Raw genomic sequence first — 82,618 nt, 5'->3', positions numbered from 1 at the left:
GGGACTTATACTAAACCAATTTTTAGCTATATTTGAAAACAGGATTAGGATATAAATAACCTAACCCTGAAATTTTGAACTTACACACTTTTTAGGATAGTGTCGATTTTAAAGTCTAACCCTTTTCTATTTTAAAAATAGATATACTCTAACGAAGTTTATTCTTTAGTAGTAATTATAATAGCTCCATTTATCGCTTTTTCGCCATAACGATTCGTAGCGTTCTTGCCTTTAAAAACTTCTACACGTTGTATGTTATCAGAGTCTATAGCGTTAAATTCGTCTTTAGAGACTTCTTTACCATCTATAATGTAAAAAGGAGTTTTTGTGGTATCAGAAGAAACAAACAGAGTTTGGTTTTCTTCTTTTAATGTAATAGTATTATCGTTTGTTGTAGTAGTGGTGCTTGAGAAGAAGGTTTTTGTGTTTGTTTTGTCTTTGTGTTTCGCTTTTGAGAGTTTTTTGTTTTTACTATTAGTTGAAAATACTACTGTGTTGTTTTTTGTGTTAGGACGCGCAAAGCCAACGGCTCCGTTTTTTATGTTATAATAAAATGTAATAGAGGTTATTGGTGTTTCTCCAGAAACAGATGTGTGCCCTTTGTTGCCTTCTGGCGTTTTGAATGAGGCTTTAATGGCTTTTATTTCTCCATTAGCATTTCTTTTAACCCCTTTTAGTCTTAATTCTACATTGAGTTTTGAAAACTGCTTTTCAGCATTTTTTAAATCTTCATCGCTAAAGTCTTTAGTAATTATTATGGTTTCAGTCTCTTTTGTAATCTTATCTTCATTGGGAGTTGTGATTTTATTACTGTAAGTATCGGTATAGATTTTTTTTGTGTTAAAACTCATAAAAAAGAAGGCAAGTAGTGGGAGAATTAAAGAATACTTCCAAAGATTTAATGGTTTCGATTTAGATTTGTGTAACATAATAATTCGTTTTTTGATTAATGAATTGTAGAAATTGTTGACTAATGTTAATTGTTGTTTTGTTAAAACTGTTTTTAATAATAGTATTTGATAGCTTTTTGAATTGCTAATCTTGCTTTGTGTTTTATGGTCTGCTATAAATTCTAGGTTTTGTTGTAATGATTTATTGTAAAACCAAATGAAAGGGTTAAGCCAGAACAGTATCGTCGCTATCTTTGTTAATAATATATCTATAGAATGAAATTGTTTAGCGTGTATTTTTTCATGAAGAATAATGTGTTTTAATTCATCTGCATTAAAGTGGTTAGGGTTATAAACGATATATTTAAAAAAAGAAAAAGGGGAATGGTCTTCTTGTGTTTCTATAAAAGTATATTGATCTTTTGTTTTAATTTTACCTCTTGATATAATAATGGCTAGAGAAATGCTTTCTGTCATAAATTTTAAGAGAAATAAAAGAACTCCTATACTGTAAATCCATTTCAAATAATCAGCAAAATGAAATGATTTTACGGCTTCAACATGTGGTGCGTAGTCTGAAGTTATAAAATTTAAATTACTTACAGTTGGGGTAGCGATATAAACGGGAATAACGATTAACGGGAGAATTGCTGCAGTAACAAACCCTATTAATAAAAAAAACCGATTGAACTCAAAAAATGTTTCCCTTTGTAGAAAGAATTTGTAGCATAAATAAAATAGTACGATTACAAGGTTTAATTTTAATACGTATGGCATAATCACTGTTTCTTTTCAATTAAGTTGATTATTTCTTTAAGATCATCAACACTTATTTTTTCTTCTTTAGCAAAAAACGAAACCATATTTTTGTAAGAGTTGTTAAAATAGTTTTCAATGGCTGTATTCATAAAACGTTTTCTATAGACTTCTTTTTTTACTGTAGGGTAATATTGGTGTGTCTTGCCATAAGCATTGTAACTAACGTAGCCTTTGTCTTCCAGATTTCTTATTATAGTAGAAAGGGTGTTATAGTGTGGTTTGTCTTCTTTTATTTCTGCCAGCACATCTTTTACGAAAGCCTTTTCTAGTTTCCATATAATGTGCATTATGTCTTCCTCCTTATTTGTTAGTTTTTGCATATCTGAAATTTTAGATTTCTTAACAATGTATTTTTGTTATGAGACAAACTTACAACTATTTTTATAGTTATAAAACTGTTTTTGTAGTTTTATGTGTTGGTTTTAAAAAAATAGAGAAGTAAAATACCTAAAACTAAATCTTATGGTATCTTCGCTTAAAAAAAATAAAGCATGAATTTTGTATTGGTTGTCGGGGGATTAATCTTATTAATTTTAGGAGGTAATTGGTTGTTGAAATCTGCTGTAGGACTGTCTTTAAGTCTTAAAATCCCTAAAATTGTTATTGGGATGACGGTGGTTTCTTTTGCAACATCAGCACCAGAGTTAATCGTAAGTATTAACGCGGCATTAAGGGGGGCTTCAGATTTAGCTTTAGGCAATGTTATTGGTTCTAACATTGCTAATTTAGGATTGGTTTTAGCAATTACATTATTATTATCGACAATACATGTGCAAAAAAGTTTTTATAAAACAGATTGGCCAGTAATGATGATCGCTTCAATATTGTTGTTCTTTTTTGTTGTTTACGATAAGGTTATCACTGCTTCTGAAGGTGTTGTTTTGTTTGTGTCATTAATGGTTTTTTTAATTTACCTTTTACGGTTTCAAAAGCAAGCAATTGTAGATGAGATGCCAGAAGATGACGAGGCTTTACCGTTGTATAAAATTGTATTGTTTTTATGTGTGGGAGGACTTGGCTTATGGGGCGGATCGGAGTTGCTAATAAAAGGCGCTACAGCTTTGGCTTTAGATTTTGGTGTTAGCGAGCGAGTTATTGCAGTAACCGTTGTGTCTATTGGTACTAGTGTGCCAGAATTAGCAGCCTCTATTATAGCTGTTTTAAAGAAGGAAAAAGCTATTTCTTTAGGGAATTTAATAGGGTCTAATGTTTTTAATATTTTAGCAGTTTTAGGAATTACAGCAATGATTACACCAATAACCGTTGTAGATGAAAGATTGATAACGTTCGATATTTTCTGGATGCTAGGGATATCGTTTATAGTATTGCCTTTGGTATTCCTGCCAAAGGGCTTGCGTTTAAACTGGAAAGATGGTGTGGTTTTGTTAATGGCCTATTTTATATTTGTATATATGACGCTTTCTTAAAAAGAATAAAGCAAAAAAGCGTTTGATAAATTTATCAAACGCTTTTTTTTTATAAGTTAAACAAAATCGGAGTTTAATCGATCTTTGTAGATTTTACTGTTTTTATAATACGACCAGCAATTTTGTATGGATCTCCGTTAGATGCAGGGCGACGATCTTCTAGCCAGCCTTTCCAGCCTTTTTCTACAGTAATAATAGGTATGCGAATAGAAGCGCCTCTATCTGAAATACCGTAGCTAAAATCATTTATAGATGCTGTTTCGTGCTTCCCTGTTAAACGCTGGTCATTAAATTCTCCATAGACTTCAATGTGTTCTTTTACAACAGGTCTGAAAGCCTCACAGATTTTTTCGTAAATTTCTTTGCTTCCACAAGAACGTAATGTTGTATTTGAAAAGTTTGCATGCATACCAGAGCCATTCCAATCTGTGTCACCTAAAGGTTTTGGGTGATATTCTATGTAATAACCATATTTTTCTGTTAAACGATCTAGTAGGTAACGTGCAATCCATATTTCGTCTCCAGCTTTTTTGGCGCCTTTAGCGAATAATTGGAATTCCCATTGTCCTGAAGCGACTTCTTGATTTATACCTTCGAAATTTAGACCTGCATCAATACATAAATCAGCATGCTCTTCAACTAGATTTCTACCGTGTGTATGTCTTCCTCCAACAGAGCAATAGTACATACCTTGAGGTGCTGGGTAGCCACCCACAGGGAAACCTAAAGGTAAAAGGGTTTTGCGGTCCATGATAAAATACTCTTGTTCAAAACCAAACCAGAAATCATTATCCTCATCTTCAATGGTAGATCTTCCATTAGAAATGTGAGGCGTACCATCTGCATTTAAGACTTCGGTCATTACTAGATAACCATTTCGTCTGGCTGGGTCAGGGTAAATAGCAACGGGCTTTAGTAAACAATCAGAATTGTCTCCAATGGCTTGTCGCGTAGAACTTCCGTCGAAAGACCAAATAGGACAGTCTTCTAATTTTCCACTAAAATTTTCTTCAACTTTAGTTTTACTTCTCATGTTTTGCGTTGGCTTATAACCATCTAGCCAAATGTACTCTAGTTTAGATTTACTCATAATTGTTTAAAAAAAAGTATTAATAAATGCGATGCAAATATATGTTAATTTTGTTTCACCCTATTTATTTTTGGGTTAAAAATAAATGAAATGTTGTTTTTGTGATTTAAACCCTTGTTTTTTTAGGGGTAGGTGTTGTTGTGGAGGTTTTTTGGGGTTAAAATGTTATATTTGTATCAAAATAGAAGTACTATGTCTACATTACGCTTTTTTGCTATACAAGAAACATTAAATAGGAAGCCGGTAAAAATTGAAGAGAAGAAGCGGCGCTCAGAACTCTTTGGAAAGCATGTGTATAATAAGACAACAATGCAGCAAACGTTAACTAAAGGCGCTTTCGAAAGTGTGAATGATGCAATAATGAAAGGCACGAAAATAGAACGAAGTATAGCCGATCAGGTTGCGTCTTCAATGAAAGATTGGGCTTTGTCTAAAGGGGTAACACATTATACGCATTGGTTTCAGCCTTTAACAGGTGCTACGGCAGAAAAACATGATGCTTTTTTTGAAACCATAGGCGAAGGCGATGCTATTGAAAAGTTCGGAGGAAGTCAATTGGTACAACAGGAACCAGATGCTTCAAGTTTTCCTCATGGAGGAATAAGGAATACTTTTGAAGCTAGAGGATATACTGCATGGGATCCAACATCTCCAGCATTTATATATGGAACAACATTATGTATTCCTACGGTTTTTGTGTCGTATACCGGGGAAGCTTTAGATTATAAAACGCCATTATTAAGGGCATTACATGCTGTAGATTCAGCTGCGGTTGCCGTTTGTAAGTATTTTGATAAAAATGTAAAAAAAGTAAATGCGTCATTAGGTTGGGAACAAGAATATTTTTTAATAGATAGTGCGTTGGTGTCCTCTAGACCAGATATTATGTTAACAGGAAGAACTTTATTAGGGCATGCTTCAGCAAAAGGACAACAGTTAGATGATCATTATTTTGGGACCATACCTAATAGAGCAATGGCATACATGAGAGACTTAGAAAAGGAATGCATGTTATTAGGAATTCCTGTTAAAACAAGACATAATGAAGTCGCGCCAAATCAATTTGAATTAGCGCCAATCTATGAAGAAGTTAACTTAGCGGTAGATCACAATGCGTTATTAATGGATGTTATGGACAAAGTAGCAGAACGGCATCGATTTAAGGTGCTATTTCATGAAAAACCATTTAAAGGGATAAACGGTTCGGGAAAGCATAATAACTGGAGTTTAAGCACAGATACAGGGGTTAATCTGTTAAGCCCAGGAAAGACACCTATGAGTAATCTTCAGTTTTTAACTTTTTTTATTAATACAATAAAGGCAGTAAACGATAATGAGGAGCTATTAAGGGCCGCTATCGCATCGGCAAGTAACGAGCACCGTTTAGGAGCTAATGAAGCGCCGCCAGCAATAATTTCTGTGTTTATTGGGGAGCAATTAACACAGGTGTTAAATGAATTGGAAAATGTAACAAGTGGCAAACTTTCTCCTAAAGAGAAAACAGATTTAAAATTGAATGTTGTTGGAAAAATTCCTGAAATTTTATTGGATAATACCGATCGAAATAGAACGTCTCCTTTTGCTTTTACAGGGAATAAGTTTGAGTTTAGAGCAGTAGGATCTAAGGCAAATTGTGCGAATCCGATGACTTTATTAAATTCTATAGTGGCAAAACAATTAATCGAATTTAAAGCAGAAGTTGATGTACTTGTCGATAAAAAGGAAATGAAAAAGGATGATGCTATTTTTAATGTTTTAAGAGAGTATATTAAAAAATCAAAAGCAATTTTATTTGAAGGCAATGGTTATGGCAGTAATTGGGAAAAAGAAGCAAAAAAAAGAGGTTTAAGTAATAATAAAACCACTCCAGAAGCTTTGCAAGCTAAGATTTCTAAAAAAGCGATAGCATTATATGAAGGTTTAGGGGTAATGAATGCCGTAGAAATTGAAGCGCGTTATGAAATAGAAATGGAAGATTATATCATGCGGATTCAAATAGAAGGACGTGTATTAGGTGACATTGCAAGGAATCATATTGTACCAACAGCCATAAAATATCAAAATATTTTAATTGAAAATGTAAAAGGGTTAAAAGAAATTTATGGTACAGGCTTTAAAAAGGTCGCTAAGGCGCAACTGGATTTAATTGAGGAAATTTCTGCTCATATAACCATTATTAATGATACTGTTACAAAGATGACTAACGTAAGGAAGGTAGCGAATTTAAAGAAAGATGTAACGATTAAGGCAAAAATGTACTGTAATGATGTTAAAGTTTTATTTGAGGATATCCGCTATCATTGTGATAAATTGGAATTGTTGGTAGATGATGAGCTTTGGCCATTAACGAAGTATAGAGAATTACTATTTACAAAATAGCGGTTTTCAATTGTGTAAAATGTAAGTATTTGGTCTTGGCTGTATTGTATTGAGTGTTCGTTCTGTAATTGCCTTTTGTCGATCTCTGTTTGTCTGTTATCGAAAAAAAATAATGTAAAGTGCTTTTTTTTAGTTGTTTAGATTTTGCGTTGAAATTAATTATATACATTTGAAAGGCTATTAAGTAATTATTTTAACGATATGTTCGAATGTAGATCTAATTAAACGATTTTAACTGGACGAATTAATTTAACCAGACCATTAAATGTTTATATAATGATTTAAACATAAGCTAATATCGCCAATATAAAATAGTAAAAGCGCACTATTTAATTTGTGTGCTTTTTTTTTATAAATATATTTGCGAATATATATAATATTATGAGCTCTGAAATAAGTAAACGATATAGTCAAAGAGGTGTATCTGCATCAAAGGAAGATGTACACAATGCTATAAAAAATATAGATAAAGGTTTATTCCCAAAGGCTTTTTGTAAAATAGTTCCAGATTATTTAAGTAATGATGATGATTATTGCTTGGTAATGCATGCAGACGGAGCAGGAACCAAAAGTGCTTTAGCGTATATGTACTGGAAAGAAACAGGAGATGTGTCTGTTTGGAAAGGAATTGCGCAAGATGCGCTAATAATGAATATTGATGATTTACTTTGTGTGGGGGCAACAGACAATATAATGTTGTCGTCTACAATAGGAAGGAATAAAAATATAATTACAGGGGAGGTACTTTCTGCTATAATTAATGGGACAGAAGAATTAATCTCAGAATTAAAAAAGTTTGGAGTAACAATCCATTCAACAGGTGGGGAAACCGCAGATGTTGGAGATTTGGTAAGAACTATAATTGTAGATTCTACGGTAACCGCACGAATGAAACGAAGTGATGTTGTAGATAATGCGAATATAAAGGCAGGAGATGTTATTGTAGGATTAGAAAGTTTTGGACAAGCAACTTATGAAAAAGAATATAATGGCGGGATGGGAAGTAACGGATTAACTTCTGCTCGTCATGATGTATTTCATAATTATCTCGCAAAAAAATACCCAGAAAGTTATGATGCTACTGTACCAAAAGATTTAGTGTATTCTGGACAGGTGAAATTGACTGATGAGGTAGAAAACGCACCATTAGATGCAGGGAAATTAGTGCTGTCTCCAACACGAACGTATGCTCCCATTATTAAGGAAATATTGTCAAAATATAAAAATACAGACATCCATGGGATGATACATTGTTCTGGGGGAGCTCAAACTAAGATCTTGCATTTTGTAGAGGGATTACATATTGTAAAGGATAACATGTTCCCAATACCACCACTATTTAAATTAATACAAGAACAATCTAAAACAGATTGGAAGGAAATGTATCAAGTTTTTAATTGTGGACATAGAATGGAAATTTATGTGTCTCCAGAAGTAGCGGCCGACATTATCACTATCTCTAAAAGTTATAATGTTAATGCGCAAATTGTAGGAAGAGTTGAAACTTCAGAAACCAAAAAATTAACTATAAAAAGCGAGTTTGGAGAGTTTAATTATTAGCTTATAGAATAATGAAAAAAATAGTGTTTTTGCTATTGCCTTTCTTTTTTCAAATGGTAACGGCGCAATCAGATTCCCTAGTTGAAAAAGCAGATAGCCTAGAAGTGGTTTTGCCTTGGGTTCAGGAAAATAAGGTGAATCTAGATTTAAATGAAGTTGCATTTGTGAATTGGAATGCTGGAGGCGCAAACTCTGTGTCGGCATTAATAGACCTATCATCGTCTTTAAAATATGAGCATAAAACTTTAGATTTAATATGGATTAGTGTTATTACGGGGCGTTATGGGATTAACAAGCAACAAGCAGAGGGCATAAAGAAAACAGATGATTTGTTGGAAATAAAATCAAGTATAGGTTATAAATCAGATAGTCTTACAAATTGGTATTATACCGCTAAATTAAATTTTAGATCACAGTTCTCAAATGGGTATACTTACCCAGATACCTCTAAACCTATTTCTAAATTCATGGCTCCTGGATACCTGTTTTTTGGAGCTGGAATGGAGTATGGTAGAAATATTGAAACCTTATCTTTTTATTTTTCACCATTAACAATGAAAGGCACTTTTGTGTTGGATGATGATTTGGCTAATGCAGGTGCTTTTGGAGTAGATCCAGCGCTTCTGGATAATGATGGAAACGTTATAGAAAAAGGTGAAAAAGTTAGAACAGAAGTTGGCGTATTAATCACAAAAGCTTACGAAACCGTTATTTTTGAAAATATTTCGTTAAAAAATGCATTAAGCTTATATACCGATTATTTTAATAGTTTTGGTAATATGGATGTTAACTGGGAAATTAACTTTGATTTTAAAGTTAATGAGTTTGTTAAAGCTAGTCTAGGGTCTCATTTGAAATACGATAACGATACAAAATTGCAAGTGGAAACAGATGAAATGGGTGAGTTTGCTGAAGAAGGGGCGAAAGTCCAATGGAAACAACAAATCGGTATCGGAGTAACATTAGATTTTTAATAAGATTAACCCGAGGCTCTCTCTTCTTTTAAGCTATCTAAACCCGTTTAATAGTAAAAAGAAGCCGCAAGTTAAGACGGAATCTAAAACGTAAAGCGTTAAAACTAATCGAAAATTAGAAACACCTGCCATTTTATAAAATTTTAATTTTTGCCTTACACTAGAATCGTTAATTAAAAGTAAGAATAAGAGTGTTAAAAATAATTTTGTGAGTAAGGTTAGAATTATTTTAGGAGTTATTATTGTTAAAATAATAGTTATTAGAAAAGACCATATTGCTAAAGGTCTATAATAAAAAAGTATTGCACGAAATCGATTCACCATATATTTTATAACGGAAAAATAGAGGGATTATTTTTCTAAATTCTAAACAAAACATAAGGCATTGCAATGTCATAAATTATCGTACTTTTGTTTTAATAATTTTATAGATAGATGTTAGAGAAATTACAAATAGTAAAACAACGTTTTGATGAGGTAAGTGATTTAATAATACAACCAGATATTATAGCAAATCAAAAACGATATGTTGAGCTAAATAGAGAATATAAAGATTTGCGTATTCTTATGGAAAAGCGTGATGACTATATGGAATACACTAATAATATAGCAGAAGCCGAAGAAATAATTGCAGATGGAAGTGATGCCGAAATGGTAGACATGGCCAAAATGCAATTGGAAGAAGCAAAAGAAGGGATTCCTAGATTAGAAGAAGAAATAAAAGTCTTGTTAATCCCTAAGGATCCTGAAGATGCTAAAAACGCAGTAGTAGAATTAAGAGCCGGAACAGGTGGAGATGAAGCCAGTATTTTTGCAGGTGACTTATTTAGAATGTATACTAAATACTGTGAAGGAAAAGGGTGGAATGTGAGTACTGTAGATTTTAGCGAAGGAACAAACGGTGGGTTTAAGGAAATACAATTTGAAGTCAGTGGAGAGGATGTCTATGGCACTCTAAAATTTGAAGCAGGTGTTCATCGAGTACAACGTGTTCCGCAAACAGAGACGCAAGGGCGTGTGCATACCAGTGCAGCGACAGTAATGGTGTTTCCTGAGGCAGAGGAGTTTGATGTAGAAATTAACCCAAAAGAAGTAAGAGTTGATTTTTTCTGTTCATCAGGGCCAGGCGGACAATCTGTAAATACAACATATTCCGCAGTACGTTTAACGCATATTCCAACAGGGTTAGTGGCACAATGTCAAGATCAAAAATCACAGCATAAGAATAAGGAGAAAGCATTTAAAGTTTTACGTTCTCGTTTGTATGAAATGGAACTGGCCAAAAAAAATGCCGAGGATGCCGCAAAAAGAGGGTCTATGGTAACCTCTGGAGATCGTAGCGCAAAAATTAGAACTTACAATTATCCGCAAGGGCGTGTAACCGACCATAGAATAGGGTTAACACTCTACGATTTGTCTAATATTGTAAATGGCGATATTCAGAAAATTATTGATGAATTAATGTTAGCCGAAAATACTGAGAAGTTAAAGGCAAATAGCGATATTATTTAATACACAAGCCTCTTTAGTTAGAGGCTTTTTTATTACAGGTTCAAATAAAAAGAACTTTGTAATTATTATTGAATTCATTATAACAAAATCAAAGAATGACAACGCAACAATTAATATTTCAAATCAAAAAGAAGAAATCCTTTTTATGTATTGGATTGGATGTTGATTTAGAAAAAATACCAGAACACCTTTTAAAAGAAGAAGACCCAATATTTGCTTTTAATAAAGCAATTATTGATGCAACACATCATTTATGTGTAAGTTATAAGCCCAATACTGCTTTTTATGAAGCCTATGGTTTAAAAGGTTGGAAAGCGTTAGAAAAAACGATTAATTATTTAAATGAAAAGCATCCCGAAATTTTTACAATAGCCGATGCTAAACGCGGAGATATTGGAAACACCAGTACCATGTATGCCAAAGCCTTTTTTGAAGATTTAGCTTTCGATAGTGTAACAGTTGCGCCCTATATGGGACAAGACTCTGTAGAACCTTTTTTAGCTTTCGATAATAAGCATACCATTATGCTGGCATTAACGTCTAATAAAGGCGCCTTCGATTTCCAAACTAAAACAGTCGAAGATAAACCACTATATAAAGAAGTTTTGAAAACCTCTAAATCTTGGGAAAATGCTAAAAATTTAATGTACGTAGTTGGAGCCACAAAAGCCGACTATTTTAAAGAAATTAGAGCTATCGTACCAGAAGCCTTTTTATTAGTGCCAGGCGTAGGTGCGCAAGGCGGAAATTTACAAGAGGTATGTAAATATGGGATGAATGAAAATATTGGCTTGCTAATAAATTCATCTAGAGGAATTATATACGCATCTAATGATAAGGGATTTGCTGAATCTGCGGCTGAAAAAGCTAAAGAATTACAGTTGCAAATGGAAGCTGCTTTGAGTTAAGATAAATAAACAAATAAAACCAGTAAACAATTACTATGAAACGAATAAAAATAATAATAACACTTACTTGCTTAGTAGTGAGTTTGTATACAACCGCGCAAATTGTAAATATTCCCGATGCTAATTTTAAGAATCATTTAGTGAATCTTCTTAGTGTAGATATAGATGGTGATGGACTTAATGATACGGTAGTAGATACAAATGGTGACGGTGAAATTCAAGTAAGTGAAGCGCTAGCTGTAGAAAGATTAGGCTATATAAATTCAGGAGATATTGTTAGTATGGAAGGTATAGAAGCTTTTACTAATCTAATTTATTTAGACGCAAATGATTGCGATAATTTGTCTATACTTGATATTAGTAACAATATTAATTTAGAATTTTTATCATCAAGTCAGAATAGTTTATCATCATTAGATACTAGTAATAATATTAATTTGAAAAGTATCTATTTAAACTCTCCTCTTACAACTTTAGATTTGAGTAATAATATTAATCTGGAAAGAGTCTCTTTTCAGGGGAGTTTATTAAATGAGATAGATCTTAGTTCAAACACGTTACTTACTGAATTATACTTGGATCATAATAGTAATTTAACAACTATTAACCTTAAAAACGGAAATGCTCTGTTATCTAATTTCGCTATAATTAACAACCCAGATTTACAATTTGTATGTGTTGATAAGGATGAAGTTAATTTTATTAACAATTATTTTATAAATGAAGGCTTAACAGTAAATGTTAACTCTTATTGCTCTTCTGCTCCTGGAGGAAATTACAATACCATTTCAGGAACAAGCCTTTTCGATTTAAATAACAATGGTTGTGATGTTAATGATGTAGCATACCCTTTTTTAAAACTAAATATAGATGACGGAGTAAACTTAGGCGCAACTTTTACAACTAGTACTGGAGGCTATAATTTTCACACACAAGATGGTAATTTTACTATAACACCAGATATTGAAAATCCTGCCTTTTTTAATATAACTCCAGCAAATGCAAGTGTAAGTTTTTCTGATAATAATGACAACACAACAGTTCAAGATTTTTGTGTTACAGCAAATGGAGTACAGCCAGATTTAGAAATCGTACTAGCGCCAACTGTTCCTGCAAGACCAGGTTTTGATGCGACTTATATAATAACTTATAAAAACAAAGGGAATCAAGTAATGTCTGGAGATTTTAGTTTCGAATATCATCAGGACGACGTTTTAGATTATGTTTCTAGTTCAGACGCTCCTATATCTCAAGGAGTAGGAATATTAACGTGGGATTATACTAACCTATTACCATTTGAAAGTAGAAGTATTTATGTAACGTTAAATGTTAATGGGCCAACAGAAGTGCCAGCTGTAAATATAAATGACCTTTTAGATTTCACAGCAAGCATTAATCCTGTAACAGGAGACGAATTGCCATGGGATAATAGATTTGGTTATAAGCAGGTAGTAGTTGGTTCTTTTGATCCTAATGATATTACTTGTCTAGAAGGTGATGCGGTAGATGTTGCATTAATTGGAGAAGATTTACATTATATTATTAATTTTGAAAATACAGGAACTTTTGCTGCTGAAAATATTGTAGTAAAAACAGAAATAGATCCAGCTCAATTTGATATAAACACATTACGTTTATTAAGTAGTTCTCATAATGCAGAGGTTAGAGTAGAAAATAATATCGTAGAAATTATTTTTGAATCTATTTTTTTAGGAGCAGGAGCACATGGTAATATTTTATTAAAGCTTAAAACAAAAAATAATTTACAAGAAGGAGATGTTGTAACTAATAGTGTCGAAATATTTTTTGATTATAACTTCCCGATACATACAAATGTAGCAGATACTATTTTTGATACTATATTGGGGAATAATGAGTTTGAAATAAATCAGAATATAAACTTATATCCAAACCCTGTTAAAAATACTTTAAACATTTCAGCAAAAGAAACTATAAAAAGTATATCTGTATATGATATGTTAGGGAGGGTTTTGCAAACAAAAACAAATACAAAAATAAATACACAAATAGATATGTCTATTTATACACCTGGAACTTATTTCATAAAAACAGTAACTTCTAAAGGGACAAGTGTAAGTGAAGTAATAAAAGAATAGTATGATGAAGCTATTTTGTTTATATTAATAAAAAATAAAAACCTGAATCCATTTCAGGTTTTTATAGTATAATTAGAGATTGTAATTTCTACACAAATGCAAACAGAGATAACAATAATAGATCAGTTAAAGCAAACGATTGATTTCGAGAGTACTCCAAAAAGAATAATAAGTTTGGTGCCTTCTCAAACAGAATTACTTTACGATTTAGGTTTGGAAGATAGTATTGTCGGAATTACAAAGTTTTGTGTACACCCTTTTCACTTCAAAAGTACAAAAGCAATAGTTGGCGGAACTAAAAATATTAAGATTGAAAAAATAAAAGCGCTTGATCCAGATATTATTCTGTGTAATAAAGAAGAAAATACAAAAGAGATTGTAGCTATTTGTGAATCTATATGTACTGTACATGTTTCCGATATTTTTACAATTAATGATTGTTTAGAGCTAATATCACAATATGGCGTGTTGTTTAGGAAAAGAATAGAGGCTATTAAAATTTCTAATAAGATTAGATTTAATTTAAACGATTTTAAAGTGTTTATAAAGGATAAGCCAGAATTTAAAGTAGCCTATTTTATTTGGAGAAACCCTTGGATGGTTGCTGGTAATACTACTTTTATTAATTATTTATTAAAGCTTAATAAATTCAAAAATATCTATGCAAATCTAGAGCGGTATCCAGAAATTGAACTCAAGAAAATAAGAATAGAAGGAGATCCTGAGCTCGTATTATTATCAAGTGAGCCTTACCCTTTTAAGGATGAACATGCTTTCGAAATAGGCAGAGTGTCCCATCATGCAAAAACAATATTCGTGGATGGAGAATATTTTTCTTGGTATGGATCAAGGTTAGTAAGCGCTTTTGATTATTTTAAAGCACTGAGAAATAGACTATAAATTTTATCTGGATAGAAATTTAAGCTTATTAAGTTTATTGAGTAATTTCATTGCTTTGTACTCTGAGTCATCACTTAATGCATGATCCGTTTGGCGCAGGTTATAAGCTTGTTCAACAAGTTGCTTATAGCGCTTGTTGAGCTTTATTTGATGTTGTTTTAAAATATCCTTACGCCTCATTTTATTTAAATAAAAATCTTAAAATAAAGATACGGTAATTTTTGTTAAACTCAAGGTTAATTAACTGTTTTTTAGATGTTTATGTTGTTTCGAGGTGTTTGTTGTTTTGTTTTAATGTTTTTTCAGAATTGATTTTCTGTTTTAGAGAGAGCCTCAATATTTAAGTTAAGCATTAAAGAATAACAAAATAAAAAAACCAATCTTAGTTATTAAAGATTGGTTTTGGTATTATTAAACTAACTAATTCAAGTATTGAGTGAGAAAATCTACTTGAATAACAAAAATAGAACTGTTTGTTGTTTATTGTATTAAGTGAATATTAGCTTTGTATTAATTAATATTAAATTGGAACTAAAATAATTTCAGTTTTTATATTAATTTATAGGGTATTATTATCTTGTAATGCAAAGACCTTCTTTAAGAGCATTGTTGTACGGGACTCTAGTTTATTACGGATTTCTCCCTCTTCTATAGCAATCATTTTGTAGACCCCTTTTAAAGCTTCAGATGTAACGTAGTCTGTTAAATCTGGATTTACATTTTGAGTAAAAGGAATAGCATTATACTTTTTAATTAAAGTAGCCCAAATTTTATCTGCTCCAACTTTTTCAAAAGACTCTTTAATAACAGGGTTAAATTTAGCATATAAAACCGTTTTAGTTTTGTTTGTTAAATATTGTGTAGCCGCATCATCATTACCTAGTAAAATGGTTTTAGCATCTGCAAAAGATATTGTTTTTACAGCTTCTATAAATATAGGCGTTGCTTCTTTTACAGCATTTTCAGCAGCTCTGTTTAGAGCTTTTAAACCGTCATCGGCTAAACGACTTAAGCCAATATCTCGCAAACCTTTGTCTACTTTTTTTAATTCTTTAGGTAGAAGAATTTTCACTAAGTCATTTTTATAGAACCCATCTTTAAGGGTTAGTTTTTGTACTTGTTTATCGATTCCCAAATTAAGAGCCTCTTTTAATCCTGAAGCTATATCAGTGTTACTTATAGGACTACCATTTTGAGGGATTTGATTAAGGACTTGCTGTAACTCAGAACAAGCTGTTAAATTAAAAATTAAAAAGAAAGCTAAAAATTTACGTATCATAATTTGGGCGTTTTTCTAAAATCAAAGATATATTTTACCATTATAAATTGGCCCAATAATATGCCAAATTTAAAAAGCAAATGTTTTATAACGTGTTTTTTATTTATTACTTTAATTATCAATGCTATAAGTAAAGCGTAAGAAAATGAGAAGCTTTTGGCTTTTTAGATAATTACATATAATCCGTCTGTTTTTTTGAATATTTCGTAAATTGCGCATTTAAAACGCATTAAAAATCACGAATGATACAAGCAACACCATATAAGCCAAAATATAAAGTAAGAATAGTTACAGCAGCAGCACTTTTTGATGGACATGACGCCTCCATAAATATCATGCGTCGTATTATTCAGTCCACAGGAGTAGAAGTAATACATTTAGGGCACGATCGTAGTGTAGAAGAAGTTGTAAATACAGCAATACAAGAAGATGTTAATGCTATTTGTTTAACGTCATATCAAGGCGGGCATAACGAATACTTTAAATATATGTACGACTTACTTAATGAAAAAGGAGCTGGGCATATAAAGATTTTTGGCGGTGGTGGCGGCGTTATCTTACCTTCAGAAATTAAAGAACTAATGGATTATGGTATTTCTCGAATCTATTCTCCAGATGATGGTCGTGAAATGGGGTTGCAAGGTATGATTAATGATTTGATTGAAAAGGCAGATTTTGCTATCGGAGATCATTTAAATGAAGATGTTAGTAAGTTATCGGAGAAAAACCCTAGGGCATTAGCAAGAGTTATTTCTTCGGCAGAAAACTTTCCAGAAGTAGCAAAGCCTACTTTAGATGCGATACACAAGAAGAATGAAAAATCAAAAACACCAGTTCTTGGAATTACGGGAACAGGTGGTGCAGGGAAATCTAGTCTGGTAGACGAATTAGTACGTCGGTTTTTAGTCGATTTTCCTGAAAAAACAATAGGACTGGTATCTGTAGATCCTTCAAAACGAAAAACAGGAGGCGCATTATTAGGAGACCGTATTCGTATGAATGCAATTAACTCTCCACGTGTGTATATGCGCAGTTTAGCAACGCGTCAATCTAATTTAGCATTATCAAAATATGTAAGCGAAGCAGTACAAGTTTTAAAAGCAGCAGAATTTGATTTAATTATTTTGGAAACTTCAGGAATAGGGCAATCGGATACAGAAATAATGGAGCATAGTGATGTTGCTCTGTATGTTATGACACCCGAGTTTGGAGCCGCAACACAGTTAGAAAAAATAGACATGCTGGATTTTGCAGACCTTGTTGCTATAAATAAATTCGATAAGAGGGGATCTTTGGATGCTTTGAGGGATGTGAAAAAGCAATATATGCGAAATAATAACCTTTGGGACATTCCTCAGGATGAGTTGCCTGTTTATGGAACAATAGCCTCTCAATTTAATGATCCAGGAATGAATACCTTATATAAGGCGGTTATGGATAAGTTGGTTGAAAAAACAGAATCGGAATTAAAATCGGGGTTTCATATTTCTGACCAAATGAGTGAGAAGGTTTTTGTAATCCCCCCATCAAGAACTCGCTATTTATCGGAGATCGCAGAAAATAATCGCGCTTACGATAAAACCGTTAATGTACAAGTAAGCGTTGCTCAAAAGTTATACGGGATATATAAAACGATAGGATCGGTTATTAATGTCACGTCAAATACAATTGAACATTCTTTTATAGGAAAACAGGGATTGAATGAGGAGGTGATCTTACAGCAGGTAAATAATGAAGAAGATAAGCTTTTGGTTAATTTACTGATTAAAGAATTTGATCGTGTAAAGTTAAACTTAGACCCATACAACTGGGAGGTCATTACAGGCTGGTCTAATAAATTAGAAAAATATAAAAACCCGATCTATTCGTTTAAGGTTAGAGATAAGGAAATAAAAATAGAAACTCATACAGAATCGTTATCACATATCGATATTCCTAAAGTCGCATTACCCAAATATGAAGCATGGGGAGATATTTTACGATGGAACTTACAAGAGAATGTGCCAGGGGAATTTCCATATGCTTCAGGACTATATCCTTTTAAAAGAACAGGAGAAGACCCTGCACGAATGTTTGCAGGAGAAGGAGGACCAGAACGAACCAATAGACGGTTTCATTATGTAAGTGCAGGACTACCAGCAAAACGTTTGTCTACAGCTTTTGATAGCGTAACATTGTATGGGAATGATCCCGATCGTAGACCAGATATTTATGGGAAAATAGGAAATGCAGGGGTATCTATTTGTTGCTTGGATGATGCAAAAAAACTGTATTCAGGATTTAATCTGGCTCATGTAATGACTTCTGTTAGTATGACTATAAATGGCCCCGCTCCGATGTTGTTGGGCTTTTTTATGAATGCAGCAATAGATCAGCAATGTGAGATTTATATTAAAGAAAATGGGCTAGAAAAAGAAGTTGAAGCAAAAATAGCAACGCTTTATAAAAATAAAGAACGTCCTACTTATAATGGTAAATTGCCAGAAAGTAACGATGGTTTAGGATTAATGTTATTGGGAGTTACTGGAGATCAGGTATTACCCGAAGCTATTTATTTAGATATAAAAACAAAGACCATAGCGCAAGTTCGTGGTACAATTCAGGCTGATATACTAAAAGAAGATCAAGCGCAGAATACCTGTATTTTTTCAACAGAATTTGCATTGCGTTTAATGGGAGACGTACAGGAGTATTTTATAGATAATAACGTTAGAAATTTCTATTCTGTATCTATCTCAGGATATCATATAGCAGAAGCAGGAGCCAATCCAATAACACAATTAGCATTAACATTATCTAATGGATTTACTTATGTTGAGTATTATTTGTCTAGAGGGATGGATATTAATAAGTTTGGACCAAACTTGTCGTTTTTCTTCTCTAATGGGATTGATCCAGAATATGCTGTTATAGGCCGAGTGGCTCGTAAAATATGGGCAAAAGCATTAAAAAATAAATATGGTGCTAATTCAAGAGCGCAAATGTTGAAATATCATATTCAAACCTCAGGACGTAGTTTACATGCTCAGGAAATTGATTTTAATGATATTCGTACTACGCTTCAAGCCTTATATGCGATTTACGATAATTGTAATTCGTTGCATACTAATGCGTATGATGAAGCGATTACGACTCCTACTGAAGAATCTGTACGTAGGGCAATGGCAATTCAATTAATTATAAATAAGGAACTTGGGTTAGCAAAGAATGAAAACCCAATTCAAGGTTCTTTTATAATAGAAGAGTTAACCGATTTAGTGGAAGAGGCAGTCTTGAAAGAATTTGATCGTATTACAGAAAGAGGCGGGGTTTTAGGAGCTATGGAAACGATGTATCAGCGTAGTAAAATTCAAGAAGAGAGCTTGTATTATGAAACTCTTAAGCATAATGGCGATTTTCCAATCGTTGGAGTTAATACCTTTTTAAGTAGTAAAGGCTCGCCTACCGTAGTACCAAAAGAGGTTATTCGTGCGACTGAAGAAGAGAAAGTATTTCAAATTAAAACATTAGAGAATCTACATAAAGCTAACGATACTAAAGCTCTATTGCGAGAGCTTCAACACAAAGCTATTAATAATGAAAATATTTTCGAGGCTTTAATGGATGTTTGTAAGGTCTGTTCGTTAGGTGAGATTACTTCAGCTTTATTTGAAGTAGGAGGGCAATACCGTAGGAATATGTAACGAATCTATATGCATAAGTAAATAAAAAAAGATCAATGTCAGTTGATCTTTTTTTATTTAGAAAGTAACTAGATGTTTTTCTATTTTTGCAGGTAATTAATAACTATAAAAACTGTTTGAATATGAATTTCAAAATTCCCCTTTTACTAGCATTCCTTTGTATAGGAATTAATACTTATGCGCAACAGTCCCGTACCTGTGGAACGACTGCATTTATGGAGCAGCAATTAAATAATCCAGAATTTAGAGCTAAGTATGAAGCTCGTCAAGCGGCATTTCAAGAAAACCGTCTTAATAATTCGGCTTTAAAAAAGAGAAGAGCAACCATAGAAATCCCCGTTGCAATGCACTTCGTTGCAGGAAATGAAGCTAATAGAGCTTGTTTGGAAGCCTTTGCACAAGGACAAGTAGATGTTTTAAATGCGGACTTTAGAGGTGAAAACGCAGATATTTCTCAATGGGGAGCTGCAAGTACTCATTATCCAGGAGTTAACACTGGAGCGTTAGATGTTCAGTTTGTAATAGCAACACAAAATCACCCAGCAAATACAGATAATGATTTAGTTGAAGGAGGTAAAGCTGTTACGATAGGTTATAACTTTGGAGGTGGTACAGATAACGATCCTAAATGGGCAGGTTATATGAATTTTGTAATAAAAGACATTGCTAACGATGTTTTAGGGTATTCACCTCTTGGCGGAAGTCCAGCTAATGGTGCGGCAGTTGTAATGGCTCCTTTTGCTTTTGGATCTGGAGCAGGGTGTGCGGGTTATGTTCCTAATGCGCCTTATAATTTAGGCCGTACAGTAACACATGAATTGGGACATTTTTTTAATTTAGACCACCCCTGGGGTGGAGATGGAGGTTGTAACTTAGATGATGGTGTTGCAGATACTCCTAATATTAGTACTTCTACAGGCGGTTGTCCAGTTGCTGGTAGTGTATTAATGTGTGGTAACAAGTCCTTAACTATGAATTTTATGGATTATGTGAATGATGCTTGTATGTTTATGCTTACTGAGGGGCAAACGAATAGAGCATTAACATACTTGGAAATTATAGAGAGTCAATTCAATACAAATGTTTTGAGTGTTAATGAATTTAAAGCCGATAATGGATTTGCAATATTCCCTAACCCTGTAAGTAATGAGTTAACTATACAGTCTACTAAAAATAATCGTTTAAAAGACGGTACCATTCAGTTGTTTGATATGTTGGGGCGGAACGTTAGAAGCGAAACGTTTAATACTGCATTAGAATCTCAAAATTTAGATATTAGTGGTTTAAATGAAGGGTTATATATTCTAAAGTTTAAATCTGAAAATTTCTCAATAGCTAAACGGATAGTGGTAAAGCGAAATTAATTATAAAATAACAAATAATAATTCTATGTAAATAGAATATCTTTTTTGAAAAGAAAGGCCTTTTACTAATAAATGTAAAAGTTTTTTTTTATTAGTAGAAGTTTGATAGAATTACTAAACGAATTAACGAGAAAATAGAGCGTATAAAAAAACTGAAACGATTAAGTTTCAGTTTTTTTATATCTAATTTAATGTAGCGTATTAATCCTCAACCAATACCCATTCTCCTTTTGATATTAGAGGTTCGGCTTGTTTGTACTTTACAGTTTTGTTTTCACCGCTTATAACGTGTTTTATAGTCACGCGATCATTACGACCAATTTTAGGTTGATCACGAACAATGGTTTCTACAATCTGTTGTTGCTGTTGAGTGTTGCTAGCGGCTCTATTTTGAGACGAGCGTTCATCTAGATTAGGAATGTCTTCTTTTTGAGTTTGTAAATTTTCTTTGTTACGCACTTGCCTTGCTTCACTAATATTACCAGTGTTTTCATTAGGTAACTCTCCTTTAAACAAAAATGAGATTACATCTTTATTCACCTGATCTATCATTCCTTTAAACAATTCAAAAGCTTCAAATTTGTAAATTAATAAAGGATCCTTTTGCTCATGAACGGCTAATTGTACCGATTGTTTTAATTCATCCATCTTGCGAAGATGTGTTTTCCAAGCATCATCAATAATGGCGAGTGTAATATTCTTTTCAAAGTCTGTTACTAATTCTTTTCCTTTAGATTCGTATGCTTTCTCAAGGTCTGTAACCACTTGTAATGTTTTTTTACCATCTGTAAAAGGAACAACAATACGCTTGTATTTATCGCCTTGAGTCTCATAAACATCTTTAATTACAGGAAAGGCAACTTCAGCATTACGTTCCATTTTAGCTTTGTAATGGTCGAAAGCCGATTTGTATACTTTTTGAGCAATATCTGTTGGAGATAATTTGTTGAAATCTGCTTCAGAAATTGGAGAAGACATGGAGAAATAACGAATTAATTCGAATTCAAAATTCTTATAATCATTAGCGGCCTTATTTGTATCTGCAATCCCTTCCGAGGTATCATAAATCATATTAGCTAAATCTACACGAAGGCGTTCTCCAAACAATGCGTGGTGACGACGTTTGTAAACAACTTCACGCTGCGAGTTCATAACATCATCATACTCTAATAAACGTTTACGTACGCCAAAGTTGTTTTCTTCTACTTTTTTCTGAGCACGTTCTATAGATTTAGAAATCATAGAATGTTGAATAACTTCACCTTCTTTGAGTCCCATTTTATCCATCATTTTGGCAATTCGTTCACTACCAAATAAACGCATAAGGTTGTCCTCTAAGGAAACGTAAAACTGAGAACTTCCTGGATCTCCTTGACGGCCAGAACGCCCTCTTAGCTGTCTGTCTACACGACGCGAATCATGACGTTCTGTACCAACAATAGCTAATCCTCCTGCGGCTTTAACAGCGTCGCTTAGTTTAATATCGGTACCACGACCCGCCATATTTGTAGCAATGGTTACTTGCCCTGGTTGTCCTGCTTCTGCAACAATATCGGCTTCTTTTTTGTGTAATTTGGCATTTAAGACGTTATGTGGTACTTTTCTAATCGATAGCATCTTACCTAGTAACTCAGAGATTTCTACATTGGTGGTTCCAATTAAAACGGGACGTCCTTCTTGAGATAATCGGGTTACTTCATCAATTACAGCATTGTATTTTTCACGTTTTGTTTTGTATACTAAATCCTCTCTATCATGACGCGCAATTGGTCTGTTAGTAGGAATCTCTACAACATCTAATTCGTAAATTTCCCAAAGCTCACCTGCCTCTGTTACCGCTGTACCTGTCATTCCTGATAATTTACGGTACATTCTAAAGAAGTTTTGAAGGGTTACTGTAGCAAAGGTTTGTGTAGCATCTTCAATTTTTACATTTTCTTTAGCTTCAATCGCTTGGTGTAATCCATCACTATAGCGACGGCCATCCATAATACGACCAGTTTGTTCATCTACAATCATTACCTTATTGTCCATAACAACATATTGGTTGTCTTTTTCAAATAAGGCATATGCTTTAAGCAGTTGGTTTAAGGTATGAATACGCTCGGACTTAATACCAAAGTCTCTAAATAAATCTTCTTTTAAATCGGCTTCTTCTTCAGAGGATAACCCTTGGGCTTCAATTTTTGAGATTTCAAGGCCTATTTCTGGCATGACAAAGAAGTTAGGATCGTCTTTTCCTGAAAGAAAGTCAATACCTTTGTCTGTTAATTCAATTTGATTATTCTTTTCTTCAATAACATAGTAGAGGTCTTCATCTACCTTTGGCATTTCTCTATTGTTATCTTGCATATAGAAGTTTTCTGTCTTCTGTAGCAATTGTTTTATGCCTTCTTCACTTAAGAATTTGATTAGGGCTTTATTTTTTGGAATACCTCTATAGACACGTAGTAGTTTAAAAGCGCCGTCTTTGGTATCTCCATCGGCTATTAATTTTTTAGCTTCTACGAGTACTTGTGTGAGGTGTTTACGCTGCACAGAAACAATATTATCTACCTTAGGTTTTAATTCTGTAAACTCATGTCGGTCTCCTTGCGGGATTGGACCAGAAATAATTAAAGGAGTTCTAGCATCATCTACTAATACGGAATCAACCTCATCTACAATGGCATAGTGGTGTGGGCGTTGTACGAGGTCTTCTGGGGAATTTGACATGTTATCTCGTAGATAATCGAAACCAAATTCATTGTTTGTTCCGTAAGTAATATCTGCATTATATGCTTTACGACGCGCATCACTATTGGGTTGGTGGTAATCGATACAATCGATACTCATGCCATGAAACTGAAATATAGGCGCCATCCATGCACTATCACGTTTCGCAAGATAATCGTTTACCGTTACTAGGTGCACTCCTTTTTCTGCTAAGGCATTTAAATACACGGGTAGGGTGGCTACTAATGTTTTTCCTTCCCCTGTTTGCATTTCTGCGATCTTACCTTGATGCATAGCAACACCACCAATAAGTTGTACATCATAATGGATCATATCCCAAGTAATGGCTTTTCCTGCGGCATCCCATGAATTGGCCCAAATGGCTTTATCTTCATTTAGAGTAACATAACCATTGTTACCCGATATTTCTCTATCAAAAGCGGTTGCAGTTACAGTAATTTCGGTATTGTTTGTAAAGCGTTTTGCCGTTTCTTTTACAACGGCAAAGGCTTCTGGTAAAATATCGTTTAAAGTGTTTTCAACGGCTTTATAAGATTCGTCTTCTATTTTATCAATTTCTTGGTAGATATCTTCACGTCTGTCAATATCCTCTGTAGTATTGGCTTCTTTAAGAAGGGTTTCTTTTTTGTCGTTGAAGGGTTTGCGTGTTTCTGCAATGATTGCTTTGAATTCGATAGTTTTAGCTCTTAAATCGTCATGAGATAAGGATTCTAAAGCGGCTTCAAAGGTTTTAATTTTATCTACTATAGGCGAGATGGCTTTTACATCTTGTTTAGACTTATCTCCAACAAAGACCTTTAGTATAGAATTTAAAAAATCCATAATTTTATATGTTATTAAGTTTTACATCGTTTTCTATAACACGTTGAGAAGACGATGTTTTTATTGTTATACACCGGGAGTTGAAGCCGATAATTATTTTAATGGTTTAACCACCTTTTTTTTAGGTGGTTAAAGATACGTTTTGTTCTTGTGCTTATCTATAGAATAATGCACAAAAAAAGCCTCTAATAGAGACTTTTTTTCTTTGTTTTAATAATATTAATACTCATCCTCATTCCAGAGGTAGTCTTCATCTGTAGGGTAATCAGGCCAAATCTCTTCAATGGAATCATAGGAATCTCCTTCATCTTCAATAGCCTGTAAATTTTCGGTTACTTCCAGAGGAGCCCCAGTTCTAATAGCATAATCTATAAGCTCGTCTTTGGTAGCTGGCCAAGGTGCATCACTTAAATGAGATGCTAATTCTAAAGTCCAATACATTTTTTAATGGTTTAATTTTTTGCAAAAATAAATTTTTAGTTTAAATAGTCAATAAAAAAGTGAATTATTTTGTCAATAATAAAAAAGAACGTCTTTTTTTCACTGAAATGATTTTAAACAAATCTTTTATCGTGATTATTTAATCACAGTTAGAAATACAGTATTAATGTTTTTTAGGAATCCACTTTACTTCATCTGCTTGTAGGTCAAATGACAACTTTCGTGCCAATACAAAGAGGTAGTCAGAAAGGCGGTTTAAATAGGTAAGCGCTTCAGGTAAGAAAGGATCTAACTCATAGAGAGCAGAGGCCAAGCGCTCACTACGGCGGCAAACACAGCGTGCGATGTGACAGAATGACACTGTTTGGTGACCGCCAGGGAGAACAAAATGCGTCATAGGCGGTAAGGCCTCATTCATAAGGTCTATTTCCTGTTCTAACATAGTAATGTCCTCGGTAGCTATTTTATTAATATTTAATCGTTCTTTTCCATTTTTTAAAACCATTTTTTCTGGATCGGTTGCTAAAATGGCTCCTACTGTAAATAGTTTGTCTTGAATTGTTATTAAAATATCCTTGTAAAGCGGGTTAATATCCTGATCACGAATTAAGCCTATATGTGAATTTAACTCATCTATTGTGCCATAGCTATCAATACGGATATGGTGTTTGGGTACTCTGGTTCCCCCAAACAAAGCAGTGGTGCCTTTGTCTCCTGTTTTAGTGTATACTTTCATTTCTAAAAAGTTATGAGTTTTAAGTGTGATTAGTTGAATTTGTTATTATTTAAATAAACAAAAAAGTAGCCAATTAGCAAAGCTATTATCAACCAAAAAAGATGCATGTGTTTAAACGGGGTATTGTTGTTTTAGATTTTATGATATGTTTTAAAGAGAATACGAAAATAGAGAACCACATTAAGCTCTTATTATAAAGTGTTCTTTGGCTTGTTGTTTCCTAAAGAACACGATACCCCAGAAAAAAGTGTCTATGGTTACAGTTACTTTTGGATGTTGTTTTATCGTTTCCCAAGCTTCGGTCATTCCTTTTGACCAATAAATATCATCAAAAATAAAAACAGAATTATTATGAGCCTTTTCTAAGAGTGTTTCAAAGTAATTAAGAGTGGCTTTCTTTTGGTGATTGCCATCAAAATAGACTAAGTCATAACTGCTTGAAGGTAATGTTTTTATAATGTCGTTAAAATTTCCTGTTAGAACATCAATATTTTTTAAATCAAATTGTTTGAATGTATTTGATGAAAACCCAGAGATATTGGGGCAGCCTTCTATGGTTGTGATTTTTGCATTGGTATTCCCTAGATGCATAGCATGTGTTGCAATTCCCATAGATGTTCCCAATTCTAGTATGTCTTTAAACTTGAAGTAGGACACTAAACGGTAAAACAATTTAGCACGATGCATTGTTGTACCAGCGTTTTTAGCAATGTTAGAAATAATACGTGTGTTACTTTGCATTACCTGAGAGCCAGCGCCAAGGTCCATAACTTCTATGGGATTACTATTAGATAATAAGTGTTTGTTATATGCTTTTAATTTACTGTAAGCATTATGATTTGTTTTATCATAAAAACATTTAGTAACTAAGTCAAAAACAAACGGGGATTGTACACCGTGTTCATTTTTGGACTTTAACCAAAACTTAATGTAGGGAATTATTAGTTTTCTCATATTATGCCTCCATTTTTTCCGATAATTCTAGCCAACGCATTTCTTTTTCTTCAATAGTATCTATAATAGTTTGTAATTCATTAGATAATGTATTGATCTCATCGGGAGTTAAATCGGGGTTAAGGAACTTTTTTTCTAATTCTGATTTGTTAAATTCTAAACTCTTTATTTTACTTTCTATGTTCTTGTATTCTTTTTGTTCGTTATATGAAAGTTTGGCGTTGTCGTCTTTTTTCCAATTACTTTTTTCTTTTTTAATGTTTTTGGTTTCTGTAATAACAGGTTTACTATCATCATATGCTCTAAAATCACTATAGTTTCCAGGGAAATCTTCAATAATTCCTTGGCCTCTAAAAACAAATAAATGATCTACAATTTTATCCATAAAATACCTGTCGTGAGACACTACAATTAAACATCCAGGGAAATCTAGTAAGAAATTTTCAAGGACATTTAACGTTACAATGTCTAAATCATTTGTCGGTTCATCTAATATTAAGAAATTAGGGTTTTGAATTAAAACGGTACATAAATACAATCGTTTGCGTTCACCTCCACTTAATTTCTCGACAAAATCATATTGTTTCTTTCTATCGAACAAAAAGCGTTCCAATAATTGCTGAGCACTTATTTGACGCCCTTTTTTTAGAGGAATGTAATCGCCAAATTCCCTAACAACGTCTATCACTTTTTGATTAGGTTTCGGGCTTATTCCTGCTTGTGTATAGTAACCTAACTTAACCGTTTCGCCTATTACAACTTTACCAGAATCAGGTTGTGTGGTTTGTGTTAAAACATTTAAAAACGTAGACTTTCCTGTTCCATTTTTTCCAATAATACCTGCGCGCTCTCCTTTTTGGAACATATATTCGAATTGGTCCAGAATAATTTTGTCGTTATAAGCTTTGGAAACTTTTTTTAGTTCAAGGATTTTACTGCCTAAACGCTCCATATTAAGTTCTAACTGTACTTCATGGTCATTTCTGCGTTGATGTGCTCTGTGTTTAATATCTGCAAAATCGTCTATTCTGGATTTTGATTTGGTGGTTCTGGCCTTGGGTTGGCGGCGCATCCAGGTGAGCTCTTTTTTGTATAACTGTTTGGCTTTATTAGTTTCTACTTCTGTTTGTGTAATTCTTGCTTCTTTTTTTTCTAGGTAATACGAATAGTTTCCTTTGTATGTATATAATTTACCATGATCTAACTCTATAATTTCATTGCATACACGTTCTAAAAAATAACGGTCATGCGTAACCATAAAGAGTGTAATGTTTTCTTTTGCAAAAAAAGTTTCGAGCCACTCTATCATTTCTAGATCCAAATGGTTAGTGGGCTCATCGAGAATTAATAGGTCTGGCTTATTTATTAAAGCATTGGCAAGCGATAAACGTTTTTTTTGACCACCAGATAAAGCGCTTACTTTTTGAGTTAGATTTTCAAGTTTTAATTTGAAAAGTATCTGTTTATATTGTGTTTCAAAATCCCAAGCATTATGTAAATCCATGTCTTCGAAGGCTTTTTGATAAATGTCTTCTTCTTCTGGATTTAAAATAGCAGCCTCATAGCGTTTAATAACCTTTAGGATTTCGCTATCGGAGCTAAAAATAGTGTCTTCTATAGTGAGGTTGCCATCTAAATATGGTTCTTGTGGGAGAAAGGAAACTTTAATGTCTTTCCTAAATACTACTTGCCCAGCATCTGGAGCATCCAATTTTGCTAAAATATTTAAAATAGATGTTTTTCCTGTACCATTCTTAGCAACAAAAGCTATTTTTTGCCCTTTATGGATACTAAATGAAAGGTCTTTAAAAAGTGTTAACTCTCCATAAGACTTTGCGATATTTTCAACGGTTAAATAATTCAATAGTTCAATTTTTTACAAATAACGGATAAAAAACCAAAAAACCCGACAAAAGTTTTATTCTTCACGATGAAAGGCTATATTTGCGGTTAATCTATTCGCTTAAAATGAAGCAGTTTTTGTTTGTTATTACTTTGGTAATCAGTGTTTTGTGTTTTTCATGCATAACCAATAAAGACCTTGTGTATCTTCAAGATAATGAAGGCGTTGTAAACGATTCTCTTTTAATACGCGAACTATCTAACCCTTATAGAGTTCAAATTAATGATATTTTGAGTGTAAATGTAAAGGCTATAGATGACGATGTTAAAAAATTAGTGTCTTTATTTAACCCTGTAGAGAAAGTTGGCGAGACTAAAGGGCAAGAGAATCTTTATTTTAATGGATTTACTGTTGATTTACATGGAAATATAGCGTTTCCTATTTTGGGGGATGTCAATGTTTTAGGGTTTACAATAGATGAAGTCGAAGCCAAGGTGAAAAAGGAAATACTAACCAAGTATTTAAAAGAAACGACCCAGATATTTGTGTCTGTTAAGTTAGCGGGTTTGCGTTATACAGTAACAGGAGAGGTGCAAGGCGCTGGGGTTTTTACATTATTTCAAGACCGTGTTAATATTATAGAGGCTTTGGCAAATGCTGGAGATATAAAGAACACAGGAGATAGAAAAGATGTATTGGTTGTTAGGCAGTACCCACAAGGACAAAAAATACACCATATTGATTTAACAGATGTAACCGCTTTGCAATCCCCATACTATTACATACAATCTAATGATATGATTTTAGTAAAGCCATTAAAACGTAAATCGTTGGGAGGTGGCGAAACAGCTGCTCAAACTTTAACGACGATAGCATCTATATTTTCTGTATTGGTCTCTACATATTTTTTAGCTAAAAACTTATAAGTGTCTGTTTATGAATGATGAGTTCGAAATTTCAGAATCACAATCTGCATTTAATATAAAAGCTTTTTTGTTTAAATCCTTGAGCTATTGGAAGTTGTTTGTGCTGTGTATTGGTATTGGTATTTTTATTGTTTACCAGCAAAATATAAGGACACAACAATCTTATCGGTTAAGTACACAAATATCGGTAGAGGATGATAAGAATCCTTTATTTACTTCTAATACAAGTTTAACATTTAATTGGGGAGGTGTTTCTGGTAAAGTAAAAACAATCATAACGAATTTAAAGTCTAGATCTAATCATGAAAAAGTTGTAGATAATCTTAAATTTTACATTGGTTATTTAAAGGAATCCCGGTTTAGGAAAGACGACATTTATAAAGCTTCGCCATTTAGATTCAGTCTAGCCGCAGGGGAATATCAAGTGATTAATTACCCTATTAAGATTACTTTTTTAGCGGATAATAAATATAAATTAAATGTTGATTTCTCATCCAATTTAATGCCTGCGCAAAATTATACAACAAAAGCGAAGAAAACAATAGATGTTAGTATTGGAGAGCAGTCCTATACCTATACTTTAGGAGAGTATATTGACTTACCATTTATAAAAGGAACTCTGGATTTGAAAAAAAATAGAGGGGTCAATGCTGGTGACGAGTATTTTATTCAATTCAATAATTTTGATGGTGTTGTTGGGCATTATCGGGACCGATTGTCTATTGAAAACCCTAGGAATTCTGCTATTTTAAATTTAAGCCTAAAAGGGGTGAACAAAGCTAAGATTGTAGATTATTTGAATGAGACTGTTCGTTTGGTAAGTGAAAATCAATTAGATAGAAAGAATCAGTTTGTAACCAATACTATTAATTTTATCGATGAGCAATTAGATCGGGTCAAAGCAGATTTGACATTAAATGCGGATTCTTTAAATAATTATAGAGAGAAAAATAAAATTTATAATTTAGATGAGGAAAGTATTCTTTTGGGGGCTAAACTATCTGAACTTGAATTGGAAAAAGATAATGTTAATAGAAAATTAGCGTATTATGAAAGTTTAAAAACCTATCTAGAAACGAGTAAAAGTTTTACAGATGTACCAGCGCCTTCAATAGCAGGTGTAGACGATGTAAATATCTTAACTAATATTTCTAATATAAATGCATTGTCTGTGCAAAAGGCTAAATATGGATCTACAGTTAGAAGTGATGCTTCCATTTTTAGGGATTTAGATAGACAGATAGAAGGGATTAAAACGGTGTTACTAGAAAACATTAGCTCTGCAACAAATGGGTTGAAGCGTGAATTGAAATTGACAGCTTCTAAAATAGGGCAAACAGAATCTAAATTTAGTAAGCTTCCTAAAAATGAGCAAAAACTATTAAACATAAAACGGCAATATACATTAAATGAAGAGAATTATAATGTGTATTTAGCAAAACGAAGTGAAGCAAATATAATTAAAGCAGCTAACGTTTCAGATATATTAGTTATCGATCCTGCAAAAGATACGGAAGGAAAAGCTATTGATTTAAAATTAAGTTCCCGTTATATATTTGCTATTATAGGTGGTTTTATGCCGCCATTATTACTAGCATTTTTAATTACTTTTTTAGACACAAAACTTCATAACCCCCAAGATTTAGAAACCCTTTCAACAATTCCTTTACTAGGGGTTGTGGGTAAGAATATAATAGACAATAGTCTCGTTGTGCATACGAAACCAAAATCGACTATAGCTGAAGCTTTTAGGGCTATTAGGTCTAGTTTGCAATATATGTACAAAAAGCATAATTTGGATGGAACAAAAACAGTAATGCTTACTTCTTCTGTAAGTGGAGAAGGTAAAACATTTTGTTCAATAAATATAGCTACAGTCTTTGCTTTAAGCGGGAAAAAGACAGTGTTAGTTGGGTTGGATTTAAGAAAACCAAAGATTTTTGGAGATTTTGATGTTAAAAATGAAGTTGGAGCAGTTAATTATTTAATTGGGCAAAAAAAAATAAATGAAGTCATTCAGCAAACTAAAATAACTAATTTAGATGTTATTACATCAGGGCCAATTCCTCCAAATCCATCAGAGTTACTTATAGGAGAAACAATGGGGGCTTTTATGGCAGAATTAAAGGAAAAATATGATTATATTGTTTTAGATACACCACCATTAGGTTTAGTCTCAGATGCTTTAGAGCTTATGGATTATGTAGATGCATCGCTTTATGTTGTACGACAAGACTATACAAAAAAAGGCATGTTAACTCTGGTTAATGATAAATATAAAAAAGAGGAGATTCGTAATTTAAGCTTTATATACAATTATTACGATCAAAAAGGAAAATACGGTTATGGTTATGGCTACGGTTATGGCTATGGTTACGGTTATGGCGCTTATGGTAATGGATATCATGAGAATGAAAAGGAACAGAAATCGTTATTATTGCGTTTAAAATCTATTTTTAAAATAGGGTAATTTTTAATACAAAGTAAAATGTACCATAATGTAAATGTATCAGAATTAAGCTTTCTAATAACGGGAGGTGCTGGGTTTATAGGATCTAATATAGTTGAATATCTTTTAAATTCAGGAGCCGGTAAAGTTAGAGTATTAGATAATTTTTCTAATGGTTATAAGGCTAATATAGCGCCCTATATGTCACATTCTAATTTTGAACTTATAGAAGGAGATATTAGAGATTTAAAAACCTGTATTGATGCAATGAAAGGAATAGACTATGTGAGCCACCAGGCAGCATTAGGTTCTGTGCCACGCTCTATAAGTGATCCCGCAACTACCAATGCAGTAAATATTTCAGGGTTTTTGAATATGATGATTGCATTAAAAGAGAGTACTACGGTAAAACGAATGGTTTACGCTGCATCAAGTTCTACTTATGGAGATAGTAAAAGCCTACCTAAAATAGAAACGGTTATCGGCAAGCCTTTGTCTCCATATGCTATTACAAAATACGTCAACGAATTGTATGCAGATGTCTTTGGTAAAACATATAATACAGATGTTATTGGGTTGCGCTATTTTAATATTTTTGGTCCTAAACAAAGTCCCAAAGGGGCTTACGCTGCTGTTATTCCATTGTTTATGGAAGCTATAAGAAAAGGAGAGCCTGCTACAATAAATGGAGATGGAGAGCAAACCAGAGATTTTACGTATGTAGAGAATGCTGTTCAAGCAAATATTAAAAGTTTTTTTGCTTCTAAAGGTGCTGGAAATCAAGTATACAATATCGCGTGCAATGAGCGTATAAGTGTAAACTATTTATGGACTGTTTTAAATGCATCAGCTAAAAAAAATATAGAACCAATTTATGGGCCTAGTAGAATGGGAGATGTTAGAGACTCTTTAGCTAATATCGATAAAGCCATACAGCAGTTGGGATACAATCCAGAGTTTTCGGTTCGAGAAGGCTTGATAAAAACATGGGATTACTTTAAAAAGAATACAATTGAGTAAAAAAATAACTAACGATTGGTTGTATACCATTTCTCCAAAACAGAAAATGGTTGATTTAAATTTTAACGAAATTTGGCGTTACCGTGATTTATTATTTCTGTTTGTAAAGCGCGACGTTATAACCTTGTATAAACAAACCGTTTTAGGGCCTTTATGGTATCTTATTCAACCGTTATTCACCTCCCTTATATTTACTCTAATTTTTAATAATATTGCAGATATTAAAACAGGAGATGGTATGCCGCCGTTCTTATTTAATTTAGCAGGAATAACCTCATGGAATTATTTTAGCGAATGCTTAAAAGGGACAAGTGATACGTTTAAAAAAAATCAAAATATTTTTGGAAAGGTCTATTTTCCAAGGGTAATTATGCCAATGTCTATAGTGTTTTCTAATTTAATCAAGTTTGGAATTCAACTGTTGGTATTTGTTAGTTTTTACATTTATTTTATCTTTTTTACAAGACAAGGTGGTAGTATACAACCGCAATTAGCACTCGTGTTATTACCTGTTTTAGTTCTATTAATGGGACTATTAGGTTTAGGATTTGGTATGGTCATTTCTTCTATGACTACAAAATATAGAGATCTAACATTTTTGGTCACTTTTGGAGTGCAATTATTAATGTATGGGTCTGCAGTGATGTATCCTATAGAATTAATAAGAAAAAAAGTTGAAGAAGCTGTAATTCCCGAATTTGTGGGATTTTTTATAGAATATAACCCGATGACTACAATTGTAGAATTGTTTAGATATATGACACTTGGAGTTGGCGATTTCTCTATAAATAAGTTTCTATATGCGAGCATTATAAGTGTTATAATCTTTTTAATAGGACTCGTTGTTTTTAATAAAACAGAAAAAAGCTTTATAGATACTATATAATGGAAAACAATATTATTTTAAAAGCCGAAAATATTTCTAAACAATACCGATTAGGTGTTGTTGGTACAGGTACCATTAGCCATGATTTAAACCGTTGGTGGAATAAAATAAGAGGTAAAGAAGACCCCTATTTAAAAGTCGGGGAACGTAATGACCGTAGTAAGAAAGGAAAATCTGATTATGTATGGGCTTTAAAGAATATTAATTTTGAAGTCGAAAAAGGTGGAGTCTTAGGTATTATTGGTAAAAATGGAGCAGGAAAGTCTACACTTTTAAAAATACTATCTAAAGTTACTGGTCCCACAACAGGAGCAATAAAAACCAAAGGACGTATCGCTTCTTTATTGGAAGTAGGAACAGGGTTTCATAGTGAAATGACGGGGCGCGAAAATGTGTTTTTAAATGGAGCTATTTTGGGAATGACCAAAAAAGAGGTGCGTTCAAAAATAGAGGAAATTATAGCTTTTTCAGGGTGTGAACGTTATATAGATACACCTGTTAAGCGGTATTCTTCAGGAATGACGGTCCGTTTGGCATTTGCTGTAGCCGCTTTTTTAGAGCCTGAAATATTGGTTATCGATGAGGTATTGGCTGTAGGTGATGTGGAATTTCAAAAGAAGGCTATAGGTAAGATGCAAGATATTTCTAGAGGGCAAGGTCGTACTGTTTTATTTGTAAGTCATAATATGGCAGCAGTAAAAAGTTTATGTACTAAAGGGATTGTATTAGAAAATGGCGAAGTAAGTTTTTATGGGAGTTCTGAAGCAGCAGTTAATCATTATTTAAAGAGTAATAGTTTTCAAAACACAGGGCAGTTAGATTTTGGGAAAAAAGAAAAGTCTGCGTATATAAGAAAAGTCGAAATCTTAAATAAAGAAAAAATACATTCGAGTAGTTTATTAATGGGGGAGCCATTACTAATAAAGATAAGTATTAGTAGTTTTAGAAAAATGGAACGGGTTCGAATTACGTTTATTATAAAAACAATAAATGGTACTAAAGCTGCGATATTAAGATCTAATGAGATGACAGCTCGTATTTTTTCAGTAACGAATGATTTTAAAATGCAAGTTGCGATTCCAAATCTAAGGTTAATGCCTGGAAGCTATTTGTTAACGTTACAGTTAGCGGAAAATAATGATACATTGGAAATACTAGAAGAATGTATGTCTTTTAGTGTTTTAGAAAATGATATATACGGAACAGGGAGAATCCCATTGGGCGTGAATATTGTAACCTATTTAGATGGTAAATGGGAATTAGAACAAAACGGAAAAATAATTCAAGATTAAAGGAAGGTATATCTAAAAAATGAATGTTTAAAACCGTTTTTAAATATAGAATGAGACTCTATTTTTAATGTATACACAAAAAAAAATAAAAGAAATAATTCTTAGTTTAGAACAAAAATACCCTGTTGATGCATGGGCTGTAAACGGAATTGATATTTGGCCATATATCCGAATAAAACTGTATATTCATTTTTTGGTTTTAATGAATGGAGACTCATTAAAAGTGAAAAATGAGCGAACGCAAGTCTCTAAAAAAAAGAAAACGGGGTTTTATTTTTTAAAAAAAGGGCGCGAATTAATAATGGCGCACTTAAATTTGATTCGTTTTTTTTTAAAATTGAAACAAAAGAAAATTATTTTTTTTGGTTCGCATTTTCATCGGGTGTTCCAAAACGGAGTTTATTTTAATAGATTTTATGATTCAATGGTTGCGCATCATAAATTAGAAAATGAGATCTATACAATAGAGTATCAAAGGATAGAAAGTCCTCTGTATAATGAGAAATCTATTATTCCTTTAAATAAGTATTTAGGAGATTATAAGCTTGTAAATAAGGTGCTTTCTAAATTAAGACAGCATGCAACTGTAAAAAACCTCAGGGATTATCATTTGTTTTATCAAGAACTAAGCTTATATAATGTAAAGTTAGATGTTTTAAAAATATCTGAAAGCGATATTGTAAAATGGAGTGATAAAATAGTAATTAGTCAGAAATTTTTTAAAAAGATGTATCGTCATATAAAACCATCTAAAATTATATTTTTGGGTTACTATGGTTATGATGATTTATATGGCGCTTTAATCGCTGCAAATAAATTAAATATAAAAACAATAGATTTTCAACATGGGCCACAAGCCAATGTTCATTTAGCCTTTTCAAGTTGGAATAAAATACCTGAAAACGGATATAATACAATGCCTATAGAATTTTGGCATTGGGATGAAGAATCAAAAAAGAATATAGAGCAATGGGCTGTAAAATCAAATGTGGTAAAATCTAAAGTAGTAGGTCATCCTTACATAGGGTATTGGATGCGTAATAAAAAAAATAAGGGCGAAAGAAATACCATTTTTTATAGCTTACAAACAACACCATTCTCTGTAGAAACATTGTTAACACCTAAAATGGTTATGTTAATTAAGCAAATGAAATATGACTGGGTTTTGCGATTACATCCTAGAAATAATTTAAATTTAAGCGAGTTAAAAACCTTCTTAATAGCGAATCAAATTAATAACAAAGTAACCATTCAAGATGCCTTTAATATACCTTTACCAGAAGCCTTAACAAATGCATTACTTCATATTACTAACTATTCTGGATGTTTAATAGAAGCCTTTCAATTAGGCGTTCCTACATTATTAATTAACGAAGTTGGAAAAGAAATGTTTAATCAATATATAGACGATAAATTAGTATATTATTTAGAGCAGGATGATTATAAATTTGAATTAAAAGTAAGACGTTTAATAGATCATTTAAAAAATAAAACATTTGAAAATGCTTCTAACCAAATATTTAATCCAAGTGTTTGATATAGCTGCTACAAAAATAAATTTTATTCGATATTTGGAGAGGAGTATATATTAAAAATAAGAAATATCATCATTTGATTACAATAGTATTAACATATAGGAACCGCGATTTAAGATTGGTTAAGAATTGTTTAGATTCGTTAGCTAATCAAACAAAAAAAGAATTCCAAACGGTATTAGTAGACTATGGGAGTATTTTAGAGTATAAAACGCAATTAAGAGCACTTGTAAATACGTATCCGTTTGTAGATTTAATACGGTGTGAAACAACGCAGCAATTATGGTGTAAATCGAAAGCTATAAATATTGTTTTAAAGCCATGTAAAACGCCTTATTTTTTTGTTGGAGATGTTGATATGTTATACCATCCTAATTTTGTTGAAAAACTATATCACTTAAAAAAAGGGGCCACTCCAGTCTATTTTCAAGTTGGGTTTTTAAGTGCGTTAGAATCTAAGCAAACAAATGCTTTTGAAGATTATAAAATTAATTTTAAATCGAACAAAGATGCTACAGGTATGACCCTTTATAATACCGAAATGTTGAAAGCTATAAACGGATATGACGAATATTATAATGGGTGGGGAAGTGAAGATACAGATGTACATATACGCTTTAATAACAAAGGAATTCCTGTACAGTTTTATTCTGAAACAACGCTACTATTACACCAATGGCATCCTAAACATTATAGAAAAACAAATGATTTGGCACCTTTTCATACAACATTAGAGCAAATAAATGCGAGTTATTTAGTATTTGTGAAACAGACTCAAAGAGTGAAAGCAAATACTAACTTTGAATGGGGTGTGTACAATAAAAAAGAGTATCTAGCATTAAATAATATAGATCAAAACTATTCAATATCTAATAAAACCCGAGAGGTTTTGGCATTTATAAATGGGGTTCTTATAGCCGAAAAAGCGATGGTAGTTTCAGTAGAGGTAAATAGACATAAAAATTATAAATCTCAAAAACAAAAGTTAAAATCGCTATTAGGGAAAAAGACTATTTCATTTCTAGATTTTGAAACCATAAATAATAGACTGTTAGAATGTATTATTAATTCATTAAGAAATACTGCTTATAAGTATAGTTATGATGTTAAAAATGAAAAAATTAAATTGGTTGTGAAACTATAAAAGCTAAGAGGCGAAGTTATTAGATAATTAGGATAAGCAAAAGTAAATCTAAAGCAGATGAAGATTTTGATGGTATCAATGAATTCTATTCATTTTTTACGTTGGACAGAGCAACTTAAAGATTCTGGTCATGAAGTATATTGGTTTGATATTAGAGATGGCAAGCCTACAGAGAAATTATCTTGGGTTCATAAAATAAATGGATGGAAACAAAAATACCCTAAACTAAAGGGACGATATTTTTTTAAGAAATGGCTTCCTAAATTATATAAAAAATTTGAAAAAATTATAGCACACGATACAGCGAAAACTTTTGAACAGCAATTATTGGAAATTCAACCCGATATGGTCCATAGTTTTGTGTTATACATAGCATGTACCCCAATTTTTGAAATAATGCAACGCCACAAATCATTAAAATGGGGATATTCTTCTTGGGGTAGTGATTTGTATTATTTTAGAACTATTAAAAAATACAAACAGGACATTATTAAAGTGTTGCCACGAATAAACTATTTATTTACAGATTGTAAACGAGATGTTACAATAGCAAAATCTCTTGGATTCGTAGGAGAGGTTTTGGGAACTTACCCTGGAGGCGGAGGTTATGATTATGCAAAATATGATAGCTATATTAAAAGCCCAGTTTTAGAACGGAAAATTATATTGGTAAAAGGGTATCAAGGGCGTTCAGGGCGTTGTATAGAAGTTCTAAAAGCATTACGGCAATTGAGTAAAAATCTATTAACCTATAAAATTGTAGTTTTTGGAGCCGATGATGACGTTGAAACCTTTGTGTCTAATGAAAATATTTTAAAAGAACTAGACTTGAAACTATATAGTAAACGTAATTTTCTGCCTCATAATACTATTCTAAAATTAATGGGAGAATCGTTATTGTATATAGGAAATAGTAATTCCGATGGAATGCCAAATACATTATTAGAAGCCATTGCTCAAGGCGCTTTTCCAATTCAGTCAAACCCAGGAGGAGCCACAGCTGAAATAATCTCTCATAATGTAAATGGATTACTAATAGAAAACTGTAATAATATTGAGCAGATCAAGAACTTGATTTTAGAAGCGATTTTAAATCCTGAAAAAATAGAAGAGGCATACCATATTAATCAAACCGAAGTAAAACCTCAATTTGAAATCGGTACTATTAGAAATAGTGTTTTAAAAGCTTATCATAGAATAGTGCCATAATCGGATTTGCGTTGATAGTATTAATGAAAAGTACTTTCTGTGTTTGATAAATAAAAAGATGCTAACGGTAAATATGTAATGCTTTGATTAGTTTTACCTTTTGTCCTGCTTTTTTGTTGTTTCATCGCTAAAAAATGTATTTTAGCAAAATTATAATAGATTACCGACCACTAGATTTAGATGAAGAAAATAGGTTTTATTCCACTACGTAAAGGTTCAAAAGGCATTCCTAATAAAAACAAACGTAAAATGGTTGGAAGGCCATTATATACTTGGGTTTTAGGGGAAGCCATAAGTTCTCGTCTTGATGAAATATATGTCTATACAGACGATCAAGATATTATAGATTTTATAACCAAAGAATACCATTGGACCTCTAAGGTAAAAGCAATGTTAAGAAGTGATGAAAGTGCAAATGACACCGCATCTACCGAAATGGCAATGTTAGAGTTTTGCCATAAGATAGACTATGATTTCGATGTGTTTTGTTTACTTCAGGCAACATCACCTTTTACAAAAAGAAAGGATATTAATGCCTGTTTAGAAAGATTAGGAGGCGATTATGATTCAGCATTAACCGTAGTGAATACACACCGGTTTTTATGGAATGAAAATGGAACTCCAATCAATTACGACCCCATGCATAGGCCAAGACGTCAGGATTTTGAGGGCGTATTAATAGAGAATGGAGCTGTTTATGCAACCACTAAAACCGCTTTGAAGCAAACAAAAAACAGATTGGGTAATACAGTAGCTACTGTAAAAATGCCAGAAGATTCACTATTAGAAATCGATTCAGAAAGTGACTGGATAGCAGTTGAACAGCTATTAATAGAACGTCAAAAAAGAACTAAAAAATCAGCTAAGATTACCCACATAGTCTTAGATGTAGATGGAGTGTTTACAGATGGTACTATCACTTACACAAAAGAAGGAGAACATACTAAGCGTTTTGATATGCGAGATGGTATGGGACTAGAAATTTTACGTCAGTTTAATGTTGAAGTAATCGTTATGACTTCAGAACAATCAGAATTGGTTGCTAAACGCATGCAAAAGTTAAACCTTAAGAATGTATACCTTGGAGTAAAAGATAAATACAGTTTACTACAACATATTTTAGAAACGCATAAACTGTCTATGCATAACTTTGCCTACATTGGAGACGATGTTAACGACTTAACGAACATATGTAGTGTTGGTTGGTCATTAGCTCCCAATAATGCCACTCCAATAGTAAAACAGAATGCAGACATAGTATTGTCTGAAAATTCAGGAGCAGGTGCTATTCGCGAAGCCTGCCAATTTATAATGAACTACAATAAAAGATTTTAATATATATAATAACACTATGCAATCCTACAAAAAGCCCTACATAATAGCTGAAATTGGCTGTAACCATAAAGGAGAGATGTCAATAGCAAAAGAGCTCATTAAAGTAGCCAAGATATTTTGTAACGTTGATGCTGTAAAATTTCAAAAAAGACATAATAAAGAATTACTTACAGAAGCGCAGTACAATCAGCCCCATCCTAACCCCGTAAATTCTTATGGCGATACCTATGGTGCACATAGAGAATTTTTGGAGTTTGATGTAGAGCAACATAAAGAACTAAAGGCTTATTGTGAAGAAATAGGGATTACTTATTCAACCTCTGTTTGGGATTTAACATCGGCAAAAGAGATTGCTTCATTAGCCCCTGAGTTTATTAAAATACCTTCCGCATGTAATAACAATGTTAAAATGCTAGAATGGTTATGCGAAAATTATAAAGGAGAACTTCATATCTCAACAGGTATGACAACTAAGGACGAAATAGAAGCTCTCGTTAATTTATTTAAAAAGCATAATAGAAATAAGGATTTGGTATTGTACAATTGTACTTCAGGATATCCAGTGCCATTTCAAGATGTCTGCCTTTTGGATATTAACTTATTATTAGAAAATTATAAAGACGATGTAAAGCATATCGGTTTTTCTGGGCACCATTTAGGTATCGCGGTAGATGTTGCAGCTTATACTTTGGGCGCAAATATTATAGAACGACACTATACAATAGATCGCACTTGGAAAGGAACAGATCATGCGGCTTCATTAGAACCAATGGGATTACGCAAACTCTCTAGAGATTTAAATGCCGTTCATCAAGCTTTAGATTATAAAAGCCAAGATATTTTGCCTATAGAACAAGTACAACGTGATAAACTAAAAAACCAAAAAGTATAAAACATGCTTCAATCTAAAACCATTAGATTATTTTGGTGGAATGAAATAAAGCTTCAAGGAAAATCAAAGGAAAACTATGGTGACCTTCTAGGAGCATATTTGGTTGAAAAAATAGCCGATAAGAAAGTCGTTTGGGTCAAACCATCCGATTTTTCATTATACAATTTATTGTCACCAATTTATGTGACTATAGGAAGTATTCTTACAAATGTAAATAAAAAGTGTGTGGTTTGGGGTAGTGGTATTATTTCTAAAGCTTATGCAATTAAGAAGGCGGAATTTCTTGCGGTACGTGGACCTCAAACACGAAAACATTTATTAGAACAAGGGTATAATGTTCCAGAGGTATATGGAGATCCCGCATTGTTATTACCTCGATATTATACGCGTGAGATAGCTAAAGAATACACTATAGGTATCATTCCTCATTACAAAGATTTTGAAAGAGTAAAGGCATGGTATACAGATGACGATTCTATATTAGTTATAGATTTAATGACTAATAATATTGAAACAACAACAAATGAATTCTTAAAATGTAAGCGCATCGTGTCTTCGTCATTGCATGGAATTATTGTATCACATGCATACGGAATACCCGCAATATGGCAAAAGTTTTCTAACGATGTGTTTGGAGATGATATAAAGTATCAAGATTATTTTGAGTCGGTAAACATAACACCATATCAATCGGAAATAGCAAGTGAGGTAATGACGTTTACAACACTTGAAAAAGCATTTGATAAAAAAGAATCGCTTCCAAATCCAAAGGTTATTCACGAATTATGTGATGGATTAATGGCGGTTTGTCCATTTAAAAAATAAGCTATAAATAAGCCCTTATTTTATAGGGGAAAAGGTATGAAAAAAAAAATATTTGTTTTCTTTCCAGATGGCGTAGGTTTGAGAAATTTTGCTTTTACAGAGTTTAAAAATATTGGAGAGCAAATGGGATTTGATATTCATTATTGGAATAACACTATTTTTTCACTAAAAGAAAACTTAGGGTTTAATGAAGTGAAAATTAAAGACCATACAGTACATAAATTGCTTCCTCTTTATTCTAGAGCAAGAAAACGTGTAGAACTGAATGTGTCTAGAGATAAGTTTAACGATGCTGTATATCCAACCTATAAGTTTCCATTTAATTATAATGGCATAAAGAATGTTTTTAAAAGTTTGTACGTGAAAACTTTAATTGGAATGTACGCTTCGGAAAAAGGGATTGTGCGCTTGCGAAAAAAAATTAATGATTTAGAACGTTCTACTTCAAAATATAAATACTGCAAGGCGCAATTAGAAACACACAAACCCGAGATGGTGTTCTGTACCACCCAACGATCAACACAATCTATTAGTGCACTATTGGCTGCCAAAGACTTAGGAATACCAACAGTAGCATTCGTATATTCATGGGATAATGTACCAAAAGCAATGCAAGTGGTAGAAACCGATTATTACTTTGTCTGGAGCGATTTAATGAAAAGTGAAATTTTAAAATATTATCCATTTGTAAAAGAAGCACAGGTTTTTGTTACAGGAACACCTCAGTTTGAACCCCATTACAATACTAGTTTGCTGCAATCTAGAGCCGCGTTTTTTAAAGATCATCATTTGGATGTAAATAAAAAATATATTTGTTATTCGGGTGATGATGAAACAACCTCTCCATTAGATCAGTATTATTTGGAGGATTTAGCAAATGTCGTAAGAAGCTTAAACGCAAAAGGAGAAAATTTAGGAATTATTTATAGAAAATGTCCTGTTGATTTTACTTCAAGATATAATGCCGTAATAGAAGCAAATAAAGACCTTATTACAGTTTTAGACCCAATATGGAAACAAGTTGGAGAGCAATGGAATCAAGTATTGCCTGCAAAAGAAGATTTTAAAATGCTATATAACGTTTGCGAACATAGTGAGTTTGTAACCAATGTTTGTTCTTCTACTGTTTTCGATTTTGTAGCTCATAACAAGCCTTGTATTTATTATAATTATGAACAGCCGCAGCTTAAAAAAGGCATTCGAGATATTGGACAAAATTATAAGTATGTTCATTTTAGATCTATGCCAAGTCAAGAGGCAGCTGTATTTTGTACCGATAAAAAGGATTTAGAAGCTATTGTTCATAATATATTAAACGGAAAAACATCAAACGTAATAGAGGGGTTGAAGTGGTTTGAAATAGTGGCAGGAAAAACACCAACAGAAGCTTCTAAAACGATTTGGAAAACAATAGATACTTTACTAAATAGTTAATTGATATATAATTTTTAATACTAACAGATGAAAATAGGTTTTATAACCCCCGAATATCCTCATCCTAGAGTGAATTATGTAGCAGGAATAGCAACAAGTATAAAAAATTTGGCTATAACCTTAGTGAAAAAGAACGTGGATGTTACTGTGTTTGTTTATCAGCAAAACGAGGATGCTATATTCATGGATGAAGGTATCGAGATTCATCTTATAGCGCACAAGTCTTATGCGTATTTTACTTGGTATCGCTACCGTATGCATATTCAAAATTATGTAAGCAATGTCGTTAAAAAAAAGAGTATAGAAATTTTAGAGGCGCCAGATTGGACTGGGATAACTGCTTTTATGCGCTTTAAAGTACCACTGGTTATTCGATTTCATGGGAGTGATGCCTATTTTTGTAAACGCGATAAAAGGCGACAAAAATTCAAGAATTTCGTGTTCGAAAAAATGGCATTAAAAAAGGCATCGGCCTATATTGCGCCAACCACTTTTGCGGGAGTAGAGACCCAAAAAATATTTGGGTTAGATAAAAAGAAGATAAAAACCATTCATTATGGCTTACAATTAGAGTATTTTGCAAATGAAACTCCAGAAATATTTAATAAAAATACGATACTTTATATCGGAACCATTATTAGAAAAAAAGGCGTTTTAGAATTAGCAGCGATTTTTAATCGCGTTGTAGCCGAGAACCCAGAAGCAACATTAATGCTAATTGGAGGAGATGCTCCAGATTTTAAAACAGGAGCCTCGTCTACTTATGCGTTAATGGAAACTTTGTTTTCTGAACAAGCAAAACAGCAATCTAAGTATTTAGGTAAAATTCCATATTCAGAAGTGAAAATGCATATTAAGAATGCCCATATATGTACTTTTCCTTCATTTGCCGAAACCTTAGGGATGGTTACCATAGAATCCATGGCATTGCAAAAACCAGTAGTGAATACAAGTATAGGATGGGCGCAAGAACTTATAGATGATGGTATAAATGGGTATTTAGTACATCCAACAGATATAGCGGTATATGCAGCACGTATTTTAGAGCTGCTTAATGATGAGGAATTATGTAAAAGCTTAGGGAAGGCTGCAAGACAGAAAGTAGAAACCACTTTTGATATACAAAAAAATGCAGATCAAAACATAGCCTATTATAAATCTGTTTTGAAATGATAGTACTGGTTCATAACAATATTGAAGTCTTGAATGTGTATGCTTCAGATACGGAAAAGAAGATGCGTTTCGATCCCCAAAAAACAATCTCTAGGACGTTATTTGATATGGGAATGGCTTTCCCCGAAGAGTTTTTAATATGGGTACATCAAGATTATGAACATAGAATAGATTTTTCAATTTTAAAAACTGTTTTTCATCATAAATTAATAATGGCTTCCTATGCTGTAAAGGAACAATATACTATTTCTGAACGAATAGGCTATGTAGACCAAAAGCCGTTCACTAATGTTTCCAGAAAGGTACGCTTTCCTACCTGGTTAATGAGTGGTGATATTGGGGGAGTTCACGCAACGGTGTTAAACAAGATAAACCAGAACACCCAAAAAGGGAAAGAATTTAGTTTCGTATTGTGTTCAATAGCAAAAAGAGCAATGCCAAAAGGATTGTTTTGTTACTCAGAGCCCCAATTATTAGATAAAGGAACAGTACAATTATTAGAAACAAAGCCAGATTCAACACTGTTACTGTTTAAATTCGTAAAACAGCATTATAAATTCATTTGGATAATAAATTTATTATTGTGTTTTATTTTTTTTGAAAAAAGAATACCATTATTACCTTTTTTAAGAAGTCTATTTCTTAGTCAATTAACGTCAGAAATGGATCTATCAGATTTACCTATAACATCTAGAAAAGAAAGTGAGATAATAAAAGAAATTGATGTTATTATTCCAACATTAGGACGGAAAGAATGTTTATATAATGTTTTAAAAGACCTTTCAAATCAAACATTACGCCCTAAAAGAATTATTATCGTAGAGCAAAATCCTAAAGAAAATGCTGTTACCGCATTAGATTATATACAAAATGAAACGTGGCCATTTCAGATTAAGCATCATTTTACACATCAATTAGGAGCTTGTAATGCGCGAAATATAGCTTTAGATCAAGTAGAGAGTGAATGGACTTTTTTTGCAGATGACGACATTCGGTTTGAAAAAAATGTATTAGAAAAAGCGTTTCATATTATAGAGAATTATAATATAAAAGCGATTAACTTATTATGTTTACAAAAACAGGATAAGCAAATTCATTTTTATAAAACTCAAAGTGAGATCTTTGGATCTGGAACAAGTATCGTGAAATCGTCAGTTTTTAAAAAGATGAGATTTGATATGGCATTTGAGTTTGGTTTTGGTGAAGATTCGGACTTTGGGATGCAAATTCGTAAACAAGGAACAGATGTTATTTATATTCCAGATATTAAAATAACACATTTAAAAGCGCCTATAGGAGGATTTAGGACAAGAGTGAAGCAGTTATGGGATGATGAGGTTACACCGCCCAAACCTTCACCAACGGTAATGCTATTTGCAAAAAAACACTATAACACATTTCAAATGAATGGTTATAAATATGTGTTATTCATTAAGTTTTACAAAGAACAGAATATAAAGCATCCATTGCGTTACATAAGGCAGATGAAATTACGATGGAAATGTAGTCAGATGTGGGCTACAAAATTACAAGAGCAACACGCTTTATAAAATCATTAGTATAAAGGCCTAAAAAGAGTTACTAAAAAGCACTTATTTTGAATAGATTGAAAACGAATACTAACACACTAGAATGAATGTTGCTACTTTAAGTAATTTATATAACAGGTATAAAGCAAAATAGAAAAATGACTAAAACATTTACCTTAGTTGTCTGTACTTATATGCGGCCTAAACCACTCTTAAAGTTGTTAGAGTCAGTAGGTAAGCAAAGTTTATATCCAAATGAGATTTTAATTATAGATGGTTCTAGAAATTTAGAGACCAAACAGATTTTAATAAATAATGAGTTTAAAAACTTAAACTATTATAGAGTTGATGAATGTGATAGAGGCTTAACCAAACAGCGTAATTATGGGATTAATTTAGTTTCAGAAACGTCAGAGGTTGTTTGTTTTTTAGATGATGATATTGTGTTAACACCAACGTACTTTGAGAAGTTAATAGATACATATAACACACATATAGATGCATTGGCCGTGGGCGGTTATATAACGAATGAGGTGAAATGGAAATTGGTAACAGCTAAAAAAGATAAGAAGGCATTTTATTACGAGGAATGGATGAGAACAGAACCCTCCCGTTTTAGATTAAGGCGAATATTTGGGTTATTACCAGATAAAAAACCTGGTTTTTTGCCAACATTTTCACATGGAAGATCTATTGGTTTTTTACCACCATCTGGGAAAATTTATAAAGTTGAGCAGCTTATGGGAGGTGTGTCTTCTTTTAAAACAGAAATTTTTAAGACCTTATCATTTTCAACTTATTTTGAAGGCTATGGATTATATGAAGATGCAGATTTTTCATTGCGATTGGCAAGGCTAGGAAATCTCTATATTAATACCAATGCACAATTGGCACATTATCACGATGCCTCAGGACGACCAAACCAATATAAGTATGGCAAAATGGTAATAAGAAATGGTTGGTATGTGTGGCGCATTAAATATCCGAAACCAAGCTTAAAAGCAAGATTAAAATGGAATGCTACTGCTCTTTTATTAACTGTAATTCGATTTTCAAATGTTTTAACAACGCCTCAAAAAAAGGAAGCGTTTACAGAGGGCATAGGAAGAGTTTTAGGATGGTTATCTTTACTTGTTAATAAACCCAATGTAGAACGCTAGATAAAAGGTTTAATAAATTATTATGAATACGTTTTTTTTAGATATAAAAAAATATAAGAAATACAGTGGGCGTAAATCTAGTGTGCTTTTGATTCTTACAAATCAGGGCTTGTGGGCATTATGTGTATATAGAATATCTAATAGTATATATAGGAGTAAGTTGCCTAAAATAATACAAAAACCACTGCTTATGTTAGCTGTATTTTGGCAAAAATGGATAGAGATTATCACGGGAATTTCAATACCATATAGCGCTCAAATAGGTGCCGGGTTTTATATCGGTCACTTCGGAGGAATCATTATTAATGCATCTGCAGTAATTGGAGCGAACTGTAATATTTCGCAAGGTGTTACTATAGGCGTAAGTGGAAGAGGTGAAAAAAGAGGAGTGCCTATTATTGGTGATAATGTGTATATGGGGGTAAATGCGGTAATTGCAGGGAAAATAACTATTGGAGATAATTGTGTTGTTGGTGCTAATTCATTAGTTGTAGATTCTATAGAGTCTAATAAAACAGTATTAGGAGTACCAGCAACAATTATAAGTAGTAATACATCAAAAGATTATATTTAATGCGTTTTTTAGTTATAACCAATGCACCAACATTAAAAAAGAAGCACTTGTATTTTGCATACGCCCCTTATGTGAATGAAATGGATGTTTGGTTTAAATATATAGATGAAGCAATCATTTTATCTCCTACATCATATGATCAAAAATTGTTGCTCTCAAGCTTTAAAAAACAACCGAATGTCGTTGCACTACCAACATTAAATTTTACTTCTTTGCGTAATATATTAAGGAGTATTATATATCTTCCTCTTATTGTTTTTAAATTAATGAAAGAAATGTCTAAGGCAGATCATATTCATTTACGTTGCCCAGGGAATATTGGGCTTTTGGGGTGTTTTGTTCAAATATTCTTTCCGAAGACAGTAAAAACAGCAAAATATGCTGGTAATTGGGACCCGAAAGCAAAGCAGCCGAAAAGTTATAAATTACAAAAATGGTTGTTAAGTAATACATTATTAACAAAGAATATGCAGGTTTTGGTTTATGGCGATTGGGAAGATCAAACACATAATATCAAACCCTTTTTTACAGCAACATTTAATAATGCAGAAATTGAAGAACCTATAGTAAGAGATTACAGAGCTAAGTTGCAGTTTGTTTTTGTAGGGAGTTTGGTAAAAGGAAAACGGCCACTATTAGCAATTAAAATTATAGAAGCACTACATAAAAGAGGGCATAAAGTATCTTTAGATTTATTTGGAGAAGGCGTTCTAAGCGATGAACTAGCAGCATATATAAGTGATAATAACTTAACAGAAAGCATTACGTTGCATGGTAATCAAGAAAAAAAAATTATAAAAGAGGCTTTAAAAAACGCACATTTTTTAATATTGCCTTCAAAATCTGAAGGTTGGCCTAAAGTTGTTGCAGAGGCAATGTTTTTTGGCGTTATTCCAATTGTCACTAGAATTTCTTGTGTACCGTATATGTTGGATTATGGAGCACGAGGGCTTTTAATAACACCAGAATTAGAGTCAGCAGTAACTAGTATAGCAGCTGCTCTTAAAAATATTGAAGCTTTACCAATAAAAGCAAAATTAGGACGGCAATGGTCTCAATACTATACTTTAGATTTGTTTGAAAGTGAGATTGCTAAGTTGATTAAAAGTTAAGAGAAGAAAAAGTGAGAGTTTTACAACTAATAGATTCATTACATACAGGAGGCGCCGAACGCGTTGCTGTAAATATTGCTAATGCATTATCATCTCAAATAGATCAGTCTTTTCTATGTGCTACACGTGAAGAAGGGGTACTGAAAGAGAGTCTTTATAAAGCCGTAAATTATCTGTTTTTAAATAAAAAACAAACGCTAGATATTAAAGCAATACAAAAGTTAAATACTTTTATTAAAAATGAAAAAATAGATATTATTCATGCTCATTCTTCCTCTTTTTTCTTAGCAACTATTATTAAACTATTTAATAGAAAGCTAAAAATTGTATGGCATGATCATTATGGGAATAGTGAGTTTCTAGAAAAGCGACCATTAAAGGCTTTAAAGCTCTGTTCAAAATATTTTTTTCAAATATTTAGCGTTAATAAGGAGCTAGAAAAATGGGCTAAGATAAAATTGAAATGTAAAAATGTAAATTACCTGCCTAATTTTGCTGTAAAAAATAAAAGCACCCCTATTACACATTTAAAAGGAGAAACAGGAAAGCGGATAATTCATCTAGCAAATTTAAGAGCACAAAAAGACCATTTTACGTTGTTGGAAGCTTTTAAAATGGTGCAAAAATCCCACCCAGATTGGACATTACATTGTGTAGGAAAAGATTTTAACGACAGATATGCTGAAACGGTAAGCGCAAAAATAACCCAGTTAAAATTAGACTCAAAGGTGTTTGTATATGGAAGTAAACCAGATGTTTATAATATATTAAGTCAAAGTGATATTGCAGTGTTATCATCAAAATCGGAAGGCTTGCCCATTGCATTATTAGAATATGGTTTATCAGGATTACCAGTAATCGCTACAAAAGTAGGAGACTGTGCAGCTGTTATTAATGATCGTTTTAGTGGTTTAATGGTAGAGTCTAAAAACGTAATAGCATTGTCTAAAGCCATATTGTTATATATTGAGAATAAAAAATTAAGTAGTGATCATGCTTTACGTTACAACGCACATATAGAAAAACATTACTCAGTTAAGGCACAAATAGAAACTATTTTAGAAACGTATAAAAGCGCATAACATAACATTTGAAAGCATTTAATTATATACAAGTCATAATATTACATATTCTAATAGGAATTATAGTATATGCAATGCCTATTATGTCAAAGGTGTATTGGTTGGGTGTTTTTATTTACTTTACGTATCGAATATTTCAATCAAAACGATCATTACGCGCTACAGAAATTCTAAAGGCCTGTGGTTATGTTATTGGAGTTGAGGTGTTTTTGCGAATGACAGGCGGGAGTTTGATTTATGAAACGTCAAAGTACCTTTTAATTGTATATTGCTTAATAGGGTTTTTTACCATTAGACTCAATAAACGGGCCTTGCCTTATATTATATATTTGTTTTTATTGGTTCCTGGTATTTTTATGACGGGATTCAATATTACAGAAAACACAATATTACATACAGCAATAGCCTTTAATTTAAGTGGCCCTATAAGCTTAGGGATCGTAGCCCTTTTTTGTTATAAACTAAAGATTTCATATAAAAATATCCATAAAATACTGTTATATATAGGACTACCATTAATAACAACGACAACATATTTGTTCTTATATAATCCAGATATACGTGATGTGGTAACTGGAACTTATTCTAATTACGCTACCTCTGGCGGATTTGGACCTAATCAAGTTTCAACCGTTCTTGGGTTTGGGGTCTTTATTTTTGCAACGCGTTTCTTTTTAAAATCTCCGACATTATTTTTAAAAATATTAAATCTAATTATAATGGCTTTAGTGGGATACAGAGGTGTGGTTACTTTTAGTCGAGGCGGTGCTATTACAGGAGTTATTATAATTATAGCTTTTTTATACAGTTATTATTTAAAATCAACCTTAAAAAATAAAAAAAGAATATTGAAACTACTTGCCATATTCTTTGGAGTCGTTTTTTTAATTTGGAATTTTACTTCTGCGCAAACCGATGGGTTTATAGATAAACGCTATGCGAATCAAGATGCCGCAGGTAGAGTAAAAGAAGATTTGTCTACAGGAAGAAATCATTTAATTTCTTTTGAATGGGAAGCTTTTTTACAGCATCCTATATTAGGAGTCGGTGTAGGAAAGGTAAAAGAACTACGTCAAGAGGTACAAGGAATAGAAGCGGCTTCACACAATGAAGTGAGCCGTATTTTATCAGAACATGGTATGTTCGGTTTTTTTGCTTTTTTAATTTTGCTATTAACGCCTTTACTATTACGTATAAAAGAACGCTCTAATATCTTCTTTTTCTCATGTTATATTTTTTGGTTTCTAACGATTAATCATTCTTCAATGCGAATTGCAGCTCCATCGTTTATATATGGTTTATGCTTATTACATATTGTATACAAGCCTTCTAGAGGTAAAATAAAGCAGGTTCTAAAATAAAACTATAATATGAAAAACCTCCTGTACATAGGCAATAAGTTATCTCATAAAGGAAAAACAATAACCACAATAGATACACTAAGTAAGTTATTGGAATCTGATGGTTATACTGTAAACACAACATCGAGTAAGACTAATAAGCTGTTGCGGTTATTAGATATGTTATTCTCAATAGTTAAATATGCTAAAACAACGGACTATGTCGTAATAGATACTTACAGTACGCAAAATTTTTATTATGCTTTTTTATGCAGTCAATTATGTCGGCTATTATCATTGAAATATATACCTATTCTTCATGGGGGAAATTTACCTAATAGGTTAAAACATAATGTTAAACTTAGTCAATGGCTCTTTTCTAAAGCGTACATAAATGTCGCGCCTTCCGAATATACTAAATCGGAATTTGAAAAGTACGGATATAGAAACATAGTCTGTATTGCCAATGCTATTGAAATTGAAAAATATGTATATAATCCCCAAAAAATGGATGCCATAAGATTGCTTTGGGTAAGGTCATTTTCAGAACTATATAATCCTAATTTGGCTATAACCATCTTGCATCAATTAAAACAACAAAAAATAGCCGCTTCGTTATGTATGGTTGGACCAGATAATGATGGCGCTTTAGAAAAAGCAAAACAATATGCTAAAACACTTAATTTGCAGGTGTCTTTTACAGGGAAATTATCGAAAGCAGAATGGGTGAATTTGGCAGTTAATTACAATGTGTTTATTAATACTACAAATTTTGATAATATGCCGGTAAGTGTTATTGAAGCCATGGCATTAGGCCTTCCTGTTATATCAACAAATGTTGGAGGAATGCCGTTTTTAATTAAAGATAAAAAAGAAGGGGTTTTAGTGCACCCCAATAGAGCAGAAGAGTTTGTAAAAACGATTATCACTTTAAAAGAAAACCCAGAAAAAGTTACTGCAATAATTCAGTCTGCTAGAAGAAAAGTAGAAGGATACGATTGGGATTTTGTAAAATTAAAATGGCGTATAATTTTAAAATAAATAAGAAGATGCAAAAGATTTACTTTATTATATTTACAATTACTATTTGACCAATACTATGATGACTGACCCTAATAATAGTATACATTTTGAAATTTCTGAACGAAAAGTGCTTTTGCGCCTTTTAGACTTGCTTTTTGTAGGTATAGCAATATATGGACTTAATGATGCCTTTGCTTTTGATTATTTTACAATTAACAAAAACAATTGGATATGGGTATTGGTCTTAGGTGTTTATGTTTCAGGATTTGGGACTGTTTTCGAGCTTTACGATTTGCAAAAATCAAGTAAATTGGAAACAGTAACAACAGCAATAATTTTAACCACATCTATTACGGTATTAGTCTTTTTGCTTACCCCATTTTTAACTCCTTCTTTACCTCATAATAGAATAGAGATTGTTTATTTTTATTTAGCAATTTTATTGTCTTTGTTTGTGTGGCGAGTTGCTTATATCAATTTTATTTCGTTACCGCGATTTTATAAAAGAGTACTACTTGTAGGAGAAATTTCTAATATTGAATCTATAGTTAATGCATTTAAGAGTGCAGATCCTAATTATAAAATTATAGGCTTTATTAACTGTGAGATAGAAAGAAAAGATGCTATAAAGTTTAAAGGCATCCCCGAATATGAACCCAAAAATCTTTATAAGATAATCGAGAAAGAGCAAATTTCAGAGATTGTTGTAGCGAGTTATAATTCTGAAAATATTACATCAAATATATATAACGATTTAATAGCGCTTTTAGAAAAAGGATTTCCAATTAAAGAATATACTCAGGTATATGAAGATATAACCTATCGCGTTCCAGTTCAGTTTGTGGGGAAAGATTTTTATAAGTATTTTCCTTTTAGTCGAAATAATAAGAATAAATTATATTTAGCATACAGGCGTATGCTTGATGTAATACTATCCGTGTTAGGTATATTGCTAACTTGTATTTGCTTTCCTTTAGTTGTTATAGGGAATTTGATAGGTAACCGAGGACCACTTTTTTATAAGCAGGAGCGCGTGGGTAAAAATGGGAAAGTATTTTCTATTTATAAATTTAGAACCATGGTAATCAATGCTGAAGCAAACGGAGCTGTTTGGGCAAAAAAAAATGATACAAGAATTACTGCGTTTGGACGTTTTTTAAGAACGTCTCGTTTAGATGAAGTCCCTCAGTTTATTAATATTTTAAGAGGCGATATGAGTTTAATTGGGCCAAGACCAGAACGCCCTATATTTGTAAAAGAACTCTCTCAAGTCATTCCTTTTTATGAAACACGGCATATTGTAAAACCAGGGTTAACAGGTTGGGCACAAGTAAAGGCACGTTATGGTTCTAGCAGGGATGATAGTTTAGTAAAATTACAATACGATCTTTATTATATAAAACACAGAAGTTTTTTCTTAGATTTTAACATTTTCGTGAAAACCCTTAGTACTGTAATCTTTTTAAGAGGGCAATAATTAGTAACTGTGTGTGCTATAGAAGCGTAATAAATAAAGATATCTAAAAAGCAAAGCAAGTAGTAATGGGATTAATATTGGGGTAAATATTTGTACTCCAATAATCCAATGTAAAGTCATTAAACAAAGCATTATTACCAATAATTTTAAATAAGCTATAAACCATTTTTTAGGATATTTCCTTTTAGTTATTTGCAATATAGATAATAAGCTTACTGGAAAGGCCCATAATAAATTATAATTATAAGCTGTAGCCGTATGATCTGTAGCAAACCAAAGGAGGAGGATTAAAACCCCAATACTACCTGTTATAGAAAATAAGAGCATGTCCAACCAAACAGAACGTTGTCTTTTTTTTAAGTCTAAGTATGTTATTGTTATAATAAAAATAGCCAATAGACTAAAAATAAATATAGGGCTAGAAAAAAAATAAGACGGTTTAAAATTATTTTTTTGTTGGTAGGTTATTACCGTTTGCTTTACCAAAGAACGTCCTGAGCTTTTTAGAGTAGCTTCTTCTAAAAATTGAAAAATATATTCTGGGAGAAACATATACTCACGTGGCGTAGCAACCTTATCAATAACAGAGCCCAAAGCGATGTTTATGCCTAGGGAGCCCCAAGAATTCCAATTTAAATTATTATTAATAAGTGTTCTAAAAGTTTCAGATTTATAGGACTTAGGAGTATTGTACACAATATCGTTTTCTAAAACATATTCAGAAACATCTCGCATTTTTGTCGCACAATTGTCATAAAAGAAATCATAAAGATATTCTCTGTTTTGAGGTTTGTTATTTTCAATTAAAAAGCGATATAGGTTTTCTTTTTGCTCAGGAGAGAGGTTTAATACTTGTTCTTTTATCGTTCGATCTTGATAGCTGTAATTAGCTAGAAAGTTACGGTATTGATCTTTACCTTGACTATATTTTAATTTACCGCGCGCAAAGTTTAAAATAAAATTAGGGTCGTTAAAAGGATACCTACCATAATCATAAACAATATCGGTGTACCCAGTTTTAACCCTAAATGCATTATGTCCAAAAGCATCATTTAATGAATTTCCTGGGCCAACGGTAATAATACTAATTTCTGCATCAGGCTTTAAAAGTGTGTTTTGTGCGTAAGATGTAAAATAGAAAAGGAGAAAGGTTACAAGTATATTTTTTTTCATATTAAAACTATCTAAAAATACTAAAATCAAGTTTTACAGAAAACACATTGGAATATAGTGCTACACTTTGATCGCCTATGTCTGTAAAAGCATAATCGATATAAATACCTTTATATTCAAAACCAACCCCTAAACTGGGCTGAAAAGTTAAGTCTTCACTATTATCTATTTGTAATTCATTTTGGAAATTACCAACACCTGTTCTTAAATAGATCATATTTATATATCCAAATTCAAAGCCTAATGCTGGGTTTACACTAGCAAAAGACGTAGATAAGATGTCGTTATTTTGTTCAAATCGAACATTTAAAGCCAGTTCTGTTCTAAGCGAATAATCATAATTAAAAATAAAATTTTTAGAGACTCCTATTTGTAATTTAGGAATGGTAATCTCTGTTGTTTCAGGCAATTCTTGATTTTGCCCTTCAACAGCATTTTGTACTCTTTCAAAGGCATCTTCATCAAAGCTCCAAGCATTAAATGTAGTCGTAATATCTCTAGCCATAATACCAAATTTCCATTGGTTCTTAGTTTCAAATTGAATAGCAGCATCTAAACCAAATCCCCATGAGTTAGCAAAATCGCCAATAATTCTACGAATAATTTTAGCGTTTATTCCATAATTAAGACCTTTAAGTGGTAATTTTCGAGCATAAGAAAAAGTGAAACCATAGTCTGCAGTAGAAAATAAGCTTATGCGATCGTAGTTTACATTACCTTGATCGTCTATTAATTGTGTGGTATCTAAAATATCATCAACAGCAAAACGAATTAGAGAAAAGCCAACAGCACTTTTGTCGTCCAAAGGCATAGCAAAGGCAGCATAATCGTAATTTGCAATGTTTGCAAAATAGCTAGAGTGCATTAAGGCTAATTGTTTATCTTCTAAATGGACTAGCCCTGCAGGGTTCCAATATCCAGAATTCACATCGTTTGAACTAGCAATAACAGCATTGCTCATTCCTAGTGCAGCTGCATTTACACCAATATTCATAAATTCATTAGAATACTTTGTTTGTCCGTATAGTGCTAAAGTCACTATAAATGAAAGAATTGTATAGAGTAATTTCAATTGCGATTTTTTTACAAAGATGCTACATTTTTTATACATATTAAACTTTAAATTAAAGAGTATATTGTATAATAGCTTTTAAAAAATAAAACTTTACTATTTTTACAAAAAACTAATCAATGACAATCAAGAAGTTTATTCCAAATTTTATAACGCTCCTTAATCTATTTAGTGGAAGCATAGCAGTTTTATTTGCTGTAAATAACCATTTTGTAGCCGCTGCCTTTTTTGTGTTTCTAGGAATATTTTTCGATTTTTTCGATGGTTTTTTTGCCCGTTTATTAAATGTAAAAAGTGATTTAGGGCTTCAGCTAGATTCTTTAGCAGATATGGTTACTAGTGGCTTAGTGCCAGGAATTGTTATGTTTAAATTGATTACATTAACATGTGACGAGTCATCATTTGTAAACGGAACTAATGAGTGGAATTCTATATTGCATTTTGGGGATTTTAAATTAGCACCAATCGCATTAATTGGTCTGTTTATAACTTTGGCATCAGCTTACCGATTAGCAAAGTTTAATATAGATGAAGAGCAACAAAGTTATTTTAAAGGCATACCCACACCAGCCAATACATTATTAATTATGTCATTGCCACTTATATTGGAATTTCAAAATAACGACTTAATAAATAGTATTATTTTAAATAAATGGTTTTTAATAGGGTTGTCAATTATAAGTTGTTATTTGCTAAATGCCAATATAAAACTCTTTGCGTTGAAGTTTAAAGACTGGGGCTTTAAGAATAATGCAATACGATACATTTTTATTTTATTAAGTTTAATCTTACTCGTTATACTTCATTTTGCTGCAATACCTCTTATTATTGCATTATATATTATATTATCCTTATTAAACAAAAAACAATAAATACCAATGGCTGAAATTATTTTTACACTTTTAATGCTTGTAATGTTACAAGCAGTTTTAGGGTTTGATAACTTATTATACATCTCTTTAGAATCAAAAAAGGCACCAATCTCCGATCAAAAAAGAGTGCGTAAAGTAGGCATATTAATAGCTATTGTTCTTAGGATCGTGCTATTGTTTGTTTTGGTTTCTATTATCGATTTTTTTCAAGAGCCATTTTCTTGGCTAACAGGAGGAATTGAAAATGTTGTACACTTTGCTTTTAATGGACACAGTATAATTGTTTTAGCAGGCGGTGCTTTTATTATTTATACTGCCCTTAAAGAAATATGGCATATGATTTCTGTTAAAGATTTAAGCCAGTCAGTCGACGGAGCAGATAACAAAAGAGGTAAATCAGCAAACGCAGCAATTGTAAGTATCGTTGTAATGAATTTGGTTTTTTCTTTTGATTCTATTTTGGCAGCTATAGGATTAACTAGTGATATAGCGAACTCAACAACAGCATTTATTGTTATGGCCATAGCGATTGTTCTTAGTGGATTATTTATGTTACTCTTAGCTGATAGAATTTCTGTTTTTTTAGCTAAAAACCGAATGTATGAAGTGTTGGGGCTTTTTATTTTATTTATAGTAGGAATAATGTTAATTACAGAAGGCGGCCACTTAGCTCATTTGAAACTTTTTGGGAATGAAATTGTACCTATGAGTAAAACCACATTTTATTTTGTTATTGCTATTTTAGTAATTACTGATGTTGTGCAAGGACGCTACCAAAAAAAGCTAATAAAAGAAAAAAACAGTAAGACTGTAGAAGAAAAATAATTTGTACAGGTTTATTAGGGAAACAAAGTGCTCCTTATCTAGTTTAGGAATGAACAGGGATAATAAACGATGTTATCGTATAGATAAGCCTGTCTTTTATGAGGGCATTTTAGCGTTTCATTAAGAGGTACAAGGAGTATTTATTAAGCTTATATCATTAAAAAAAATATAAGCTTAATAAGCCCCATAAGTTTATAAGACTTCGAAAATTTATTTAACAGGGGGCTATTTAAGTCTTTATCTAAAAATCAATTTTGGTTTTTCTAAGTTCAAAATTTTGACCTAAGTATACTTTTCTTACCATCTCATCATTAGCCAATTCTTCGGGTTCCCCTGCTTTTAGAATGCTTCCTTCAAACATTAAATAGGTGCGATCTGTAATAGCCAATGTTTCTTGTACGTTATGATCGGTAATTAAGATCCCAATATTTTTTTGAGATAATCGTGCAATAATACGTTGTATATCTTCTACGGCAACGGGATCTACTCCCGCAAAAGGTTCGTCTAATAAAATAAAGTTAGGATCTGTTGCTAAAGCACGGGCAATTTCTGTACGACGACGTTCTCCACCAGACAATAAATCGCCTCTATTTTTGCGAATATGCCCTAAGCTAAATTCATCAATTAGCGATTCCATTTTATGTAATTGTTCTTTCTTACTTAACTTAGTTAATTGTAAAACACTTAAAATATTATCTTCTATACTTAATTTTCTAAAAACAGAAGCTTCTTGAGCAAGGTAACCAATCCCATTTTGTGCACGTTTGTACATCGGGTATTTGGTTATATCAGTCCCTTCTAAATGAATTGCGCCTCCATTGGGTTTAATTAATCCAACAATCATATAAAAAGAGGTTGTTTTTCCTGCACCATTAGGTCCTAAGAGGCCAACAATTTCTCCTGTATTAACTTCAAGAGAAACACTTTTTACAACTTTTCGTCCATTGTAGGACTTCATTAAATTTTCGGCTTTAAGCTTCATAGATTCTAAATATGGATACTAAAAATAGTTAAATGAATTGTGTACTAGAGGGGTTAAGGTATTATTTATGCAAAATTTAACGTAGCGTTTCTTCTAATGCGTCCCAATATTCATAAGCTCTCCTGAGGTGAGGAATTACAATGGTACCGCCTACTAATGTTGCAATACCAAGAGTTTCAACAACCTGTTCTTTGCTAAGCCCTTCCTTGAAACAAGCCTCTAAATGGTATTTAATACAATCGTCACAACGCAATACAGTAGAAGCGACTAAGCCAAGCAATTCTTTGGTTTTTGTATCTAATGCACCCGCAGCAAAAGCGTTGGTGTCTAAATTAAAAATACGTTTTATTATTTTATTATTGTCGGAGAGAATGCTTTCATTCATTCTAGTACGATATGAATTGAATTCGTTAACTAAGTCTGACATCTTTTTTTATTTTACGCTTTTGAGCTTTTATTACAAATTTAGAGATATAAATACTAACTTCATATAGAATAAGTATTGGAATGGCAACTATAATTTGACTTGCTATGTCTGGCGGTGTTATAATTGCCGAGAAAATTAAGACTATCACTAGTGCGAATTTCCTGTATTTTCTGAGAAATTGAGGGGTTACTAGGCCTACTTTGGTTAAAAAGAAAATAATAATAGGCAGTTCAAAAATAAAACCAGATGCTATAACAGAAGCTCTTAATAAGCCAATGTAACTGCTTAAATCAAAATTATTTTCCACTTGATCACTAACCATATAACTGCCTAAGAAATTAATAGATAAAGGGGTGATAATATAATATCCAAAAAGGACGCCCGTAAAAAATAATAAAGATGAAACAACGATAAATCCTCTGGAATTCCTGCGTTCTGACTGTCTCATTCCAGGACTAATAAATGTCCATAGTTGATACATAACATAGGGGAAGGCTATAATAAAACCAGCATAGATAGAAGTCCATATATGCGCAGAAAATTGCCCTGCCATTGTTCTACTTTGAATATCGAAAGGGAATTTATCACCGCAAAAAGAGGTGTCTTCAATACCTATAAATTCAGCCATACTACATAACCATTTGTAAGTTGGAAAGGTCATTCTACTAGGACCAAAAAGGATTACATCAAAAATAAACCCTTTAAACATAAAAGCAACGGTTCCGCAAATAACTATGGCTAAACAGATCCTAATTAAGTGCCATCTTAAATCTTCAAGATGATCTAAGAAAGACATCTCATTAACATTTTTTTTTGCCATTATATAATTCCTTCTTTTATTAAGTCATGTAAATGGACTACACCTGCATAGTTCCCGTTTTTTTCAACTAATAATTGTGAAATACCATTGGTTTCCATAAGCTCCATCGCATCAACGGCCATGGCATTTTCTTCAATATGTTTTGGGTTCTTACTCATAATATCTTGAGCCGTTAATTTTGAGAAATCTCCCCCTTTAGTTAGCATTCTACGCAAATCACCATCGGTTATAATACCAATAATTTTTTGATGATCTACTACAGCTGTAACACCAAGCATTTTTTCTGTGATCTCAATTATAACCTCCTTAATATTAGTGTCTGGAGCAACTTGAGGTTTTTGGTTCACAGCGGATAAGTCATGCACTCTTAAATATAATTTTTTGCCTAAAGCACCTCCAGGATGATATTTTGCAAAATCTTTACTAGAGAACCCTCTTATTTCTAATAAACAAACTGCTAGTGCATCTCCCATTACCAACTGGGCAGTAGTGCTTGTAGTTGGAGCTAAGTTATTTGGGCAAGCTTCTTTTTCAACATAAGTATTTAAAACATAATCTGCTTGCGTACCAAGAAAGGAATCTTTGTTACCTGTAATGGCTATTAAAGTATTTTTTGCATTTTTAATTAAAGGGACAAGGACTTTTATTTCAGGAGTATTTCCGCTTTTAGAAATACAAATAACAACATCGTCTTCTAATATTAATCCTAAATCTCCATGTATTGCATCAGCAGCATGCATAAAAACAGCAGGCGTACCTGTAGAATTTAATGTGGCAACTATTTTTGTTGCTATAATTGCACTTTTACCAATACCAGTAATAATCACGCGACCTTTGGATTTATAAATAAGGGCTACAGTTTCTGCAAAAGCGTTATCTAATTGGTTTGCAAGGTTATTTATAGACTGACTTTCTAAGGCAATAGTCTCTTTTGCTATTTTTATGATAGAGTCTTTAGTATTCAAAATATTTCAATTTTAGAGTAGATGCGTTTAAACAGATGTGTTACTTTAGTGGTACGTATTATATTACGTTTAATATGACGCAAATTTAGCGAAAAATTAAGAGGAATTGTAAATAGACCATTAAATATAGCAGGATAAATATATTTTTTGTGTATTTTTATATATGTAAATGATTATTAATTACAATTAACTAGAATATTAAGAAGTGAAAAGTGAAATACATTTAGCCCTAAAAAAGTATTTTGGTTTTAGTGACTTCAAGGGTTTACAGGAAGCTGTAGTAACGAGTATATTAGCAAATGAGAATACATTTGTTGTTATGCCTACAGGCGGCGGTAAATCTTTATGTTACCAATTACCGGCTTTAATGAAGGAAGGAACAGCTATTGTTGTGTCGCCTTTAATAGCATTAATGAAGAATCAAGTTGATGCCATTAGAGGGCTTTCAGATGAAAATGGAGTAGCACATGTACTCAATTCATCATTGAACAAAACAGAGATAAAACAAGTAAAAGAAGATATAACAAATGGGGTAACAAAATTGCTTTATGTTGCCCCTGAGTCTTTAACTAAAGAAGAGAACGTAGATTTCTTGCGCTCCGTCAAAATTTCTTTTATGGCGGTAGATGAAGCACACTGTATTAGTGAGTGGGGACATGATTTCCGACCAGAATATAGAAACCTAAGAGCTATAATTGGCCGTATTGGTGACAATATTCCTATTATAGGACTTACAGCTACAGCAACTCCAAAAGTACAAGAAGACATTCTTAAAAATTTAGGAATGAGTGATGCAAAAACATTTAAAGCCTCATTCAATAGACCTAATTTATATTATGAAATTCGTCCAAAAACAAAGCATGTCGATTCCGATATTATTCGTTTTGTAAAGCAAAATGAAGGAAAAACAGGGATCGTATATTGTTTGAGTAGAAAACGGGTAGAGGAGCTTGCCCAAGTCTTGCAAGTAAATGGTATTAAAGCATTGCCTTACCATGCTGGGTTAGATGCAAAAACAAGAGCAAAACATCAAGACATGTTCTTAATGGAAGATGTAGATGTTGTGGTTGCAACCATTGCGTTTGGGATGGGAATAGATAAACCAGACGTCCGTTTTGTAATTCATCATGATATCCCCAAAAGTATCGAGAGCTACTATCAGGAAACAGGACGCGCGGGACGAGATGGAGGAGAAGGTCATTGCTTAGCCTATTATTCATATAAGGACATAGAAAAATTAGAAAAGTTTATGTCTGGAAAACCTGTAGCAGAGCAAGAAATAGGACAGGCCTTGCTTCAAGAAGTTGTTGCCTTTGCTGAAACGTCTATTTCTAGACGAAAATTTATACTTCATTATTTTGGTGAAGCGTTTGATAATGCAACAGGAGAAGGTGGGGATTTGGATGATAATATGCGGCACCCTAAAAAACAACAAGAAGCCAAGGAGGATGTTAAGCTGCTGATAGAGATTGTACAATTTACAAACGAAAAGTATAAATCTAAGGATTTAGTAAATGTGATTGTAGGCAAGGAAAACGCATTAATAAAGTCTCACAAGACAGAAGCAAAACCTTTTTTTGGAACAGGAAGCTATAAAACCGATAAATATTGGATGGCGTTAATTCGTCAAGTATTGGTAGCAGGTTATCTTAAAAAAGATATAGAAACTTATGGTGTTATAAAAGTAAGACCTGAAGGGCGAGATTTTGTAGAATCGCCAAAGACGTTTATGATGACAGAGGATCATCAGTTTAATGAAAACCACGATGATAGCATTATTACGGCATCAAAAGGCGCTGCTGTAGATCAAGCATTAATGACAATGCTTAAAAACTTAAGAAAAAATAATGCTAAAAAAATGGGGGTTCCCCCATTTGTTATTTTTCAAGACCCTTCTTTAGAAGATATGGCGCTTAAATACCCCATTTCATTACTAGAGTTAGGAAATGTACATGGTGTAGGAGAAGGAAAGGCTAAAAAATATGGTAAAGATTTTGTCGCTTTAATCGGGAAATATGTTGAAGATAACGGAATTGTCCGTCCCGATGATTTGGTTGTGAAATCAACAGGAAGTAATTCGGGATTAAAATTATACATTATTCAAAATGTAGATAGAAAATTGCCATTAACCGATATTTCTTCAGCAAAAGGAATGGAGATGGCTGCATTTATTAAAGAAATGGAGGCAATCGTGTTTTCAGGAACAAAGTTGAATATAGATTATTGGATTGACGATATTCTAGATGAAGATCAGCAAGAAGAACTATACGATTATTTTATGGAGTCTGAGACCGATAAAATAGATGTTGCTATAGATGAGTTTGATGGTGATTATGACGATGAAGAATTACGTTTATATCGTATTAAATTTATTAGTGAAGTCGCTAATTAAGAGTATTTGTTAATTTTTTTAAGTTGAATTTTTTATTTTATTGAATAAGAAATTCAACTTTTATTTTTTATAGCAGAAAGTTAAAACAATTAAATAGAATCTTAATTAGCGTTACCTTATACGACATCATAAAGCTGTTTTATATGCCTGTGATTATTCTCGAATTTTAGAGTTAACGAAGATCTCGTTGTTTAATGATTTCTAAAAGGAAAACGATAGTTATTTTAATAACATCCTAACAGTAAGCTTTTAATGTAGGCTCTTTAAAAAAGAAGAACTCATAAATAGTAATTCATAAATCATTGCTTATCTTTGCAGCTCATTAAAAAACAATGTAATGCAAGACGGTTTATACGCAAAATTTAATACAACTAAAGGCGAAATATTAATCGCTTTAGAATATCAAAAAACACCGGGGACAGTAGGTAATTTTGTTGCTTTGTCGGAAGGAAATATGGAAAACGATGTAAAACCTCAAGGGACACCTTATTATGATGGTTTGAAATTCCATAGAGTGATTGATAATTTTATGATTCAAGGTGGTTGTCCTCAAGGAACAGGAACAGGTGCACCAGGTTATAAGTTTGATGATGAGTTTCATCCAGATTTAAAACACAGTGGGCCTGGGATATTATCTATGGCAAACTCAGGACCAGGAACAAACGGAAGTCAGTTTTTTATAACACATGTTGCTACAGATTGGTTAGATGGAAATCATACTGTTTTTGGTAAAGTTGTTGAGGGACAGGATGTGGTTGATGCTATTGCTCAAGACGATGAAATAAAAACAGTAAAAATAGTACGCGTAGGAGCAGAAGCCGAAAATTTTAATGCTATTGAAGCATTTAGAACTTTTGAAGGGGCACGTGAAGCACGTATAGCAGCAGAAAGAGAGGCGAAAGCAGCAGAAATGAATAAATATGCAGAAGGCTTTGAAGCGACTAATAGTGGGTTGCGTTATCAAATTCTTCAAAAAGGAACTGGTGTAAAAGCTGAAAAAGGGAAAACAGTTTCTGTTCACTATAAAGGGACTTTAACAGATGGAACCGTATTTGATTCTTCATATAAAAGAAACGCTCCAATAGATTTTGCTTTAGGAACAGGACAAGTAATCCCTGGATGGGATGAAGGTATTGGTCTTTTAAGTGTAGGTGATAAAGCACGTTTTGTAATTCCAAGTGACTTGGCATATGGTGCTCAAGGTGCTGGCGGTGTAATTCCTCCAAATGCTATTCTAATTTTCGATTTAGAATTGATGGATGTAAAGTAAATAAAATAATTTTATAAGAATAAGTGGATTTTTTGTTTTTATAAAATAAGAGTAACATAAATATAATTTTGGCGTCTCATGTACATGAGACGCTTTTTTTTGCGCTTAATAGTTGTATTTTTAATCAATCAATCAAAAATGAAAAACAAAGCTTTATTTTTTTTATTTCAGGTAGCTTTTATATTTAGTTGTTCAAAAAGTATTACATATACTCCTGAATTTATAGAACAAACTTCAGGGCGTTATTTATATAGCCAAGATGAGGTTGTAGATGTGTACTATGAAGATAATGAGTTATTCTTAAAATGGCGAGGCGCAGAGCGAATCAAGCCGATTGTTTTAGATGAAAACAAATTCTCTGTAATAGAAATGAACGCAATACTTCATTTTGTGATAAAACCAGAGACTGACACACAATATCTGTCAAAAATATCGAAAGCAGATAAAGACATTGTTTCCTATGATTATAAAAAAGTCTCGGATTCTTTTAAGGTGCCCAGTATGTATTTAAAAGAAAAGAATTATGAAAAAGCACTAGCTGGTTATTTAGAAATTCAAAAACAAGATTCATTAAGTATTTTTTTAAGTGAGCGGGCTTTCAATAGTTTTGGTTATAAGTTAATGCGAGAAAAAAAATACCAAGAAGCCATCGCGGTTTTCAAGATTAATGTGGCATTGTATCCCACTAGTGATAATGTGTACGATAGTTTGGCTGAAGCTTATCTGGGTGTGGGCGATAGCCTTCGAGCGTTAGATCATTACAAGAAAGCGCTACAGTATAATACGGGGAACAGGAGGGCTAAACGGTTTATCAAAAATTATAAGAAGCGAAAAGATACGTTGTAATTGTTTTTCTTTTTTAACTATTGGTAATGATTTTACGAATCCAATCGTTAGGAATCATGTCTATTGTTAAGTTAACACGCTCTGTACTTCCATAATTGTTCACGCTATGTGGGTCTGTAAGTTTTAAGTACCAGCATTCTCCTGGTTTCATTGGGACAGGAGTGTGATTTAAAAAAAAGGTTATGTTTTCCTTATTTAGAATGGGGATGGTTAGTCTAATAACCGATTTTTCAACTTCAAGACCTAAAGTAGGGTCTGTATGTTCTTTTACAACAGAACCAGGTGCTAAACGGAGTAGTCTAACTAGTGTGACTTTGGTATGCTTCCGAAAGGTATCGATAATGCTCATTAAATACGGGGACTTTATAAGTTCGGGAGTATCCATCCAATCTGTCCAAGAACCATCTGCATAATCGCTAGCAGGAGGCGGAAAGGGTAGGGAAGTGTCAACCAAATGCGCAGGAGCACATAATTGTATAACATTATAGTATTCAAAATTACTAAGTTTTAAGGCTTCAAATTCAGCAAGCATTTTATCGGTGTTAAATGTGAAAGGGAGTTTAATGCGATCTTTATTTTGAGGTAGCTGCTCTGTAGATTGTGTCATAATAGCTTTTATTAAGAGACTAAGATACTAAAACCACTAACGAAAAGTAAAATAAGCATTGTTTTGTTTTCTATAAAATAGCTTGTAAAAACTAAGTAATACTTAATTTAATGTGAAAAATAAGTACATTTATTATATGAAAAATACAATACAATTTGAAGATTTTACAAAAGTGGATTTACGTGTAGGAACTATTATCAAGATTAACAATTTTCCAGAAGCGAGAAACCCGGCATACCAATTAACTATAGATTTTGGAGGTCTAGGTATTAGGAAATCATCTGCACAGATTACAACATTGTATACAAAGGATGAATTGTTGAATAGACAGATTATAGCGGTAATTAATTTTCCAAGAAAACAAATCGCTAAATTTATGAGTGAATGCCTAATATTAGGTGCTGTGAATGGGAAGGATGTTATTTTATTAAATCCAGATCATCTTGTGGCAAACGGAAGTGTTGTTAGTTAGATTGATTCTCTAAAAATTAGTGTCCTTTATTTATGTTTTTTAAAATGGTATTAAAAAACAGTGAATTATCATAAGGTTTTAGAATGAGGTCATTCATTCCTGCTGCAATTATTTTTTGTCTTATTTCATCTGCTTCAACAGCAGTTAGAGCAACTATAGGGGTTTGTTTGTCAAATAAACGAATAGATATTGTCGTCTCATAACCATTTAGTTTGGGCATATTAATGTCCATTAAAATAAGGTGGTAATTGTTTTTTTTAGCCAGTACTATGGCTTCTTCGCCATTACTAGCTATGTCACATTTAAAATGTTTAGTTTCTAATATTTTTTTAGTAATTTTTTGATTAATTTTATTGTCATCAACAATAAGAATTAAACAGTTTTCAAAATGATCTTCAGTAGTGGTGTCCAGTAAACTTGAACATCTCGAGGAGGTGTTTGTACTTGTTAGACTAGCTTCTAAAGGCAGTGTAAAACTAAATGTAGCGCCTTCATTAGCTTTACTTATTAAGTGTATTTTACTACCGTGTAAGGCTAGTAGTTTTACAACTATTGGTAAGCCTAACCCTGTACCTTGATAGTTATAATTTGAATTTTGTATTTGCGAAAATTCATCAAATATAGAATTCTGTTTTTCTAGAGGGATACCAATGCCATCATCTGCTATAGTAAATTTAGAAAGGTATTTGCCTTGTTCTGTTATTTTAAGTAATTCTATTTTAACCCATATCGTTCCATTTTCATTAAACTTAACAGCGTTACCAATAAGGTTCATTAGTATTTGCGATAAGCGAATAGAGTCTCCAATTAATGCTTTAGGAATTTTAGAATCTACATTTATTATGATTTTGTTGTTGTTTTGTTCTAGGCCAAAAGCAAAAGACTGTGTAATACTGTTTATAAGAGTGTCTAAGTTAAAGGGCAGTTTTTCAAGTTTAATACCATTGCTTTCCATTTTGCTTAGCATTAAAACATCATTGATTAATGCGAGCAAATAATCTGCAGAGAACTTTAACGATGTTAAATCCGTTTTATGAGAGTCTTTAAGTTCTTTATCTTCTAATAATATTGAAGAAAGCCCAATAACACCATAAAGTGGCGTTCTTATTTCATGGCTTATAGTCGAAAAGAATTGTGTTTTTAGTTTAGAAAGTTGTTCTGCTTTGTTTTTGGCTTCTACAAGTTCTTTATTTTTTTTGGAGAGCTGATTAATGTATTTTTTTCGATTTTTAGCTAATACAAATATGGCGATTAAGCCTATTAGTAAAATTACAGATAATATAGTGGAAAGAATATTGAGGAATTTTGATTTTTGCACCATTTTTTTAGAAAAATCACGTTCTTTTTTAGCCGCTTGCGATTCGTTTTGATACATTTTTACTTCAAATTTGGCATTGATTTCTGTTAATAAAATCTCCTTTTCCAAAAGATGTATCTTAGCATCTATTTCATGTAATTTTTTTAGATAATAGTTGGATTTACTTAAATTATGTTTTTTTTCATAAGCCCGATGTAAATGTTTAAAAACTTTTGAAGCTTGATTAAAATATTGTTCTTCAGCTAAGTCTACAGATGTTTCTAAAGCTGTTATAGCTTTGTCGTATAAGCCAATAGAATTATAATAACACCCAAAAAGAATATTGAGGTTTAAATACATAATCTCATGATGCTTTTGCTGGTTTAATAATTTTTGTGTTTTTATTAAATATGGATAAGCTTTTTTAGGTTGTTTAACAAGTAGGTAGGCTTCGGCTATATTCATATATGAAGGAACCGGAATGTAACTTGATGGTTTGTTTTTACTAATCTCAATAGCTTTTAAGTAGTAGCCAATCATTTTTTTATAATTGAGTTGTGTTACCACCTGTACATTAGCTAGATCGTTGTATGCCCATGCAATTAAGCTATCGGTTTTAATTTGAATTGCTTTTTTTAAGGCCTTTTCTTGATACATTCTGGCTTTTACTGTATCTTTTATTAAATGATGTATATAGCCTAGTTCTGTGAATCCTCGAAATTCGTAGTATAGATTATTGCTCTTCTGTGCTTCTTCTACTAATTTAAAGCTATTTTTAATGGCTTTTGAATATTCGTATACTTTGAGGTATTCTTCTGCTTCGGATAACAGTTTGTTTAAACTATCGGCAGGGTATTCTTTATGGTCTTGAGAGTATGATATAGAATGGAATAGGCATAGAAAGCCCCCTAATAGAATTGAAAAATAGCGCATAACAAAGTTGGTTAGTCCTCTAATTTACTCATTACTAGTGTTAAATCAAAGTTATTTGTTTTTATATAAGCAGACTTTATAAAAAATAAAAAAACCGCTACTTAAATTAAATTTAAGTAGCGGTTTTTTTTCTTGTTGTTAAGTTAACTATATATCGTCGAAATCTATATCTGTAAAGCGACTTTCTGCTGCTTCAGAACTTGGTTTAGCCTCTGTATTTGTAAGAGGGGTATCATACTCTTTCTTAAAATCTTTTTGATGACGATCACTAATTACTTCATTTCCTTTCTCTGCAATAACATAATCTGTCATTTCTTGAAGTATGCTATTGAATTCATTAAAATCTTCTTTGTATAAATAGATTTTGTGTTTTTTATAGTGAAACGATCCATCATCATTAGTAAACTTTTTACTCTCTGTAATCGTTAAATAATAATCTCCTGCCTTAGTGGATCTAACATCAAAGAAGTAGGTGCGTCTTCCTGCTCTTAAAACTTTTGAATAAATCTCCTCTTTCTCCATCATCTCGTTATTGTGCATCGTTTTTGATTTTTATATAGTTATAAATTTAATAGACTCAAAAATCTAAAAAAAAATGAAACCATACAACAAATTATAGCATTTCTTTTGCATTTAATTGTTTTAAGTAAAGCTCTTTGTAGTATCCATCTGTGTTTATAAGGGTTTTATGAGTCCCTTTCTGTACAATTTTACCACCATCTAAAACGATAATTTGGTCTGCATTTTTAGCCGAAGAAATTCGGTGACTTACAATTATTGTTGTTTTGCCTACAGAAAGCGTGTCAATATTTTTTAATATTTTTTCTTCAGTTTCTGTATCTATAGCAGATAAGCAATCATCAAACAATAAAATTTGAGGCTTTTTTATAATCGCTCGTGCTATCGACACACGTTGTTTTTGCCCGCCAGATAAGGTGATTCCTCGTTCTCCCAAAACAGTTTCATATTGTTTGGTGAATTTTATGATGTTTTCATGTACTTCTGCTTCTTTAGCGGCTGTAATAACTTCTGCGTCAGAAGCCTCTTCTTTACCAAATTTAATGTTATTGTTTATTGTATCGCTAAATAAAAAGGCGTCTTGCGGAACGTAACCAATGGCATTTCTCAAGCTGTTTAAATTGAGTTTATCAACATTTTCTTCATCTATTAAAAGACTTCCTTTATTGATGTCGTATAAACGCCCAATAAGATCTAAAATGGTAGATTTCCCGGATCCTGTTTTTCCTATTATAGCTAAGGTTTCTCCTGCATTCACTTTAAAACTAATGCCTTTTAATGCTTGAATGTTCGTGTCGTCATAAGTAAAATGTACATGCTTAAATACAATGTCTCCTTTTATAGTAGAAGGCTCTTCAATCGTATTTTTAATTTCAGGCTCTACTTTTAGAAATTCATTAATACGTTTTTGAGAGGCTTCTGCTTGTTGCACAATAGAAGTTACCCAACCTACTGTTGCAACAGGCCAAGTTAGCATATTTACATAAATTATAAATTCAATAATGGTTCCTAAAGAAATTATACCATCCATATATTGTTTTCCTCCTATATAAATAACAAGAAGGTTACTAATACCAATAAGTAGTATCATCATTGGAAAAAAGAAAGCTTGTACTCTTACTAAGCTTAGCTGTTTTTCTTTACTCGTTATGGATAAGGTATTAAATTTTAATGCAGTTTGTGGTTCTATACCATAGGCTTTTATAACAGATATGCCGCTAAATGTTTCTTGAGTGAATGTAGATAATTTAGATAAGTATTGCTGTACAGCAGTACTTCGTTTATGAATCTGTTTGCTAATTTTATAGATTAGAATAGATAAGATTGGTAAAGGGATAATGGTATATAAAGTAAGCGTCGGAGCTTGTCTATACATAAAAAATAAAGCGACAACAAATAGTGTTATAGTGTTAATACCATACATAATTGCTGGGCCAGTATACATGCGTACCTTACCAACGTCTTCACTAATGCGATTCATTAAATCTCCAGTTCTATTTTTTTTATAAAAATTTAAGGATAGCTTTTGATATTGTTTATAAATCTCATTCTTGAGATCATACTCTATAAATCGGGAGACATTAATAATGGCCTGTCTCATAAAAAAGGTTAATATCCCAGTAGCTATAGCAGTTGCAATAATTATAAGAATGTACTTTAAGAGCTCGCTTTTGTAGTTAGTAATATCATTATTAGGGTTTTGGACCTGATGATTAACAATGTCTACTAAGGAGCCTATCAGTTTAGGTACGAATACTCTGAATAAATTTGAGCTTATAGTGATGATAATTCCTATAACTAGCTGAATTCTATACTTATAAAAATATTTTTTTAGATGCTGTAATTCTTTCATTTCCAGATTGAAATAAGGTGTTTAGTTAACATTTTCGTAAATTAATGCCTATATTTTTGCAATAAAACTAATATTAGATTATTTTTACCCGTTGTTTTTACATAATTAGTAATTAGCAGCTTAAACTAACTTAATTAAAACTTAAATGATTTCAGAAGTTATTAACACAAACGAATTACACAAAATAGATCCAGTTTTTGGGCAATTATCCTTTGACGGTCATGAACAAATAGTTTTTTGCAATGACAAAGATACAGGATTAAAAGCAATAATTGGTATTCATAATACGGTATTGGGACCTGCTTTAGGAGGCACTAGAATGTGGCAGTATAATAATGAATGGGAAGCATTAAATGATGTTTTGCGTTTATCTCGTGGTATGAGTTTTAAGTCGGCAATTACAGGATTAAACTTAGGTGGCGGTAAGGCTGTTATTATAGGCGATGTTAAAACTCAAAAAACACCAGCTTTAATGAAGCGTTTTGGAGAGTTTGTGCATTCTTTGAGCGGAAAATATATTACAGCAGAAGATGTTGGAATGGAAACCAGCGATATGGATTTAGTTCGCGAGGTAACGCCTTATGTTACTGGTATTTCTGAAGCTAAAGGTGGGGCTGGAAATCCATCACCAATTACAGCTTATGGCGTTTTTATGGGAATGAAAGCAGCAGCAAAGTATAAATTTGGAACCGATGTGTTAGAAGATAAATCTGTTATTATACAAGGTATTGGGCATGTAGGAGAGTCTTTAGTAGAGCATTTAACAAATGAAGGTGCAAAAGTTATTATTTCCGATATTAATGAAGCGCGATTAAATGAAGTAAGTGCTAAATATGGCGCTACCATTTATACTGGAAAAGATATTTATAGTGAAGCGGTTGATATTTATGCGCCTTGTGCTTTGGGAGCAACTATTAACGATGCAACAATTAATAATATTAAAGCAAAAGTAATAGCAGGAGCAGCTAATAACCAATTGGCAGACGAAAATAAACACGGGCAAATGCTTAAAGAAAAGGGGATTGTATATGCTCCAGACTTTTTAATTAATGCAGGCGGTATCATAAATGTATACGCAGAATTAGAAAATTACGGTAAAACGGAAATTATGCGAAAAACAGAGAATATATACAATACAACATTAGAAATTCTAACGAATGCAGAAGCTAATGATATCACTTCTCATCAAGCAGCGTTAAATATTGCACAAGGAAGAATAGATGCAAGAAAAAAAGAGAATATGAATGCATAAGTAATTCATAAAAAAGACTATTTTTGCAGGGCGAAAGTTATTTTAACTTTTGCCCTTTTTTAATGATAAATATATTAAAAGTTCTTTGTAAAGATGTTAAGTAGAAGACACATTAGAGTAAAAGTAATGCAAGTGCTATATGCATTTCAAGGTACAGAAAGCGATAGCTTTGTTAAAGATCAGAAATTCTTGCTTTACAGTATAGATAATATGTATAACCTATATTTGTTGTTAATGTCATTAATGATCGAAGTACAAAAACGAGCAGAAAGTCATTTAACGAAAACACAAAATAAATACTTAGCAACCAAAGAAGAAAAAAATCCCAATTGTAAATTTATTAATAATGAAGTGCTTCAAATGCTTAAGAATAATGAGCAGCTGAATGCTAAATTTATATCTCAAAATGTTAGAAATTGGGAATTAGACGATGAATATGTTGATCTTATTTTTAAAGCCATTCTAAAAAGCGAGCTTTATAAAACCTATATGGAAACAAGAACTTCTAGTTTTAAAGAAGATAAAGAGTTTTTGATCGATGTTTTTAAGGATATTATAGCGCCTAATGAGAAGTTGTATGACTATTTGGAAGATAAAAACTTAACCTGGCTGGATGATTTACCTACCGTAAATACTACAATATTGAAATTGCTAAGGAAGGTTAAAAACACATCAGATCAATTTCACTTTCTACCCAAATTGTACAAAGATCTAGATGATAAACAATATGCAATAGATTTATTTCGAAAAACCTTACTTAATCAAAGTGGATTATTAAACGAAATAGAAGGTAAAACAACCAATTGGGATGCAGATCGTATTGCTTCATTAGATAAAGTATTATTAAAAATGGGGATTTGCGAATTAAAGAGTTTCCCATCCATACCAACAAAAGTAACCATTAACGAATATTTAGAAATCTCTAAAGAATATTCGACTCCTAAGAGTAGTATTTTTATAAATGGAATTTTAGATAAGTTGGTTAAAGACTATCAAGAATCGGGTAAATTAAATAAAGTCGGGAGAGGTTTGATGTAAATAAAAAAATATTATTATTTTTACCGCCTTAAAAGTTAATTGATAACAAAAAATAAATAAGAAATTATGAAAAAAGTAGTACTCCTATTCAGCGCAATTTGCTTAATGGTTTTTACATCATGTAAAGACGATGCAGCAGGAAAAGTAGATGATAAAAAAGTAGAAGCAGCAGCAGAAAGAGATGCTAATGCATCAAATTTTCCAGTGATAAAATTTGATAAGGTAGATCACGATTTCGGAGAAATCATTTCAGGAACAAATGTAGAAACGGTATTTAATTATACAAATACAGGGAAATCTCCTTTAGTAATTACAGATATTAAGAGTTCTTGTGGTTGTACAATCCCTAAAGATTGGTCAAAAGAGCCATTAGCTCCAGGAGCAGCAGGTAGTTTTACTGTGAAATTTAATGGTAAAGGCGCGAATAAAGTTTCTAAAACAGTTACTGTAACTGCTAATACAGAAAAAGGAAGAGAAACAGTTAGAATTTCTGCTTTTGTAAAGCCAGATCCAAATGCACCTAAAAAACCAGCAGTTCCAACTGCATCTCCAGTAGTTAAGTAATGGAAAACATCACACAGTTTTTACCATTCATTTTAATGTTTGGTGTCGTTTATTTCTTTATGATAGCACCACAAATGAAACGTGCTAAGAAAGAGAAGCTCTTTGCTTCAGAATTGAAGCGAGGAGATAAAGTTGTTACTAAAAGTGGAATGCATGGCAAAATCGCAGAGCTTAATGATAAAGATAGTAGCTGCGTTATTGAAACAATGGCCGGTAAAATTAAATTTGACCGTTCTGCAATTTCTATGGAAATGAGTAAATCACTTAACACTCCAGTAAAAGAAAAATAAAATTCATAAAATGAATTATAAAAAAAGGCTTCCTAATAATTTAGGAAGCCTTTTTTTATGGGATATCCCAAAACGTATAGAATGTGGGCGTGAGTTTTGAAAGATTATTGGTAAATTTCTTGAAAACTAAAAAACAAGCAATACTTAATAGTTGTAACCTAACAAAACGTAACTCTTAAAAATATAAGTAACTATGTCAAGAATTAATTCATTAACGTTTAAAGAAAAAATAGGTTATGCTTTGGGAGATACTGCTGCCAACATCGCTTGGCGTACAATCGGACCATTTTTACCTATTTTTTATACAGACGTTTTTGGCTTAGGGACCTCTGCTGTAGCTTTATTGATTCTGGTGGTAAGATTAGGGGATGGGATTACAGATATAATAATGGGGGTAATAGCAGATAGAACTCGAACCCAATGGGGGAAGTTTAGGCCTTGGTTATTATGGACGGCGTTGCCTTTTGGGGTGGCTTTGATCCTTCAATTTACAACTCCAAACTTAAGTTTATCGGGGAAACTGATTTGGGCCTATGGAACATCAATATTTTATACCTTGGCATATACCGCCAATAATGTTCCTTATTCAGCTTTAATGGGAGTGATGACAGCAGATGTTAAGGAACGAACAGAACTGTCTTCATTTCGGTTTTTTGGCGCTTATTTAGGAGGAGTAATTGCAACAATAGGTGTTATTTCATTAGTGGATTTTTTGGGTAAAGGGGATCAGAACTTGGGGTATCAATATACAATGTATGTTTTAGCTTTTATTTTGGCCTCTTTTTCAATCATTACATTTATAACAACAAGAGAGCGCGTTTCAGAATTAGAAGTTGAAACGACAAATGTTAAAGACGATTTTAAAGATTTAGCGAAAAATAGAGCTTGGTTTATTCTATTGTTTTTGGGCTTTGTATTTGTCACTTATAATATTATAAAAGGGAGTTCTGTTATGTATTACTTTACGCATTACGTAAAGAGTAATCATCATTTTTTTAGAAATTTATCAGGATGGGGAGGTGCTAATGGTCTTGCAGGGTTGTATTTATTGGCGCTCTTGTTAATCTCTATGATTTCTACCCTTTTTGCGCCTTATTTAACAAAATTAATGGGTAAGGTAAGGCTGTTTATATTTGCTATAATCTTTTCTGCAGTTACTGTATCATTAATCTATTTTTTAGAGGACACAAATGTTGGTGGAGTTTTTATCTTAGGGATGCTTTCGGAATTTGGAGCGGGTTTAATGCCGGTATTGTTTTTTGCAATGCTCGGTGATGTTGCAGATTATTCCGAATATACGAATGGGAGACGCGCAACGGGTTTAATTTTTTCTGCTGGAACATTTGCAATGAAATTTGGTAGTGGCGTTGCGGGCGCTATTACATTGTTGGTATTAAATATTTATAATTATGATGGACAAGCTTTAATTAAAACAGAAGAAATGCTCCATGGCATAAAATTGAATATGAGCATCATTCCAGCTGTTTTTATAATGTTGGGAGTGCTTATTTTGTTTTTTTACCCTTTAAATACACAGAAAATGGAAATCATTCAGGGTACATTAAAAAAAAGAAGGAAAGCGAAATAGGAAAATAGAACAGCGTTTCTTTAGTTTGTCGATGCTTTGTAATAAGGTGCTATTGCGTTATTTAAAGTTTTGCGTTACACTTTATTTTTTCAGATTATTCATAATTATAGATGTTTATTTTAAAGAAAAACTACTTTCTAGTGTCGTTTCCGAGCTTCCACCTACAAATACTTTATAGTCTCCTGGTTCAACAAGATACAGACCATCATTATTGTAAAACCCTAAACTACTATTATCTAGTGTGATTGAGACGGTTTTCGTTTCCCCTGCCTTTAATGCGATCAATTCAAACCCTTTTAATTCCTTTACAGGACGCGTTAAGCTTCCTACAAGATCCCTAATATAGAGTTGTGCAACTTCCTTGCCATTTACATTACCTGTATTGGAAACATCGAATGAAACAATAATTTTAGTTCCTATAGGAACTGAAGATTGACTTAATCTTAAGTTGCTATACTCAAAAGAGGTGTAACTTAAGCCATAGCCAAAAGGGTATAAGGGGGTATTATCCACATCAGAATAATGAGACCAGAAAACCATTGTTGGATCTGCCAAAGGAACAGGTCGTCCTGTACTTTTATAATTATAATAAATAGGGGTTTGCCCTACGTTTCTTGGAAAAGTCATAGGTAATTTTCCACTCGGGTTGTAATCACCATAGAGTACTTGCGCAACAGCATTACCTGTTTGCGTGCCTAATTGCCATGCTTCTACAATAGCGGGAATATGCTTATCTGCCCATGTAATTGCTAGGGGTCTCCCGTTGTTTAATACTAGAACAACATTTTTATTTGCTTGGTATACTTTTTCTAATAACTCTTGTTGTACACCAGGTAGTTGTAGGTTTGTTCGACTTCTACCTTCTCCGCTTTGAAAACCATGTTCTCCTAATACAATAACAACTACATCGGCTTGTTTTGCTGCTGTTATAGCCTCGCTAAATTGGCTTTTATCAGTTGTATTTATAGTTAGTTCGTTTACAAAATCGGTTTTTCCAATAGTTAAATCTGCTCCTTTTTTGTACACAAGTGTATTGCCTTTATAACGTTGCATACCTTCCAATACCGAAACTGCAGTATTGTCTTCCGCTCCTAAGCGCCAACTCCCCAAAGGGCTATTTTTATCGGAAGCTAATGCACCTATTAGCGCAATTTTTTGACCTTCTTTTTTTAGAGGAAGTATCTTATTTTTATTTTTTAATAAAACAATCGATTTTTTAGCCATATCCAAAACGATATCATGATTTTTTTTGCTTCCTATTTCTTGTTTCTCTCTAGATTCATTACAATATTTATAAGGGTCATCAAATAGACCTAATTCAAATTTAACACGTAAAATACGTTTTACAGCATCATCTATAAGTGACTCTTTAACAGTATCCTCTTTTACGAGTTTAACTAATTCTTGAATATAAGCATAGGATTCCATGTCCATATCGGAACCGGCCTCTACACCTATGCGGGTTGCTTCTCTTTTGTCTTTTACGAGACCCCAAGTTACCATTTCACTTATAGAAGCCCAGTCTGAAACAACAAACCCTTTCCAATTCCATTCGCCTTTTAAAAGATCGCGTTGTAAATAATGGTTTCCTGTAGCGGGGATCCCATTAATTTCATTAAAAGCATTCATAAAGGTTTTAACATTAGCCTTTGCAGCAGCTTTAAAAGGCGGTAATATTAAATTGTGTAATGTGGCTCCACTTATGTCTACAGTATTATAATCTTTTCCGGCCTCTCCAAAGCCATAAGCAGCAAAATGTTTAGCGCAAGCGGCAATGGTGTTAGGGAGCGATAAGTCTTGTCCTTGAAAGCCTTTAATACGAGCTTCTGCAATCTTGCTTCCTAGAAAAGGATCTTCTCCTCCACCTTCCATAACGCGTCCCCATTTGGCATCCTGAGAGATGTCAATCATAGGAGCGAAGGTCCAGTTAATCCCTGCAGCAGAAGCTTCTTTGGCAGCCATAGTGGCCGAGTTTTTTATAGCTTCTAAATCCCAGCTAGCACTTTCGGCTAAAGGGATTGGGCTTAGAGTTTTGTAACCATGAATAACGTCAAAGCCTATAATTAATGGGATGCCTAAACGCGATTCTTCGACGGCGATTTTTTGAACAGCTCTTACAGCTTTAACCCCTCTAACATTAAGCATAGAGCCTACCCATCCATTTTTTAGGTGATTGTATTTTTTTTTAGCATTGCCTTCTGTAGGTGTTGGGCCTGTAATATCCCAAAACCCATTGTATTGATTCATTTGCCCAACCTTTTCTTCTATAGTCATTCGTTTTAATAATGAATCTACTTTCGCTTCAATGATGGCATCGGAATTAGTCTTTGAAGTGGTTACTTGGTTGTCTTTTTTACACCTCATAAAGGTTAAAATTATTAATGCTAAAATAATGAACTTGGAAAATGTATTATTTTGCTTGTAGTTAATTTTCATAATGAATTTAAAATCTACAGTAATCAGACTTGATACAAATTAATTACCGATCTGTTTATATAGTGTATAAAATTACAGCAAAGAATAGCTTGTTATTGATCCTAAATAGTCAAATGATGGTATTATTTATAATATTTGAAGTGTTTAAAAAGGGGGGGGCTTAGGAGGAAAATTAAAAAAAACATTTTTAAGGGAAAAAGAAAAATGTAAAAGGAAAAAGAACGAATTATTTATAAGACTCTTTTTATACCTATAAATTCACGTTTAAATTCAGTAGGGGTACAATTGTTTATTTTTTTAAAGATTCTATTGAAGTTTGCAATGTTGTTAAATCCACATTTAAAACTAATTTCTCCAACGCTTAAATCTTCTTCGAGTAATAAGCGTTTAGCATGGCTTATTCTAGTGCTATTTACATAGTTAATAAAGGTTTTTCCTGTACGGTTTTTAATAAACCTATTAAATGAAACGGGACTCATATTTATAAGTTCAGATATTTCATTAAGAGTAATTTTGTTTTGAAAGTTTTTCTGAATATAGTCATATACGATTTTTATTTTAGAACTGTTTTCAAAATCTTTCATTTGAGAAAATGAGGTGGATAGCATTTTCTGATTCTTTGAATTAGCCAGGTCATATAGAATAGATATAAACTCTAAATAATAATCAATACCTACAGTTTTAGACAGGTTATTCAATCTAGGGGCTATGTCAATAATTGTTTTTTTTGAGAATAAAATACCATGAGTAGATCTAATAAACATGTCTTTAATAGGTTTAAAAACTTTTCGAGCAAGTAGTTTATCATCTAATAAATCGTTGTTTATGTGTATTGTTATTTCATGTATTTTTTTGTTTGTACACTTGTGAAGTTCCCAAACATGAGGTAGGTTTGGGCCTACTAAAACAAGTTCTATATCACCAATTTCATCAATATGGTCTCCTATTATTCTTCTAACTCCTTTTCCATTTTTAATAAAGTTTAATTCATATTCAGGGTGAAAATGGATCGGAAAATCAAAATCATCTTTAACTCTTTCATAAACCAAAAAACTATCTTTAGGGGTTAATTGTGTTATTTCTCTATGTATGTCTTCTAGCATATTTTACAAGGGGTTTATTAAATTTATGTTAAAAACATATTAATATTTGATAGAATTCTATTAGCTATCTGGCTATAACAAAGCTAGATTTGTATGTAACAAAAAGGAGTATTTCAATACTACTCTCATATAGATATTATTTTGTCATCCCCTAAAATAATAAATCAAATTCAATATATAAAATGTAATTATTAACGAATTCCAAACTATGAAAAATAACTTTTTTAGAAATGCACTAGCCTTAGGGATGTTAATGTTAGCTTTAGGAGTTTATTCTCAAGATATTTCAGGGACAATTTCTGATGAAAATGGCCCTTTACCAGGAGCTAATATCATCGTTAAAGGAACGAAAAATGGTACAATTTCTAATTTTGAAGGGAATTATACATTAAACGAAGTCGTTCCCAATGCAATTTTGATAATTACTTATCTTGGATACCTACCTCAAGAGGTTCGTGTTACTGGACAACCTAACATAAATATAACATTGCTAAAAGATAATTCTAAGTTGGATGAAGTCGTTATTATTGGTTATGGAACAAAGAAAAAAGCGTTAGTAACTGGAGCTATTTCAAGTGTTAAAGCAGCCGATATTCAAACACAGTCTAACCAAAGAGTAGAGCAAGTATTACAAGGTCGCGTGTCTGGTGTAAATATAATATCATCGTCAGGCGCTCCTGGAGCATCAGCTCAAGTCAGAATCCGAGGGTTAGGAACAAATGGAGATAATGCAAGCCCTTTGTATATTGTAGACGGATTAAAAGTATCGAGCATAGAAAATATAGCACCAAGCGATATCGCGAGCATAGAGGTACTTAAAGATGCTGCTTCTGCTGCTATTTATGGTACAGAAGGCGCAAATGGTGTTATTCTATTAACTACAAAGCAAGGGCGTAAAGGCGAAACATTAGTTAGTTATAATACGCAAATGGGAACTCAATTTGTGAAAACAGAAATGGAGTTGATGAATGCCGATCAGTTTGTACAATATATGCAAGAAGCAGGACAAACCGATGTTGTTGCTAATGGGGTAGACACTAATTGGTTAGACGAGGTTTTTGAAACTGCTTTTTTTCAAAGGCATGATTTAACAATTTCTGGAGCTTCAGAAAAAACAAGTTTTTTGTTTTCTACGTCATTACTAGATCAAGATGGAATAGTTGGTAAAGCAAACTCTTCGTTTAAACGTTATTCTTTTAGGTCTAATTTAAAAACGGAGGCTAAAGATTGGTTAGAAGTTGGAGTGAACGCAGCATATACCAATGTAATTAGTAGGGGGATTCCTCAAAATGATGATACCCGAGGGGTTATACAAAATACATTAATCATTGACCCATTAACACCTGTAACCTACAATAATAATTCAGAAATACCACAATCTGTTTTGGATAATGCTACGGATTTTAATGTGCCTTTGTTAACAAATGATAACGGTGCAGTATATGGGTACCCAACGTATTCCACAGGAGAAGTTTTAAATCCAGTAGCTTATGCTAATGAAATTGCGAATAGTAAGCAAGATGATGGGACGTTACTCTTATCTACTTATGCTAAAGTACGATTAATGGAAGGGATCTCTTTTACAACGCGATTTGGATTAGAACGCGGGAATTTCTTCAATAAAAAAGAGAACACTGTATTATATTATGTTAGTTCTGAGGCTAGTAATACAGTCGCAAATATTACTGAAGGAATTACGAGAAGCACGAAATGGCTGTGGGAGAATTTTGTTAATTACGAAAAGCAAATAGGAAAACACAAATTTAATATTTTATTAGGATATTCGGCAGAGCAAACAAGGGTTCCCTTTTTTAATTTATCAGGAACTAATGACGGAATTTATTCAGATCCATACCTTTCATTTCTTACGTCATCTGCAAAAGGAAATATCTTTAAGGATAACTTAACATCGGGATTTGGGCGTTTATCTTATGATTATAAAGAAAAATATTTGGTAGAAGGTTCATTGCGGTACGATACCTCAGATAAGTTTCCAGAGTCTAATAAAAGTGCTTGGTTTCCTGCGATATCGACTGGATGGGTTATTTCAAAAGAGGCGTTTTGGAATGCTAATTCAAAAATAAACTTTTTAAAAATTAGAGGGAGTTGGGGGCAAAATGGAAGTAAAAACAACTTAATCGGCAATGCGGATATTATAGATTTGTTAACCAATTCACCAGGATATCAAGGATTGCCATTGGAATATGAAGGCGATGCAGGAATTTTATTTGGTAATATTCCAAATAATAATTTGGTATGGGAAACTTCAGAGCAATTAGATTTTGGAATAGAAACTCATGCTTTAAGGAATCGTTTAAGCTTAAGTGTAGGGTATTATATAAAGGATACTAAAGACTTGCTAATTACAGATGGGAGTTTAATTACGCCGTTATCAGCGGGAGGAGATATTCAAGAATTTAATGGAGGGAGTATAAGAAATAAAGGATTAGAAGTAGAATTGGGTTGGTATAATACTACAGATTCAGGATTTAGGTATGGTATAAATTTAAATATGTCAACCTTAGATAATGAAGTGACAGAAATTGCAAAAGTAGGAGGCGATGGGTTCTTACAAGGTGCTGGAGCACCTCAAAATCAAGATGGAATTACTAGATTCGAAGAAGGTAAGCCCATTTGGTATTTTTACGGTTACCAAACTGCTGGTATAGATTCGCACACAGGAGCGCTTATTAAAGTAGACCAGAATAATGATGGAGTATTCAATAATGAGGACAAAACAGAAATAGGTACGCCTCACCCAAGTTTACTATATGGAGGAAATGTTAGTTTAGGATACAAGAATTTTGATTTCGCAGTTCAATTTCAAGGGACATATGGAAACGATATTATAGCAACTTACCACCAGCCTTCTAGGCCAATAACCAATAAGCCTATCCATTTTTTTAATGATAGATGGACACAACCTGGTGATAATGCTTCATTTCCATCGGCAGAGAATGTCATCCAAGCTTATGAGACCGATTTGGTTGTAGAAGATGGATCGTATACGAGAGTAAAGCAAATACAATTAGGATATACGTTACCAGAAGGTTTTGCAAATAGTGTTTATTTAAAAAAAATGAGGTGTTATGTGTCATTAGATAATTATTTTACATTTACTAAGTATAAAGGATTGGATCCAGAAACAGGTAGTTTTAGAGCCAATGCTATA

General features: G+C 32.5%; 65 protein-coding genes (1 of these 65 running past the window's edge). 43 read left to right on the top strand and 22 right to left on the bottom strand.

Annotation, left to right across the window (positions count from 1 at the left end; translation table 11 throughout):
- Positions 1 to 158: 158 nt before the first annotated feature.
- Together AC2D8I_RS08755 and AC2D8I_RS08750 are read right to left on the bottom strand one after the other, a co-directional pair.
- Positions 159 to 1,667 (bottom strand): M56 family metallopeptidase, encoded by a 1,509-nt coding sequence (locus AC2D8I_RS08755; RefSeq protein ID WP_484705622.1) that lies wholly within the window; start codon positions 1,665 to 1,667, stop codon positions 159 to 161.
- Between the two features lie 2 nt (positions 1,668 to 1,669).
- Positions 1,670 to 2,029 (bottom strand): BlaI/MecI/CopY family transcriptional regulator, encoded by a 360-nt coding sequence (locus AC2D8I_RS08750; protein WP_484705621.1) that lies wholly within the window; start codon positions 2,027 to 2,029, stop codon positions 1,670 to 1,672.
- A gap of 171 nt (positions 2,030 to 2,200) precedes the next feature.
- Here AC2D8I_RS08750 and AC2D8I_RS08745 point away from each other — a divergent pair, with 171 nt between their 5' ends.
- Positions 2,201 to 3,136 (top strand): calcium/sodium antiporter, encoded by a 936-nt coding sequence (locus AC2D8I_RS08745; RefSeq protein ID WP_484705620.1) that lies wholly within the window; start codon positions 2,201 to 2,203, stop codon positions 3,134 to 3,136.
- 73 nt (positions 3,137 to 3,209) lie between these two features.
- Here the strand turns inward: AC2D8I_RS08745 and AC2D8I_RS08740 are convergent, their stop codons facing one another.
- On the bottom strand, positions 3,210 to 4,226 hold the full coding sequence (locus tag AC2D8I_RS08740) for a glutamine synthetase beta-grasp domain-containing protein (protein ID WP_484705619.1): 1,017 nt from the start codon (positions 4,224 to 4,226) through the stop codon (positions 3,210 to 3,212).
- Positions 4,227 to 4,418: 192 nt separating this feature from the next.
- On the opposite strand from AC2D8I_RS08740, the gene AC2D8I_RS08735 reads away from it, so the two are divergent.
- The 7 genes from AC2D8I_RS08735 to AC2D8I_RS08705 all read left to right on the top strand — a co-directional run bounded on the left by AC2D8I_RS08735 (position 4,419) and on the right by AC2D8I_RS08705 (position 14,576).
- The gene (locus tag AC2D8I_RS08735) at positions 4,419 to 6,605 is read left to right on the top strand and encodes a glutamine synthetase III family protein (protein ID WP_484705618.1); all 2,187 of its coding nucleotides are present in this window, start codon (positions 4,419 to 4,421) and stop codon (positions 6,603 to 6,605) included.
- Positions 6,606 to 6,986: 381 nt separating this feature from the next.
- A complete protein-coding gene (locus AC2D8I_RS08730) occupies positions 6,987 to 8,165 on the top strand; it encodes an AIR synthase related protein (RefSeq protein WP_484705617.1) in 1,179 nt (392 codons plus the stop codon).
- An 11-nt stretch (positions 8,166 to 8,176) separates the two neighbouring features.
- Positions 8,177 to 9,139: a DUF3078 domain-containing protein gene (locus AC2D8I_RS08725; RefSeq protein ID WP_484705616.1), complete on the top strand. Its 963-nt coding sequence runs from the start codon at positions 8,177 to 8,179 to the stop codon at positions 9,137 to 9,139.
- Between the two features lie 435 nt (positions 9,140 to 9,574).
- Complete coding sequence (gene prfA, locus AC2D8I_RS08720; RefSeq protein ID WP_484705615.1) at positions 9,575 to 10,651, top strand: peptide chain release factor 1; 1,077 nt, start codon at positions 9,575 to 9,577, stop codon at positions 10,649 to 10,651.
- Positions 10,652 to 10,746: 95 nt separating this feature from the next.
- Positions 10,747 to 11,559 carry an orotidine-5'-phosphate decarboxylase gene (gene pyrF, locus AC2D8I_RS08715; RefSeq protein ID WP_484705614.1) on the top strand — a complete coding sequence of 271 codons (813 nt, stop codon included), beginning with the start codon at positions 10,747 to 10,749 and terminating at the stop codon, positions 11,557 to 11,559.
- A 35-nt stretch (positions 11,560 to 11,594) separates the two neighbouring features.
- Entirely contained in the window at positions 11,595 to 13,676 is a 2,082-nt protein-coding gene (locus AC2D8I_RS08710; protein WP_484705613.1) for a T9SS type A sorting domain-containing protein, read from the top strand.
- 96 nt (positions 13,677 to 13,772) lie between these two features.
- Complete coding sequence (locus AC2D8I_RS08705; RefSeq protein ID WP_484705612.1) at positions 13,773 to 14,576, top strand: ABC transporter substrate-binding protein; 804 nt, start codon at positions 13,773 to 13,775, stop codon at positions 14,574 to 14,576.
- Between the two features lie 3 nt (positions 14,577 to 14,579).
- Here AC2D8I_RS08705 and AC2D8I_RS08700 read toward each other — a convergent pair whose 3' ends face one another.
- On the bottom strand, positions 14,580 to 14,756 hold the full coding sequence (locus AC2D8I_RS08700) for a Lacal_2735 family protein (RefSeq protein WP_484705611.1): 177 nt from the start codon (positions 14,754 to 14,756) through the stop codon (positions 14,580 to 14,582).
- A 379-nt stretch (positions 14,757 to 15,135) separates the two neighbouring features.
- Positions 15,136 to 15,855 (bottom strand): DUF4197 domain-containing protein, encoded by a 720-nt coding sequence (locus tag AC2D8I_RS08695; RefSeq protein WP_484705610.1) that lies wholly within the window; start codon positions 15,853 to 15,855, stop codon positions 15,136 to 15,138.
- Positions 15,856 to 16,097: 242 nt separating this feature from the next.
- Between AC2D8I_RS08695 and AC2D8I_RS08690 the strand changes: the two genes are divergently transcribed.
- Both AC2D8I_RS08690 and AC2D8I_RS08685 read left to right on the top strand, forming a co-directional pair.
- Positions 16,098 to 19,538 (top strand): methylmalonyl-CoA mutase family protein, encoded by a 3,441-nt coding sequence (locus tag AC2D8I_RS08690; protein WP_484705609.1) that lies wholly within the window; start codon positions 16,098 to 16,100, stop codon positions 19,536 to 19,538.
- Positions 19,539 to 19,660: 122 nt separating this feature from the next.
- On the top strand, positions 19,661 to 20,902 hold the full coding sequence (locus AC2D8I_RS08685) for a zinc-dependent metalloprotease (protein WP_484705608.1): 1,242 nt from the start codon (positions 19,661 to 19,663) through the stop codon (positions 20,900 to 20,902).
- A 201-nt stretch (positions 20,903 to 21,103) separates the two neighbouring features.
- On the opposite strand, the gene secA is transcribed toward AC2D8I_RS08685, so the two are convergent.
- The 5 genes from secA to AC2D8I_RS08660 all read right to left on the bottom strand — a co-directional run bounded on the left by secA (position 21,104) and on the right by AC2D8I_RS08660 (position 28,455).
- Positions 21,104 to 24,460, bottom strand: a complete 3,357-nt coding sequence (gene secA, locus AC2D8I_RS08680; protein WP_484705607.1) for a preprotein translocase subunit SecA — start codon at positions 24,458 to 24,460, stop codon at positions 21,104 to 21,106.
- Between the two features lie 219 nt (positions 24,461 to 24,679).
- The gene (locus AC2D8I_RS08675; RefSeq protein WP_034057512.1) at positions 24,680 to 24,901 is read right to left on the bottom strand and encodes a DUF2795 domain-containing protein; all 222 of its coding nucleotides are present in this window, start codon (positions 24,899 to 24,901) and stop codon (positions 24,680 to 24,682) included.
- 163 nt (positions 24,902 to 25,064) lie between these two features.
- A complete protein-coding gene (locus AC2D8I_RS08670; protein WP_484705606.1) occupies positions 25,065 to 25,637 on the bottom strand; it encodes a cob(I)yrinic acid a,c-diamide adenosyltransferase in 573 nt (190 codons plus the stop codon).
- Positions 25,638 to 25,817: 180 nt separating this feature from the next.
- A complete protein-coding gene (locus AC2D8I_RS08665; protein WP_484705605.1) occupies positions 25,818 to 26,591 on the bottom strand; it encodes an O-methyltransferase in 774 nt (257 codons plus the stop codon).
- Between the two features lies 1 nt (position 26,592).
- A complete protein-coding gene (locus tag AC2D8I_RS08660; protein WP_484705604.1) occupies positions 26,593 to 28,455 on the bottom strand; it encodes an ABC-F family ATP-binding cassette domain-containing protein in 1,863 nt (620 codons plus the stop codon).
- Positions 28,456 to 28,559: 104 nt separating this feature from the next.
- On the opposite strand from AC2D8I_RS08660, the gene AC2D8I_RS08655 reads away from it, so the two are divergent.
- The 21 genes from AC2D8I_RS08655 to AC2D8I_RS08555 all read left to right on the top strand — a co-directional run bounded on the left by AC2D8I_RS08655 (position 28,560) and on the right by AC2D8I_RS08555 (position 53,851).
- Positions 28,560 to 29,360, top strand: coding sequence for a polysaccharide biosynthesis/export family protein (locus AC2D8I_RS08655; RefSeq protein ID WP_484705603.1), 801 nt, complete (start codon positions 28,560 to 28,562; stop codon positions 29,358 to 29,360).
- Between the two features lie 10 nt (positions 29,361 to 29,370).
- Positions 29,371 to 31,830 carry an exopolysaccharide transport family protein gene (locus tag AC2D8I_RS08650; RefSeq protein WP_484705602.1) on the top strand — a complete coding sequence of 820 codons (2,460 nt, stop codon included), beginning with the start codon at positions 29,371 to 29,373 and terminating at the stop codon, positions 31,828 to 31,830.
- Positions 31,831 to 31,848: 18 nt separating this feature from the next.
- Positions 31,849 to 32,829 carry an SDR family oxidoreductase gene (locus AC2D8I_RS08645; protein WP_484705601.1) on the top strand — a complete coding sequence of 327 codons (981 nt, stop codon included), beginning with the start codon at positions 31,849 to 31,851 and terminating at the stop codon, positions 32,827 to 32,829.
- Positions 32,822 to 33,715: an ABC transporter permease gene (locus AC2D8I_RS08640; RefSeq protein WP_484705600.1), complete on the top strand. Its 894-nt coding sequence runs from the start codon at positions 32,822 to 32,824 to the stop codon at positions 33,713 to 33,715. The genes AC2D8I_RS08645 and AC2D8I_RS08640 overlap by 8 nt, the downstream gene beginning before the upstream one ends.
- Positions 33,715 to 35,007, top strand: coding sequence for an ABC transporter ATP-binding protein (locus AC2D8I_RS08635; protein WP_484705599.1), 1,293 nt, complete (start codon positions 33,715 to 33,717; stop codon positions 35,005 to 35,007). The genes AC2D8I_RS08640 and AC2D8I_RS08635 overlap by 1 nt, the downstream gene beginning before the upstream one ends.
- A gap of 67 nt (positions 35,008 to 35,074) precedes the next feature.
- Positions 35,075 to 36,544 carry a hypothetical protein gene (locus tag AC2D8I_RS08630; protein WP_484705598.1) on the top strand — a complete coding sequence of 490 codons (1,470 nt, stop codon included), beginning with the start codon at positions 35,075 to 35,077 and terminating at the stop codon, positions 36,542 to 36,544.
- A gap of 74 nt (positions 36,545 to 36,618) precedes the next feature.
- A complete protein-coding gene (locus AC2D8I_RS08625; protein ID WP_484705597.1) occupies positions 36,619 to 37,686 on the top strand; it encodes a glycosyltransferase family 2 protein in 1,068 nt (355 codons plus the stop codon).
- A gap of 57 nt (positions 37,687 to 37,743) precedes the next feature.
- Positions 37,744 to 38,895: a glycosyltransferase gene (locus AC2D8I_RS08620; RefSeq protein ID WP_484705596.1), complete on the top strand. Its 1,152-nt coding sequence runs from the start codon at positions 37,744 to 37,746 to the stop codon at positions 38,893 to 38,895.
- A gap of 180 nt (positions 38,896 to 39,075) precedes the next feature.
- On the top strand, positions 39,076 to 40,230 hold the full coding sequence (locus tag AC2D8I_RS08615; protein WP_484705595.1) for a cytidylyltransferase domain-containing protein: 1,155 nt from the start codon (positions 39,076 to 39,078) through the stop codon (positions 40,228 to 40,230).
- A gap of 16 nt (positions 40,231 to 40,246) precedes the next feature.
- Entirely contained in the window at positions 40,247 to 41,122 is an 876-nt protein-coding gene (locus AC2D8I_RS08610; protein WP_484705594.1) for an N-acetylneuraminate synthase family protein, read from the top strand.
- 3 nt (positions 41,123 to 41,125) lie between these two features.
- On the top strand, positions 41,126 to 41,947 hold the full coding sequence (locus AC2D8I_RS08605; protein WP_484705593.1) for a polysaccharide pyruvyl transferase family protein: 822 nt from the start codon (positions 41,126 to 41,128) through the stop codon (positions 41,945 to 41,947).
- A gap of 36 nt (positions 41,948 to 41,983) precedes the next feature.
- Positions 41,984 to 43,381: a UDP-glycosyltransferase gene (locus AC2D8I_RS08600; protein ID WP_484705592.1), complete on the top strand. Its 1,398-nt coding sequence runs from the start codon at positions 41,984 to 41,986 to the stop codon at positions 43,379 to 43,381.
- A 27-nt stretch (positions 43,382 to 43,408) separates the two neighbouring features.
- Positions 43,409 to 44,554, top strand: a complete 1,146-nt coding sequence (locus tag AC2D8I_RS08595; protein WP_484705591.1) for a glycosyltransferase family 4 protein — start codon at positions 43,409 to 43,411, stop codon at positions 44,552 to 44,554.
- Positions 44,551 to 46,104: a glycosyltransferase family 2 protein gene (locus tag AC2D8I_RS08590; RefSeq protein ID WP_484705590.1), complete on the top strand. Its 1,554-nt coding sequence runs from the start codon at positions 44,551 to 44,553 to the stop codon at positions 46,102 to 46,104. The genes AC2D8I_RS08595 and AC2D8I_RS08590 overlap by 4 nt, the downstream gene beginning before the upstream one ends.
- A 137-nt stretch (positions 46,105 to 46,241) precedes the next feature.
- On the top strand, positions 46,242 to 47,243 hold the full coding sequence (locus AC2D8I_RS08585) for a glycosyltransferase family 2 protein (RefSeq protein WP_484705589.1): 1,002 nt from the start codon (positions 46,242 to 46,244) through the stop codon (positions 47,241 to 47,243).
- 22 nt (positions 47,244 to 47,265) lie between these two features.
- A complete protein-coding gene (locus AC2D8I_RS08580; RefSeq protein ID WP_484705588.1) occupies positions 47,266 to 47,817 on the top strand; it encodes a serine O-acetyltransferase in 552 nt (183 codons plus the stop codon).
- Entirely contained in the window at positions 47,817 to 48,929 is a 1,113-nt protein-coding gene (locus AC2D8I_RS08575) for a glycosyltransferase (RefSeq protein ID WP_484705587.1), read from the top strand. The genes AC2D8I_RS08580 and AC2D8I_RS08575 overlap by 1 nt, the downstream gene beginning before the upstream one ends.
- An 11-nt stretch (positions 48,930 to 48,940) precedes the next feature.
- A complete protein-coding gene (locus AC2D8I_RS08570; protein WP_484705586.1) occupies positions 48,941 to 50,011 on the top strand; it encodes a glycosyltransferase in 1,071 nt (356 codons plus the stop codon).
- Positions 50,012 to 50,019: 8 nt separating this feature from the next.
- Positions 50,020 to 51,372, top strand: coding sequence for an O-antigen ligase family protein (locus AC2D8I_RS08565; RefSeq protein WP_484705585.1), 1,353 nt, complete (start codon positions 50,020 to 50,022; stop codon positions 51,370 to 51,372).
- Between the two features lie 9 nt (positions 51,373 to 51,381).
- On the top strand, positions 51,382 to 52,392 hold the full coding sequence (locus AC2D8I_RS08560; RefSeq protein ID WP_484705584.1) for a glycosyltransferase family 4 protein: 1,011 nt from the start codon (positions 51,382 to 51,384) through the stop codon (positions 52,390 to 52,392).
- Positions 52,393 to 52,450: 58 nt separating this feature from the next.
- Positions 52,451 to 53,851 carry a sugar transferase gene (locus tag AC2D8I_RS08555; protein WP_484705583.1) on the top strand — a complete coding sequence of 467 codons (1,401 nt, stop codon included), beginning with the start codon at positions 52,451 to 52,453 and terminating at the stop codon, positions 53,849 to 53,851.
- Here the strand turns inward: AC2D8I_RS08555 and AC2D8I_RS08550 are convergent, their stop codons facing one another.
- Complete coding sequence (locus AC2D8I_RS08550; RefSeq protein ID WP_484705582.1) at positions 53,852 to 55,024, bottom strand: lipoprotein N-acyltransferase Lnb domain-containing protein; 1,173 nt, start codon at positions 55,022 to 55,024, stop codon at positions 53,852 to 53,854. It lies immediately after the preceding gene.
- A gap of 7 nt (positions 55,025 to 55,031) precedes the next feature.
- Positions 55,032 to 56,135 carry a putative type IX sorting system protein PorV2 gene (locus AC2D8I_RS08545; protein ID WP_484705581.1) on the bottom strand — a complete coding sequence of 368 codons (1,104 nt, stop codon included), beginning with the start codon at positions 56,133 to 56,135 and terminating at the stop codon, positions 55,032 to 55,034.
- A gap of 80 nt (positions 56,136 to 56,215) precedes the next feature.
- Between AC2D8I_RS08545 and AC2D8I_RS08540 the strand changes: the two genes are divergently transcribed.
- Positions 56,216 to 56,968, top strand: coding sequence for a CDP-alcohol phosphatidyltransferase family protein (locus AC2D8I_RS08540; protein ID WP_484705580.1), 753 nt, complete (start codon positions 56,216 to 56,218; stop codon positions 56,966 to 56,968).
- Between the two features lie 6 nt (positions 56,969 to 56,974).
- Positions 56,975 to 57,793, top strand: a complete 819-nt coding sequence (locus AC2D8I_RS08535) for a TerC family protein (protein ID WP_484705579.1) — start codon at positions 56,975 to 56,977, stop codon at positions 57,791 to 57,793.
- A 241-nt stretch (positions 57,794 to 58,034) separates the two neighbouring features.
- Here AC2D8I_RS08535 and lptB read toward each other — a convergent pair whose 3' ends face one another.
- The 4 genes from lptB to AC2D8I_RS08515 all read right to left on the bottom strand — a co-directional run bounded on the left by lptB (position 58,035) and on the right by AC2D8I_RS08515 (position 60,987).
- Positions 58,035 to 58,775, bottom strand: a complete 741-nt coding sequence (lptB, locus tag AC2D8I_RS08530; protein WP_484705578.1) for an LPS export ABC transporter ATP-binding protein — start codon at positions 58,773 to 58,775, stop codon at positions 58,035 to 58,037.
- 76 nt (positions 58,776 to 58,851) lie between these two features.
- Positions 58,852 to 59,202 carry a carboxymuconolactone decarboxylase family protein gene (locus tag AC2D8I_RS08525; RefSeq protein WP_484705577.1) on the bottom strand — a complete coding sequence of 117 codons (351 nt, stop codon included), beginning with the start codon at positions 59,200 to 59,202 and terminating at the stop codon, positions 58,852 to 58,854.
- A complete protein-coding gene (tatC, locus tag AC2D8I_RS08520; RefSeq protein WP_484705576.1) occupies positions 59,186 to 60,022 on the bottom strand; it encodes a twin-arginine translocase subunit TatC in 837 nt (278 codons plus the stop codon). Before tatC ends, AC2D8I_RS08525 begins: the two co-directional genes overlap by 17 nt.
- Positions 60,022 to 60,987, bottom strand: coding sequence for a KpsF/GutQ family sugar-phosphate isomerase (locus AC2D8I_RS08515; protein ID WP_484705575.1), 966 nt, complete (start codon positions 60,985 to 60,987; stop codon positions 60,022 to 60,024). Before AC2D8I_RS08515 ends, tatC begins: the two co-directional genes overlap by 1 nt.
- A 205-nt stretch (positions 60,988 to 61,192) precedes the next feature.
- Here AC2D8I_RS08515 and AC2D8I_RS08510 point away from each other — a divergent pair, with 205 nt between their 5' ends.
- From AC2D8I_RS08510 to AC2D8I_RS08500, 3 genes are all read left to right on the top strand, one after another.
- On the top strand, positions 61,193 to 63,379 hold the full coding sequence (locus AC2D8I_RS08510) for a RecQ family ATP-dependent DNA helicase (protein ID WP_484705574.1): 2,187 nt from the start codon (positions 61,193 to 61,195) through the stop codon (positions 63,377 to 63,379).
- A 337-nt stretch (positions 63,380 to 63,716) separates the two neighbouring features.
- Complete coding sequence (locus AC2D8I_RS08505; RefSeq protein ID WP_484705573.1) at positions 63,717 to 64,649, top strand: peptidylprolyl isomerase; 933 nt, start codon at positions 63,717 to 63,719, stop codon at positions 64,647 to 64,649.
- A 138-nt stretch (positions 64,650 to 64,787) separates the two neighbouring features.
- Entirely contained in the window at positions 64,788 to 65,495 is a 708-nt protein-coding gene (locus AC2D8I_RS08500; protein ID WP_484705572.1) for a tetratricopeptide repeat protein, read from the top strand.
- Positions 65,496 to 65,508: 13 nt separating this feature from the next.
- On the opposite strand, the gene AC2D8I_RS08495 is transcribed toward AC2D8I_RS08500, so the two are convergent.
- A complete protein-coding gene (locus AC2D8I_RS08495; protein ID WP_484705571.1) occupies positions 65,509 to 66,102 on the bottom strand; it encodes an aspartyl/asparaginyl beta-hydroxylase domain-containing protein in 594 nt (197 codons plus the stop codon).
- Between the two features lie 136 nt (positions 66,103 to 66,238).
- Between AC2D8I_RS08495 and AC2D8I_RS08490 the strand changes: the two genes are divergently transcribed.
- Positions 66,239 to 66,574, top strand: coding sequence for a tRNA-binding protein (locus AC2D8I_RS08490; RefSeq protein WP_484705570.1), 336 nt, complete (start codon positions 66,239 to 66,241; stop codon positions 66,572 to 66,574).
- A gap of 16 nt (positions 66,575 to 66,590) precedes the next feature.
- Here the strand turns inward: AC2D8I_RS08490 and AC2D8I_RS08485 are convergent, their stop codons facing one another.
- The 3 genes from AC2D8I_RS08485 to AC2D8I_RS08475 form a co-directional block, all read right to left on the bottom strand.
- Positions 66,591 to 68,804 carry an ATP-binding response regulator gene (locus tag AC2D8I_RS08485; protein ID WP_484705569.1) on the bottom strand — a complete coding sequence of 738 codons (2,214 nt, stop codon included), beginning with the start codon at positions 68,802 to 68,804 and terminating at the stop codon, positions 66,591 to 66,593.
- Positions 68,805 to 68,951: 147 nt separating this feature from the next.
- Positions 68,952 to 69,344, bottom strand: a complete 393-nt coding sequence (locus tag AC2D8I_RS08480; RefSeq protein WP_484705568.1) for a PUR family DNA/RNA-binding protein — start codon at positions 69,342 to 69,344, stop codon at positions 68,952 to 68,954.
- Between the two features lie 73 nt (positions 69,345 to 69,417).
- Positions 69,418 to 71,175 (bottom strand): ABC transporter ATP-binding protein, encoded by a 1,758-nt coding sequence (locus AC2D8I_RS08475; protein WP_484705567.1) that lies wholly within the window; start codon positions 71,173 to 71,175, stop codon positions 69,418 to 69,420.
- A 145-nt stretch (positions 71,176 to 71,320) separates the two neighbouring features.
- Here AC2D8I_RS08475 and AC2D8I_RS08470 point away from each other — a divergent pair, with 145 nt between their 5' ends.
- The 5 genes from AC2D8I_RS08470 (at position 71,321) to AC2D8I_RS08450 (ending at position 75,907) form a co-directional block, all read left to right on the top strand.
- Positions 71,321 to 72,427, top strand: a complete 1,107-nt coding sequence (locus AC2D8I_RS08470) for a Glu/Leu/Phe/Val family dehydrogenase (protein WP_484705566.1) — start codon at positions 71,321 to 71,323, stop codon at positions 72,425 to 72,427.
- 93 nt (positions 72,428 to 72,520) lie between these two features.
- Positions 72,521 to 73,465, top strand: coding sequence for a transcription antitermination protein NusB (locus AC2D8I_RS08465; protein ID WP_484705565.1), 945 nt, complete (start codon positions 72,521 to 72,523; stop codon positions 73,463 to 73,465).
- A 66-nt stretch (positions 73,466 to 73,531) separates the two neighbouring features.
- Positions 73,532 to 74,029: a DUF1573 domain-containing protein gene (locus AC2D8I_RS08460; protein WP_484705564.1), complete on the top strand. Its 498-nt coding sequence runs from the start codon at positions 73,532 to 73,534 to the stop codon at positions 74,027 to 74,029.
- On the top strand, positions 74,029 to 74,319 hold the full coding sequence (yajC, locus tag AC2D8I_RS08455) for a preprotein translocase subunit YajC (RefSeq protein ID WP_484705563.1): 291 nt from the start codon (positions 74,029 to 74,031) through the stop codon (positions 74,317 to 74,319). Before AC2D8I_RS08460 ends, yajC begins: the two co-directional genes overlap by 1 nt.
- Before the next feature lie 193 nt (positions 74,320 to 74,512).
- Positions 74,513 to 75,907, top strand: coding sequence for an MFS transporter (locus AC2D8I_RS08450; protein ID WP_484705562.1), 1,395 nt, complete (start codon positions 74,513 to 74,515; stop codon positions 75,905 to 75,907).
- A 114-nt stretch (positions 75,908 to 76,021) separates the two neighbouring features.
- Here the strand turns inward: AC2D8I_RS08450 and bglX are convergent, their stop codons facing one another.
- A complete protein-coding gene (bglX, locus tag AC2D8I_RS08445; protein ID WP_484705561.1) occupies positions 76,022 to 78,343 on the bottom strand; it encodes a beta-glucosidase BglX in 2,322 nt (773 codons plus the stop codon).
- A gap of 230 nt (positions 78,344 to 78,573) precedes the next feature.
- On the bottom strand, positions 78,574 to 79,446 hold the full coding sequence (locus AC2D8I_RS08440; protein ID WP_484705560.1) for an AraC family transcriptional regulator: 873 nt from the start codon (positions 79,444 to 79,446) through the stop codon (positions 78,574 to 78,576).
- Between the two features lie 208 nt (positions 79,447 to 79,654).
- Here AC2D8I_RS08440 and AC2D8I_RS08435 point away from each other — a divergent pair, with 208 nt between their 5' ends.
- Positions 79,655 to 82,618, top strand: the 5' portion of a protein-coding gene (locus AC2D8I_RS08435; protein ID WP_484705559.1) for a SusC/RagA family TonB-linked outer membrane protein. It continues 66 nt past the right edge of the window; only the first 2,964 of its 3,030 coding nucleotides appear in the window; the start codon lies at positions 79,655 to 79,657; the stop codon falls past the right edge of the window.

The organism is Lacinutrix sp. YIN62, assembly GCF_057219185.1.
Note: the sequence above shows the minus strand (reverse complement) of the source record. Positions and strands in the feature narration are given on the sequence as shown.

Excerpts from the sequence above, each read along its gene's own strand:
- AC2D8I_RS08475 (WP_484705567.1), bottom strand. The coding sequence starts at position 71,175 with ATGAAAGAATTACAGCATCTAAAAAAATATTTTTATAAGTATAGAATT.
- AC2D8I_RS08695 (WP_484705610.1), bottom strand. The coding sequence starts at position 15,855 with ATGATACGTAAATTTTTAGCTTTCTTTTTAATTTTTAATTTAACAGCT.
- AC2D8I_RS08440 (WP_484705560.1), bottom strand. The coding sequence starts at position 79,446 with ATGCTAGAAGACATACATAGAGAAATAACACAATTAACCCCTAAAGAT.
- lptB (WP_484705578.1), bottom strand. The coding sequence starts at position 58,775 with ATGAAGCTTAAAGCCGAAAATTTAATGAAGTCCTACAATGGACGAAAA.
- AC2D8I_RS08540 (WP_484705580.1), top strand. The coding sequence starts at position 56,216 with ATGACAATCAAGAAGTTTATTCCAAATTTTATAACGCTCCTTAATCTA.
- AC2D8I_RS08495 (WP_484705571.1), bottom strand. The coding sequence starts at position 66,102 with ATGACACAATCTACAGAGCAGCTACCTCAAAATAAAGATCGCATTAAA.
- AC2D8I_RS08535 (WP_484705579.1), top strand. The coding sequence starts at position 56,975 with ATGGCTGAAATTATTTTTACACTTTTAATGCTTGTAATGTTACAAGCA.
- AC2D8I_RS08595 (WP_484705591.1), top strand. The coding sequence starts at position 43,409 with ATGAAAATAGGTTTTATAACCCCCGAATATCCTCATCCTAGAGTGAAT.
- AC2D8I_RS08650 (WP_484705602.1), top strand. The coding sequence starts at position 29,371 with ATGAATGATGAGTTCGAAATTTCAGAATCACAATCTGCATTTAATATA.
- prfA (WP_484705615.1), top strand. The coding sequence starts at position 9,575 with ATGTTAGAGAAATTACAAATAGTAAAACAACGTTTTGATGAGGTAAGT.
- AC2D8I_RS08735 (WP_484705618.1), top strand. The coding sequence starts at position 4,419 with ATGTCTACATTACGCTTTTTTGCTATACAAGAAACATTAAATAGGAAG.
- secA (WP_484705607.1), bottom strand. The coding sequence starts at position 24,460 with ATGGATTTTTTAAATTCTATACTAAAGGTCTTTGTTGGAGATAAGTCT.
- AC2D8I_RS08710 (WP_484705613.1), top strand. The coding sequence starts at position 11,595 with ATGAAACGAATAAAAATAATAATAACACTTACTTGCTTAGTAGTGAGT.
- AC2D8I_RS08615 (WP_484705595.1), top strand. The coding sequence starts at position 39,076 with ATGAAGAAAATAGGTTTTATTCCACTACGTAAAGGTTCAAAAGGCATT.
- AC2D8I_RS08675 (WP_034057512.1), bottom strand. The coding sequence starts at position 24,901 with ATGTATTGGACTTTAGAATTAGCATCTCATTTAAGTGATGCACCTTGG.
- AC2D8I_RS08725 (WP_484705616.1), top strand. The coding sequence starts at position 8,177 with ATGAAAAAAATAGTGTTTTTGCTATTGCCTTTCTTTTTTCAAATGGTA.
- AC2D8I_RS08610 (WP_484705594.1), top strand. The coding sequence starts at position 40,247 with ATGCAATCCTACAAAAAGCCCTACATAATAGCTGAAATTGGCTGTAAC.
- AC2D8I_RS08550 (WP_484705582.1), bottom strand. The coding sequence starts at position 55,024 with ATGAAAAAAAATATACTTGTAACCTTTCTCCTTTTCTATTTTACATCT.
- AC2D8I_RS08700 (WP_484705611.1), bottom strand. The coding sequence starts at position 14,756 with ATGAGGCGTAAGGATATTTTAAAACAACATCAAATAAAGCTCAACAAG.
- AC2D8I_RS08645 (WP_484705601.1), top strand. The coding sequence starts at position 31,849 with ATGTACCATAATGTAAATGTATCAGAATTAAGCTTTCTAATAACGGGA.
- AC2D8I_RS08605 (WP_484705593.1), top strand. The coding sequence starts at position 41,126 with ATGCTTCAATCTAAAACCATTAGATTATTTTGGTGGAATGAAATAAAG.
- AC2D8I_RS08685 (WP_484705608.1), top strand. The coding sequence starts at position 19,661 with ATGAATTTCAAAATTCCCCTTTTACTAGCATTCCTTTGTATAGGAATT.
- AC2D8I_RS08575 (WP_484705587.1), top strand. The coding sequence starts at position 47,817 with ATGCGTTTTTTAGTTATAACCAATGCACCAACATTAAAAAAGAAGCAC.
- AC2D8I_RS08620 (WP_484705596.1), top strand. The coding sequence starts at position 37,744 with ATGAAGATTTTGATGGTATCAATGAATTCTATTCATTTTTTACGTTGG.
- AC2D8I_RS08465 (WP_484705565.1), top strand. The coding sequence starts at position 72,521 with ATGTTAAGTAGAAGACACATTAGAGTAAAAGTAATGCAAGTGCTATAT.
- AC2D8I_RS08755 (WP_484705622.1), bottom strand. The coding sequence starts at position 1,667 with ATGCCATACGTATTAAAATTAAACCTTGTAATCGTACTATTTTATTTA.
- AC2D8I_RS08690 (WP_484705609.1), top strand. The coding sequence starts at position 16,098 with ATGATACAAGCAACACCATATAAGCCAAAATATAAAGTAAGAATAGTT.
- bglX (WP_484705561.1), bottom strand. The coding sequence starts at position 78,343 with ATGAAAATTAACTACAAGCAAAATAATACATTTTCCAAGTTCATTATT.
- AC2D8I_RS08630 (WP_484705598.1), top strand. The coding sequence starts at position 35,075 with ATGTATACACAAAAAAAAATAAAAGAAATAATTCTTAGTTTAGAACAA.
- AC2D8I_RS08750 (WP_484705621.1), bottom strand. The coding sequence starts at position 2,029 with ATGCAAAAACTAACAAATAAGGAGGAAGACATAATGCACATTATATGG.
- yajC (WP_484705563.1), top strand. The coding sequence starts at position 74,029 with ATGGAAAACATCACACAGTTTTTACCATTCATTTTAATGTTTGGTGTC.
- AC2D8I_RS08730 (WP_484705617.1), top strand. The coding sequence starts at position 6,987 with ATGAGCTCTGAAATAAGTAAACGATATAGTCAAAGAGGTGTATCTGCA.
- AC2D8I_RS08705 (WP_484705612.1), top strand. The coding sequence starts at position 13,773 with ATGCAAACAGAGATAACAATAATAGATCAGTTAAAGCAAACGATTGAT.
- pyrF (WP_484705614.1), top strand. The coding sequence starts at position 10,747 with ATGACAACGCAACAATTAATATTTCAAATCAAAAAGAAGAAATCCTTT.
- AC2D8I_RS08490 (WP_484705570.1), top strand. The coding sequence starts at position 66,239 with ATGAAAAATACAATACAATTTGAAGATTTTACAAAAGTGGATTTACGT.
- AC2D8I_RS08460 (WP_484705564.1), top strand. The coding sequence starts at position 73,532 with ATGAAAAAAGTAGTACTCCTATTCAGCGCAATTTGCTTAATGGTTTTT.
- AC2D8I_RS08665 (WP_484705605.1), bottom strand. The coding sequence starts at position 26,591 with ATGAGAAAACTAATAATTCCCTACATTAAGTTTTGGTTAAAGTCCAAA.
- AC2D8I_RS08505 (WP_484705573.1), top strand. The coding sequence starts at position 63,717 with ATGCAAGACGGTTTATACGCAAAATTTAATACAACTAAAGGCGAAATA.
- AC2D8I_RS08450 (WP_484705562.1), top strand. The coding sequence starts at position 74,513 with ATGTCAAGAATTAATTCATTAACGTTTAAAGAAAAAATAGGTTATGCT.
- AC2D8I_RS08525 (WP_484705577.1), bottom strand. The coding sequence starts at position 59,202 with ATGTCAGACTTAGTTAACGAATTCAATTCATATCGTACTAGAATGAAT.
- AC2D8I_RS08635 (WP_484705599.1), top strand. The coding sequence starts at position 33,715 with ATGGAAAACAATATTATTTTAAAAGCCGAAAATATTTCTAAACAATAC.
- AC2D8I_RS08485 (WP_484705569.1), bottom strand. The coding sequence starts at position 68,804 with ATGCGCTATTTTTCAATTCTATTAGGGGGCTTTCTATGCCTATTCCAT.
- AC2D8I_RS08655 (WP_484705603.1), top strand. The coding sequence starts at position 28,560 with ATGAAGCAGTTTTTGTTTGTTATTACTTTGGTAATCAGTGTTTTGTGT.
- AC2D8I_RS08480 (WP_484705568.1), bottom strand. The coding sequence starts at position 69,344 with ATGCACAATAACGAGATGATGGAGAAAGAGGAGATTTATTCAAAAGTT.
- AC2D8I_RS08560 (WP_484705584.1), top strand. The coding sequence starts at position 51,382 with ATGAAAAACCTCCTGTACATAGGCAATAAGTTATCTCATAAAGGAAAA.
- AC2D8I_RS08740 (WP_484705619.1), bottom strand. The coding sequence starts at position 4,226 with ATGAGTAAATCTAAACTAGAGTACATTTGGCTAGATGGTTATAAGCCA.
- AC2D8I_RS08555 (WP_484705583.1), top strand. The coding sequence starts at position 52,451 with ATGATGACTGACCCTAATAATAGTATACATTTTGAAATTTCTGAACGA.
- AC2D8I_RS08745 (WP_484705620.1), top strand. The coding sequence starts at position 2,201 with ATGAATTTTGTATTGGTTGTCGGGGGATTAATCTTATTAATTTTAGGA.
- AC2D8I_RS08470 (WP_484705566.1), top strand. The coding sequence starts at position 71,321 with ATGATTTCAGAAGTTATTAACACAAACGAATTACACAAAATAGATCCA.
- AC2D8I_RS08500 (WP_484705572.1), top strand. The coding sequence starts at position 64,788 with ATGAAAAACAAAGCTTTATTTTTTTTATTTCAGGTAGCTTTTATATTT.
- AC2D8I_RS08590 (WP_484705590.1), top strand. The coding sequence starts at position 44,551 with ATGATAGTACTGGTTCATAACAATATTGAAGTCTTGAATGTGTATGCT.
- AC2D8I_RS08600 (WP_484705592.1), top strand. The coding sequence starts at position 41,984 with ATGAAAAAAAAAATATTTGTTTTCTTTCCAGATGGCGTAGGTTTGAGA.
- AC2D8I_RS08585 (WP_484705589.1), top strand. The coding sequence starts at position 46,242 with ATGACTAAAACATTTACCTTAGTTGTCTGTACTTATATGCGGCCTAAA.
- AC2D8I_RS08545 (WP_484705581.1), bottom strand. The coding sequence starts at position 56,135 with ATGTATAAAAAATGTAGCATCTTTGTAAAAAAATCGCAATTGAAATTA.
- tatC (WP_484705576.1), bottom strand. The coding sequence starts at position 60,022 with ATGGCAAAAAAAAATGTTAATGAGATGTCTTTCTTAGATCATCTTGAA.
- AC2D8I_RS08580 (WP_484705588.1), top strand. The coding sequence starts at position 47,266 with ATGAATACGTTTTTTTTAGATATAAAAAAATATAAGAAATACAGTGGG.
- AC2D8I_RS08670 (WP_484705606.1), bottom strand. The coding sequence starts at position 25,637 with ATGAAAGTATACACTAAAACAGGAGACAAAGGCACCACTGCTTTGTTT.